This window comes from Enterobacter cloacae complex sp. FDA-CDC-AR_0132, from assembly GCF_003010695.1.
Classification (GTDB): Bacteria; Pseudomonadota; Gammaproteobacteria; order Enterobacterales; family Enterobacteriaceae; genus Enterobacter; species Enterobacter ludwigii.
In genome coordinates this window covers 3,219,115-3,334,457 of sequence record NZ_CP027618.1, presented here as the reverse complement: position 1 = coordinate 3,334,457, position 115,343 = coordinate 3,219,115, and the positions used below count along the sequence as shown (strand labels likewise).

General features: G+C 55.1%; 94 protein-coding genes and 1 pseudogene (2 of these 95 only partly in view). 36 read left to right on the top strand and 59 right to left on the bottom strand.

Annotation, left to right across the window (positions count from 1 at the left end; all coding sequences use genetic code 11):
• A protein-coding gene (gene rlmKL / locus AM379_RS16010) for a bifunctional 23S rRNA (guanine(2069)-N(7))-methyltransferase RlmK/23S rRNA (guanine(2445)-N(2))-methyltransferase RlmL (RefSeq protein ID WP_106503899.1) crosses the window boundary here: on the bottom strand, nt 1–1,479 show its 5' portion. 630 nt of this gene lie to the left of the window's left edge; the window shows 1,479 of its 2,109 coding nt (coding positions 1–1,479); its start codon is at nt 1,477–1,479; its stop codon lies beyond the left edge, outside the window.
• 98 nt (nt 1,480–1,577) lie between these two features.
• Between rlmKL and AM379_RS16005 the strand changes: the two genes are divergently transcribed.
• Nucleotides 1,578–2,687, top strand: a complete 1,110-nt coding sequence (locus tag AM379_RS16005; RefSeq protein WP_025204540.1) for a YcbX family protein — start codon at nt 1,578–1,580, stop codon at nt 2,685–2,687.
• Here AM379_RS16005 and zapC read toward each other — a convergent pair.
• On the bottom strand, nt 2,684–3,226 hold the full coding sequence (gene zapC, locus AM379_RS16000) for a cell division protein ZapC (RefSeq protein WP_014169420.1): 543 nt from the start codon (nt 3,224–3,226) through the stop codon (nt 2,684–2,686). The genes AM379_RS16005 and zapC overlap by 4 nt on opposite strands.
• Nucleotides 3,227–3,391: 165 nt before the next feature.
• Nucleotides 3,392–4,402: a quinone-dependent dihydroorotate dehydrogenase gene (gene pyrD, locus AM379_RS15995; protein ID WP_106503898.1), complete on the bottom strand. Its 1,011-nt coding sequence runs from the start codon at nt 4,400–4,402 to the stop codon at nt 3,392–3,394.
• A 249-nt stretch (nt 4,403–4,651) separates the two neighbouring features.
• Between pyrD and ssuE the strand changes: the two genes are divergently transcribed.
• Genes ssuE through ssuB form a run of 5 tightly spaced genes read left to right on the top strand, consistent with a single transcriptional unit; the run spans nt 4,652 to nt 8,892 of the window.
• Entirely contained in the window at nt 4,652–5,227 is a 576-nt protein-coding gene (gene ssuE, locus AM379_RS15990; RefSeq protein WP_106503897.1) for an NADPH-dependent FMN reductase, read from the top strand.
• Nucleotides 5,220–6,182 (top strand): sulfonate ABC transporter substrate-binding protein, encoded by a 963-nt coding sequence (locus AM379_RS15985; RefSeq protein WP_106503896.1) that lies wholly within the window; start codon nt 5,220–5,222, stop codon nt 6,180–6,182. The genes ssuE and AM379_RS15985 overlap by 8 nt, the downstream gene beginning before the upstream one ends.
• Entirely contained in the window at nt 6,179–7,324 is a 1,146-nt protein-coding gene (gene ssuD / locus AM379_RS15980; RefSeq protein WP_014169416.1) for an FMNH2-dependent alkanesulfonate monooxygenase, read from the top strand. Before AM379_RS15985 ends, ssuD begins: the two co-directional genes overlap by 4 nt.
• A gap of 9 nt (nt 7,325–7,333) precedes the next feature.
• Nucleotides 7,334–8,125 carry an aliphatic sulfonate ABC transporter permease SsuC gene (ssuC, locus tag AM379_RS15975; protein WP_044866350.1) on the top strand — a complete coding sequence of 264 codons (792 nt, stop codon included), beginning with the start codon at nt 7,334–7,336 and terminating at the stop codon, nt 8,123–8,125.
• Nucleotides 8,122–8,892 carry an aliphatic sulfonates ABC transporter ATP-binding protein gene (gene ssuB, locus AM379_RS15970; RefSeq protein ID WP_106503895.1) on the top strand — a complete coding sequence of 257 codons (771 nt, stop codon included), beginning with the start codon at nt 8,122–8,124 and terminating at the stop codon, nt 8,890–8,892. Before ssuC ends, ssuB begins: the two co-directional genes overlap by 4 nt.
• A 43-nt stretch (nt 8,893–8,935) precedes the next feature.
• Here the strand turns inward: ssuB and pepN are convergent, their stop codons facing one another.
• The gene (gene pepN / locus AM379_RS15965) at nt 8,936–11,548 is read right to left on the bottom strand and encodes an aminopeptidase N (RefSeq protein WP_106503894.1); all 2,613 of its coding nucleotides are present in this window, start codon (nt 11,546–11,548) and stop codon (nt 8,936–8,938) included.
• 255 nt (nt 11,549–11,803) lie between these two features.
• Between pepN and pncB the strand changes: the two genes are divergently transcribed.
• From pncB to aspC, 4 genes are all read left to right on the top strand, one after another.
• Nucleotides 11,804–13,006: a nicotinate phosphoribosyltransferase gene (gene pncB, locus AM379_RS15960; protein ID WP_025204545.1), complete on the top strand. Its 1,203-nt coding sequence runs from the start codon at nt 11,804–11,806 to the stop codon at nt 13,004–13,006.
• Between the two features lie 169 nt (nt 13,007–13,175).
• Nucleotides 13,176–14,576, top strand: a complete 1,401-nt coding sequence (gene asnS / locus AM379_RS15955) for an asparagine--tRNA ligase (protein WP_032677806.1) — start codon at nt 13,176–13,178, stop codon at nt 14,574–14,576.
• 605 nt (nt 14,577–15,181) lie between these two features.
• Nucleotides 15,182–16,270 (top strand): porin, encoded by a 1,089-nt coding sequence (locus AM379_RS15950; RefSeq protein ID WP_020884808.1) that lies wholly within the window; start codon nt 15,182–15,184, stop codon nt 16,268–16,270.
• Nucleotides 16,271–16,455: 185 nt separating this feature from the next.
• Entirely contained in the window at nt 16,456–17,646 is a 1,191-nt protein-coding gene (aspC, locus tag AM379_RS15940; protein ID WP_020884809.1) for an aspartate transaminase, read from the top strand.
• Between the two features lie 50 nt (nt 17,647–17,696).
• Here the strand turns inward: aspC and AM379_RS15935 are convergent, their stop codons facing one another.
• The 7 genes from AM379_RS15935 to cmoM all read right to left on the bottom strand — a co-directional run bounded on the left by AM379_RS15935 (nt 17,697) and on the right by cmoM (nt 28,335).
• Complete coding sequence (locus AM379_RS15935; protein WP_020884810.1) at nt 17,697–18,344, bottom strand: MBL fold metallo-hydrolase; 648 nt, start codon at nt 18,342–18,344, stop codon at nt 17,697–17,699.
• Nucleotides 18,345–18,364: 20 nt separating this feature from the next.
• A complete protein-coding gene (locus tag AM379_RS15930) occupies nt 18,365–18,916 on the bottom strand; it encodes a YcbK family protein (protein WP_014169403.1) in 552 nt (183 codons plus the stop codon).
• A 176-nt stretch (nt 18,917–19,092) separates the two neighbouring features.
• Nucleotides 19,093–20,916 carry a L,D-transpeptidase gene (gene ldtD, locus AM379_RS15925; RefSeq protein ID WP_032677805.1) on the bottom strand — a complete coding sequence of 608 codons (1,824 nt, stop codon included), beginning with the start codon at nt 20,914–20,916 and terminating at the stop codon, nt 19,093–19,095.
• Nucleotides 20,917–21,093: 177 nt separating this feature from the next.
• Nucleotides 21,094–25,545: a chromosome partition protein MukB gene (gene mukB / locus AM379_RS15920; protein WP_014169401.1), complete on the bottom strand. Its 4,452-nt coding sequence runs from the start codon at nt 25,543–25,545 to the stop codon at nt 21,094–21,096.
• Complete coding sequence (gene mukE, locus AM379_RS15915; RefSeq protein WP_014169400.1) at nt 25,545–26,249, bottom strand: chromosome partition protein MukE; 705 nt, start codon at nt 26,247–26,249, stop codon at nt 25,545–25,547. The genes mukB and mukE overlap by 1 nt, the downstream gene beginning before the upstream one ends.
• Nucleotides 26,230–27,552, bottom strand: coding sequence for a chromosome partition protein MukF (gene mukF / locus AM379_RS15910; RefSeq protein WP_014169399.1), 1,323 nt, complete (start codon nt 27,550–27,552; stop codon nt 26,230–26,232). Before mukF ends, mukE begins: the two co-directional genes overlap by 20 nt.
• Nucleotides 27,553–27,555: 3 nt before the next feature.
• Nucleotides 27,556–28,335 carry a tRNA uridine 5-oxyacetic acid(34) methyltransferase CmoM gene (gene cmoM / locus AM379_RS15905; protein ID WP_032677804.1) on the bottom strand — a complete coding sequence of 260 codons (780 nt, stop codon included), beginning with the start codon at nt 28,333–28,335 and terminating at the stop codon, nt 27,556–27,558.
• A 124-nt stretch (nt 28,336–28,459) separates the two neighbouring features.
• Between cmoM and elyC the strand changes: the two genes are divergently transcribed.
• Entirely contained in the window at nt 28,460–29,239 is a 780-nt protein-coding gene (gene elyC, locus AM379_RS15900; protein WP_014169396.1) for an envelope biogenesis factor ElyC, read from the top strand.
• Here elyC and AM379_RS15895 read toward each other — a convergent pair.
• The 13 genes from AM379_RS15895 to AM379_RS15835 all read right to left on the bottom strand — a co-directional run bounded on the left by AM379_RS15895 (nt 29,216) and on the right by AM379_RS15835 (nt 44,210).
• Nucleotides 29,216–30,109 (bottom strand): YcbJ family phosphotransferase, encoded by an 894-nt coding sequence (locus AM379_RS15895; protein ID WP_014169395.1) that lies wholly within the window; start codon nt 30,107–30,109, stop codon nt 29,216–29,218. The genes elyC and AM379_RS15895 overlap by 24 nt on opposite strands.
• Before the next feature lie 141 nt (nt 30,110–30,250).
• Nucleotides 30,251–30,997 carry a 3-deoxy-manno-octulosonate cytidylyltransferase gene (kdsB, locus tag AM379_RS15890; protein WP_032677803.1) on the bottom strand — a complete coding sequence of 249 codons (747 nt, stop codon included), beginning with the start codon at nt 30,995–30,997 and terminating at the stop codon, nt 30,251–30,253.
• Nucleotides 30,994–31,176: a protein YcaR gene (gene ycaR / locus AM379_RS15885; RefSeq protein ID WP_006174474.1), complete on the bottom strand. Its 183-nt coding sequence runs from the start codon at nt 31,174–31,176 to the stop codon at nt 30,994–30,996. Before ycaR ends, kdsB begins: the two co-directional genes overlap by 4 nt.
• A 45-nt stretch (nt 31,177–31,221) precedes the next feature.
• The gene (locus AM379_RS15880) at nt 31,222–32,451 is read right to left on the bottom strand and encodes a winged helix-turn-helix domain-containing protein (RefSeq protein WP_032677802.1); all 1,230 of its coding nucleotides are present in this window, start codon (nt 32,449–32,451) and stop codon (nt 31,222–31,224) included.
• 44 nt (nt 32,452–32,495) lie between these two features.
• Complete coding sequence (gene lpxK / locus AM379_RS15875; RefSeq protein ID WP_032677800.1) at nt 32,496–33,473, bottom strand: tetraacyldisaccharide 4'-kinase; 978 nt, start codon at nt 33,471–33,473, stop codon at nt 32,496–32,498.
• Nucleotides 33,470–35,218 carry a lipid A ABC transporter ATP-binding protein/permease MsbA gene (gene msbA, locus AM379_RS15870; RefSeq protein WP_032677799.1) on the bottom strand — a complete coding sequence of 583 codons (1,749 nt, stop codon included), beginning with the start codon at nt 35,216–35,218 and terminating at the stop codon, nt 33,470–33,472. Before msbA ends, lpxK begins: the two co-directional genes overlap by 4 nt.
• 36 nt (nt 35,219–35,254) lie before the next feature.
• On the bottom strand, nt 35,255–37,519 hold the full coding sequence (locus AM379_RS15865) for a ComEC family protein (protein ID WP_106503893.1): 2,265 nt from the start codon (nt 37,517–37,519) through the stop codon (nt 35,255–35,257).
• A 215-nt stretch (nt 37,520–37,734) separates the two neighbouring features.
• Nucleotides 37,735–38,022 (bottom strand): integration host factor subunit beta, encoded by a 288-nt coding sequence (gene ihfB, locus AM379_RS15860; protein WP_008499965.1) that lies wholly within the window; start codon nt 38,020–38,022, stop codon nt 37,735–37,737.
• A gap of 171 nt (nt 38,023–38,193) precedes the next feature.
• On the bottom strand, nt 38,194–39,867 hold the full coding sequence (gene rpsA, locus AM379_RS15855; protein WP_014169387.1) for a 30S ribosomal protein S1: 1,674 nt from the start codon (nt 39,865–39,867) through the stop codon (nt 38,194–38,196).
• 110 nt (nt 39,868–39,977) lie between these two features.
• Nucleotides 39,978–40,661, bottom strand: a complete 684-nt coding sequence (gene cmk, locus AM379_RS15850) for a (d)CMP kinase (protein WP_014169386.1) — start codon at nt 40,659–40,661, stop codon at nt 39,978–39,980.
• A 253-nt stretch (nt 40,662–40,914) separates the two neighbouring features.
• On the bottom strand, nt 40,915–42,198 hold the full coding sequence (aroA, locus tag AM379_RS15845) for a 3-phosphoshikimate 1-carboxyvinyltransferase (protein WP_032677797.1): 1,284 nt from the start codon (nt 42,196–42,198) through the stop codon (nt 40,915–40,917).
• A gap of 68 nt (nt 42,199–42,266) precedes the next feature.
• Nucleotides 42,267–43,355 (bottom strand): 3-phosphoserine/phosphohydroxythreonine transaminase, encoded by a 1,089-nt coding sequence (gene serC, locus AM379_RS15840; protein WP_025204554.1) that lies wholly within the window; start codon nt 43,353–43,355, stop codon nt 42,267–42,269.
• A gap of 162 nt (nt 43,356–43,517) precedes the next feature.
• Nucleotides 43,518–44,210, bottom strand: coding sequence for a DUF421 domain-containing protein (locus AM379_RS15835; protein WP_020884820.1), 693 nt, complete (start codon nt 44,208–44,210; stop codon nt 43,518–43,520).
• A gap of 127 nt (nt 44,211–44,337) precedes the next feature.
• Between AM379_RS15835 and ycaO the strand changes: the two genes are divergently transcribed.
• The 4 genes from ycaO (at nt 44,338) to pflA (ending at nt 50,641) form a co-directional block, all read left to right on the top strand.
• Nucleotides 44,338–46,098 carry a 30S ribosomal protein S12 methylthiotransferase accessory factor YcaO gene (gene ycaO, locus AM379_RS15830; RefSeq protein WP_032677795.1) on the top strand — a complete coding sequence of 587 codons (1,761 nt, stop codon included), beginning with the start codon at nt 44,338–44,340 and terminating at the stop codon, nt 46,096–46,098.
• A gap of 406 nt (nt 46,099–46,504) precedes the next feature.
• Nucleotides 46,505–47,362, top strand: a complete 858-nt coding sequence (gene focA / locus AM379_RS15825) for a formate transporter FocA (protein ID WP_025204555.1) — start codon at nt 46,505–46,507, stop codon at nt 47,360–47,362.
• A gap of 51 nt (nt 47,363–47,413) precedes the next feature.
• Complete coding sequence (gene pflB, locus AM379_RS15820; RefSeq protein ID WP_014169380.1) at nt 47,414–49,696, top strand: formate C-acetyltransferase; 2,283 nt, start codon at nt 47,414–47,416, stop codon at nt 49,694–49,696.
• A 204-nt stretch (nt 49,697–49,900) separates the two neighbouring features.
• On the top strand, nt 49,901–50,641 hold the full coding sequence (gene pflA, locus AM379_RS15815) for a pyruvate formate lyase 1-activating protein (RefSeq protein WP_020884823.1): 741 nt from the start codon (nt 49,901–49,903) through the stop codon (nt 50,639–50,641).
• A 34-nt stretch (nt 50,642–50,675) separates the two neighbouring features.
• Here the strand turns inward: pflA and AM379_RS15810 are convergent, their stop codons facing one another.
• The 10 genes from AM379_RS15810 to lrp form a co-directional block, all read right to left on the bottom strand.
• Nucleotides 50,676–51,197, bottom strand: coding sequence for an anti-virulence regulator CigR family protein (locus tag AM379_RS15810; RefSeq protein WP_020884824.1), 522 nt, complete (start codon nt 51,195–51,197; stop codon nt 50,676–50,678).
• Nucleotides 51,198–51,320: 123 nt separating this feature from the next.
• Nucleotides 51,321–52,469: an MFS transporter gene (locus AM379_RS15805; protein WP_014169376.1), complete on the bottom strand. Its 1,149-nt coding sequence runs from the start codon at nt 52,467–52,469 to the stop codon at nt 51,321–51,323.
• Between the two features lie 274 nt (nt 52,470–52,743).
• Entirely contained in the window at nt 52,744–53,607 is an 864-nt protein-coding gene (locus AM379_RS15800) for a dimethyl sulfoxide reductase anchor subunit family protein (protein ID WP_106503892.1), read from the bottom strand.
• Nucleotide 53,608: 1 nt separating this feature from the next.
• Nucleotides 53,609–54,226, bottom strand: a complete 618-nt coding sequence (locus AM379_RS15795) for a DMSO/selenate family reductase complex B subunit (RefSeq protein ID WP_014169373.1) — start codon at nt 54,224–54,226, stop codon at nt 53,609–53,611.
• A gap of 10 nt (nt 54,227–54,236) precedes the next feature.
• The gene (dmsA, locus tag AM379_RS15790) at nt 54,237–56,678 is read right to left on the bottom strand and encodes a dimethylsulfoxide reductase subunit A (RefSeq protein ID WP_020884827.1); all 2,442 of its coding nucleotides are present in this window, start codon (nt 56,676–56,678) and stop codon (nt 54,237–54,239) included.
• 211 nt (nt 56,679–56,889) lie between these two features.
• Nucleotides 56,890–58,182 carry a serine--tRNA ligase gene (gene serS / locus AM379_RS15785; RefSeq protein ID WP_008499983.1) on the bottom strand — a complete coding sequence of 431 codons (1,293 nt, stop codon included), beginning with the start codon at nt 58,180–58,182 and terminating at the stop codon, nt 56,890–56,892.
• Nucleotides 58,183–58,274: 92 nt separating this feature from the next.
• On the bottom strand, nt 58,275–59,618 hold the full coding sequence (gene rarA, locus AM379_RS15780; protein WP_032677794.1) for a replication-associated recombination protein RarA: 1,344 nt from the start codon (nt 59,616–59,618) through the stop codon (nt 58,275–58,277).
• A gap of 9 nt (nt 59,619–59,627) precedes the next feature.
• Nucleotides 59,628–60,242, bottom strand: coding sequence for an outer membrane lipoprotein chaperone LolA (lolA, locus tag AM379_RS15775; protein WP_014169368.1), 615 nt, complete (start codon nt 60,240–60,242; stop codon nt 59,628–59,630).
• Between the two features lie 127 nt (nt 60,243–60,369).
• Nucleotides 60,370–64,200, bottom strand: a complete 3,831-nt coding sequence (gene ftsK / locus AM379_RS15770) for a DNA translocase FtsK (RefSeq protein ID WP_032677793.1) — start codon at nt 64,198–64,200, stop codon at nt 60,370–60,372.
• A 135-nt stretch (nt 64,201–64,335) separates the two neighbouring features.
• Nucleotides 64,336–64,830 carry a leucine-responsive transcriptional regulator Lrp gene (gene lrp, locus AM379_RS15765; RefSeq protein WP_000228469.1) on the bottom strand — a complete coding sequence of 165 codons (495 nt, stop codon included), beginning with the start codon at nt 64,828–64,830 and terminating at the stop codon, nt 64,336–64,338.
• A gap of 543 nt (nt 64,831–65,373) precedes the next feature.
• Between lrp and trxB the strand changes: the two genes are divergently transcribed.
• The 5 genes from trxB to infA all read left to right on the top strand — a co-directional run bounded on the left by trxB (nt 65,374) and on the right by infA (nt 71,198).
• The gene (trxB, locus tag AM379_RS15755) at nt 65,374–66,342 is read left to right on the top strand and encodes a thioredoxin-disulfide reductase (protein ID WP_025204565.1); all 969 of its coding nucleotides are present in this window, start codon (nt 65,374–65,376) and stop codon (nt 66,340–66,342) included.
• 114 nt (nt 66,343–66,456) lie between these two features.
• On the top strand, nt 66,457–68,223 hold the full coding sequence (gene cydD / locus AM379_RS15750) for a heme ABC transporter permease/ATP-binding protein CydD (protein ID WP_049022116.1): 1,767 nt from the start codon (nt 66,457–66,459) through the stop codon (nt 68,221–68,223).
• Nucleotides 68,223–69,944, top strand: a complete 1,722-nt coding sequence (cydC, locus tag AM379_RS15745; RefSeq protein ID WP_106503891.1) for a heme ABC transporter ATP-binding protein/permease CydC — start codon at nt 68,223–68,225, stop codon at nt 69,942–69,944. Before cydD ends, cydC begins: the two co-directional genes overlap by 1 nt.
• A 46-nt stretch (nt 69,945–69,990) precedes the next feature.
• The gene (gene aat, locus AM379_RS15740; protein WP_020884834.1) at nt 69,991–70,695 is read left to right on the top strand and encodes a leucyl/phenylalanyl-tRNA--protein transferase; all 705 of its coding nucleotides are present in this window, start codon (nt 69,991–69,993) and stop codon (nt 70,693–70,695) included.
• A 284-nt stretch (nt 70,696–70,979) separates the two neighbouring features.
• Entirely contained in the window at nt 70,980–71,198 is a 219-nt protein-coding gene (gene infA, locus AM379_RS15735) for a translation initiation factor IF-1 (RefSeq protein WP_002211347.1), read from the top strand.
• Between the two features lie 70 nt (nt 71,199–71,268).
• Here infA and AM379_RS15730 read toward each other — a convergent pair whose 3' ends face one another.
• The 3 genes from AM379_RS15730 to clpS form a co-directional block, all read right to left on the bottom strand.
• On the bottom strand, nt 71,269–71,715 hold the full coding sequence (locus AM379_RS15730; RefSeq protein ID WP_032677789.1) for a hypothetical protein: 447 nt from the start codon (nt 71,713–71,715) through the stop codon (nt 71,269–71,271).
• A gap of 375 nt (nt 71,716–72,090) precedes the next feature.
• Nucleotides 72,091–74,370, bottom strand: a complete 2,280-nt coding sequence (gene clpA / locus AM379_RS15725) for an ATP-dependent Clp protease ATP-binding subunit ClpA (RefSeq protein WP_020884836.1) — start codon at nt 74,368–74,370, stop codon at nt 72,091–72,093.
• Between the two features lie 28 nt (nt 74,371–74,398).
• Nucleotides 74,399–74,719 carry an ATP-dependent Clp protease adapter ClpS gene (clpS, locus tag AM379_RS15720; RefSeq protein ID WP_006174393.1) on the bottom strand — a complete coding sequence of 107 codons (321 nt, stop codon included), beginning with the start codon at nt 74,717–74,719 and terminating at the stop codon, nt 74,399–74,401.
• A gap of 267 nt (nt 74,720–74,986) precedes the next feature.
• Here clpS and cspD point away from each other — a divergent pair, with 267 nt between their 5' ends.
• A complete protein-coding gene (cspD, locus tag AM379_RS15715; protein WP_008499993.1) occupies nt 74,987–75,208 on the top strand; it encodes a cold shock-like protein CspD in 222 nt (73 codons plus the stop codon).
• A gap of 70 nt (nt 75,209–75,278) precedes the next feature.
• Here cspD and macB read toward each other — a convergent pair whose 3' ends face one another.
• Together macB and macA are read right to left on the bottom strand one after the other, a co-directional pair.
• Nucleotides 75,279–77,219: a macrolide ABC transporter ATP-binding protein/permease MacB gene (macB, locus tag AM379_RS15710; RefSeq protein ID WP_032677788.1), complete on the bottom strand. Its 1,941-nt coding sequence runs from the start codon at nt 77,217–77,219 to the stop codon at nt 75,279–75,281.
• A complete protein-coding gene (gene macA, locus AM379_RS15705; RefSeq protein ID WP_032677787.1) occupies nt 77,216–78,331 on the bottom strand; it encodes a macrolide transporter subunit MacA in 1,116 nt (371 codons plus the stop codon). The genes macB and macA overlap by 4 nt, the downstream gene beginning before the upstream one ends.
• A gap of 159 nt (nt 78,332–78,490) precedes the next feature.
• On the opposite strand from macA, the gene AM379_RS15700 reads away from it, so the two are divergent.
• Entirely contained in the window at nt 78,491–79,447 is a 957-nt protein-coding gene (locus AM379_RS15700) for a VirK/YbjX family protein (protein WP_032677786.1), read from the top strand.
• On the opposite strand, the gene AM379_RS15695 is transcribed toward AM379_RS15700, so the two are convergent.
• Nucleotides 79,444–81,102: an ATP-dependent endonuclease gene (locus AM379_RS15695; RefSeq protein WP_014169354.1), complete on the bottom strand. Its 1,659-nt coding sequence runs from the start codon at nt 81,100–81,102 to the stop codon at nt 79,444–79,446. The two genes, AM379_RS15700 and AM379_RS15695, sit on opposite strands and share 4 nt — an antisense overlap.
• A gap of 289 nt (nt 81,103–81,391) precedes the next feature.
• On the opposite strand from AM379_RS15695, the gene aqpZ reads away from it, so the two are divergent.
• The 4 genes from aqpZ to hcr all read left to right on the top strand — a co-directional run bounded on the left by aqpZ (nt 81,392) and on the right by hcr (nt 85,929).
• The gene (gene aqpZ, locus AM379_RS15690) at nt 81,392–82,087 is read left to right on the top strand and encodes an aquaporin Z (RefSeq protein ID WP_025204573.1); all 696 of its coding nucleotides are present in this window, start codon (nt 81,392–81,394) and stop codon (nt 82,085–82,087) included.
• Nucleotides 82,088–82,253: 166 nt separating this feature from the next.
• Nucleotides 82,254–83,153, top strand: a complete 900-nt coding sequence (locus AM379_RS15685; protein ID WP_020884841.1) for a lysine exporter LysO family protein — start codon at nt 82,254–82,256, stop codon at nt 83,151–83,153.
• A 144-nt stretch (nt 83,154–83,297) separates the two neighbouring features.
• Nucleotides 83,298–84,950, top strand: coding sequence for a hydroxylamine reductase (gene hcp, locus AM379_RS15680; RefSeq protein ID WP_106503890.1), 1,653 nt, complete (start codon nt 83,298–83,300; stop codon nt 84,948–84,950).
• A gap of 10 nt (nt 84,951–84,960) precedes the next feature.
• Nucleotides 84,961–85,929, top strand: coding sequence for an NADH oxidoreductase (gene hcr / locus AM379_RS15675; protein WP_014169350.1), 969 nt, complete (start codon nt 84,961–84,963; stop codon nt 85,927–85,929).
• A gap of 57 nt (nt 85,930–85,986) precedes the next feature.
• On the opposite strand, the gene AM379_RS15670 is transcribed toward hcr, so the two are convergent.
• The gene (locus tag AM379_RS15670) at nt 85,987–86,421 is read right to left on the bottom strand and encodes a DoxX family protein (protein WP_032677784.1); all 435 of its coding nucleotides are present in this window, start codon (nt 86,419–86,421) and stop codon (nt 85,987–85,989) included.
• Between the two features lie 151 nt (nt 86,422–86,572).
• On the opposite strand from AM379_RS15670, the gene poxB reads away from it, so the two are divergent.
• The 4 genes from poxB (at nt 86,573) to AM379_RS15650 (ending at nt 91,884) form a co-directional block, all read left to right on the top strand.
• Nucleotides 86,573–88,291: a ubiquinone-dependent pyruvate dehydrogenase gene (poxB, locus tag AM379_RS15665; protein ID WP_014169348.1), complete on the top strand. Its 1,719-nt coding sequence runs from the start codon at nt 86,573–86,575 to the stop codon at nt 88,289–88,291.
• A gap of 38 nt (nt 88,292–88,329) precedes the next feature.
• Nucleotides 88,330–89,331 (top strand): low-specificity L-threonine aldolase, encoded by a 1,002-nt coding sequence (ltaE, locus tag AM379_RS15660; protein WP_020884843.1) that lies wholly within the window; start codon nt 88,330–88,332, stop codon nt 89,329–89,331.
• 10 nt (nt 89,332–89,341) lie between these two features.
• On the top strand, nt 89,342–90,781 hold the full coding sequence (locus AM379_RS15655; RefSeq protein ID WP_025204577.1) for an SDR family oxidoreductase: 1,440 nt from the start codon (nt 89,342–89,344) through the stop codon (nt 90,779–90,781).
• Nucleotides 90,782–90,870: 89 nt separating this feature from the next.
• On the top strand, nt 90,871–91,884 hold the full coding sequence (locus AM379_RS15650; RefSeq protein ID WP_068794453.1) for an NAD-dependent epimerase/dehydratase family protein: 1,014 nt from the start codon (nt 90,871–90,873) through the stop codon (nt 91,882–91,884).
• 62 nt (nt 91,885–91,946) lie between these two features.
• On the opposite strand, the gene AM379_RS15645 is transcribed toward AM379_RS15650, so the two are convergent.
• From AM379_RS15645 to gspC, 15 genes and pseudogenes are all read right to left on the bottom strand, one after another.
• Nucleotides 91,947–93,776, bottom strand: a complete 1,830-nt coding sequence (locus AM379_RS15645) for a chitinase (protein WP_106503889.1) — start codon at nt 93,774–93,776, stop codon at nt 91,947–91,949.
• Nucleotides 93,777–93,920: 144 nt separating this feature from the next.
• Nucleotides 93,921–94,361: a type III secretion system invasion protein IagB gene (gene iagB, locus AM379_RS15640; protein WP_014169343.1), complete on the bottom strand. Its 441-nt coding sequence runs from the start codon at nt 94,359–94,361 to the stop codon at nt 93,921–93,923.
• 137 nt (nt 94,362–94,498) lie between these two features.
• On the bottom strand, nt 94,499–97,192 hold the full coding sequence (locus AM379_RS15635) for a glycosyl hydrolase family 18 protein (protein ID WP_106503888.1): 2,694 nt from the start codon (nt 97,190–97,192) through the stop codon (nt 94,499–94,501).
• Between the two features lie 260 nt (nt 97,193–97,452).
• On the bottom strand, nt 97,453–98,250 hold the full coding sequence (locus AM379_RS15630; RefSeq protein ID WP_106503887.1) for a prepilin peptidase: 798 nt from the start codon (nt 98,248–98,250) through the stop codon (nt 97,453–97,455).
• The gene (gene gspM / locus AM379_RS15625) at nt 98,247–98,732 is read right to left on the bottom strand and encodes a type II secretion system protein GspM (RefSeq protein WP_020884851.1); all 486 of its coding nucleotides are present in this window, start codon (nt 98,730–98,732) and stop codon (nt 98,247–98,249) included. The genes AM379_RS15630 and gspM overlap by 4 nt, the downstream gene beginning before the upstream one ends.
• Nucleotides 98,729–99,862, bottom strand: a complete 1,134-nt coding sequence (gspL, locus tag AM379_RS15620; protein WP_063925468.1) for a type II secretion system protein GspL — start codon at nt 99,860–99,862, stop codon at nt 98,729–98,731. The genes gspM and gspL overlap by 4 nt, the downstream gene beginning before the upstream one ends.
• Before the next feature lie 15 nt (nt 99,863–99,877).
• The gene (gene gspK, locus AM379_RS15615; protein WP_106503886.1) at nt 99,878–100,888 is read right to left on the bottom strand and encodes a type II secretion system minor pseudopilin GspK; all 1,011 of its coding nucleotides are present in this window, start codon (nt 100,886–100,888) and stop codon (nt 99,878–99,880) included.
• Entirely contained in the window at nt 100,885–101,508 is a 624-nt protein-coding gene (gene gspJ / locus AM379_RS15610) for a type II secretion system minor pseudopilin GspJ (protein WP_020884854.1), read from the bottom strand. Before gspJ ends, gspK begins: the two co-directional genes overlap by 4 nt.
• Entirely contained in the window at nt 101,505–101,885 is a 381-nt protein-coding gene (gspI, locus tag AM379_RS15605; RefSeq protein WP_063925214.1) for a type II secretion system minor pseudopilin GspI, read from the bottom strand. Before gspI ends, gspJ begins: the two co-directional genes overlap by 4 nt.
• The gene (gspH, locus tag AM379_RS15600) at nt 101,878–102,363 is read right to left on the bottom strand and encodes a type II secretion system minor pseudopilin GspH (protein WP_014169335.1); all 486 of its coding nucleotides are present in this window, start codon (nt 102,361–102,363) and stop codon (nt 101,878–101,880) included. Before gspH ends, gspI begins: the two co-directional genes overlap by 8 nt.
• Entirely contained in the window at nt 102,363–102,812 is a 450-nt protein-coding gene (gene gspG / locus AM379_RS15595; RefSeq protein WP_014169334.1) for a type II secretion system major pseudopilin GspG, read from the bottom strand. The genes gspH and gspG overlap by 1 nt, the downstream gene beginning before the upstream one ends.
• A gap of 3 nt (nt 102,813–102,815) precedes the next feature.
• Nucleotides 102,816–104,025: pseudogene (gene gspF, locus AM379_RS15590) on the bottom strand (type II secretion system inner membrane protein GspF).
• Nucleotides 104,025–105,503, bottom strand: a complete 1,479-nt coding sequence (gene gspE, locus AM379_RS15585; protein ID WP_059306520.1) for a type II secretion system ATPase GspE — start codon at nt 105,501–105,503, stop codon at nt 104,025–104,027. The pseudogene gspF and the gene gspE overlap by 1 nt, the downstream one beginning before the upstream one ends.
• A gap of 14 nt (nt 105,504–105,517) precedes the next feature.
• Nucleotides 105,518–107,434, bottom strand: coding sequence for a type II secretion system secretin GspD (gspD, locus tag AM379_RS15580; protein ID WP_032677771.1), 1,917 nt, complete (start codon nt 107,432–107,434; stop codon nt 105,518–105,520).
• A 13-nt stretch (nt 107,435–107,447) separates the two neighbouring features.
• A complete protein-coding gene (gene gspC / locus AM379_RS15575) occupies nt 107,448–108,179 on the bottom strand; it encodes a type II secretion system protein GspC (protein ID WP_106504363.1) in 732 nt (243 codons plus the stop codon).
• Nucleotides 108,180–108,479: 300 nt separating this feature from the next.
• Between gspC and AM379_RS15570 the strand changes: the two genes are divergently transcribed.
• Nucleotides 108,480–110,042 carry an ExeA family protein gene (locus AM379_RS15570; protein WP_032677770.1) on the top strand — a complete coding sequence of 521 codons (1,563 nt, stop codon included), beginning with the start codon at nt 108,480–108,482 and terminating at the stop codon, nt 110,040–110,042.
• Nucleotides 110,042–110,638, top strand: coding sequence for a hypothetical protein (locus AM379_RS15565; protein WP_032677769.1), 597 nt, complete (start codon nt 110,042–110,044; stop codon nt 110,636–110,638). Before AM379_RS15570 ends, AM379_RS15565 begins: the two co-directional genes overlap by 1 nt.
• Here AM379_RS15565 and AM379_RS15560 read toward each other — a convergent pair whose 3' ends face one another.
• The 3 genes from AM379_RS15560 to AM379_RS15550 form a co-directional block, all read right to left on the bottom strand.
• Nucleotides 110,639–111,262 (bottom strand): helix-turn-helix domain-containing protein, encoded by a 624-nt coding sequence (locus tag AM379_RS15560; protein ID WP_032677768.1) that lies wholly within the window; start codon nt 111,260–111,262, stop codon nt 110,639–110,641.
• A gap of 268 nt (nt 111,263–111,530) precedes the next feature.
• The gene (locus AM379_RS15555) at nt 111,531–112,361 is read right to left on the bottom strand and encodes an N-acetylmuramoyl-L-alanine amidase (protein WP_032677767.1); all 831 of its coding nucleotides are present in this window, start codon (nt 112,359–112,361) and stop codon (nt 111,531–111,533) included.
• Nucleotides 112,358–112,681 (bottom strand): heavy metal-binding domain-containing protein, encoded by a 324-nt coding sequence (locus AM379_RS15550; protein ID WP_006174327.1) that lies wholly within the window; start codon nt 112,679–112,681, stop codon nt 112,358–112,360. The genes AM379_RS15555 and AM379_RS15550 overlap by 4 nt, the downstream gene beginning before the upstream one ends.
• Before the next feature lie 97 nt (nt 112,682–112,778).
• Here AM379_RS15550 and AM379_RS15545 point away from each other — a divergent pair, with 97 nt between their 5' ends.
• The 4 genes from AM379_RS15545 to artQ all read left to right on the top strand — a co-directional run.
• Nucleotides 112,779–113,297 carry a lipoprotein gene (locus AM379_RS15545; protein ID WP_032677766.1) on the top strand — a complete coding sequence of 173 codons (519 nt, stop codon included), beginning with the start codon at nt 112,779–112,781 and terminating at the stop codon, nt 113,295–113,297.
• Between the two features lie 226 nt (nt 113,298–113,523).
• Nucleotides 113,524–114,252 (top strand): arginine ABC transporter ATP-binding protein ArtP, encoded by a 729-nt coding sequence (artP, locus tag AM379_RS15540; protein WP_014169324.1) that lies wholly within the window; start codon nt 113,524–113,526, stop codon nt 114,250–114,252.
• Between the two features lie 20 nt (nt 114,253–114,272).
• Nucleotides 114,273–115,004, top strand: a complete 732-nt coding sequence (gene artI / locus AM379_RS15535; protein WP_020884864.1) for an arginine ABC transporter substrate-binding protein ArtI — start codon at nt 114,273–114,275, stop codon at nt 115,002–115,004.
• Nucleotides 115,005–115,010: 6 nt separating this feature from the next.
• Nucleotides 115,011–115,343 carry the start of an arginine ABC transporter permease ArtQ gene (gene artQ, locus AM379_RS15530; RefSeq protein WP_014169322.1) on the top strand. 384 nt of this gene lie beyond the right edge of the window, so the window shows 333 of its 717 coding nt (coding positions 1–333); the start codon lies at nt 115,011–115,013; its stop codon lies off the right edge, out of view.

Below are 115,343 nucleotides of genomic sequence, written 5' to 3'. Positions count from 1 at the left end.
TTTCTGATACTGATTTTTCCCTTTCTGACGCTCACGGGTTTTCAGCACCAGTTTGTTAGGCGCAATGCCCAGCACCGAAATTGTTGCCGCAATCACGTCCAGCATACGCTGACGCGCTTTTTGTGCATCAATCGTTTTTGGCGGCGCATATTCCTGCACCACAACCCAGTCAGCGTAACGGTCAACCGCCACGTTGTACTCCGGCAGATCGGCATCATACAGGCGATAACATTCGATACCTTCCTGTTTCGCCCATTTTTCGAATTTCTTCAGATTCTTACGCAGGCGGTTAGCGTAATCTTCCGCCACACCCGATGGTTTACTGTCCGCCGCTTTCTCGGCCAGATGGTAGTTTTTCTGCACGCAGTCCAGCGGGCCGTTTTTCGCCTTAAACTGGCGTTCGGCACGCAGTTGCAGACAGCTCAGCAGTTCTGGCGAGGCGCTAAACAGCGACAGGTTCCAGCCGCCAAAGTCATTTTTCATATTACGGCCCAGCAGGCTGTGCAGGGCAATCAGCGCCGGTTCGCTATCAAGACGCTCGCCGTAAGGCGGGTTGCTGATAACGGTACCGTATGGGCCTTTTGGCAGCGGATTGGTCAGGTTCGCCACGTCTTTCACTTCGAAGGTGACCAGCTCGCCGATACCGGCACGGCGGGCGTTGCTGCGCGCACGCTCAATGACGCGTGAGTCGCTGTCAGAGCCGTAGAAATGGGAGGTGTACTCCGCCAGACCTTTACGTGCACGGGTCTGCGCTTCGTCTTTGACCTCTTTCCACAGCGCCTCATCGTGCTGCGCCCAGCCGCCGAAGCCCCAATGGCCGCGGTGCAGGCCCGGTGCGCGGTCGGTGGCCAGCATAGCGGCCTCAATCAGCAGCGTACCGGAGCCACACATCGGGTCGAGCAGCGGTGTGCCTGGCTGCCAGCCGGAACGCATCACGATGGCGGCGGCGAGAGTCTCTTTGATGGGCGCCATACCGGTACGATCGCGATAACCACGCAGGTGCAGACCCGCGCCGCTCAGATCCAGAGAGATACTGGCGGTGTCGCCGTTGAGCCAGACGTTGATCCGCAGATCGGGATTTTCACGATCGACGTTTGGGCGTTCCTTATTTTTACGCGTGAAGCAGTCCACAATGGCGTCTTTAACGCGCAGGGCACCGTACTGGCTGTTGCGGATCTCATCGTTCACGCCATTAAAGTGCACGGCAAAGGTGGCATTCGGGGAGAAGATCTCTGTCCAGTCGATCATCTGTACGCCGGTATAGAGGTCAAGGTCGCTGTAAACCTTGCACTCTTTCATCGGCAGCATGATGCGTGATGCCAGACGGCTCCACATCAGGCTCTGGTAAATAAGCCGTGTGTCGCCCTCAAAATGGACACCACCCTGAACCACCTGGCACTCTTGCGCACCCAGGGTTTCCAGTTCAGTTTTTAACAGCTCTTCCAGCCCACGGGCCGTACTGGCAAACAGAGAATTCATATCGTCACTTTTACTCTTAGAAAATTGTCGCGCATTATAGCTAATATGGCGTGTATGTCATAAAGTTGAAGGCTTATTTTCATTCGAGGGGCTGTGCAGTGGCGACGTTATCCAGGCTTTTTATTCATCCGGTGAAATCCATGCGCGGGATCGGTGTTTCACACGCGCTGGCCGACATGAGCGGATTTGCCTTCGATCGTATCTTTATGGTCACCGAACCTGACGGTACGTTCATTACCGCACGCCAGTTCCCACAAATGGTTCGCTTTACCCCTTCCCCGCTTTATGACGGTTTGCATCTCACCGCGCCGGATGGCTCCAGCGTGGTGATCCGCTTTGCTGATTTTGCGCCTGTCGAAGCGCCAACGGAAGTGTGGGGCAATCATTTTACCGCGCGCATCGCCCCGGATGACATTAACCGCTGGCTGAGCGGCTTCTTCTCCCGGGATGTGCAGCTGCGCTGGGTCGGCCCGGCGCTGACGCGGCGCGTTAAGCGCCACGAGGCGGTCCCGCTCTCATTCGCGGACGGCTTCCCCTTCCTGTTGACTAACGACGCCTCCCTGCGCGACCTGCAGCGTCGCTGTAAAGCCAGCGTTCAGATGGAGCAGTTTCGTCCCAACCTGGTTGTTACAGGCGCTGACGCCTGGGAAGAGGATACCTGGAAAGTGATCCGTATCGGCAGCGTGGTATTTGATGTCGTGAAGCCCTGCAGCCGCTGTATCTTTACCACCGTCAGTCCCGAAAAAGGCCAGAAACACCCTTCCGGCGAGCCGTTAAAAACCCTGCAGTCATTCCGCACAGCGCAGGACAATGGCGATGTGGATTTCGGCCAGAACCTCATTCCGCGCTCAAGCGGCGTCATCCGCGTGGGTGACGAAGTCGAAATTCTCGCCCGTGGACCCGCAAGAGTGTATGGCGCAGGTCAGGAAGAAGAGTTCGTCGACGTTGAGACGCCAGCCAGCTCGCCCGTAGACATTCACTGGCAGGGCACCGTTATCCGCGGCAACAATCAGCAGGTTTTACTTGAACAGCTGGAACAAGCGGGGATCCGCGTACCTTACTCCTGCCGGGCAGGCATCTGTGGGTGCTGTCGAATCAAGCTGGTCGAAGGGGAAGTCAGCGCGCTGAAAAAATCCGCGATTGGTGATGATGGTACAATTCTGTGCTGCAGCTGTATTCCGAAAACGTCGGTACAGCTGGAAGCTTAAACGGCCTGCTCGAGGCTGAAAGCGTCTACGCGTTGCTGCGGTTTCAGCCTGTCATTCATTACCTTAATGGCATCCCCCAGTTGCATCGTCCGCCCGGCAATGGTCACACCGGGCTGGGCCAGCAGACAGAGCGCGGCATTTTCGCCAGGCTCAACCACCAGCAGGCTCACCTCTTCAGCGGTATCGCTCAGGTTTACGCTCGCCGCATCGCCGGTGGCGGGGGACCAGTTCATGCTGTGCGGTAAAAAATGCCAGCTTTTCGGCATTTGCGGTTTCAGGAATCGAATTGCCACTAACGCGTTTAATACCAGTTCGGCACGCTGCTCTTTAGAAAGCACCAGGTCGCGGCATTTTTCTTCAAAGGAGAAATAAAGCGCAGCGTCGTCAACACAAAAGCCTGACGGGGAGAAGGCGTCCGGGGTTAACATTCGGCGAGCAAAACGGGAACGAAACAACATACCATTGGCTAAATCGAGCATCATGCGGTCATGCTCGTCACAAAAATACCAGCGCCAGTTATCGTCAGGTTTAATTCGCATGTTTCTCTCCCGTCCCCAAACTTCCTGTACTAAAAATGTCCTGTTCGCCGCTTCGTTTATAACACCATTAATAAAAGACTATAATGACTAAATAAGCAACAATGACGGAATATAAAACAACCAGGGCTGGAAATAAAGCCCTGGTTGTCTGATAAAGAGAAAAGATTAGATATGAGTAACGATTTCTTTAATCAGCTGCGGTCCTTTAAAAATAAAACCGGAATAGATTTGCACCAGTGAGGCACCCGCCGCCATCTTCTCGCGAGCCGCAATCACGGAGTCGATACCACCGACGCCAATAATCGGCAGTCGTCCTTTTAATTCTGCTGACAGGGCACGAATAATTTCTGTGCTTTTTAATTGTACCGGACGTCCACTTAACCCACCCGCTTCGTCACAGTTTTTCATTCCCTGAACGAGCGAGCGATCGAGTGTGGTATTGGTCGCAATCACCCCGTCAATATTATGGCGAACTAAACTGTCGGCAACCTGGATCAATTCTTCAGCAGAAAGATCCGGTGCGATCTTAACCGCAACCGGAACATATTTATGGTGGATCGCCTGAAGCTCATTTTGTTTATTTTTAATGGCACCCAGAAGATCGTCCAGTGCTTCGCCATATTGTAAAGAGCGCAGACCTGGGGTATTTGGTGAGGAAATATTCACCGCAATATACCCCGCGTAGGCATAGACTTTTTCCATACAAATCAGATAGTCATCTTTACCCTGCTCTACCGGCGTGTCTTTATTTTTGCCAATATTGATGCCCAATACACCATCAAAATGGACTTTTTTTACGTTCTCAACAAGGTGATCAACGCCGAGGTTATTAAAGCCCATGCGGTTGATCAGCCCTTCGGCTTCGACCAGGCGGAACAGACGCGGCTTATCATTACCTGGCTGCGGACGCGGCGTGACGGTACCGATTTCGATGGAGCCAAAGCCCATCGCGCCTAGGGCATCAATGCACTCACCATTTTTATCCAGACCCGCCGCGAGACCCAGCGGATTTTTAAAGGTCAGGCCCATGCATTGCACAGGTTTTTCCGGCACGTTTTGACGCACCAGTGCGGCCAGCGGCGTTCCGGTAATACGACGTAACTGCTGGAATGTAAATTCATGAGCGCGCTCAGGATCGAGCTGGAAAAGGGCTTTACGAACGAAGGGGTAGTACATGAACTCTCCTGGATTCCCGGTGTGCAAACCGGGAGGGGATTATGTGCGATCCGGCCCGGAAAAGGAATTGACCTGTGGCAAAAAAAACACCGTTAGACGCAATCGTTTACCTCGCAGCCCCGTTCTTATGCGCTTTTTCGCATTTTAATTGCAGATAAATCATTTAGTGGAATAACCGGGCAGTGTCACACTCCTGAAAATTGTTATGAATGTTAGATAAAAGCAAACAATTAGTTATAAGGAGCATGCATGCGCGTCATAACCCTGGCCGGAAGTCCACGATTCCCCTCTCGCTCCAGCGCACTGCTGGAATATGCCCGTGAAAAGCTCAATGCTCTGGATGTGGAAGTATGCCACTGGAATCTGCATAACTTCGACCCCGAGGATCTGCTCTACGCCCGTTTTGACAGTCCGGCGCTGCAAACGCTGACTGAACAGCTTAAAGGGGCTGATGGCTTAATCGTGGCGACGCCTATCTATAAAGCTTCGTTTTCCGGGGCCCTGAAAACCCTGCTCGATCTGCTGCCTGAACGTGCGCTGGACGGCAAAGTGGTCCTGCCACTGGCAACGGGCGGCACGGTGGCCCATTTACTGGCGGTGGATTATGCCCTCAAGCCGGTACTCAATGCGCTAAAAGCGCAGGAGATCCTCCACGGCGTCTTTGCCGACGACTCGCAGGTTATCGATTATCAACACAAGCCTCACTTCACGCCGAATCTGCAAACCCGTCTCGACAGCGCCCTGGAAACCTTCTGGCATGCCCTGCACCGCAGAGATATCCACGCCCCGGCGTTTAAACAATCACAGGGAGTCGCTCATGTTTAAAAGATTAACCCGTCTCGGACTGGCTGGGCTTTTTGCGCTCACCTCGCTGGCCCACGCGGTAGAGACGGCGCCTGAGCATTTACGCATCGGCTATCAGAAAGGCAGCGTCAGTATGGTGCTGGCTAAAAGCCATCAGCTTCTGGAAAAACGCTTCCCGAAGACCACATTCTCCTGGATTGAGTTCCCTGCTGGCCCGCAAATGCTGGAAGCCCTGAATGTCGGAAGCATCGACCTCGGCAGCACCGGGGATATTCCGCCAATATTCGCGCAGGCGGCGGGGGCCGACCTGGTTTATGTCGGCGTTGAGCCGGCCAAGCCGAAGGCTGAGGTCATTCTGGTCCCTGAAAATAGCACCATTAAGACGGTCGCCGATCTCAAAGGCCACAAGGTTGCATTCCAGAAAGGCTCCAGCTCGCATAACCTGCTGCTGCGGGCCCTGCAGGAGGCGGGGCTTAAATTCACCGACATTCAACCCGTTTATTTGACGCCGGCTGATGCTCGCGCCGCTTTCCAGCAGGGCAATGTCGACGCATGGGCTATCTGGGATCCCTACTACTCCGCAGCTTTACTGCAGGGCGGCGTGCGGGTATTAAAAGATGGCACCACGCTGAAACAAACCGGCTCGTTCTACCTCGCCGCGCGCCCGTATGCGGAAAAGAATGGCGCTTTTATTCAGGATGTTCTCAACACCTTTACTCAGGCGGATGCGCTAACGCAAAGCCAACGTCAGGAGAGCATTACCCTGCTGGCGAAAACCATGGGCTTACCTGAGCCGGTGATCGCGAGCTATCTCGATCACCGTCCACAGACCACCATTACCCCGGTGGACGCACACGTCGCTGCGCTGCAGCAGCAAACCGCAGATCTCTTCTATCAAAATCGCCTTGTTCCAAAACAGGTGAATATTCGCGAACGCATCTGGCAACCCGCAGGCAAAGAAGGAACCAAATCATGAGTCTGAATCTTTTCTGGTTTTTACCCACCCACGGTGATGGACACTATCTTGGCACAGAAGAGGGTTCACGCCCGGTTGACCACGGCTATCTGCAGCAGATTGCGCAGGCAGCTGACCGAATCGGTTTTACCGGCGTACTGATCCCCACCGGACGCTCGTGCGAGGATGCGTGGCTGGTAGCCGCATCGATGATCCCCGTGACCCAACGCCTGAAGTTCCTCGTGGCACTGCGCCCGAGCGTGGTCTCCCCGACCGTCGCGGCGCGCCAGGCGGCAACGCTCGACCGGCTCTCTAACGGCCGGGCCCTGTTTAACCTGGTCACCGGAAGCGATCCGCAGGAGCTGGCGGGTGACGGCGTGTTCCTCGATCACACCGAACGCTATGAAGCGTCCGCCGAGTTCACCCGCGTCTGGCGACGTCTGCTGGAGGGGGAAACCGTCACCTTCGAAGGTAAACATATTCACGTTCGCGACGCCAGGCTCTACTTCCCGCCGGTGCAGCAGCCGCGCCCTCCTCTTTACTTCGGCGGCTCATCAGATGTGGCGCAGGATCTGGCGGCTGAACAGGTTGATCTCTACCTCACCTGGGGTGAGCCGCCCGAGCTGGTCAAAGAGAAAATTGCCCAGGTGCGCGCCAAAGCGGCAGCGCATGGTCGCAAGGTGCGCTTTGGTATTCGCCTGCATGTGATTGTGCGTGAAACCAATGAAGAAGCCTGGCAGGCGGCCGACCGGCTGATCGCGCATCTGGATGATGAGACTATCGCTAAAGCTCAGGCGGCGTTTGCGAAAACCGACTCCGTCGGCCAGCACAGAATGGCGTCATTGCACAACGGTAAGCGCGAGAATCTGGAGATCAGCCCGAACCTGTGGGCGGGCGTCGGCCTGGTGCGCGGCGGTGCGGGTACCGCGCTGGTCGGCGACGGTCCAACGGTGGCTGCGCGGATCAATGAATACGCGGACCTGGGTATCGACAGTTTTATCCTCTCCGGTTATCCGCACCTGGAAGAGGCCTACAAAGTGGGCGAGCTGTTATTCCCGCATCTGGATGTCGCCATCCCGGACGTACCGCAGCCCCGCCAGCTCCAGCTTCAGGGCGAAGCCGTGGCTAACGAGTTTATCCCGCGAAGAGCCGCACAAAGCTAAGGAGTTGCCATGTCTGCCCCCTCACAAAAATGGTTGCTACGTGCCGCCCCATGGTTTTTACCCGTTGGCATTGTGCTTGTCTGGCAACTCGCGTCTTCTGCCGGCTGGCTGTCGAGCCGTATTCTGCCCTCTCCGGAGGGCGTAATAGAGGCATTCTGGTCGCTGAGCGTCAGCGGCGAACTCTGGCAGCATTTGGCCATCAGCTCATGGCGCGCGGTAATTGGTTTTTCGATTGGCGGAAGCATCGGCCTGGTACTGGGTCTGATCAGCGGGCTTTCTCGCTGGGGCGAGCGGCTGCTCGATACCTCCATTCAGATGCTGCGTAATGTGCCGCATCTGGCGCTGATCCCGCTGGTCATTTTATGGTTTGGTATTGATGAGAGCGCCAAAATTTTTCTCGTCGCGCTGGGTACGCTGTTCCCGATTTACATTAATACCTGGCATGGGATCCGCAACATCGATCGCGGACTGGTCGAAATGGCACGCAGTTACGGCCTGTCCGGTTTTGCCCTCTTTATGCATGTGATCCTGCCGGGCGCCCTGCCCTCCATAATGGTCGGCGTGCGCTTTGCGCTCGGCCTGATGTGGCTGACGCTGATTGTGGCAGAGACCATCTCTGCAAACTCAGGGATTGGCTATCTGGCGATGAACGCCCGCGAATTCCTGCAAACGGACGTGGTGGTGGTGGCCATTATCCTCTATGCCCTGCTCGGCAAACTTGCCGACGTCAGCGCCCAGTGGCTGGAACGCAGCTGGCTGCGCTGGAATCCAGCCTATATTTCACAGGAGGCTAAAGCATGAATACTGCCCGACTGACTCAGGGTACACCGCTGCTCCTTAACGGTGTCACGAAGCGCTATGGCGAAAACGCGATTCTCAACGCGCTGGATCTGCATATTCCTGCCGGACAATTTGTCGCCATTGTGGGCCGCAGTGGCGGCGGCAAGAGTACGCTGTTACGCCTTTTAGCCGGGCTAGAATCCCCCAACGGCGGCGAAATTCTGGCAGGCGCGACACCGCTGGCCACTATTCAGGATGATACCCGCATGATGTTTCAGGACGCGCGCCTGCTGCCCTGGAAAACGGTGATTGATAATGTCGGACTGGGCCTCAACGGCAACTGGCGGGATGAAGCCCGCCAGGCGCTAGCCGCCGTAGGGCTGGAAAACCGTGCGGGTGAATGGCCTGCGGCGCTCTCCGGCGGGCAGAAGCAGCGCGTGGCGCTGGCGCGAGCGCTGATACATCGTCCGGGCTTGCTGCTGCTGGATGAGCCACTCGGCGCGCTCGACGCCCTGACGCGAATCGAAATGCAGGACCTGATTGCCGCACTCTGGCAAAAGCATGGCTTTACGGTACTTCTGGTGACGCACGATGTGAGCGAAGCCGTCGCGATGGCAGACCGCGTGCTGCTAATAGAAGAAGGGAAAATCGGTCTTGATGTCACGGTCGATATTGCGCGTCCGCGCCGCGTAGGGTCGGTAAGACTGGCAGAGCTGGAGGCGGAAGTGCTGAATCGGGTGATGAAGCGCGGGGTCAGCGAGCGAGCGTTAATGACGGCTCACGGCTGACATCCTCCCTCTCCCACCGGGAGAGGGAGGATGGGTCTTTCGATCAGGCCAGTGCCTTAGCGATCTTCTCGTACAGATCGCCAGACAGGTTTTCCAGCCCTTTCAGCTGCTCAAGCGCAGCACGCATTTTCGCCTGGCGCTGTGCATCATAGCGTTTCAGACGGATCAGCGGCTCAATCAGGCGTGACGCCACCTGTGGGTTACGGCTGTTCAGCTCGGTCAACATTTCCACCATAAACTGATAACCGCTGCCATCTTCCGCATGGAACGCCGCCGGGTTGCTGCTGGCAAACGCGCCAATCAGGGAACGCACGCGGTTTGGGTTGCTCATGGTGAAGGAGCGATGCTTCAGCAGACTGCGTACATTGCTGAGGGCATCGGCCGCCGGGCTGGTGGCCTGCAGGATGAACCACTTGTCCATCACCAGACCATCCTGATGCCACTTGTCATCGTACTCCTGCATTAGCGCATCACGGCACGGCAGTTCGGCGGCAACACTTGCAGCCAGGGCTGCCAGCGCGTCGGTCATGTTGTCAGCTTCGTGATACTGCTTGCTCACCAGCGTGTTTGCCAGCTCGCGCTCACCGAAGGCCAGATAACGCAGGCAGGTGTTACGCAGGGAACGTTTACCGATGTCAGCATGTTCCACACGATAAGCGTCAAGCTTATTAGCGTTGTAGATTGCGAGGAATTCGTCTGCAAGCTCGTTCGCCAGCGTACGGGTCAGCGCTTCACGCACCGCCACAATGGCAATCGGATCGATGATGTCGAACAGTTCGGCGATTTCGCCTGCGGATGGCAACGTCAGAATTTCAGCCGCCAGCGCCGGGTCAATCTTCTCATCCAGCAGGACTGCGCGGAATGCGTCCGCAACGTGAACCGGCAGCGACAGCGGCTGGCCCTGCTGATGACGATTAACGTTCAGCTTGATGTAGGTCGCCAGCAGGCTTTGCGCCGCATCCCAGCGTGAGAAGTCATTGCGCGCATGGCGCATCAGGAACGTCAGTTGCTGGTCGCTCCACTTATATTCCAGTTTCACGGGCGCAGAGAATTCACACAGCAGCGCGGGAACCGGCTGGAAATAGACGTTATCAAAGATAAAGGTCTGTTCCGCCTGGGTCACGTTCAGGACGTGGTGGACCGGATGACCGCCCTTCTGCAGCGGGATCACGTTACCCTCGTTGTCATACAGTTCAATACTGAAAGGAATGTGCAGCGGGTGTTTTTCTTCCTGCTCTGCCGTTGGCGGCGTGCGCTGGCTGATGGTCAGGGTGTACTGCTCGGTTTCCGGATTGTAGTCGTCTTTGACGGTGACAATCGGCGTCCCGGCCTGGCTGTACCAGCGGCGGAAATGGGAAAGATCGACATTAGACGCATCCTCCATCGCCTGCACAAAATCGTCGCAGGTGGCTGCGCTGCCGTCATGACGCTCGAAGTAGAGCTGCATCCCTTTCTGGAAGTTCTCTTCACCCAGCAGGGTATGGATCATGCGGATAATTTCCGCCCCTTTTTCGTACACCGTCAGGGTGTAGAAGTTATTCATCTCGATGACTTTATCGGGACGGATAGGGTGTGCCATTGGGCTGGCATCTTCCGCAAACTGCAGGCCACGCATGGTGCGCACGTTGTTAATGCGGTTCACCGCACGGGAACCCAGATCGGAACTGAACTCCTGGTCACGGAAGACGGTCAGGCCCTCTTTCAGGCTCAGTTGGAACCAGTCACGGCAGGTGACGCGGTTTCCGGTCCAGTTATGGAAATACTCGTGTCCGATGACGCGTTCAATATCCAGGTAATCTTTATCGGTCGCGGTATCGGTACGTGCCAGCACGTATTTGGAGTTAAAGACGTTAAGACCTTTATTCTCCATCGCGCCCATGTTGAAGAAGTCGACAGCAACGATCATATAGATGTCGAGGTCATACTCGAGGCCAAAGCGCTCTTCATCCCACTTCATGGAGTTGATAAGCGAGGTCATCGCCCATGGCGCGCGGTCCAGGTTGCCGCGGTCGACGAACAACTCCAGCGCGACGTCGCGGCCTGAACGGGTTTTGAACGTATCACGCAGCACGTCGAAATCACCCGCCACCAGCGCAAACAGGTAACACGGTTTCGGGAACGGATCCTGCCACTGTACCCAGTGGCGACCGTTTTCCAGCTCGCCTTCACCTACGCGGTTGCCGTTGGAAAGCAGGAACGGATAGAGGGTTTTATCGGCGATGATTTTCGTTGTAAAGCGTGCCAGCACGTCCGGGCGGTCAAGATACCAGGTAATGTGGCGGAAACCTTCGGCCTCACACTGGGTGCACAGGGCCACGCCAGACTGGTAAAGCCCTTCCAGCGCCGTGTTGGCAGCCGGGCTGATTTCATTCACGATGCGCAGCGTAAAGCGTTCCGGCAGGTTGTCGATAACCAGCTGGTTGCCTTCTATTTTATAGTCAGACCATGCTTGCTCATTGATCTGCACGGAGACCAGCGTCAGGTCTTCACCATCCAGACGCAGCGGCACAGCCGTCGCGCTCTGGCGCGTGAGCTGGCTTACCGCCGTGACAACGGTTTTAGTGGCATCCAGGTCAAAAGTCAGATCGATATCGCTAATCAGGTAATCCGGCGCACGGTAGTCGTGGCGGTATTTGGCTTGTGGCTGTTGTGTCATAGAAAACCTTATGCATCGTTTGTCGAATAACGAATCCAGTCTATTCCTGTTGTGTAAAACGCGCTATGCAGAATGTTCATCTTTTCAGGTACAAACACCTTTTTCGCTACATTTGTATAACACGGGGCACAAAATGCCCTCGACCATAAAGAGCGCTTATGTTGTGATCGGGGTTCAATAAATCACTAAACAAGGTATACTCCGGAGTTGTTTATTGTACTAAACGCTCCTGTGAGAGGATGCTACTGCGCACCTATGACTCAATTCGCTTCTCCTGTTCTGCATACATTGCTGGATACCGACGCGTATAAACTGCATATGCAGCAAGCCGTTTTCCACCATTACTATGACGTCCATGTCGCGGCGGAATTCCGCTGCCGTGGTGACGACTTGCTCGGTATCTACGCAGACTCCATTCGTGAACAGGTCGATGCTATGCAGCATCTGACGCTGCAGGACGACGAATATCAGTGGCTCTCTGGCCTGCCCTTCTTTAAAGCTGACTACCTGAACTGGCTGCGCGACTTCCGCTATAAGCCGGAGCAGGTGACCGTGGTCAATGATAACGGCAAGCTGGATATTCGTCTTGAAGGCCCGTGGCGTGAAGTGATCATGTGGGAAGTTCCGCTTCTCGCGGTGATCAGTGAACTGGCCCACCGCTACCGTTCCCCGGAAACCGGCGTTGAGCAGGCAGTCGCGTCGCTGGAAAATAAACTGGCCGCATTCTCAACGCTGACCGAAGGGCTCGATATGTCCCGCTTCCGCCTGATGGATTTTGGCACGCGTCGCCGTTTCTCTCGCGAAGTGCAGCAGGCTATTGTGAAGCGTCTGCAGCAGGAGCCGTGGTTCGTGGGCACCAGCAACTACGATCTGGCACGTCGTCTGGATCTGACCCCAATGGGTACCCAGGCGCATGAGTGGTTCCAGGCGCATCAGCAGATAAGCCCGGACCTGGCAAACAGCCAGCGTGCCGCACTGGCCGCGTGGCTGGAAGAATATCCCAATCAACTGGGCATCGCGCTTACCGACTGTATTACGATGGACGCGTTCCTGCGTGATTTTGGCCCTGAATTTGCCGAACGTTATCAGGGATTACGCCATGATTCCGGGGATCCGGTTGAATGGGGTGAAAAGGCCATTGCCCATTACGAAAAACTGGGCATTGACCCGATGAGCAAGGTGCTGGTCTTCTCCGATAACCTCGATCTGGCGAAAGCGGTCGATCTCTATCGTCATTTCACCTCCAGAATTAACCTGAGCTTTGGGATTGGCACCCGCCTGACCTGCGACATCCCTCAGGTAAAACCTCTGAACATCGTGATAAAACTGGTGGAATGTAACGGTAAGCCGGTAGCTAAGCTCTCCGATAGCCCCGGTAAAACCATCTGCCATGACAAAGCCTTTGTGCGCGCATTACGCAAAGCATTCGATCTGCCGCAGATCAAAAAAGCCAGTTAACTGCTTTCGGGAGCCTTTCAGGCTCCCCTCTCCTCAATTTATTTCTTAATTCTTCTCTTTTGACTGCGAAATCTGCTTGTCTGATGGCGGATGCCAGGTAACATAGATATCCCCCCCAGTAAGGGTGGACAAGTGTTTATTTTTTCCGACTATTAACAGAGAGAATATTATGAGCGTTGTGCCTGTAGCCGACGTACTCCAGGGCCGTGTCGCCGTTGACCAAGAAGTCACCGTGCGCGGATGGGTGCGTACTCGCCGAGATTCTAAAGCTGGCATCTCCTTCCTTGCCGTCTATGACGGTTCCTGCTTTGATCCTGTACAGGCCGTCATTAATAATTCTCTGCCCAATTACAATGATGACGTTCTGCGCCTGACAACGGGTTGTTCCGTTATCGTAACCGGTGTTGTTGTGGCATCACCTGGTCAGGGTCAGAGTTTCGAAATTCAGGCCTCAGCCATTGAAGTCACTGGCTGGGTTGAAGATCCCGACACCTACCCAATGGCGGCAAAACGTCACAGCATCGAATACCTGCGTGAAGTGGCGCACCTGCGTCCACGCACCAACCTGATTGGTGCGGTTGCCCGTGTGCGTCATACGCTGGCGCAGGCGCTGCATCGTTTCTTCGACGAGCAGGGTTATTTCTGGGTGTCTACCCCACTGATCACCGCGTCCGATACGGAAGGCGCGGGTGAAATGTTCCGCGTCTCTACGCTGGACATGGAAAACCTGCCGCGTACGCCAGAAGGTAAAGTGGACTATGACAAAGACTTCTTCGGTAAAGAGGCTTTCCTGACGGTTTCTGGTCAGCTCAACGGTGAAACTTATGCCTGCGCGCTGTCCAAAATCTACACCTTTGGTCCAACCTTCCGTGCAGAAAACTCCAACACCAGCCGTCACCTGGCGGAATTCTGGATGCTGGAGCCTGAAGTGGCGTTCGCAGATCTGGATGATGTCGCGGGTCTGGCAGAAGCGATGCTGAAATATGTCTTCAAAGCGGTGCTGGAAGAGCGTCCTGATGACATGAAATTCTTCGCAGAGCGCGTCGACAGCGATGCAGTCGCACGTCTGGAACGTTTTGTCTCAGCAGATTTCGCGCAGGTGGACTACACCGACGCGGTGGCCATCCTCGAGAAATGCGGTGAGAAGTTTGAGAACCCGGTTTACTGGGGCGTTGACCTGGCGTCTGAGCACGAGCGTTACCTGGCTGAGAAGCACTTCAAAGCACCGGTTGTGGTGAAAAACTACCCGAAAGACATTAAGGCCTTCTATATGCGCCTTAACGAAGACGGTAAAACCGTTGCGGCGATGGACGTCCTGGCGCCGGGCATTGGTGAAATCATCGGTGGTTCTCAGCGTGAAGAGCGTCTTGACGTACTGGACGCACGCATGGAAGAGATGGGCCTTAATCCTGCGGATTACAGCTGGTATCGCGATTTACGCCGTTACGGTACCGTCCCGCATGCCGGTTTTGGTCTGGGCTTTGAGCGTCTGATCGCCTATGTCACCGGTGTTCAGAACGTCCGTGACGTTATTCCATTCCCACGCACACCGCGTAACGCCAGTTTCTAATCGACTGAATAACAAATGGCCAGCAATTGCTGGCCATTATTTTATTCTGCATTGTCAGTTTTCGTCAGCGCAAAGTCAGCATTTTTAAACCACAACCCCGTTACAACCACTACCTGTTACGTTTTGTTTCCACGAAACATCTGCGCACAAAAAATAAACCCTATTCTTATTGCGCTTATTGCAATCTGAAGCAATAGCACAAAATTCAACCAGTTTTACAGCCATCCAGAAGTCTTTTTCGGGTCATAAGAAAAAATGAGCCGTTTGGCTTCTGTTTATACGAATTGCCTTTATCTAAATTAATTATAAGCTTTTCATATAGATATCAAAGTATCTGCCGTTTAATTCGCCAGTGGACACTGAAATTTGAGGTGGTTCACAAAGTTCCGAAAAATACACATTTAGTTACACATGATTTCTTTTTGTAACTTAATCTTGAGAATTGTAGCACTTTCAGGCTAGCGAAACGGTTCTATGAATGGAAAGATGCCTGTCAGATACATAAAGACACCTAACTCTCATCAATAGTTCCGGAAATATTTATTGACAGAATTTATTGACGGCAGTGGCGAGTGTCATAAAAAAACCAATGAGGGTAATAAATAATGATGAAGCGCAATATTCTGGCAGTGGTAATCCCTGCCCTGCTGGTAGCCGGTGCAGCTAACGCTGCAGAAATCTATAACAAAAGCGGCAACAAACTGGATCTGTACGGGAAAGTGGTTGGTGAGCACGACTTCGTTACCTCTGGTGACAACACTGACAGCAACGACGCTACCTATGCTCAGATCGGTTTCAAAGGCGAGACTCAAATTAACGACCAACTGACTGGTTTCGGTCAGTGGGAATACCGTGCTCTGGCAAGCCAGGCAGAAAGCAACCAGACTCAGCGTACCCGTCTGGCATTCGCCGGTCTGAAAGCGGGTGATGCAGGTTCCATCGACTACGGCCGTAACTACGGTATCGTATACGACGTAGAATCTTACACCGATATGGCGCCATCTTTCTCAGGTATGACCTGGGCAAACTACTCTGACAACTTCATGACTGGCCGTAACTCTGGTCTCCTGACTTACCGCAACTCTGACTTCTTCGGTCTGGTTGATGGTCTGAGCCTGGGCCTGCAGTATCAGGGCAAAAACGAGCGTACTGACGTGAGAACCGCTAACGGTGACGGTTTCGGTACCTCTGTAGGTTATGAGTTCGGTGAAGGTTTCGGCCTGATCGGCGCATACAGCAACTCTGACCGTACTGACGGGCAATCCGCAGACGGCAAAGGCGAGAAAGCGGAAGCATGGGCTGTTGGTGCTAAATACGATGCGAACAACATCTACCTGGCAACCACCTATGCTGAAACGCGTAACATGACCCGTGAAGACGACGGTTCTTTCGCAAACAAAACGCAGAACTTCGAAGTTATCGCTCAGTACCAGTTCGACTTCGGTCTGCGCCCATCCGTGTCCTACGTGCAGTCTAAAGGTAAAAACCTTGCACAACGTGGCACCTTCGCTGGCGGCGATGCTGACCTGCAGAAATTCGTTGAACTGGGTGCAACTTACTACTTCAACAAAAACTTCAACATCTATGTTGATTACCAGCTGAACCTGATCGACGACACCGACTACTCTCGTAGCGTGGGTATCGTGAACGGTAAAGACGACCAGGTTGCAATGGCTGTGACCTACCAGTTCTAATCAGTACACCACGTTGTTATATGCTTAATGAACAGGGCTTCGGCCCTGTTTTTTTTATGTCTGATAGCAAAAAATGGCGACTTTTGAAAAGCCGCACGCTTTTTGTCGCAAACGGTTGGCATTTTGTAAATCTACCGTTAACCTGATAGCGGATTTCACTTCTGTAATCACAATGGAACTTCGTCATGTTTGAGAACATTACCGCCGCTCCTGCCGACCCTATTCTGGGCCTGGCCGATCTGTTTCGTGCCGACGACCGCCCTGGTAAAATCAACCTGGGTATTGGTGTATATAAAGATGAAACCGGCAAAACCCCGGTGCTGACCAGCGTTAAAAAAGCTGAGCAGTATCTGCTGGAAAATGAAACCACCAAAAATTACCTCGGTATTGATGGTATCCCTGAATTTGGTCGTTGCACTCAGGAACTGCTGTTCGGCAAAGGCAGTGCAATTGTGAGCGACAAGCGTGCGCGTACAGCACAGACCCCTGGCGGTACCGGCGCGCTGCGCGTCGCGGCGGATTTCCTTGCGAAAAACACCTCTGTTAAGCGTGTCTGGGTGAGCAACCCAAGCTGGCCAAACCACAAGAGCGTATTCAACTCTGCAGGCCTGGAAGTCCGCGAATATGCTTACTACGACGCGGCTAACCACTCTCTGGACTTCGACGGTCTGCTGGCCAGCCTGAACGAGGCTCAGGCGGGTGATGTGGTGCTGTTCCACGGCTGCTGCCACAACCCAACCGGTATTGATCCAACGCTGGAACAGTGGGAACAGCTGGCGAAGCTCTCCGTAGAAAAAGGCTGGCTGCCGCTGTTTGACTTTGCATACCAGGGCTTCGCCCGTGGTCTGGAAGAAGATGCGGAAGGCCTGCGCGCTTTTGCTGCCGTACATCAGGAACTGATCGTGGCAAGCTCTTACTCCAAGAACTTCGGTCTGTACAATGAGCGTGTCGGTGCCTGTACGCTGGTTGCGGCGAACACTGAAACCGTTGATCGTGCATTCAGCCAGATGAAATCCGTGATCCGCGCTAACTACTCTAACCCGCCTGCACACGGTGCCTCTGTCGTTGCGACTATCCTGAGCAACGATGCACTGCGCGCTATCTGGGAACAAGAGCTGAACGATATGCGTCAGCGTATTCAGCGCATGCGTCTGCTGTTTGTGAACACCCTTGCGGAGAAAGGCGCTGACCGTGACTTCAGCTTTATTATTAAGCAGAACGGTATGTTCTCTTTCAGCGGCCTGACCAAAGAACAGGTTCTGCGTCTGCGTGAAGAGTTTGGCGTCTACGCCGTGGCGTCTGGCCGCGTCAACGTTGCAGGCATGACCCCAGACAATATGGCGCCGCTGTGCGAAGCCATCGTCGCCGTGCTGTAAATTGCACCCATAAAAAAAGCCTGCGTAATGCAGGCTTTTTTTTATTCTGGTTACCAGACAGGCATTTCGTCCTGAAGGAACGGGTTATGGAGTCGTTCATAACCCAGCGTCGACATCGGACCGTGTCCAGGGATAAACGTCACATCATCGCCCAGCGGCAACAACTTCTGTTTAATCGACTGAATCAGCTGTCCGTGGTCGCCACGTGGAAAATCGCTGCGTCCTACGCCACCTTTGAAAATCACATCGCCGGAAATCAGCAGACGGGACTGGTCATCAAAGAAGACAATATGGCCTGGCGTATGCCCAGGACAATGCAACACCTGCAAAGTCACATTCCCTACGTTAACGCGCTCTCCTTCATTTAGCCAGCGATCGGGCGTCAGGGGCAGACACTCATCAAGGCCAAACATGCGGCTCTGGGCTGGTAAACCCTGCAGCCAGAACTCATCTTCTTTTTCCGGACCGATCACAGGCACACCGAAGTGCTGTGCCAGCTCCGCCGCCGCACCAACATGATCAAGATGACCATGCGTCAGTAAAATCTGCATCAGCGTGACACCGCTATCAGCGACTTCCTGCTTGATTTTCTCAGCGTCACCGCCGGGATCGACAAGCGCGGCCAGTTTGGTTTGCTCACACCAGATTAATGAACAATTCTGGGAGAATGCAGTAACCGGAATAATACGATAGTTCATACTGCTCCTGTGTTTCGTTATTACCAGTGCCGGACCGGACCGGTATCAATATGCACAAAGTTGCTACTTGGGTAATATCCTACACCACCTGCGCGCATAGATAACGCAGCTTTGCGAATATTGGCTAACGAAACGCCTTCAATATGGAAATCCATTGCCTGTCCCTTCGTGTGATAGCTTTTTTTCGCTACCCCACGGCTATGGGCGCGCAGTTCATTATTGGTATCAACAGAGCGATAACCAGAAATAAGCTGCACTGGCTTGCTGGTACCCAGCAGGCCCTGAAGGCGGAATAACTGATCAAACAGTCCTGGGTCGATGGCTTTTATTTTATTCGCGCGGAAATCACGGAAAAAATGGTTAAGTCTTGCTAATTCATCCTGAATATAGCCTCTGCCATCGAAGAACTCCGCTTTTAACGACTCACCGGTGTGGAGATTGTTGAGCGTTAAAACTCGCGGACGAGGTGTCGAGAGGGTGGCAAATGCTGGCGTCGGCAAGATGGCCGCTGCGCCGAGCGCAACACCACCTAACGCCAGCAGTTTGCGGCGATTAGCGTCAAATTTGTCCATGATAATCAGGTCTACAGGTCAATGTTTATCGTAAATATGCTTAGCGCACGAAGGGCACCTTAACTGGCAAAGCCGACTACGTCAAGGCACCCAACCCCAGTAAATACGCGGCCTCCAGCCATATAGCCCCGTATTCACCATTACTTACGACAACCTATTTTCCCGAACTGCTTCATTTACCTGATTAATTGTTCAGCTTTTGGCAAAATTTGTGCGCCGGATCGCGCCGTGAGATCATAATTGTAAATATCTGTACGATACTGCGTCCGCCCGTCCTCACCCACAAACGCCGTCAGATAATAAAGATTGACCGGAATATTATGACGAATATTAACGTAACGCGTATCCCCCTGCTTCAGGGCGTCAGAGATGCGCGTATCGTTCCAGCCTGCATCCTGCAACAGCATATTAGCCAGCTCCGAGGCTTTATTGACACGCACACAGCCTGAACTCAGCGCGCGGGTGTCTTTCTGGAACAGATTGTGGTTCGGCGTATCGTGCAGATAGATAGCATCTGAACTCGGCATATTGAATTTGTAGCGTCCGAGCGAGTTATGCGCACCGGGTGCCTGCTGGAACCGGAATGGCAGATTAGACGCGGTAATGGTTGACCAGTCGACCATATAGGGGTCTATCGCCTCTTTGCTGTTCCAGCCGCGCATCACCGTATAGCCATGGCGTTCCAGGTAACCCGGATCGTTCCAGATCTTGGGCAGAATGTCTTTACGTGCCAGCGTCGGCGGTACGTTCCACGGCGGGTTAACCACCACGTTGTTCAGGGCACTGCTCATCATCGGCGTTTTGCGATCGGGACGTCCCACAATCACGCGTGACGCCAGCACTTCACTGCCGTTCTGGTAATAGACCAGCGAATACGCCGGAATATTCACCATGATGCCGGTAGAGAGGGTCCCTGGCAGCAAGCGTAAACGCTGGATATTGAGCGCCAGCACCCCTGCACGCTGCGCAGGTGAGACGTTCAGCCAGTCGCGCGTTGACTGGCCAATCACGCCATCAGCACCCAGCCCCTGAGCAGCCTGAAACTGCTTAACCGCTGCAACCAGCTCCCGATCGTAGGCCGCGGGCTTATCACTCAGAACGGCGGCTTTTTTCTCTTTCACCGGGGCTGACGGGCTGACAACGACGCTTTGCGCATCGTCACCCGGCAGGGCAATTTTAGGCCCGCTATCAAGAATACCGGAGCGTTTGAGGATCTCACGCAGGGCAGGCACATCGCTGCTCCACTGTCCAGGACGCAGCGTCGCGGTACCACGCATCTGCGGCCACGGACGTGAATCCCCGACCAGTTCCAGAAGCGACTGATGCATGGTCGCGTATTGCGGATGTGCCGGCGCGAGGCTCGCAATAAAGCGCGGCAGATCGCCACTATCCAGCGCCAGTTGCCACTGGTTAATTACCGACAGTGCCGGAGTCGCCAGCTTGTAAGGCTTATCGCTGTACAACCAACGGTTACCATTGACCGGAATACCGGCCACAAACTGGAGATACCCCATCATGGCATCGGAAAGCACCACGTCCCGCGCCTGCCCGGTGACAGCAGGATCGGTTAAGAGCTCAACCCATTTTGTGAACTGCGGCTGGAACCCTGCAATGGCGACTTCTGCCAGCTGTTGCTGGAAGGCGCGCACCGCATCGCGGTTTTCCCACATGGGTTTCATGTCACGCGCCGCATAGAGCAGCGTGAGCTGACTGGTATAGACAGGCGTGTAGCCTGCTGGCAGCCCAGACAGCAGCTGCTGGCGAAGCGATTCCGCGTCGATGCCTTCTGGCAACGGTTTAATACCGGCCATGATGGCCGTCGCAGGAGACTGCTCCAGCGGTTGAGACAGCGACGTTGGCTGTGTGCCAGTCGTTGCTGTGCTGTCAGTCGGCACAATTTCAGGCTCGTCGGCCTGAGCGGTTAACAGTGGAGCAAACGTCACTGCCAGGCATAAACTTAGCGCAGACAGCTGACGACCACATTTTTTCTTTAGCAACATCCCTTGCCCCCTGTTTTCACGACATGCCCATCACGTTGGGGCTTTCTTTTATTATAGGGTGACGGCAAACCTGTTGCCTTACCTTATGTAAAGAAGTTTAAAGATAACGCAGCCTTAAACACAAGTTAAGCGAAAAAAAAAGCGGCGCTGGTGCGCCGCTCACGGTTAGAAAACGCCTCAGGACGCGTCTGCCGTTGTTTCCGGTAAGGATTCTGGCGGCTGTGGGGCAAAACCGCGTAACCCGACCACGTGAACGTGTTCGGTATTCTGGAATACCTTACGCACCAGTTTATACGTGGTGCCTTTCTCAGGACTGATGTTCTCCGGCGCAGCGATAATGAGCTGCATATCAAGACGCTCACAGAGTTCAAACAGCGTGGCAATTGAGCGGGCGTCAAGACGCGCCGCTTCATCCAGGAACAGCAGTCGACATGGGGAGATATCTTTGCCACGCAGACGACGTGCTTCATCTTCCCAGCTCTGGACCACCATCACCAGAATCGACATCCCGGTACCGATAGCTTCACCGGTAGAGAGTGCACCGGACTCCGCACGGAGCCAGCCGTCTGAACCACGGTTAACCTCCACTTCCATTTCCAGGTAGTTACGGTAATCCAGGAGCTCTTCACCAATGGTTTGCGGCGTGCGTTGCCCCATGTCAATCTGCGGATTAAGGCGCTGATACAGTTTCGCCAGCGCTTCGGAGAAGGTCAGACGGTTGCTGTTGAACAGATCCTGATGCTGTTCGTGCTGTTCAGACAACACTTCCAGCAGCGTCGAGTGCGCTTCACGCACGTTCACGTTCAGACGCACGCTGTTTACCTGACCAAACGATACGCTCTGCAAGCCCTGGTTCAGCTGGCGAATTCGGTTCTGCTCGCGCTGGATGGTTTTACGGATGATATTCGCCACGCTGCGGGAACTGATAGCCAGCTTCTGCTCGCGGGAGGTCAGCTCTTCCGTCAGGCGGCCCAGTTCGATTTCCATCTGCTCAATGGCTTCGACCGGATCGTCGGTACGAATGATGTCCTGACGAATACGCTCACGCAGGTGCTGATAAACGGCCACGAAGAACTGGATCTTACGCTCAGGGCGTTTCGGATCTTCGGACATACGCAGCACATCGCGCAGGTGTTCGTTATCCGCCACCGCCAGACGCAAGGCACCCAGCGCCTTATCCGACATAGAGCGCAGTTCATCCGCAGAGAGATAGGCCAGCTCGCGACGATGCAGACGGCGTTCAACGTTATTGTCTTTCACCATCCGCATGACGGCGCACCAGCCCGCCTTCGCGGTCACGACCTGCTCACGCATTTCGTGATAATCACGCTCCAGCTTGCGCAGGCGACGAGTCAGGTTATCCATTTCCGCTTCACAGAAGGTCAGCGCTTTTTCCAGCTGATTACGACGTGCGCGGTTATTACTGAGCTGCGCATGCAGTTCATCACGACGGATACGCGCCCGCTCTTCTGCTCCGCTGTCAGCACGGACGCCAATGTCCTGTAACTCTTTCTGAAGATCGTTTAACAGCTCTTTCTTGGTGTCGAAGGAGCTTTTCAGCGAGGCCAGGACCTGATTGTACTGGTTTAGCTGTGCCGAGTGGCTACGCATCGCGTCACGGGCGCGAGTACGTTCCGCTTCAGCCTGTTCAAGGCGCTGACGCAGCTTCTCATTGAGATCGCTGTTACCGCTCAGCATCTCCGCGGAATCGGAGTAGCCGAAGTGGGCCCGGCGCTGCACCACTTCCGTCAGGGCAAACGCCTGCTGGCGCGCTTCGCGCTGCACCTGCTGCGACCAGGCATAATCTTCTTTTAACTGTTCGAACTGCTCCGGATCGCTCTGCAACACGGAGACCATTGGTTCGAGCTTCGCCAGCTGATTACCGTACTGCTGAACAAAACGTGCCGCTTCCTGAGCTTCATCCAGACGTTCCTGAATCTCATCCACGCGGTCAGCCAGCGTGTCATCTGCCAGCAGATTCAGGCGAGGCAGGATGCGGTTAAGGGCCGCAACGCCCTCTTTCGCCTGTTCGAACTGAACGCGGCTTTGCTGGTTGTCATTTTCATGGTTTGAGATCGCACGCTCAAGCTCGCCGCGACGAGTGTTGAGCTTGCGAATTTCGGCTTCCGGGTCAGCTTCAAACGCCACGCCCAGATGGCTGCCGATAAAGCGGCTGAACGCCTGATGAAGACGCTGGGTTTTCTGCACGTCAAACGACAGGGTCGCAAAACGTTCAGACAGCGTCTCACGCTCGGCGTGCAGACTTTCAATCCGGTTTTCACGCGCTGCGCGACCAAACAGCGGAAGCTCAGGGAAGCGAGAATAACGCCACTGACGATCGGCGATTTTGACGACAACCGCTTTTTCCAGCTCATCGACGCTGAATACGCTGTCATCGAACGACTGCGGGTCCCCTTCGATTAAATAGAGGTCTTCCGGGCAATCTTCCAGCCCTGCCAGTTGGTCAGCAATCAGCGACAGATCCGGGACCACAATCGCGTTACGTGATGGGCCATACAGGGCTGAGAAGTACGGCGCATCGTCCAGACCGACATCGTCATAGATTTCGGACAACAGCACGCCGCCAAAACGTTCAGCCAGGGCGTTCAGACGTGAATCTTCCGAACCACCAGGCTGGCTTAAGCGCTCAATCTCTTCATCGATCTCACGTTTACGGGCGCCGACTTCATCGCGCTCAACAATCGCCTCGCGCTCGCGCTCCAGCAGCTGTTGCAGATATTCGGTCACGTCCTGGCTGGACTCAAACTGTTCGCCGCACTGTTCACTGAGCTGGTTCAGGCTGCTTTGGGCAGCCAGCCAGACTGGTGCACGCTGCAGCAGCACCTTAGAACGGGACTGCAGCTGCTCCATCTCCTGGCGCAGCGTCATGCGCTGTTCACTGGCGTTGGATACGGAATCGGAAAGCGCAGCAATACGCGCTTCGAGCTCCTGATGCAGAGCTTCAAGATCGTCGAAATCGTAATTTTTGCCCTGGCGCTTACAGAACTCCGCCAGCATACGCTCGGCTTCCTGCTGTTCGCGAAGACGCTGTTCCAGTTCGTTCAGGCGCATACGCAGCGGCTGAACCTGCTCGGCCAGATGGCGCTGGTTCACACCGTCGCGCAGCAGTTCACGGGCAACTTCCCACGCTTCGTTACGCGCAAGCGGTCCGTTAATTGCCACAACCAGCTGGTACGCTTGCTCAAACTGACTGTGCGCCGTTTGCGCGACGCTCATCTTCTGTTCAAGCGAGAGCAGTTTCTCGGTCGCTTCCTGCTCTTTGGCCTGGAAGGTATCCAGCCACTGGTCAGCGCTTTCCGGGGTGAGGTCAGGCAGATGACACAGCTCTTTTGCACGCTGTAACGCCTGAAGTGCCTGGGTATACTGAATTGCACGCGTCTGCTGCACGTCCAGCGCCTGCTGGTAATCGGCCAACTGATTTTTCAGCTCATCCACTTCCAGCTCGGCGGCCTCGGCACGTGCTTCGTTCTCTTCCTGCATGTCGGCAGCTTCCGCCACCACTTCATTTTGCTCTTCGAGACGAATTTGCAGCTCATCGAGATCCGCTTCGTAGCGCTCGATCTTCTCCTGCTGACGCAGGGCGGTCTGCACCAGGTTCAGGTGATCGCTGGCAGCCTGGTAATCGGCTTCCAGATCGCCTTCGGCGCCGTTGTGCTCGCCCAGTTCACGCGCCATTTCGACGTGCTTATACTGCTCAGCAACCAGCTGTTTACGGGAGGTGAACAGTTCGCGGCGGTACTCTAACGCCTGATCGAGATGGACACGACGTTCATTGGCGTGACGCATATAGTCCGCCGCCACGTAGTTGGTGGCCTCGCTAATCAGGTGCTTAAACAGGTCACGGTCAGACTGCGTCACGCGAATGGCTTCGAGCGTCATGCGGTTTTCACGCAGCGCAGCTTCCATATCCTGGAAGGCCTTACGCACGCCGCTGTTTTCCGGCAACAGGTAGTCGCGCAGGGAGCGGGTAATGGCGCTGGAGATACCACCGTACAGCGATGCTTCGATCAAACGGTAGTATTTGCTACGGTCAGACGCGCTGCGCAGACGACGCGCCACAACGCCCAGATCGAACATCAGGGAGTGGTAATCCGTAATGGAGTTGAACTGCTTGAACTGCACGCCTTCGATGGTTTCGAGCTTATCTTTCAGCTCCTGCAGCGTCAGCACGCGCGCCTGGCGCTCATTCAGGGTTTCCGTCAGCAGCGCTGTGGGCTGCATGGAGGTTGGCAGACCCTGGATGGCAAACGGTTTAATGTCCACTTTACGGTCACGGCCTGCGACCTGCTGCAGACGTACCCCCACCACCACACGCTGATGTCGGGAGTTAATGACGTCCAGTACCGAATAACAGACGCCTGCTTTGAGTTTGCCGTGCAGGCCTTTATCGCGAGAGCCGCTGGTCGCCCCCGCTTCGGTGGTGTTACGGAAATGGAGCAGCGTCAGATCGGGGATCAGTGCCGTAACAAACGCCGCCATGGTGGTGGATTTACCCGCACCGTTACCACCGGAGAGCGTCGTAACCAGCTCATCCAGATCGAACGTCCGGGCAAAGAAGCCGTTCCAGTTAATCAGCGTTAGTGAGCGAAATTTACCGCGTTCAATCATTACTCTTCCTCCCCGCTATCCGGCAGATTCTCTTCATGCTCATCGTCGAGCTGCAAATGGTTTTCCACCGGCATCGCTTCACCGTCGCGGATCATGCGAAGCTGCGCTTCACGCGCATCGTCGCCCGCACGCACATCGGCGCCGAAGCGGAAGACAGATTCCGTAATGCGGAATTTGCTGCTGTCATGGCCCATAAACCAGACCATGCCCAGACGACGCAGACGGTTAAGGGAAGAGCGAACTTTTTCCTGCAATTTCTGGCGGTCAAGATCCGAGCCGGTGGAGCGGTTGTTCACCAGCTTAAGCAGCTTGCTCTCATCCGCCAGCGCCAGCAGCTCGTCGTAAAGCTCCTGCTGGGTGAAGATGCCTTCATTTGCCAGACGCTCCGGGCTGAGATAGAGGTAGCAAAGAATTTTGCCGACCATCATATCCAGCTCAGAGAGCACGGAACGCGGAATCAGGGTTGTGGAACGTGGACGCAGGTAGAAAAACCCTTCCGGTGCGCGGATAAGCTCCACGTTATAGCGGGCGTAAAACTCCTCCAGGTACTCCTGGAAGTCCATCAAAAAGGCGTGATTGTCCAGCTCGTCTAAGCCAATGTGACGACCGGCACGCAGTTGGCTGTCCAGCGCCGGAAACAACGGATTCGCCAGCGCCTGTGCCAGCTTAACTGGCATCACTTGTTCAATATTTGTCAATGACATGCGCCTGTACCTTGGCTCCGTAATCGTTAATCGGCTGCCACTTCGGCGGCAGCCCGGTGAAATCTGCTTGCGCGACGCCCAGACGCACGGCCTGGTCTACCACGATGCGGGCGATGTCGAAGTGGCGTGCGCGAGGATATTGCGCCAGATAGTCGCGCACCACGAGCCCAAGATCCAGCGGCACTTGTCTGGTTTTGTAGACAGCGAGCTGTTCTTCGATCATCGCCGCAAGTTGCTCACGAATTTCGTTGAACTCTTCATATTCCAGATCCGGTGGCAGTTCACCGGTCACTTCTTCATCGCGCAGGGCCATCTCTTCGTCGCGCATATCCAGCAGACGATCGGCACTGGCGTAAGTCAGCGCCCATGGCGCATCGAAATAGGTCTGTACCGACTGGCGCAGACGCTGAGCAAAGACGCGGTTTTTATCCATATCGATCGCGGTACGGATAAATTTATGCACGTGACGGTCATAACCGATCCACAGGTCAATCGACTGCTGACCCCAGCTGATAATACGATCGAGTTTGCTCTGCAGATCGAACACCAGACGGTCAATAAAATGCAGATCGTCATGGGCCATGGTCGCATCCTGGATGCGCAGCAGGTTCGCCTGAAGCTTATCCCCTGCGGCTTCCAGCGTATCCTGCAGTTCACGCAGCGTACCCGAGGTTTCCGACAGCAACATTTCACAGCTGGAGATGGCCGCACGCCAGTCTTTATTCAGCAACTGCGCGATATCGTCTTTTACCTGTTGCTGCTGTTCATCCATCAGACGCTGGGTCAGATCGATGCTGTCGAAAATCTCTGCCACCGAATATTTCAGCGGCGCATAGACGTTACGGTGCCAGTGGAATTCGTCACCGTTTTCATCCGCTGCATCGGCGGCGCGCTTAAGTTCACCCGCCACAATCGAGAGCTGCATGGAAAGACGCAGCGTGGAAAATTCACGCTGGCGGATGTAGTAATCGGTGATGCCGATACCCAGTGGCGTCAGACGATAGATGGCGTTTCCTTCCGCCTGCTCGCTGGTAAAGCGGTTCAGCAGACGTTGACGCACCATATCGTTGATTGCGTTGTTGGCACGCACGCTAATGGTTTCGCTGGTTTGCTCAAACGCATCACTGACATGGCGGAACGCATCCACCAGTTCACCCTCGCTCATTTCGCCATCCAGCCGTTCGCCGTTCAGCGTGGCAACCGCCAGCAGGAAAGAGAGTCTGTCTACCGGCAGCGAGATGGAGAAATCGTTTTTCCTGGCCCAGGCAACCAGTTCGGGGACTGTCTGGGAAAATTCACTCATAGGTTATCCTTGCATCTGCGGCTTGTGCGCGGTGACGTGAATATAGCGGCCAAGACTGACAAAAGGTTCCTGACGGCAATACCGCGTTTCTAATTCTGTTAAGGTGTCAAAACAGTCACGCTGTTTGTGTTTTTCACGCAGATAATCATGAAACACCCTGACGCCCGTTTTCCCGGTTATCTGCCAGCCAATCTCTTCCAGCCAGCCATACACCTGCTGCGGATCGCGCGGATAATCCGGGGAAAGCGTGCGTTTTTTCTTTTTTGGCATCCCGACCTGAACATAGTCGAAGTTACCCGCAACCATGTTGTGCATCAGGAAGCCGTTAGCATTGTAGAACATCAGTGACAGCGTACCGCCCGGGCGCAACATCGACCACAGGGTGCGTAACACGCTTTGCGGATCGGCAACCCACTCCAGCACTGCATGAAACAATATCAGATCAACCTGGGTTTCCAAATGCTGTGCGATGTCCTGAGCGGCGCATTGTATAAAATGCATGTTGTCGCTCACACCTTTCTCTTCTGCGGCACGCGTCGCACGCGCGATCATCTCAGCAGAAAGATCGCAAAGCGTTACGTGATGACCGCGCTGGGCCATTTTGATCGCCGTCTGCCCTTCACCGCCGCCAGCGTCCAGCACGCGCAACGTTTGCCCCTCAAACGAGGCCAGGATGTTGTCCAGATCCTGCCAGAGGATCGTCTGACGCAACTGCCCTTTCGTGGTGCCATAAATGTTGCGCGAAAACTTTTCCGCGATGTCATCAAAATTGCGATCCCGCATTGGGAGAGTTCCACTCGCTAACTGCAAAACCGCTATTTTGTCACACCCGCGCGGAGAATGAACCTCTCTGGTGTAATATCACGAGTAATCACCTGCTATATGGTTAAAAAAGGAACCAAAAAGGATGCTTTTTACCCTGAAGAAATACATTGGGGGGATGATGCTTCCCCTTCCACTGCTGCTTATCATTATTGCGCTAGGGCTGGCGCTGGTGTGGTTTAGTCGCTTTCAGAAAAGTGGCAAAACCCTTATTACCATCGGCTGGCTGGTTCTGCTGTTGCTGAGTCTGCAACCGGTCGCGGATAGCCTGTTACGCCCTGTCGAAAACAGGTACCCGACATGGCAGGGTCATCAGGAGGTGAAGTATATCGTGGTGCTGGGTGGAGGTTACACCTGGGATCCGAACTGGGCGCCCAGTTCAAACCTGATTAACAACAGCCTGCCTCGACTGAACGAAGGTATTCGCCTGTGGCTGGCGAATCCGGGATCGAAAATGATCTTTACCGGTGCGGCGGCAAAAACAAACCCGGTCAGCACGGCCGAAGCCGGAGCCAGAGTGGCTGAATCGCTGGGTGTACCGCGTTCCGCTATCATCACGCTGGACAGCCCAAAAGACACCGAAGAAGAAGCTGCTGCCGTGAAGCAGGCGATTGGCGATGCCCCGTTCCTGCTGGTTACGTCCGCCTCGCACCTGCCGCGGGCGATGATTTTCTTCGAAAGAGTTGGCCTGCATCCCCTCCCCGCGCCGGCTAACCAGATGGCCATCGACGCGCCGCTTAACCCGTGGGAACGGGCGATCCCGTCCCCGGTATGGCTGATGCACAGCGATCGTGTCGGTTACGAAACGCTTGGACGCCTCTGGCAATGGCTAAAAGGCGCGTCAGGCGAGCCAGGGCAGGAGTGATTTCGTGGCGAGATCGAAGTTGGCGCGATTAAAACGGCCAGTATTGACCAGTTGCGCCACTTCATCCCAGAGCAGATAGAGCCAGCGGCGCCAGAGAAACGCTTCTGCAACCGGCGCCCGCTGGAGATAATGCCAGAGTAACCCCTCTGCGGCCCCGCTGTCGCTGAGCCTGAACAACTCGTACTCGCGCGGTGCCCAGAGCATGATCCCCGGCCCTACCATTGCCAGAAGCTGGTCGCTGCGAGGGTCTTTCAGCATGCTGCGCAGGGTAAAATTGCCGTGAACCAGCACGCAGTTGTCGTTAAAGCCGTCAAACAGCGCGGGCAAACACTCCCGGGTGCGGAACAAAATACGTTTGTCCTGCATGGTCAAACCGGTGTTATTAAACTGGTTAAGGGTGCCCCACAACACTTCGACCCGCTGGCGATACCACAGTGGCCACAGGTTTTCCTGGGTGCTGTCTACCGGCCCGACGAGCCCACCGCTGTCTTGTCTGTGCCAGCCCAGCAGCGCCTCGACAATCTGATCTTTCAGCTGTTCCCAGCGTTCCGGTGAACGAGCAGGCGCTTCCACAGGCACGCCACGTAACCGCTCAATCAGCAGGACATCGGGGCCGGGGTGTTCTTCATGCGTCATCACGCCATACACCGTCGGCATGCGGACGGTCCCTTGTCGCGCAAGCATCGACATTTTCCAGGCCAGCTGCCTGGCAACGCCCGGCGAGGTAAAACTTCGGGCCATCAGCGGCATTGGGTTTCCCTGGCTGTCATATAACGACCAGAGTGCGGTATCTGCTTTTTCGTTCACACACTCAACCCTGCTTAACTTCTCACCCAGCAGATGGCTCAGTTCAGCACGCAGCTGTTCCATATGAGATTACCCCCATTAAGACTACTGCTTTTATAATGAGCGCGCGGACAGAAGATGTCACCCGACAGAGATCAATTATGGAAAAGAAAGGGAAAATAACCTGGAGAGAGCATCCCCCCGTAAGGAGGGATGCGGGCGCTATTAACGCAATTCGGCGCGGACGCGCTCAAGATCTTCCGGGGTGTCAACACCCGTACCTGGCACTTCCTGCGCAACGGCAACGTGGATTTTTTCCCCGTACCAGAGCACGCGGAGCTGCTCCAGCATTTCGATATGCTCCAGCGGGCTGGGTGCCCAGGTGACATAACGACGAATAAAGCCAGCGCGGTAGCCGTAGATCCCCAGATGACGCAGGAATGAATCACCAATGGTCTCTTTTGAAACCGCAAAACGGTCACGATCCCAGGGAATAGTGGCGCGAGAGAAGTAGAGCGCATAGCCCTCGGCATCCATCACCACTTTCACCGCGTTCGGATTAAACGCCTCTTCAGCGTGGAGCACAGGTACCGCGAGCGTAGCCATACCGACCTGGCGCTGCGCCAGGTTTTCCGCCACCTGGCGAATAATGACCGCCGGGATCATCGGCTCGTCGCCCTGCACGTTAACGATGACCGTATCATCATTAAAACCGCATTTCTCAACCACTTCTGCCAGCCGCTCTGTGCCGGACTGGTGATCGGCGCGGGTCATGCACACTTCTCCACCAGCCGCCTCAACCGCACGGGCAACGTCCGGATGATCGGTTGCCACGATAACGCGCTCAGCACCGGACTCACGCGCACGTTCAAGGACATGCACAATCATCGGTTTGCCGTTGATATCCACCAGCGGTTTACCCGGCAGACGGGTTGATGCATAACGCGCAGGAATAATGACAACAAAACTCATGGTTTGCTCTCTTCTGCCACCAGGGAGCGGGCTTCGTTTTCCAGCAATACCGGAATACCGTCGCGCAGCGGGAATGCCAGACTGTCCAGCTTGCAAATCAGCTCTTGTTTGTCCTGGCTGTAGTAAAGTTTGCCGTTGCACACCGGGCAGGCAATAATTTCAAGTAAACGGTGATCCATAGTTCCTCCGTATGGGTAATCGCTAAAGCTTAACACATTCCTTTTTCAGGGAGTGTCTGTTTCCCAGCCACGTCGACAGGTGCTAAACAACCCGTCAGGCACCCGACCCAGCGCCACGTCGTGGGCCCCCTGCCAGCGTGCGAATTCGCTAATGGCGGAGGTTAATCCTTTTTCCAGCGCCGCTGTGGTCTTGATCCCCTCTTCAAGATAGAGCGCGATAATCTCCAGCGTGCCGGTTTTGCGGTGCATTTTGGCATCCATTCGACCGACCAGTTGCCCTTTGTGCAGCAGAGGCAACACAAAGTAGCCGTACTGACGCTTTGGCGCGGGGGTGTAACACTCAAGCCGATAGCTGAAATTAAACAGCTGTTCGGCCCGTTTTCTGTCCCACACGACCGGATCGAAAGGCGATAACACCGCGCTGTGGGTTGCCTGAAGCTTACTGTCCAGAGCCTGGGGTAAGAGCGGGAGGAGATCCGAATGCAGCCACATGTCCCCGAGGGTTTCTACCGTGACGGGGATAACACGATGTTCACGCTGCCACATTTCCAGCAGCGGTTTCAGGGCCGGCTGGCGAAGGCGATAGTAATCCGCCAGCCACTGCGGCCGGAAAATGCCCAGACTGCGGGCGCTGTTTTCCAGCATGATGGCTTCCGCTGCCTCCTGGGTGAGTAAGTCACGCTCATCGTCCCAGTGGGGCATCACGCGGTGCGTCAGGTCATACACGCGCTGAAAATTACGCCGTTCAATCACCATGACTTTGCCGGACGTAAACAGTCCTTCAAGGTGGCGTTTGTGCGGCTTCCACTCCCACCAGCCGCTGGTCCCTTTTCTCGGATGTTCAAAATCGGCGGAACGTACAGGACCGTTTTGCTGAATATGCTCGATAAGCTGTGCAATTTCAGTCGCGTGCTCCTGCATCCATTCCTGGCGGTATTTCCAGCCCATCTTTTCGGGGGCCAGCATGCGATGGCGAACCAGGGCAAAATCGCTGCGCGGCAGGAAACAGGCCTCGTGCGCCCAGTACTCCATTAAGTCCCCCTTACTGAGCGCGTCATCCAGCCACTGAGGCGGATAATTCCCCAGTCGACTAAACAGCACAAGGTAAGGGCTACGGGCCACGATATTAATGGTGTCAATTTGAAGGAGCGACATGCGCTGAACGGTAGAGAGAATATCGGCGGGCTGCGCGCGGCGGCGGGGCTTTTTGAGCAGCCCCTGTGCGGCAAGGTGCAAATGACGTGCGGCTGAAAGCGAGAGTTGCGGTAAAGACATGCGTTTTCCTGTCAGTCAAAGCGCCACCAGAACCGCGTAAGCCATTACTGCACTAACGCAATCAGTTCCTTGAGCAATTGTTCCGGTTGCTCACCGCTGAGTTCAGCGTCAACCGGCAGATACCACCAGTTATCCTTCGCAAAGGCACGGCATTTCACCGCATCTTTTTCAGTCATGATTAGCGTCTGCCCCGGCGCAGTCAGGGCCGCGACCTGATCTGGCACCAGCGCCTGATGATCGGCCAGCGGAACGCGTTTTTCAAGCCGGGCACCACACTGTTCCAGCGTCGCGAAGAAACGCGGAGGATGACCGATACCCGCCATGGCCACCAGCGCGGGTAACAACGAGACAGCACGGCGCTCTCCGGTCAACAGATTCACCGCCATTCCCGGCCTGAGATGCATAGGGATCTCACCCGGTTTGGCCTCTCCACCGTTAACAATCACCGCATCAACGGACCTGAGACGCGAAGCACGTTCGCGCATTGGTCCGGCGGGTAGCCACCAGCCGTTACCGAACCGGCGAACCCCGTCAATGACCACAATCTCTTTATCACGCGCCAGCGCGTAATGCTGCAGACCATCGTCAGTAATAATAATGTCTACCGTGTGTTCGGCAAGAAGTGCCTGAACGGCATCACTGCGTACCGGGGAAACCGCAACAGGTGCACCTGTACGCTGGTATATCAATACTGGCTCATCACCCGCTTCAGCGGTCGTAGTTTCCGCCGTCAGCAACAGGGGATACTGTGCCGCTTTTCCGCCATACCCACGCGATACCACGCCTGGGCGTATACCGCGTTTTTGCAGTTGCTCCACCAGCCAGATCACCACCGGTGTTTTACCGTTGCCGCCAGCCGTCAGGTTACCCACCACGACAACCGGCACCGGCGCGCGCCATGCTCGCTTTAACCCCAGGCGGTAAAGCAGACGAATGAGGCCGCTCACCAGGCCATAAAGCCAGGAAAGCGGCAGAAGCAGCAGCCACAGCGGTGATTCACCGGACCAGATGCGTGCAATCATTCGCCGAATTGCATCTTATGCAGTTGGGCGTACACGCCGCGGTGCGCCAGCAAATCAGAGTGGCTTCCGCGTTCGACAATCACGCCATCTTCAACAACGACGATTTCGTCAGCCTGCTCGATAGTCGACAGACGGTGCGCAATCACCAGCGACGTACGGTTCTTTTGCAGCTCATCCAGCGCAGACTGAATGGCACGTTCAGATTCCGTATCCAGCGCAGAGGTTGCTTCATCCAGAATCAGAATCGGGCTATCACGCAACAGCGCACGAGCAATGGCGATACGCTGGCGCTGGCCACCGGAGAGCAGTACACCGTTCTCACCGATAATGGTATCCAGACCGTTATCCATCTTGTTGATAAAGTCCATCGCATAGGCCATACGAGCCGCCTTTTCAATCTCCGCACGGCTGTACTCTTCTGTACGCGCATAGGCAATGTTGTTTGCCACTGTATCGTTGAAGAGATGCACATTCTGGGAGACCAGCGCCACCTGGTTACGCAGGGACTGCAGGGTATACTCCCGCAGGTCATGGCCATCCAGCAGGATTTCACCCTCGTCGATATCATAGAAACGGGTGATCAGGCTGGCGATGGTGGATTTACCAGAGCCGGAGCGGCCTACCAGCGCAACGGTTTTACCCGCGGGAATGGACAGGTTGATATTACGCAAAGCCGGCGTTTCACGGCCAGGATAGGAGAAAGTCACATTGCGGAATTCAACATCGCCGTGGGCGCGTTCAATCTCGCGTTTACCTTCATCTTTCTCCTGTTCGGTATCCAGAATGCTGAACAGGGTCTGGCAGGCAGCCATCCCGCGCTGGAACTGAGCGTTGACGTTCGTCAGTGATTTCAGCGGACGCATCAGGGCAATCATCGATGAGAAGACCACGGTGATGGTACCTGCCGTCAGCGTCTCCATCACGCTCGGGAAGCTGGCCGCATACAGAACAAAGGCCAGCGCCAGAGAAGCGATCAGCTGGATGATAGGGTCAGAAATTGAAGAGGCCGAAACCATTTTCATCCCCTGCAGACGCATTTTGTTGCTGACTTTATCAAAGCGTTTGGTTTCGACTTCCTGCCCGCCGAAAATCAACACCTCTTTATGCCCTTTCAGCATCTGCTCAGCGCTGGTCGTAACCTGGCCCATCGTGTTCTGCATATTCTTACTGATGTTGCGAAAACGCTTTGAAACGACGCGAATAGCAATAGAGACAACCGGTGCCAGCACGATAAGGATCAGTGACAGCTGCCAGCTGTAATAGAACATCATGATGAACAGACCGATAATCGATGCACCTTCACGCACCACGGTAATCAGCGCGTTGGACGACGATGATGCCACCTGCTCGGAGTCGTAGGTAATACGTGACAGCAAGGTACCGGTAGACTGCTTATCAAAGAACGCTACTGGCATGCCCATCATGTGGCCAAACAGCCGACGGCGCATGGTCATAACGACTTTCCCGGAAACCCAGGAGATACAGTAGCTCGAAATGTAGCTGGTGATACCGCGTAAGATCATCAGTCCAATAACCACCAGTGGCATCCATATCAGCACTGAGCGATCTGTTTTACCAAAACCGTCATCCAGTAACGGTTTGAGAAGCGATAACATAAACGTATCGCTGGCTGCGTTGAGGACTAACGCTACACCCGCCACGATCAAGCCTGCTTTAAAAGGTGCAATCATCGGCCAGAGTCGGCGGAAGGTTTGCCACGTGGAGAGATCTTTGTCGTTATGCATTCAAAAAACCAGCATCTGTTGAAATAGCCGCATATTCTACCCGTTATCTACGGGCGCGCCAAACCACTGATGATACCAACGCGGTAAATATTCATCACGTACGCGCTGTATTTGCCATCGATGTTGCGAGAATGTCACCGATATTTGTCCAGAATGGGGGGTATCGTGCCAGATATAGCCCTCTTTTCGATAACGTCTGATAACTTTTGCCGACGGAAAATGCCATGCGTTATAGCGGGCCGCAGAATCGAGCGCGATCCTCCCCTCTACCCGCTGCACCAGTGGCAATGATGAAGACGTATTGCTGCCATGATGGGGTACCTGTATTACAGTGGACGTCAGATGACGCCAGTAATGGCTAAGCATAGTCTGTTCCGCTTGCGCTTCAATATCCCCCGTAAGCAACGCACTCTGCTCACCATCGTCGATTTTTACCACGCAGGAGCGATTGTTCCCCCTTTCGGAATAGCCCGCAGGTGGCCAGTGGACGGTGAAGGTTAACCCCTCCCACATCCATCTCTGCCCGCGAAAACAAGGCCGATGTTCCGCCCGGCCTAACGGGCTTCTTATCCATAACGTGGGCCATGTTTTTTGCAGCGTCGCCAGGCCGCCCGCATGGTCGAGATGCTCATGACTGAGAATGACGCCTTCTGGTTGCAAATGGTGCCAGCGTAGCCACGGAATGATTAACTGCCGGGCGCTATCACCACCCGGCCAGGCGAGCCCGGTATCATAAAGAAGGGCTTTACCATGGCGTTCAATGACCATTGCCAGTCCCTGCCCCACATCCAGCATATGCAGTGTCCAGCCCTCACTCCTCACCGTTCGCCAGAGCGGAAATGCCAGTAAGATACTCCCTGCCAGACAAACTGCAGGAACGGATTTCCAGGCATGAAAGCGCCAGCCGATAATGGCAAGCCAGGGCAATAACGTCAGGTATTGCCACCGTTCATCTACATTCTGCCAGCCATCCGGCAGGCGCATCAGCATCCAGAACAACCCCCCCAGGGATTTATCGGCTGCAAGCCAGAGGGCACTTTCCAGCGCCGTCAGCGGCAACAGATGAAGCAACATTCCGGCCAGGATCAGCGGTACGCAGACTAAAGTGACCAGGGGGACGGCAAAGAGATTAGCCACCAGGGAAGAGAGGCTAAACCCATGAAAAATCAGCACCTGTAATGGCATGAGCAGAAGCAACATGCCGGTTTGCAGATAGAGCAGATTCAGCAAAGGCTGTAACCAGCGAACCCGGTGCCCGCGAGGAAGAGGCAGCCACTGAAACCAGAAAATCAGCGCGGCGACGGCAAAAGCTGAAAGGGCCAGACTTTGAGAAAGCACGGCTAAGGGATCCCTTATCAGGATTGCCGCGATACAGCAACACCACACCTGCCAGGGAGACCACTGACGGGCGCCAATGCGCAATGCCGCCAGCACGGCAAGTGCGATAACCGTTCGCAATGCGGGCGGTTGCAGCCCGGTAAGCCAGGCGTAGAAAGCGGCAAAGAGCAACCCGGCCAGGAGAGGAATCTGCCAGTGGATCCAGTGGCCCGGCATCAAAAACTGAAGCCCACGCGCAAGTAACCAGACGATGGATGCGGCCAGCGCAATATGCAGACCCGAAATTGCCATCAGGTGCAACGTGCCGGTGTCGCGCATCAGATCTTTAATTTCCCGGGGCACCTCCAGACGTTCTCCCATCCCCAGCCCAAGCATAACCGCGCCCCAGTGAAAAGCAGAAAGTCGCTGTTGCAGAGACATCAGGTACTGAGCACGCAAGCTGCAGTTTTCATCGACGATTTTCGCCTGCGTGAAACGTCCGCTGAGCGTCTGGTGTCGGGCAAAGGCGCTTCGCTGGGGATCATATCCCCCGTCGTTTAGCTCGCCATGCACAGGCCGGAGCCTGAGCGTCATGGCCCAGCGCTGACCGGCACACACCTTTTGCGGCAGGTAATTGCCATACAGCGTCACGCCCGTGGATGCCCACCAGCGTTGACCATCGACACGCAGAATGTTGCCCTTATGCATTGTTGCACCATCGGTGGCCGTGATTTCTATCTCTGCCTGCACTGCTCCCGTCGTTAAATGTTGCATCGGCCAGACGCTTTCCTGCGCAGCAAGAAGACCCCAGGCACAAAATAACACCATGATCCCCATATACTTCAGGACGTTGTATCGCTGGGCGGCCAGCGCTATCCCACTGGCTATCATTACCCACACGGTATGACGTTCAGGCAGGACGGGTAACCAGAGTAACGGCATGATCGCCAGAATGGCGCAAAAACTTATCGCGGGAATGCCCATTACTACCTCCCTGTTTGAGGGTGACAGTATGGAAGCAGGCAGGGTGAGTCGTCAGCCAGAAGAAACACGGTTTACAGCGGGCGCTGAAACATTTTTATCCGTTTGCAGAAAACAAAAGGAAAATTGCGCGGCATCTTCAGAATAAAAGCGGCAGGCACAAAAAAAGCACCCGCAGGTGCTTTCTTTCGAACCCAGTTTAGCGCTGATGGCTAAACTCAGTTGCCGTAAATGTTGGCGCGATCGCGCAGTTCTTTACCCGGCTTAAAGTGTGGAACGTACTTACCTTCCAGTTCGACTTTATCGCCAGTTTTCGGGTTACGCCCGGTACGTGGAGCACGATAGTGCAGAGAAAAACTACCGAAACCGCGGATTTCAATGCGCTCGCCCTGGGCAAGAGTGGAGGCCATATGCTCCAGCATCTCTTTTACGGCATCCTCCACTGCTTTCGCAGGGATATGCGGTTGCTGACTGGCAAGTCTTTCAATCAATTCTGACTTGGTCATGATTCCTCCGGTTCCTTTCAAACCAATTAGCTGAACAGCTCATTAAACAAGGGCGGCCGTAGCCGCCCTTTGTTATTGATTACAGGACGAATCCTCTAATCTGTCAAGTTTGCTCCTCATCCTTCTCGCTGTAAATGCGTTACAGCTCAAAATGATGCGGACAACCTGATATTACTCGCCTTTAGCTGCTTTGAAAGCTTCAGCCATTGCGTTGTTAGAGAAGTTTGCATCTTCCTGTTTGTTAACAGTGGCGATTGCATCTTTCTCATCAGCTTCGTCTTTAGCACGAACAGACAGGCTGATTGCACGGTTCTTACGGTCAACACCGGTGAACTTAGCTTCAACGTCGTCACCAACGTTCAGAACCAGAGTCGCATCTTCAACGCGGTCACGTGAAGCTTCAGAAGCGCGCAGGTAACCTTCAACGCCGTCAGCCAGTTCTACGGTTGCGCCTTTAGCGTCAACTGCAGTGACTTTACCGTTTACGATTGCGCCTTTCTTGTTCAGTGCAACCCAGTTGTTGAACGGATCTTCTGCGAGCTGTTTAACGCCCAGGGAGATACGTTCACGCTCTGCGTCAACCTGCAGAACAACTGCAGCGATTTCGTCGCCTTTTTTGTATTCACGAACTGCTTCTTCGCCTGCAACGTTCCAGGAGATGTCAGACAGGTGAACCAGGCCATCGATGCCGCCGTCCAGGCCGATGAAGATACCGAAGTCAGTGATAGACTTGATTTTACCTTCAACACGGTCACCCTTGTTGTGGGTTTCCGCGAACTGCTGCCATGGGTTGTTTTTGCACTGTTTCAGGCCCAGGGAGATACGACGACGTTCTTCGTCGATATCCAGAACCATAACTTCCACTACATCACCAACGTTAACAACTTTGGATGGGTGGATGTTTTTGTTGGTCCAGTCCATTTCGGAAACGTGCACCAGGCCTTCAACGCCTTCTTCGATTTCAACGAAGCAGCCGTAGTCAGTCAGGTTGGTAACGCGACCAGTCAGTTTAGTACCTTCTGGGTAACGCTTAGCGATAGCTACCCATGGATCTTCGCCCAGCTGTTTCAGGCCGAGGGATACACGAGTACGCTCGCGGTCGAACTTCAGCACTTTAACAGTGATTTCGTCGCCCACGTTCACGATTTCGCTTGGGTGCTTAACGCGTTTCCAAGCCATGTCGGTGATGTGCAGCAGGCCATCAACGCCGCCCAGGTCAACGAATGCGCCGTAGTCAGTGAGGTTCTTAACGATACCTTTGACTTCCATGCCTTCCTGCAGGTTTTCCAGCAGCTGATCGCGTTCTGCGCTGTTTTCGGATTCGATAACGGCACGACGGGATACAACAACGTTGTTACGCTTCTGGTCCAGCTTGATTACTTTGAACTCAAGCTCTTTGCCTTCGAGGTGCAGGGTGTCACGGACTGGACGAACGTCTACCAGAGAACCTGGCAGGAACGCACGAATACCATTCAGCTCAACAGTGAAGCCACCTTTAACTTTGCCGTTGATAACACCGACCACAGTTTCAGCTTCTTCGTAAGCTTTTTCCAGCGTGATCCAAGCTTCGTGACGTTTAGCTTTTTCACGGGAAAGCAGGGTTTCGCCGAAGCCGTCTTCTACTGCATCCAGAGCAACGTCAACTTCGTCACCAACCTGGATTTCCAGCTCGCCCTGGGCGTTTTTGAACTGCTCTGCCGGAATGGCGGACTCAGATTTCAGACCGGCGTCAACCAGTACTACGTCTTTGTCGATAGCAACAACAACACCACGAACGATGGAACCCGGACGGGTTTCGATTGTTTTTAAGGATTCTTCAAATAGTTGAGCAAAAGATTCAGTCATGTTTAATCTTCAGGTTAATATAACGTCCACCTGGCTCCGTGCCGGATGGGGTTGTTTCACATACCCGCCGTCAATCCATTGCAGCGGGGGTACTGCTAAATCGGTCGCAATTACGCGAGTGCCAGTTTTTGGCGCGCATATTGTAGCGCTTTTTCAATCACTTGCTCAATAGTTAAACTGGTTGAATCCAGAACTAATGCATCTTCTGCAGGAACAAGTGGGGCGACGGCGCGGTTACGATCGCGGTCATCGCGCTCTTTTATCTCGGACAAAAGGCGATCAAAGTTAACACTAAACCCCTTTTCCTGCAACTGAAGCATGCGGCGTTGAGCCCGTTCTTCCGAGGAGGCGTCGAGGAAAATTTTCACCGGCGCATCAGGGAAGACAACGGTTCCCATGTCACGCCCGTCAGCGATCAGGCCAGGCAGTTCGCGGAAGGCGCGTTGACGGCGCAGCAGTGCTTCACGCACGCGCGGGAAAGCGGCAACCTGTGAAGCGGCATTCGCCACGTCCTGAGTACGAATTTCACCGCTGACATCTTCACCTTCGAGAATCACTTCCAGATTTCCGTTGGTTGAGATAAAGCGAACATCAAGATGGGTAGCCAGCGGAACCAGCGCGTCTTCGGAGGCCACATCAACATGGTGATGCAGCGCCGCAAGCGCTAACACGCGGTAAATAGCACCAGAGTCCAGCAGATGCCATTGCAATGCTTCCGCCATTGCCTTGCACAAGGTGCCCTTTCCTGCACCGCTTGGGCCATCAATGGTTATGACCGGGGCAATTGCCGTCATCTTTATCTCCTTAAACAGGCATACCGTTAACGTAAACGCCGCGCATTATACGCGCCAATGCCCACAATCGTTAACGTTGTGTGCAAAAACGCGAATTACAGGTATTTAGATGAAGAATTATTGCGCAATGATACTTCTACATCGTTCGCGTTGCTTGCAGGCGGCAGGCGCACATCTTCAGAAGTGTAGATCATCACGTCAATGAGTGGGAACGCTGTAAGCGCGCCAGCACAGAGGCTGGCGCGAAGGCAAATCAGGCAGGGGTACTGATACGCGCCAATTGCTCGAAGTAGTCCGGGAAGGTTTTCGCCGTACATTTCGGGTCGAGAATGGTCACCGGCGTATCGGAGAGCGCCACCAGCGAGAAGCACATTGCCATGCGGTGATCGTTATAGGTGCCGATTTCCGCAAACTGCAGTTTTGCCGGAGGCGTGACGCGGATGTAGTCTTCGCCCTCCTCCACTTCGGCGCCCACTTTACGCAGTTCGGTCGCCATTGCGAACAGACGGTCAGTCTCTTTTACGCGCCAGTTGTAAATGTTACGCAGCGTCGTGGTGCCTTTTGCGAAGAGCGCCGCCGTGGCAATGGTCATCGCCGCATCCGGGATATGGTTCATGTCCATATCGATAGCGTTCAGCTCGCCATGGGTGCAGGAGATGAAATCATCGCCCCAGGTAATCGTGGCGCCCATTTTTTCCAGCACGTCAGCAAAACGGATATCGCCCTGAACGCTGTTACGGCCAATGCCGGTCACTTTCACCGTACCGCCCTTAATCGCCCCTGCCGCCAGGAAATAGGAGGCAGACGAAGCATCACCTTCCACAAGGTAATGACCCGGAGACTGGTACTGCTGCGCACCGCGAACCACGAATTGCTGATAAGCGCGGTTTTCCACCTCAACCCCAAAGGTTTTCATCAGGTGCAGCGTAATATCAATGTACGGTTTAGAGACCAGGTCGCCTTTGATGGTGATGACCGTATCCTGTGGTGCCAGCGGCGCAGTCATCAGCAGAGCCGTCAGGAACTGGCTGGAGACGCTGCCATCCACCTCGACGTTACCGCCATTGAAACCACCGCGCAGACGCATAGGCGGGTAATTTTCCTGCTCCAGATACTCAATCTGCGCGCCGCCCTGACGAAGGGCATCTACCAGATGGCCAATGGGACGCTCTTTCATGCGTGGCTCACCGGTCAGCACAATATTGTTGCTGCCCAGGCACAGGGCCGCCGCCAGCGGTCGCATCGCCGTCCCCGCATTACCCAGAAACAGTTCACGCTCTTCAGCCGAGCGTAACGCGCCGCCGTTGCCGGTCACTTCACAGCGGGTGCGGTCGTCAGACAGCGTGTAATGAACTCCCAACGCTTTCAGCGCATTGAGCATATGGCGCACGTCATCGCTGTCCAGCAGGTTTGTGAGGACGGTGGTGCCGTTTGCCAGAGCTGCCAGCAGCAGAGCGCGGTTCGAGACACTTTTTGAACCAGGCAGATTAATAGTGCCATCTACCCGCGCGATAGGTTGTAACGTCAGGGATTCCATGAAACTTAACTCTCAACTCAACATAATAAAAACCCCGCAGCAGGGCTACGGGGGTGAAAACAGCGTAATTAACCGTGGCGACGTTCGAAGTCGATCATGAAATCGGTCAGGGTTTTAACCCCTTCCAGCGGCATCGCGTTATAGATAGAGGCACGCATACCGCCTACAACACGGTGGCCTTTCAGCGCATGCAGGCCTGCAGCGAAGGACGCTTCCAGGAAGACTTTATCCAGGTTGCTGTCCGCCAGCTGGAACGGCACATTCATACGAGAACGGTTAGCTTTCGCGACATCGTTACGGTAGAAATCGCTCTTATCGATCACGCCATACAGCAGGTCGGCTTTCTGCTGATTGATTTTGTCCATCTGCGCCACGCCGCCGTTTTGCTTGAGCCATTTAAAGACCAGTCCAGAGAGGTACCAGGCAAACGTAGGGGGGGTGTTGAACATGGAGTCGTTATCGTTGAGGACCGTATAATCCAGAATAGACGGGCAAGACTGATGGGCTTTACCCAGCAAATCTTCGCGCACGATGACGATCGTCAAACCCGCCGGGCCGATATTTTTCTGCGCACCCGCATAGATAACACCGTAGCGGCTGACGTCAATTGGCGCGGACAAAATGGTAGAGGAGAAATCGGCTGCAACCACGACGTCTTTACCGAAGTTCGGGGTCTCGTCGATGGCAATCCCGTCGATGGTTTCATTTGGGCAATAGTGCAGGTACGCAGCGTTATCAGAGAGCTGCCATTCGCTCATCGGCTTCACGGCACGCAGGCCATCAACGGTAATTTTGGCGTCGATAACATTTGGCGAGCAGTACTTTTTGGCTTCTTTAACCGCACTTGCCGCCCAGTAACCCGCATCAACGTAGTCTGCCGTGGTTTTGTCGCCGAGGATATTCAGCGGGACGCCAGCAAACTGACCGCGGCCACCGCCGTGGCAGAACAAAACTTTGTAGTTTGAGGGAATGTTCAGCAGATCGCGAAAATCCTTTTCTGCCTCTTCCGCCACCTGAATAAACTCTTTACCACGGTGGCTGATTTCCATCACCGACGTACCCAGACCGTTCCAGTCGCAAAGTTCCTGTTGAGCCTGTTTAAGCACGTCTGCCGGCAACATCGCCGGACCTGAACTGAAATTAAAGACTTGAGCCATTTCCCCTCACCACGCTAAAAGCAATAAGTTATAACTGTGGATATCGGTTTTATCATTCAGTGACACGCGCCGCAATGTCTAAAACTTATGACCGGTGAAATGTGTCCCGCGTCACACAATACAATCTGCCATCTCACTGCGGCAAAACCGACAATATGGCTGTCAGGTAAGGCGTTTGGCCCGGCTAACCTTCGTCCATTCCGGATTTGTACAGCGGGGACATAATTGATGATCGCCCGGCTGCATCGCCACAACATGGCTACATCTTATACAGGCATATTCGCCTGACTCAGGCACGGTCGTGAAACGCTCAATAAGCATATCCGGCAGAATACAGAGCCCCGGCTTCACCTCGTCGTCAGCATAGTAATAGACGCTGATTTGCCCGTTCGTTTCCATGATTGCCAGCCGCACCTGCCCGAGTTGTTCGACACTATTCAGACGCAGTTCCATAAAAAACTCGAACTCGGTCATGTTGGCACTCTGTACATTTTCCCAGGCCAGCCGCCCGTTCTCGACGATAACCACCGGCTTCCCTTCGAGAAGATCTTCCAGCTTTTCACTTTTCGACATCAGCCACATGACAAGCCGGTAAAGTAGCGCCAGTGAGACAAAAACGATAAAGACCGGCACCATCGGCACATCGTCGTAAAAGGCGACATCCCCCGCCGCTGAACCCAGCGTCAGAATAATCAGCACCTCAAAGAGGGACATCTGCCGGACGCCACGCCGCCCGGTGATTTTGAGAAACAGAAAGACCAATACAAAGGTATACAGGCTGCGCAGGGCCACTTCGCCCAAAAATTCGGGAGGAACTTTATCAAACGCCATCCGCTGGAGATCAAATGCTTTCATTTTTCTATGCCTTAACAGTAAGTTACTGTCTGTAAGCATAGTCGAGTCTTTTATTTTCGCCGAAGATAGCACCTGTCACGCAAAACCCGTATCATTGCGCGCTTTACGTACGATAAAAGTGAACGCCATGACTCAAACGTTTATCCCCGGCAAAGACGCCGCTCTGGAAGATTCCATCGCTCGCTTCCAGCAGAAACTGACCGACCTGGGCTTTAATATCGAAGAAGCCTCCTGGCTCAACCCGGTGCCTCATGTCTGGTCCGTGCATATTCGCGATAAAGAGTGTGCCCTGTGCTTTACCAATGGTAAAGGCGCGACAAAAAAAGCGGCACTGGCCTCTGCGCTGGGTGAGTATTTTGAACGTCTGTCGACCAACTATTTCTTCGCCGATTTCTGGCTGGGTGAAACCATCGCCAACGGCCCGTTTGTGCACTATCCAAACGAAAAATGGTTCCCGCTGCCTGAAGACGACGCGCTGCCGGAAGGCATTCTCGACGCGCGTCTGCGTGCGTTCTACGATCCGGAAAACGAACTGACCGCCAGCATGCTGATCGATCTGCAGTCCGGCAATGAGGATCGTGGTATCTGCGCCCTGCCGTTCACGCGTCAGTCTGATGAGCAGACCGTCTATATCCCGATGAACATCGTTGGCAACCTGTATGTGTCCAACGGTATGTCTGCCGGTAATACCCGTAATGAAGCGCGCGTACAGGGGCTGTCTGAAGTCTTCGAACGCCACATTAAAAACCGCATCATTGCCGAATCCATCAGCCTGCCTGAAATTCCGGCTGACGTGCTGGCGCGCTACCCGGGCGTGGTGGAATCCATCGCCAGGCTGGAAGCGGAAGGTTTCCCAATCTTTGCCTATGACGGCTCGCTGGGCGGTAAATACCCGGTTATCTGTGTGGTGCTGTTTAACCCTGAAAACGGAACCTGCTTCGCCTCCTTCGGCGCGCACCCTGACTTTGGCGTGGCGCTGGAGCGTACCGTCACCGAATTACTGCAGGGCCGTGGCCTGAAAGATCTGGACGTGTTTACGCCACCAACCTTTGACGACGAAGAAGTGGCCGAGCACACCAACCTTGAAACCCACTTCATCGACTCCAGCGGTTTGATCTCCTGGGATCTGTTTAAGCAGGACGCGGACTATCCGTTCGTCGACTGGAGCTTTGCAGGTACCACCGAAGAAGAGTTCGCCACGCTGATGGCTATCTTTAAGGCGGAAGATAAAGAAGTCTACATCGCTGACTACGAACACCTTGGCGTGTACGCCTGCCGCATTCTGGTGCCGGGCATGTCCGACATCTATCCGGCAGAAGATCTGTGGCTGGCGAACAACAGCATGGGCGCGCACCTGCGTGAAACCCTGCTGGCCTTGCCGGGCAGCGAATGGGAAAAAGAAGATTACCTGAACCTGATCGCGCAACTGGACGAGGAAGGCCATGATGACTTCACCCGCGTACGCGAGCTGCTGGGTCTGGCGACCGGTAAAGATAACGGCTGGTATACCCTGCGTATTGGTGAGCTGAAAGCAATGCTGGCACTGGCTGGCGGCGATCTGGATCAGGCTCTGGCCTGGACCGAGTGGACTATGGAGTTTAACCAGTCTGTCTTCTCTGCCGAGCGCACTAACTACTATCGCTGCCTGCAAACCCTGCTGCTTCTCGCGCAGGAAGAAGATCGTCAGCCGCTGCAATACCTGAATGCGTTTGTTCGCATGTACGGTGCTGACGCCGTTGAAGCCGCCAGCGCAGCACTGAGCGGTGAAGCGCCGTTCTATGGTCTTCAGGCTGTGGATAGCGACCTGAAAGCCTTCCCGGCACATCAGTCTCTGCTGAAAGCGTATGAAAAATTGCAGAAGGCGAAATCCGCTTACTGGTCAAAATAAGCGCATATAACATTATCAGCTGTAGGCGTATTCAATCGTCTGGGCTATATTACGGGGCAATTTCATTGCCCCGTTTTTTATTTTTTTCGGCAATGACTGTTGATTGTAATAATAAAGTTAAATATGGGTAAATATAATAATATTTACCTGGGCTTTACTGTTACTTTTTATGGTAATTACTCCATATTAATTAACTGTTGCAGAGGTGGCCGAAAGAAATAATTCAACTCTTTTCATAACTTTTAAAATTTATTTTTATACGGATAATCAAATACTTACTCCGCTTTTGCTGTAAATCCATACACATTGCGGGCCTATAAGCCAGGCGAGATATGATCTATATCAATTTCTCTTCTATAATGCTTTGTTAGTATCTCGTCGCCGACTTAATAAAGAGAGAGTTAGTGTGAAAGCTGACAACCCTTTTGATCTTTTACTCCCAGCTGCTATGGCCAAAGTTGCCGAAGAAGCGGGTGTCTATAAAGCAACGAAACACCCGATGAAGACGTTCTATCTGGCGATCACGGCTGGTGTGTTCATCTCTATCGCGTTTGTCTTCTACATCACTGCTACCACCGGTACTGCCGCGATGCCTTTCGGCATGGCGAAACTGATTGGCGGTATTTGCTTCTCACTGGGACTGATTCTTTGCGTCATCTGCGGCGCCGACCTCTTCACTTCTACAGTGTTGATTGTCGTGGCAAAAGCCAGCGGAAGAATTACCTGGGGTCAACTGGCGCGCAACTGGCTTAATGTCTATGTTGGCAACCTGATTGGCTGTCTGCTCTTTGTTCTGTTGATGTGGCTCTCTGGCGAGTATATGACCGCCAACGGTGGCTGGGGACTCAACGTCCTGCAGACCGCAGACCACAAAATGCACCACACATTTATCGAAGCCGTTGCTCTCGGCATCCTCGCTAACCTGATGGTCTGCCTGGCTGTCTGGATGAGCTACTCGGGTCGTAGCCTGATGGATAAAGCCATGATTATGGTTCTGCCGGTTGCGATGTTTGTTGCCAGCGGCTTCGAGCACAGTATTGCGAACATGTTTATGATCCCCATGGGAATTGTAATCCGCAACTTTGCAAGCCCGGAGTTCTGGACTGCTGTTGGTTCAACCCCGGAAAGTTTCTCTCACCTGACTATTATGAATTTCATTACTGATAACCTGATCCCTGTCACTATCGGGAACATTATCGGTGGGGGTCTGTTAGTTGGGTTGACATACTGGGTCATTTACCTGCGTGGCGACGACCATCATTGATGGTTATCTCAGGCAGTAAATAAAAAATCCACTTAAGAAGGTAGGTGTTACATGTCCGAGCTTAATGAAAAGTTAGCCACAGCCTGGGAAGGTTTTGCGAAAGGTGACTGGCAGAATGAAGTAAACGTACGTGACTTCATTCAGAAAAACTATACCCCGTATGAAGGTGACGAATCCTTCCTGGCTGGTGCAACTGACGCGACCACCAAGCTGTGGGACAGCGTAATGGAAGGCGTAAAACTGGAAAACCGCACTCACGCGCCAGTTGATTTTGACACCTCCGTTGCTTCTACCATCACTTCTCACGATGCTGGCTACATTAACAAAGCCCTTGAGAAAATCGTTGGTCTGCAAACTGAAGCACCACTGAAACGTGCGATCATCCCGTTCGGTGGTATCAAAATGGTTGAAGGTTCCTGCAAAGCGTATAACCGCGAGCTGGACCCAATGCTGAAAAAAATCTTCACCGAATACCGCAAAACCCACAACCAGGGTGTATTCGATGTTTACACCAAAGACATTCTGAACTGCCGTAAATCTGGCGTTCTGACTGGTCTGCCAGATGCCTATGGCCGTGGCCGTATCATCGGTGACTACCGTCGCGTTGCGCTGTACGGTATCGACTTCCTGATGAAAGACAAATACGCGCAGTTTGTTTCCCTGCAGTCTGATTTGGAAAACGGTGTAAACCTGGAAGCGACTATTCGTCTGCGTGAAGAAATCGCTGAACAGCATCGCGCGCTGGGTCAGATCAAAGAAATGGCGGCTAAATATGGCTGCGATATCTCTGGTCCTGCAACCAACGCTCAGGAAGCTATCCAGTGGACCTACTTCGGCTACCTGGCCGCTGTTAAGTCTCAGAACGGTGCAGCAATGTCCTTCGGTCGTGTATCCACCTTCCTGGATGCTTACATCGAACGTGATATGAAAGCGGGCAAAATCACCGAGCAAGACGCTCAGGAAATGATTGACCACCTGGTCATGAAACTGCGTATGGTTCGCTTCCTGCGTACCCCTGAATACGATGAGCTGTTCTCTGGTGACCCAATCTGGGCAACGGAATCTATCGGTGGTATGGGTGTTGATGGCCGTACTCTGGTTACCAAAAACAGCTTCCGCTTCCTGAACACCCTGTACACCATGGGTCCTTCTCCGGAGCCGAACATCACCGTTCTGTGGTCTGAAAAACTGCCTCTGAACTTCAAGAAATTCGCCGCTAAAGTGTCCATCGACACCTCTTCTCTGCAGTACGAGAACGATGACCTGATGCGTCCGGACTTCAACAACGATGACTACGCTATCGCATGCTGCGTAAGCCCAATGGTTGTTGGTAAACAAATGCAGTTCTTCGGTGCGCGTGCAAACCTGGCGAAAACCATGCTGTACGCAATCAACGGCGGCGTTGATGAAAAACTGAAAATGCAGGTTGGTCCTAAATCTGAACCAATCAAAGGCGACGTTCTGAACTTCGATGAAGTCATGGAGCGTATGGATCACTTCATGGACTGGCTGGCTAAACAGTACGTCACTGCCCTGAACGTTATCCACTACATGCACGACAAGTACAGCTACGAAGCCTCTCTGATGGCGCTGCATGACCGTGACGTTATCCGCACCATGGCGTGTGGTATCGCAGGTCTGTCCGTTGCGGCTGACTCCCTGTCTGCAATCAAATATGCGAAAGTTAAACCAATTCGTGACGAAGACGGTCTGGCTGTTGACTTCGAAATCGAAGGCGAATATCCGCAGTTTGGTAACAACGACTCTCGCGTTGATGACATGGCGGTTGACCTGGTTGAACGTTTCATGAAGAAAATTCAGAAACTGACCACTTACCGTAACGCTATCCCGACTCAGTCTGTTCTGACCATCACGTCTAACGTTGTGTATGGTAAGAAAACCGGTAACACCCCAGACGGTCGTCGCGCAGGTGCGCCATTCGGTCCTGGTGCTAACCCAATGCACGGTCGTGACCAGAAAGGTGCTGTTGCCTCTCTGACCTCCGTTGCTAAACTGCCGTTTGCTTACGCGAAAGATGGTATCTCTTACACCTTCTCTATCGTGCCAAATGCGCTGGGTAAAGACGACGAAGTACGTAAAACTAACCTCGCGGGTCTGATGGATGGTTACTTCCACCACGAAGCGTCCATTGAAGGTGGTCAGCACCTGAACGTGAACGTAATGAACCGTGAAATGCTGCTTGATGCGATGGAACACCCTGAGAAATATCCTCAGCTGACCATCCGTGTATCCGGCTACGCAGTACGTTTTAACTCCCTGACGAAAGAACAGCAGCAGGACGTTATCACCCGTACTTTCACTCAGTCCATGTAAGTGGAATTGACTGAAATCACGCGTTAAAAGGCGTACAATAAAGGCTCCACATACGTGGGGCCTTTTTAACACTCTCTCCATCACAGTCTCTTTTGTCCGCTATCTATACTCTATGGATAACAGCCAAAACAGACTTAAACACAGCCGGTTTTGAGCTGTGCATACACAGGCCCCGGACGGGCCGATGCTGGAGATATCACCGCAATGTCAATTATTGGTCGCATTCACTCCTTTGAATCCTGTGGCACTGTCGATGGCCCGGGTATCCGCTTTATCACCTTTTTCCAGGGCTGCCTGATGCGCTGCCTTTACTGCCATAACCGTGACACCTGGGATACGCACGGCGGCAAAGAAGTGACCGTCGAAGAACTGATGAAAGAGGTGGTGACCTATCGTCACTTTATGAACGCATCCGGCGGCGGCGTAACCGCTTCCGGCGGTGAAGCCATTCTGCAGGCCGAATTCGTGCGCGACTGGTTCCGCGCCTGTCGCAAAGAAGGCATTCATACCTGTCTCGATACAAACGGTTTTGTCCGCCGCTACGATCCGGTCATTGATGAACTGCTCGACGTCACCGACCTGGTGATGCTCGATCTCAAACAGATGAACGATGAGATCCACCAGAATCTGGTGGGTGTTTCCAACCACCGTACGCTGGAGTTCGCCAAATACATCTCCGGGAAAGGCATCAAAACCTGGATCCGCTATGTTGTTGTACCTGGCTGGTCAGATGATGACGATTCCGCGCATCGGCTGGGAGAATTTACCCGCGATATGGGCAACGTTGAGAAAATTGAGCTTCTGCCCTACCACGAACTGGGTAAACACAAGTGGGTCGCCATGGGCGAAGAATATAAACTCGATGGCGTTAAGCCGCCGAAGAAAGAGACGATGGAACGCGTGAAAGGTATTCTTGAACAGTACGGCCACAAGGTAATGTATTAAGAAAAGGCCCGGTGAGAACCGGGCCTTTTTTATATTATCTGAAGACGCCATTAATAATGGTGGTCACAACCGCAGTACTCAGCGCAATTAAGACCAGATCGTCACCGACGACACGCCATTCATAACCAGGATAGGAAGGAAGCTGGCCCAGCATAGAGGCCGGCACGGTTTTCTTCGCAATGCCCGGAGGGAGCGGTTTACCGCGTGCGAGGTTTTTCGCAATACCCGGAGGCAGTGACTCATAACCTGTTAAGCCGTAATTGAGTGCCAGGTGACGGGCATGATCGAAGCTCACACGGGCGTCGACATCGTCACTGACGCTTTTATTCGATTTACCTGGATTTTCCTGACCGTTATTTTGTTTATTACCGTGGGTACCGGAATTTCCGTTGCCATGACTACCGGAATTGCCGTGACTGCCGCCATTACCTTGTCCGCCACTGTTCCCGTGACCACTGCCATTCCCGTTACCCGGGTTAGCCATGACCGGAGCTGCAGCAAACGTTAAAGACAACACTACTGCCAGAGCGGTAGTGGTAAAACGACGAGTAGACATGATTGTTGCCTTTTAGTGATATAACTCACCTGAATTATCGCCTGGTGCAATAAACAAACAATACGTAAAAGTCTTATATGTGATGGGGACAAAAAAGCCAGTCATCGACTGGCTTTTTATTAATCAGGCATGCGCCACAGGCGTCGGGTGTTCTCCCACTTTGCGCAGCAGCATTAAGAGATAAATAAACGATACGCTGGCGATCATAATAAACAGCAAATTGTCGGAGTAATTCTGCATCAGCATCGCGGTAAAGGTCGGTCCCAGCAGGCTGCCGATGGTATAGCTCAGTAACAACGCCTGGTTCATTGCCACTAACTGGTGGTGTTCAACTTTCTCACAGGCCCAGGCCATCGCGACCGGATAGAGCGTAAAACCTGCGGCACCCAGAATAAACAGCGCAGGCGCCATCGCCGCATTGCTGAGCATGGCGAGACAGCCCATGATCACCACAAAAACCTGAACACGCAGCACCAGCAGGCGACCAAAGCGATCGGCCAGGCGTCCAATCGGCCACTGACCGACAATCCCCGCACTCACCATCACCGCCATCCAGAAACCGATCCCGGAATCGCTGACGCCCTGATGGTTCAGATAAAGCGGCATCAGGCCATACAGTGAACCAAGCACAATTCCGGAGATAATACAGCCGTTAACGCCAAGGCGCGCCTGACGCAGTCTCAGCATTGGCCAGACGTGGGTTGCTTCCTGGTGTTCGCTGTTCTGGTTCACAATGCGCGTAAAGAGCAGCGGCAGGATTGCTGCCAGCACCATTCCCGTCACCCACGGCAAAACGCTCATCAGGTCGGTTGGCAGTTTGCTCACCATCAGTTGACCAAGCACGGTACCGATGTAATAAACCATCATATAGGCTGCCAGCAGGCGTCCGCGGTTACGTGACGTGCCGCTGCACATCAGCGCGCTTTCAACCACCACCCAAATCATCGCGCAACCCACTCCGGCGATAAAGCGCCATACCATCCAGCTCCAGAAGCCGACCATCAGGCCCAGCCCGGCACATCCGACAGCGAAGAGCAGCGAGGCCAGATAATAGCTGCGGTTAAAACCAAAGCGTTTAATCAGGCTTCCTGTAACCAGCGTACCCAGCAGGTTGCCGGTAAAAAAGGACGAGCTGACCATACCCACCTGCCAGGTCGGTAAGTTTTCATGGGCGAGCCACAGCGGGACGAGCGTATTTAACACTGCGATCGCCAGGGTCAGCAGAAGCAGGCCACAGAGCAATAAAAGCACTGGCCGGGTATAGATGGTCATGGATTAAAAACCGTGAGGAAGTTCAGATTTCGTGCGCATCATGCCACTGGCAAAAACAAAGTCAATCCACTGATTTCACCGCCACGCACGATATGTTCCCTGTCGATTTAAAAAACTTATCCTGCTAATGCAACGCCTGCTATAGATATGAATTATGTATCTGTTTTTATTTATTAATGCCCGAAGTGAAAACAAAACGTCAGTCGAAAAATTTCATGATTAAAATAAAAAAAGCCGGGCGCTCCGTCCCGGCTTTATCTCACCCACTGCAACGTTAACTGGCGACGGCCATACCTACGGTCATATGCAAACCATAGAACACACCGCGGCCGATCAGTTCACCTGCGAGGACCAGCACAAAAGCCAGTGACAGGAGCGGCAGCGCGGGTTGATACCCCTTAAGCTGAGGCACAATCCAGCACACCAGTGCCGCCACCAGCAGGACCACGCGCCAGGCCATCAGCGAGCCGTATGCCGGCACCAGGGCAGATGCCTGCTGAACAGAGCTGTGAATGGTTGCCAGCTCCGCGCCCTGCATCAGGGTGACGACTGCGCTCACCACCAGCGCCAGCAGTGAAACGACAGGCAGCAAACGCATCGCCCAACCGTCAACACCCGCGACGCGCAGCAGCATGAAGCCAAGAAGCTGCCCACCAATAAACAGCGTCAGGAAGAAGCTCATCGGCGTCCAGATGCTGTACCAGGTCGGCACGGTGTCGATGGTGTTATAGACCCGCACCATCATCCACACAAACACCACGCCCAGCACCATCGTGACAATCAGCCACACGCTGCGCAGCCCTGCCGGCAATTTCTTCAGTGCTGCCAGCAGCCAACCCAGCCCACCCACAGCAAAGAAGATCGCCCCGCTGGCGATTTCATTACTGAGTGACGATGCTCCCACCCGGTTCAGAGAGTTGAACGCGCGCATTGGCGAGCCGAGGTGCAGCGTAGAGGCAATAAAGCCAATTCCCATCAGCACCCACAGGCCAAACATACTCAACACTAAACGTTGTTGTTGCTCAGCAGTGAGATTTCCTTTCAGCAGCGCCAGCGCGAGGACAATAAAACCGCCCGCCACACACTGCCCAAAGACCGTGAAGATCATCAGCGGCCATTCATGCCATCCACTTCCCATCTCACACCTCCTTCGGGTTTGCCAGGTAGCCGGTGGTATCCCCTGTCGGGCGGCTGTTGGCGTTAGGTTTAATCACGATGCTCGGCTTCGTGAAGTGCGCGGACGGCAGCGGTGCGACGGCCGCCAGCTGACCATGTTTTTTACGCAACTCGTCGATAGGACCGAAATCCAGCGCGCGCAGCGGGCAGGACTCCACGCAGATTGGCTTTTTGCCGTCTGCCACGCGGGTGTGGCAGCCGTCGCACTTGGTCATATGCCCTTTGGCGGCGTTGTACTGCGGGGCACCGTACGGACAGGCCATGTGGCAGTAGCGACAGCCGATGCAGACATCTTCATCCACCACCACAAACCCGTCGTCACGCTTGTGCATCGCCCCGCTCGGGCAGACCTTGGTACAGGCCGGGTCTTCGCAGTGGTTGCAGGCAATCGACAGGTAGTAGGCAAACACGTTCTGGTGCCAGACACCGTTGTCTTCCTGCCAGTCACCGCCCGCGTATTCATAAATACGGCGGAAGCTGACGTCCGGGGTTAAATCTTTGTAATCCTTGCAGGCGAGCTCGCAGGTTTTGCACCCGGTGCAGCGGCTGGAATCAATAAAAAATCCATACTGGGTTGTCATCGGTTACTCCTTACACCTTTTCAACCTGAACAAGGTTCGTGTGGGACGGGTTGCCCTTCGCCAGTGGCGACGGACGCTGCGTGGTCAGTACGTTAATACTGCCTGCCTGGTCGATGCGATTCGCATCCGGGCTATACCAGGCCCCTTCCCCCAGCGCGACAACGCCAGGCATCATGCGCGGAGTCACCTTGGCTTCAATGTGTACCTCACCGCGACCGTTAAAGATGCGCACGCGGTCGCCATTGCTGATCCCACGGGCTTTGGCATCCATCGGGTTAATCCACATCTCCTGACGGCAGGCAGCTTTCAGTACGTCGACGTTGCCATAGGTAGAGTGAACACGCGCTTTGTAGTGGAAGCCGGTCAACTGCAGCGGGAATTTCGCGGTCAGCGGATCGTTGTAGTTTTCAAAGCCCGGCGTGTAGATCGGCAGCGGATCGATAACATCCCCTTCCGGCAACTCCCAGGTAGAGGCAATTTTTGCCAGCTCTTCTGAATAAATTTCAATTTTGCCCGATGGCGTGGTTAGCGGATTGGCCTGCGGATCGTCACGGAAAGCTTTGTACGCCACGTGGTGGCCTTCCGGATCACGCTGTTTGTACATCCCCTGCTCACGGAAGGTATCGAAATCCGGGAGGTCAGGGATCGCTTTGCGGGAGAGTTCATGCAGATGGCGCATCCACCCTTCCTGCGTGCGCCCCTCGGTAAATTGCTGCTCAACGCCAAGACGTTTCGCCAGCTCAGAGGTCATCTCGTAGATGGTTTTGCACTCAAAGCGAGGTTTAATGGCCTGATCGGTAAAGATGACGTAGGACATGTTGCCGCAGGAGGCATCCAGCGCGAAATCCATCTGCTCAGAGGCCGTGCAGTCCGGGAGAATAATATCGGCATATTTTGCCGAAGAAGTCATGTGGCAGTCGATCACCACAATCATCTCGCACTTCTTGTCATCCTGCAGGATTTCATGGGTGCGGTTAATTTCAGAGTGCTGGTTGATGAGACAGTTGCCGGCGTAGTTCCAGATCATTTTGATCGGGACATCCAGTTTGTCCTTACCCCGCACGCCGTCACGCAGCGCAGTCATTTCCGGGCCGCGTTCAATGGCATCAGTCCACATAAACATGGAGATACTGGTCTGAACCGGGTTTTCCAGCGTCGGCATACGTTCAAACGGCACTTCATAGGAGCCTTCACGCGCACCGGTGTTACCGCCATGAATGCCTACGTTACCCGTCAGAATGGCGAGCATCGAAATGGCACGGGTGGCAATTTCACCGTTCGCATGACGCTGTGGACCCCAGCCCTGACTAATATAGGCCGGTTTAGCCGAGCCAATCTCGCGTGCCAGTTGAACAATACGGTCTACCGGAATTCCCGTGATGGTGGACGCCCATTCCGGCGTTTTGGCAATACCGTCGCTGCCCTGACCGAGAATATAGGCCTTATAGTGGCCATTAGCCGGCGCGCTGGCTGGCAATGTTTTCTCGTCATAACCGACGCAGTATTTATCGAGGAACGGCTGATCGACCAGATTTTCAGTGATCATCACCCACGCCAGCGCGGAGACCAGCGCAGCATCGGTGCCAGGACGAATCGGGATCCACTCATCTTCACGCCCTGCACCGGTGTCGGTATAGCGCGGGTCGATAATAATCATGCGGGCATTCGATTTGGCGCGCGCCTGTTCGAGGTAGTACGTTACCCCGCCACCGCTCATACGCGTTTCACCCGGGTTGTTGCCGAACAGCACCACCAGCTTACTGTTTTCGATATCAGACGGGCTGTTACCGTCTGCCCAGCCACCGTAGGTGTAGTTCAGACCGGCGGCAATCTGCGCCGAAGAGTAGTCGCCATAATGGTTCAGATAACCGCCGCAGCAGTTCATCAGACGGGCCACCAGCGTTTTCCCCGGTGGCCAGGAGCGGGTCAGCGTGCCGCCGAGCGTCCCGGTGCCATAGTTCAGATAGATGGATTCGTTGCCGTAGTCTTTGATCAGACGCTGCATGTTCGTCGCGATGATGTCGTAGGCTTCATCCCAGCTAATGCGCTCGAACTTCCCTTCTCCACGCTTGCCAACGCGTTTCATCGGGTACTTCAGGCGGTCCGGGTTATAAACGCGACGACGCATTGAACGGCCGCGTAAGCAGGCGCGGACCTGATGTAACCCCTCGTAGTTATCGTCCCCGGTATTATCGGTTTCGACATATTTAATCTCACCATCCACCACATGCATACGCAGTGGACAACGGCTACCGCAGTTTACGGTACAGGCACTCCACACCACTTTTTCCGGGGTGGCCGGGGACAATGCATCCGCCGCCGACACCAGACGAGAAAAAGGGAGCGTAAAGGCGCTGCTGGCAACGGCCAGACCACCAATTGCCGTGGTTTTCATCAACCCACGGCGAGTGACCTCGGCAGCCATTAACGCTTCAGGCGCTTTGATTTTCATAGAGACTCACTTTGGTTGCTCACAAAGAAAAGAGAGGCGGCATATGCCGCTATATAGTTTTATATATAACGAATAACTTCGTTATTGGTTTTTTATGCTGACTTTCATTCGGAGGAGTATTACTACTTTGGAGGGAGGGGTTATTGCGTCGTATCAATTCTAAGGTATAAAAAAAGCGCCCTGAGGCGCTTTTTTGTTTCACGTCAAATCATTAACCGATGTACTGCTGGCCTTTCATGTACGGACGCAGCACTTCAGGGATCTCAATACGACCGTCCGCCTGCTGATAGTTTTCCAGCACGGCAACCAGTGTACGACCGACAGCCAGACCAGAACCGTTCAGGGTATGCACCAGACGAGTTTTCTTGTCAGACTTGCTGCGGCAACGTGCCTGCATACGACGCGCCTGGAAATCCCAGACGTTTGAGCAGGAGGAGATTTCACGGTAGGTATTCTGCGCAGGAACCCAGACTTCCAGGTCGAAGGTTTTGCAGGCACCAAAGCCCATATCACCGGTGCACAGCGCCATACGACGGTACGGCAGACCCAGCAGCTCCAGCACTTTTTCAGCGTGGCCGGTCATTTCTTCCAGCGCGTCCATCGACTCTTCCGGGCGGACAATCTGCACCATCTCTACTTTGTCGAACTGGTGCATACGGATCAGACCACGCGTGTCGCGACCGTAAGAACCCGCTTCAGAACGGAAGCACGGAGAGTGTGCTGTCAGTTTGATTGGCAGGTCGTCTTCGTCGATGATCTCATCACGCACGAGGTTAGTCAGCGGCACTTCCGCAGTTGGGATCAGCGCGTAGTTGCTGCTGTCAGCTTCCTCGTCCAGCGGACGGGTGTGGAACAGATCGCCGGCAAATTTTGGCAGCTGGCCAGTACCGTACAGCGTATCGTGGTTAACCAGATACGGGACGTAGGTTTCGCTGTAACCGTGCTGCTCGGTGTGCAGATCCAGCATAAACTGCGCCAGAGCGCGATGCAGATGAGCAATCTGGCCTTTCATCACAACGAAGCGAGAACCGGTCAGCTTAACTGCGGCCGCAAAGTCCAGGCCGGCATGCATTTCGCCCAGGGTCACATGATCGCGAACCTCGAAGTCGAACTCGCGAGGCGTGCCCCAGCGTTTCACTTCAACGTTGTCGTTTTCATCTTTACCGACAGGTACGCTATCGTCAGGAATGTTCGGGATCGCCAGCGCGATATCACGGATCTCGGCCTGAAGCACGTCCAGCTCCGCTTTCGCCTGATCCAGCTCTTCACCCAGTTTGTTCACTTCCAGGCGTAATGGCTCAATGTCTTCCCCGCGCGCTTTCGCCTGGCCGATGGATTTCGATCGAGAATTACGCTCTGCCTGCAGATTTTCAGTTTGTACCTGCAGAACTTTACGACGCTCTTCAAGAGCGCGCAGCTTATCTACATCCAGCTTAAAGCCCCGGCGTGCCAGTTTTTCAGCGACTGCGTCTGGCTCATTACGCAGCAGATTGGGATCGAGCATGCTTATCCTGTGCTTATCGAATTAAAATAGGAAAATGTGACCACAGCCTGCGGCCACAGGGATACATTGCCAACATTACCGCAACGATCGCACTAACGGTAGCGTTTTATAGGGCTATTTTGATCCTGTCCGGCGAGCCAGGCGAGCTTTTCGCCAATCTTGCCTTCAAGACCTCTGTTTGTGGGGTGATAATAGCGGGTTTGTGCCATCTCCTGCGGGAAATATTCCTCCCCGGCGGCGTAGGCATTGGGTTCGTCGTGGGCGTAGCGGTATTCCTGCCCATACCCCATCTCTTTCATCAGTTTGGTCGGCGCATTGCGCAGATGTACCGGCACGTCATAATCCGGACGTTCGCGGGCGTCGGACATGGCCGCTTTAAAGGCGATATAGACAGCGTTACTTTTCGGTGCGCAGGCCAGATAAACAATCGCCTGAGCGATAGCACGCTCGCCTTCAGCAGGCCCGACGCGGGTAAAGCAGTCCCAGGCCGAAATAGCCACCTGCATGGCGCGTGGGTCGGCATTCCCGACATCTTCAGAGGCAATCGCCAGGCAGCGACGGGCCACATACAGCGGATCGCCACCGGCGGTGATAATGCGGGCATACCAGTAAAGCGCCGCATCGGGCGCGCTGCCGCGCACCGACTTATGCAGTGCCGAAATCAGATCGTAAAACCGATCGCCTTTATTGTCGAAACGCGCGCTGCGCTCCCCGGCGATCTCGGTGAGCAACGCCGGTTTCAGTACCCGCTTGCCGGACGCATCCACTTCGGCCATATCGGCCATCATTTCCAGCGTATTAAGTGCCCGGCGGGCGTCGCCGTTAACCAGTTCAGCGATCGCCCGGCGCGTGTCGTCAGGCAGAACGATATCCTGCCCGCCGTAGCCGCGCGCGTTATCGTTCATCGCCTGCGTGAGAACCTGTTCAATATCCTCCACGGTCAGGGATTTGAGCAGGTAAACACGTGCACGGGAAAGCAGTGCGGAATTGAGTTCAAACGACGGGTTTTCGGTGGTGGCACCGATGAAGAAAATGGTGCCGTCTTCAATGTGCGGCAGGAAAGCATCCTGCTGGCTTTTATTGAAACGGTGAACTTCGTCGACAAAGAGAATGGTACGTCGCCCGGCATTGCGGTTTTGCCGCGCACGTTCAATCGCCTCGCGGATCTCCTTCACGCCGGACGTGACCGCCGAGATGCGCTCGACATCCGCGTTAGCATAGCGGGCAATAACTTCCGCGAGCGTGGTTTTGCCTGTTCCGGGTGGGCCCCAGAGGATCATGGAGTGCAGATGCCCGGCCTCAATGGCACGCGGCAAGGGTTTCCCCGCAGCCAGCAGGTGTTGCTGGCCGATGTACTGCGCTAAATTTTCTGGCCGCATACGAGCGGCCAGAGGTTGAAACGCATTCTCAGAAAAATCGAGCGACAGATTGCTCACTCATGCCTCTTACTTGTTGCGCTGATCGTCCACCGTTACGCCCTGCGGCGGGGTAAAGGTGAATTTAGACGCGTCAACCGCGCCATTTTGCTGGGTCTTGAGCTGGTAGCTGCTACGCTGGTCGTCCTGCTCAACCGCACCAAACTGATTAATGGTTCCGTTGGTGCTCACGTTGATGGTGAACTGTTTCAGGTTGCCATTGCTGCCTTTCGGCGTCAGAACAAATTCATCACCATTCTGTTTGATATTGTACTGCTGCCAGTCGCTGGACTGGTTACGCGCAATCAGCATGAAAGGCGTATTGCTGGTCGCGTCTTTCAGCCAGGTCGCGGTAGCCTGCTCGACAAACGGGTTGTAGAACCACAGGGTCTTACCGTCAGAAACCAGGATACTCTCATCCGGCTGAGTCATATGCCAGTTAAACAGATTCGGGCGTTTTACCCACAAATCCCCCTGACCTTCCTGCACCGCATTGCCACTGCCGTCAGTCACTTTTTGCGTGAAGCTGGCGTGGAAACTGCTCACTTTATCCAGTCGGCTTTTAAGGTCGCTGGCCGCATCAGCCCAGACGCTGCTGGCGACAAAACTGGTGAGTAATGCACAGGCGATTGCGATTTTTTTCATTGTTATTCCTTAAAATACGTCATCCCGATATGGGGTTCTGCCCTCTATTGTGTACCTGCCCGAAGGCAGGCGACAGAAGAAAATGCTTAATTTTGGCTGATTTACCCTTCTTTGCAATCACTGAAGGTTAATCAAACGGCGGCGGTGCCAGCACCTCACGGTTACCGTTGTGCCCCTGCTCGCTCACAATGCCCTGCGCTTCCATCTGCTCAATGATGCGCGCTGCGCGGTTGTAGCCGATGCGGAACTGACGCTGCACACCCGAGATAGAGGCTTTACGTTTTTCGGTGACGAAGTTAACCGCCTGGTCAAATAACGGATCCAGCTCCTCGCCGCCGTCCAGGCCACCACCGCCGCCTTCGCTTTCGCTGTCGGAGGTAATGCCATCAACATATTGCGGACGACCGCGCGCTTTCCAGTCCTGCACCACGGCGTGAACTTCCTGGTCGCGAACAAAGGCGCCGTGAACACGCACCGGAGAGGTGGAGTTCGGGCCAGAGTAAAGCATGTCCCCCATACCCAGCAGCGACTCCGCGCCACCCTGGTCGAGAATAGTACGCGAGTCAATTTTGCTCGATACGGTAAACGCGATACGGGTTGGAATGTTCGCTTTGATCAGACCCGTAATGACGTCCACAGACGGACGCTGCGTCGCCAGAACCAGGTGGATGCCGGCCGCACGCGCTTTTTGCGCCAGACGTGCAATCAGCTCTTCCACTTTTTTACCGACGGTCATCATCAGGTCAGCGAATTCATCCACCAGCACGACGATGTAAGGCAGTTTTTCCAGCACCGGATGTTGGGCATCCATGCTGTCGCCCGGTTTCCAGTAAGGGTCCGGAATCGGACGGCCCATCCGTGCCGCCTCGGCGATTTTCTCGTTATAACCGGCAAGGTTACGCACGCCCAGCGCAGACATCAGCTTGTAGCGACGCTCCATCTCATTAACGCTCCAGCGCAGAGCATTGGCCGCGTCTTTCATGTCGGTAACCACTTCTGTCAGCAGATGCGGGATACCTTCATAGACCGACAGTTCCAGCATTTTCGGGTCGATCATGATGAAACGAACATCTTCCGGCTGCGCTTTATAGAGCATGCTGAGGATCATGGCGTTCACACCGACGGATTTACCGGAGCCGGTGGTACCAGCCACCAGCAGGTGAGGCATTTTTGCCAGATCGGCCACCACCGGCTCGCCCGCAATATCTTTACCCAGAACCACGCTCAGCGGTGACGGGTTATCGCGGAACTTCGCGTTATCCAGGACTTCGCGCAGGTAAACGGTCTGACGTTTCTTATTCGGCAGTTCAAGACCAACATAAGGTTTACCCGGAATAACCTCTACAACACGCACCGCCACGGTCGACAGAGACCGCGCCAGGTCACGGGAAAGGTTAGAAATACGCGCGGCTTTTACGCCTGGTGCCAGATTAAGTTCGAAGCGAGTGATCACCGGCCCTGGGGAGTAGTTGACCACATCAGCCTTGATACGGAAGTCCGCCAGACGCGCTTCCACCAGACGAGCCATCTGCTCAAGAGCAAAGGTATCGACCGGCTCGACTTCAGCCGGCGGTGGAGTTAACAGATCCAGCGACGGCAGAGGCGTGCTTGGACGCTGCAGCGGACGGCTGTCGCCGTTACGCATCAGCAGCGGGTGAATGAGACTCTCCTGCGGCTGTGCCTGAGGCTGCTGGAACTGCGGCGGCTGTGGTGGCTGCTGCGGTTGCGCGTAAGCCTGCGGCGCCAGTTGCTGCGGCTGTGCATACGCCTGCGGTGCCGGTTGTTGCGGTTGTGCAAACGCCTGCGGCGCCGGTTGCTGCGGCTGTGCATACGCTTGCGGTGCCGGTTGCTGCGGTTGTGCATACGCCTGCGGTGCCGGTTGTTGCGGCTGTGCATACGCCTGCGGCGCTGGCGCAGTCTGCGGACGCGTCGGTTCAGCGTCCGGCATCACGCTCGGCGTGAACAGCGGCTCGCTCGGGCCATCATCAACCAGATCTTTTATTGGGGAGAATTCAAAATCCGACAGCGAGAACGGATTCGCTCCAGCAGGCTGCTCACCGGCATAACGCTGCTGCTGCGTGGCCGCGAACTGGCGCGCTAATTCCGCCTCAGCCGCGTCATCTTCGTCTTGCGGATGATGCACTTCATGCTGGTATTCTTCGCCATAGCGCTGATGCTGCTGCGCGGCGAACTGGCGCGCCAGTTCATCCTGATGCATTTCATCAACGTCATCTTCATACTCATTCTCGCGCGCTTTCTCCTCAGCCATACGCTGAGAAGGGAGCTTGATACCGTAGGAGGCCAGCTCACGCCGCGTTGGCACGCGAACACGGTTTGGGCGAGGTAACTGCGGGCCAATGCCCTCTTTCACCTGTGGACGTGGCGCACCGCCTGTGGCGAGGCTAAAGACCGGGGCAGCCGCAGCGGCTGCCGCTGTAGCCTGCTTCACGCTTTCAGCAACAGGTGCAACGGCAGGCGTTGGATCAACCGGAGGAACCGAAACAGAAGGGGCTTTAGTTACAGGCTCCTGCACCGGTTCAGGCACAGGCTGATACCAGGCCGCCAGCTGTTCACGCTCGCGGGCACGACGCTCTTCGACCTCTTCAAAATAGTACAATGGCGGACGAGACGGTTTCGCCTCTTCCACCACGTCAGGCTCTGGCTGAGGCGCTACGTATGGCTGTTCAGGTTCAACCGGCTGCGGCACGTACTCCTGATGAGGCTGTGCGGCAGGCTGCGCATACTGCGGATATCCCTGAGGCTCATATGCCGGCTCCGGCTGATAAGGCTGCTGCCAGGCTTCCTGCTGGACAGGAATATAGCTCTCTGGCTCTGGCGCAATAACCGGCTCAGGCGTATGAACGCCAGGGGCGGTTTGCCACTCCACCTGAGGTTGCTGAATGGCGGATTCGGGTGGTGGAACCGGTGCTGAAGGCATCACCGCATCGGCTGGAGCGGCATACGCCTGTGAAGCCGTAGTGGCGGCGGCCGCTGCAGCGACCGGCTCGGTCACGGAGTGGCCATTTAACAGCGGGTCGTATTCATCAAACGCTCCCGGCGTGGCACGGTTGCCAGAGAAGAGCACATCGTTTGGATCGACAGCCGCACCGGCTGCACGATATTCAACCTGATCGTCTTCATCCATGCGTTTGCCGGAGAAGAGCGCCGCATCGGTTTTACGGCCTAGCGGGTTGGCAAATTTCTCGGCAACACGCTGACGACGCGCCAGCGCGCCGCGCATAATGCGGGCACGACGAGATTCGCGACGCTGTACGGGAGCATCGTCTTCCTCTTCGTACTCATCTTCATATTCATCTTCGTCAACCCACGTATCGTCGCGACGGGTACGGTTGCTGGCGAAGGTCAGGAGGGTGAGGATAAAGCTGCCGATCTTCTCAGCGATGCTCACCCACGACCAGCCGGTGAACAGCGTCAGTCCTGCCGCCCAGATGCAGAGCAACGCAAGCGTGCCACCGCTGCTGTGAAGCATGGGCTGTAGCGCAGAGCTCAACAGGCTGCCGATCACCCCGCCAGAGGCGAAATACCAGATATCATCGGCGTTGATAGCCGCCAGCCCACACGAGGTGAGGATCAGCGCCAGTGCGCCAATCAGGCGCAGCGACACCGCGAAATAGTCGATATAGTCATCGTTTTGACGATGGCGCCAGGCAAACCAGCATCCGCCAATGATAATGACGGGAAGGGTGTAGGCCATCACCCCGAAAATGAAGAAGAGCGTATCTGCAAGCCAGGCGCCGGGAACACCGCCTAAGTTATGGATAGGCTCATGCCAGGCGGTTTGTGACCAGCTGGGATCTGAGGGGTTGAAACTGAGTAGGGCTGCCATCAGCCAGACGGCAAAAAGGGCAATAACAATCAGCAAAGCCTCGAGGAGACGACGTCCGCTGCTTAGCTTCGATAATGTGACTTCTTTGTCTTCAGTGTATTCCTGGCTCAAGAAAGGCTCTCCAGGTATCAGGCATATCCTGCCTGTTTGCTAAAACGGACAACAGCGCCGGGTATCCCCGGCACTGTTGCTGTATGGATTAACAGGAGTGTAATCAAACTACACTGATTTTGCACCTGTTCCGTGTTAGCGCGTCTTAATAACCAGACGATTGCTCTGTTTGACTTCTTCCATCACCACATAGGTACGGGTGTCATTCACGCCCGGCAGACGCAGCAGGGTTTCACCTAGCAGCTTACGGTAGGCGGACATATCAGGCACACGGGTTTTCAACAGGTAGTCGAAATCACCGGATACCAGATGACACTCTTGAATTTCTTCAAGTTTTTGTACAGCGGCGTTAAATTGCTCAAACACATCCGGCGCACCACGATTCAGAGTAATCTCAACAAATACCAGAAGTGAGGCATCCAGATAATGCGGGTTCAACAGAGCCGTATAGCCCTGAATGAAACCCTGTCTTTCCAGTCGGCGCACACGCTCAAGGCACGGCGTCGGGGAAAGTCCCACACGTTTTGAAAGCTCGACGTTGGAAATACGCCCATCCTTTTGCAATTCATTAAGAATGTTACGATCGATACGGTCGAGATCTTTGCCAGGGCGCTTCTTGCTATCTACCATTATTATTGTCTCTCTGTATTCCTTCCCTACTCCTGCCTGGACCCTGTGCACATCACTGTTCAGAGCCTGTACCCGTTAGTCATCACATCGCCTGGTTATGTATTAGACGCGATGCGGATTCGGGTTCTGTTGGTAAGAAGACCGTTGCCCGAAGGCAGTCACCGATATCACGTATGGCGTCTGTCCACGCCATGCGTAGATTTCACTGACCCGGTAAAAATGGCATTTACGTGCATGCCTATGCGGCATGCGGTTAACGCGGTTTTTTTCTTCCTTGAATGTTTTCGCAAAAGCGCAGGGGATTGTCAAAGCAAAACATCGATTTTTAGTACAACATGCCGGATATTCATTACGGCAGGGTATTAATCCTCATTTTATTGCCGTACAAACGAGCGAATTTCGGCGCAAAGCGTGATGTTATAGCGCTTAATTCATCGTCGCTGGCTATTGCACATATCGATATCAAAATTGCTGCGCTCTTTTTTTACGACAACAAATTCCCTACAATCCAGCCAAATGTCTGCCAACAACAATGGGGATCTCATGGGCACGGCCAAACACAGTAAGCTGCTAATTCTTGGTTCTGGACCTGCGGGATATACCGCGGCGGTCTATGCTGCACGCGCTAACCTGCAACCGGTTCTGATTACCGGCATGGAAAAAGGCGGTCAGCTGACCACCACCACGGAAGTGGAAAACTGGCCAGGCGACCCGAACGACCTGACCGGGCCGCTGCTGATGGAGCGTATGCACGAGCATGCGACGAAATTCGAAACCGAAATTCTGTTCGATCATATCAATAAGGTTGACCTGCAGAACCGTCCGTTCCGTCTGACGGGCGACAGCGGCGAGTACACCTGTGATGCGCTGATCATCGCGACCGGCGCTTCTGCCCGTTACCTCGGTCTGCCGTCTGAAGAAGCATTCAAAGGCCGTGGCGTTTCCGCCTGCGCAACCTGCGATGGTTTCTTCTATCGCAACCAGAAAGTGGCGGTTATCGGTGGCGGCAACACTGCCGTGGAAGAAGCCCTTTATCTGGCGAACATCGCCTCTGAAGTGCACCTGATCCACCGTCGTGACACCTTCCGCGCAGAGAAGATCCTGATCAAACGTCTGATGGATAAAGTGGCGAGTGGCAATATCGTGCTGCACACCAACCGTACCCTGGAAGAAGTCACGGGCGATCAGATGGGCGTTGCCGGTCTGCGTATTCGTGATACCCAGAACACCGATAACGTCGAAACGCTGGAAGTGGCGGGTCTGTTTGTGGCGATCGGTCACAGCCCGAACACCGCGATTTTCGAGGGGCAACTGGAGCTGGAAAACGGCTACATCAAAGTGCAGTCCGGTATTCACGGCAACGCGACCCAGACCAGCATTCCTGGCGTATTCGCTGCTGGCGATGTGATGGACCATATCTACCGTCAGGCGATCACCTCTGCTGGCACCGGCTGTATGGCCGCGCTGGACGCTGAACGCTACCTCGACGGGCTGGCGGAACAAGGTAAATAATCTTTACAAGTCAGTAACAAACGTAAATAAAGGCGGCGATAAGTCGCCTTTATTGTCTCTCCGTTGTAACATTGCGCTGCCCAACTTCTAATAACGTCACCTGCTAAGTACGCAATGGAAAAAACCCGTCAACAAGAGTTAACACGCTGGCTGAAACAGCAAAGCGTTCTTTCCCGCCGCTGGCTAACAATCTCCCGTTTTCTGGGGTTTGTCAGTGGTCTGTTGATTGTTGCCCAGGCATGGCTGCTGGCCCGCATTCTTAATCACATGATCATGGAGAACATTCCGCGCGAAGCACTCCTGTTGCCCTTTATCGTCCTGATCCTGATTTTTGTTCTTCGTGCCTGGGTGGTCTGGCTGCGTGAGCGCGTGGGTTTTCACGCCGGACAGCATATCCGCTATGAGATCCGCCGTCAGGTGCTTGACCGCCTTCAGGAGGCCGGTCCGGCGTGGATCCAGGGTAAACCCGCGGGAAGTTGGGCGACGCTGATCCTTGAGCAGATTGACGATATGCATGACTACTATGCGCGCTATCTGCCACAGATGGCGCTAGCCGTCTTCGTTCCGTTGCTGATTGTCATCGCCATTTTCCCGGTCAACTGGATGGCAGCGCTGATCCTGCTGGGCACAGCCCCGCTGATCCCGCTGTTTATGGCGCTGGTGGGCATGGGCGCCGCGGACGCTAACCGACGTAACTTTCTGGCTCTGGGTCGCTTAAGCGGCCATTTCCTTGACCGTCTGCGCGGCATGGAAACGTTGCGCATTTTTGGCCGCGGTGAAGCGGAAACTGAAAATATCCGCCTCGCATCGCAGGATTTCCGTCAGCGCACCATGGAAGTGTTACGTCTGGCGTTCCTCTCCTCCGGCGTACTCGAATTCTTTACCTCGCTGTCGATTGCGCTCGTGGCAGTCTACTTTGGCTTCTCGTATCTCGGCGCGCTCGATTTTGGCCACTACGGCACGGCGGTGACCCTTTCAGCCGGTTTCCTTGCGCTGATACTGGCCCCCGAATTTTTCCAGCCGCTTCGCGATCTGGGTACCTTCTATCATGCAAAAGCGCAGGCCGTGGGCGCGGCTGACAGCCTGAAGACGTTTATGGAAACGCCACTGGCGCATCCGGAACGCGGTGACGTGATGCTGAACGCCAAAGAGCCGGTTACCCTTGAAGCGCGTGATTTCTCCATTCTGTCGCCTGAAGGCAACGTGCTGGCAGGCCCGCTTAACTTTACCCTTCCGGCCGGAAAACGTGTGGTGCTCGTAGGCATCAGCGGTTCAGGGAAAAGCTCTCTGCTCAATGCGCTATCGGGTTTTATGGCCTACACCGGATCGCTGCGGATCAACCAAACTGAACTGCGCGATCTCGATCCGCTTGCCTGGCGTAAACAGCTTAGCTGGGTGGGACAAAACCCTCAGCTTCCTGCCGCCACGTTGCGAGACAATGTGCTGCTGGCTCGCCCGGATGCACGTGACGATGAACTGCAATCCGTGCTCGACCGCGCCTGGGTCAGCGAGTTTCTGCCGCAGCTTCCGCAGGGTGTCGATACCGTTGTCGGTGACCAGTCTGCCGGCCTGTCAGTCGGTCAGGCCCAGCGTGTGGCGGTTGCCCGCGCGCTGCTTAACCCATGCCAGCTCATGCTGCTCGACGAGCCAGCAGCGAGCCTTGACGCACACAGTGAGCAACGCGTCATGGATGCCCTGAATGCGGCCTCGCGGCAGCAGACCACCCTGATGGTCACCCATCAGCTGGAAGGTATTGCTGACTGGGATCAGATCTGGGTTATGGAAAATGGTCATATTGTTGAGCAAGGCGATTACGCCTCTCTCGTTGCCGCGCAGGGCCCGTTTGCCACCCTGCTGGCAAACCGTCAGGAGGATATCTGATGCGTGCTCTGCTTCCCTATCTTGCGCTCTATAAACGCCATAAATGGATGCTGCTGCTGGGCATTGTGCTGGCGATTGTTACCCTGCTTGCCAGCATCGGTCTGCTTACGCTCTCCGGCTGGTTCTTGTCCGCTTCGGCCGTCGCGGGGTTCGCGGGTTTATACAGCTTTAACTATATGCTTCCGGCGGCAGGCGTTCGCGGCACCGCAATCACGCGTACTGCCGGACGTTATTTTGAGCGTCTGGTCAGCCACGACGCCACTTTCCGCGTGCTACAGCACCTGCGCATTTACACCTTCAGCAAACTGTTACCCCTCTCCCCTGCCGGGCTGGCGCGTTTTCGTCAGGGTGAGTTACTCAACCGTGTCGTAGCCGATGTCGACACGCTGGATCACCTTTACCTGCGCGTCATCTCACCCATCGTGGGGGCGTTTGTGGTGATTGTGGTGGTCACGCTGGGGTTGTCGGTTCTGGACGTTCCCGTTGCGCTCACGCTGGGTAGCATCATGCTGCTGACGCTGATTATCCTGCCACCGCTGTTTTATCGTGCAGGTAAATCCACCGGAGAGAACCTGACGCGACTGCGCGGCGACTACCGACAGCAGCTGACATCCTGGCTGCAGGGACAGGCGGAACTGACCATTTTTGGTGCCAGCTCGCGTTATCGCAGTCAAATGGAAAGCACTGAGCTGAACTGGCATGAAGCTCAGCGCCGCCAGTCGGAGCTGACGGCATTCTCCCAGGCGCTGATGATGTTAATCGGCGGCGTGGCGGTCATCGCCATGTTGTGGATGGCTTCAGGTGGTGTAGGTGGAAATACCCAGCCCGGCCCTCTGATTGCCCTCTTCGTTTTCTGCGCCCTGGCCGCGTTTGAAGCGCTGGCCCCGGTGACGGGCGCCTTCCAGCATCTCGGACAGGTCATCGCTTCTGCCCTGCGCATCACCCAGATTGCCGAGCAGGAGCCGGAGGTTACATTCAGCGGCGCTCAGACCGCCGTGCCGGCGCAGGTTGCGCTGACCCTGGATAACGTCACCTTTGCCTATGAAAAACAGGCGCAAAACGCGCTGGAAGGGATCACGCTGTCTGTTAAAGCAGGCCAGCGGATTGCGCTCCTCGGTCGTACCGGTTGCGGTAAATCCACCCTTCTTCAGTTGCTGACCCGCGCCTGGGATCCGCAGCACGGTCAGATTCGGTTTAACGATACGCCGCTGACCGACTTCAGCGAACAGACGCTGCGCAAGACCGTGAGCGTGGTTCCGCAGCGCGTGCACCTCTTCACCGCGACGCTGCGTGATAACCTGCTGCTCGCGGCACCTCAGGCCTCCGACGATGATCTGCGCGCCATGCTGGAGCAGGTTGGGCTGCAAAAACTGCTTGAGAACGACGGGCTGAACGGCTGGCTCGGGGAAGGCGGTCGTCAACTCTCCGGCGGCGAGTTGCGCCGTCTGGCGATTGCACGCGCGTTGCTGCACGATGCGCCGCTGATGCTGCTTGATGAACCCACCGAAGGGCTGGACGCAACAACCGAGAGCCAAATCCTTGATTTACTGGCCCATGTTATGATCGGAAAAACCGTGCTGATGGTCACCCACCGCCTGCGCGGGCTGGCGAGTTTTGATCAGATAATTGTGATGGACAACGGACATATTATTGAGCAAGGTAGTCACACAGAACTGTTGGCGAAACAGGGTCGCTACTACCAGTTTAAACAGCGTCTGTAGACTATATTTGTACCGATCCTAACTCGCGTATTGGAGTTCTGCTGTCATGCGCCTGGTCCAGCTTTCTCGTCATAACATCGCGTTCCCTTCGCCGGAGGGAGCGCTGCGTGAACCTAATGGGCTGCTGGCCCTTGGCGGCGACCTCAGTCCTGCGCGGCTTTTGATGGCTTACCAGCGCGGCATTTTCCCGTGGTTTTCACCCGGCGACCCGATTTTATGGTGGTCGCCCGATCCCCGTGCCGTGCTGTGGCCGGCGCAGTTTCACCTGAGCCGCAGCATGAAGCGTTTCCATGCGAAATCACCCTACCGCGTCACCCTGAATCATGCCTTCGGTCAGGTCATTGAAGGCTGTGCCGAAGACCGTCATGAAGGAACCTGGATCACCCGCGATATCATTACCGCCTATCACCAGCTGCATGAGCTGGGTTTCGCGCACTCCATTGAAGTCTGGCAAGACGGTGAACTCGTCGGCGGGATGTATGGCGTTGCGCAGGGGACGCTGTTTTGCGGCGAATCGATGTTCTCCCGTGCCGTGAATGCCTCGAAAACCGCGCTGCTGATCTTCTGCCAGGAGTTTGCCCAGCGCGGCGGAAAACTGATGGATTGCCAGGTCCTCAATGAGCATACTGCCTCGCTCGGCGCGGTTGACATCCCCCGCCGTCACTACATAGAACATCTGGATGTTTGCCGTCAGGAGAAGCTGCCGCGAGACTTCTGGGTACCAAGAACGCTCTTTATGCCCAATGCCTAAATGTTTTCCGCATATTTTTTGTGAGGGTGTTATAATTATGCCGCAGAGTAGGTTCTGCCTGTTGCCTCGCCGCCGTTTGGGTCCTCCGCTTCAGATAACGTCCTGACGTTTATCCTGTTGTATCCCCTTTACGAATGCGCTTTCCGTTCGGTTGTACCGTGACGCTTGGGCAATGCGCCGAAACTATTTTGCTGCGTTTTAAACGCGCAATTCTTTACTTAATTGATGAATTTCGGCATTATCTTGCCGGTTCAAAACTTGGTAGTGATACCCCAGAGGATTAGATGGCCAAAGAAGACAATATTGAAATGCAGGGTACCGTACTTGATACGTTGCCTAACACCATGTTTCGCGTAGAGCTGGAAAACGGTCACGTGGTAACTGCGCACATCTCCGGTAAAATGCGCAAAAACTATATCCGCATTTTAACGGGCGACAAAGTGACTGTTGAACTGACCCCGTACGACCTGAGCAAAGGCCGCATTGTCTTCCGTAGTCGCTAATTGTTTTCGCCTGTAATGGCAGATGAATATATAAAGGTCGGGTTAACCCCGGCCTTTTTTATTTAACGGTTTAATGCCGGGCAGGAAGATGTATTGTCATGCGGGGCTGCGCCGGCGTGATTAAATCCCCGGCCATGGAATGCGCCATATCATGCAGCAATCCCGTCAGGTGCGGCAGCATATCCCGATCAAAATGGGACACCAGCAGCACGTGGTTTACTGCCCGGCAGTAGTCACACTTTGTTTCGGTATCTTCCAGTAGCCACGCTTTTTGTCGCGGTGGTTCAGCGTCCTCCTCAAATTCCACTATCTGAAAATCACGCATTGATTCTGTGAGTCCGCTTTTGACTTCTTCCAGATACGCGCCTAAACAGCGGCACACGGGCTGCGTTTGCGGGTGGGCGTTGCAGTCCAGCAGAATTTCGGTGAGCAGCATGCAGCGCCCGGCCAGGGTCGGGAGATCGGGGTTGAGGGAGAGTTCGCTGTAGAGCTGGGAGAAACAGTTTTCTGTATTCATTGGGTAATACCTTCACACACGTTGAGTTACCACCGCAGGAAACGCCAGATTCGCTGGCGGCGGACGAAAAGGAATTGGCGTACCAGTGTGTGTGCTACTGGCGCTTCAAAAGAAGCTTCCGATTCGCCCGCCAGATGCAGAATTATACCCTTTTCCTTAGGGCGAACGAAGCCTGCAGCAATGGTGCTGCTCACACACTTTCAGGACGCCAATCCTGACACCTGATTTTGCAGGTGCGCCGCCATTCTAGGACTGTGAATTTATACAGCAATGAGTGAGATGAAAATATGGAAAGCGCCTCGCAAAGTTTCGGTGTGAGCAGGCATAAAAAAACCGGGCAGTGTATTGCCCGGTTTTTAAGACTAATGCTGGAAATTAGTGAGCCGCTTCCGGCTTGTGCTTCTGCGCACTCTGGAAATCGTACGTCAGCTCATTCTTCTCCTGGTCCAGCGCGACCGTCACCTGACCGCCGTCTACCAGCAAGCCAAACAGCAGCTCGTTCGCCAGCGGTTTCTTCAGGTTGTCCTGAATCACACGCGCCATTGGACGGGCCCCCATCGCACGGTCGTAGCCTTTCTCAGCCAGCCAGTTGCGGGCCTCCTGGCTCACTTCCAGCGACACGCCTTTCTGATCCAGCTGAACCTGCAGCTCGACGATGAACTTATCCACTACCTGATGGATAACCTCGGTAGAGAGGTGATCGAACCAGATGATGTTGTCCAGACGGTTACGGAACTCCGGCGTAAAGATCTTCTTGATCTCTTCCATCGCATCGGTGCTGTTATCCTGATGGATAAGACCGATAGATTTACGCTCCGTTTCACGTACACCGGCGTTGGTGGTCATTACCAGCACTACGTTGCGGAAGTCCGCCTTGCGCCCGTTGTTATCGGTCAGCGTCCCGTTGTCCATCACCTGCAGCAGGATGTTGAACACGTCCGGGTGCGCTTTCTCGATTTCATCGAGCAGCAGTACCGCGTGCGGATGCTTGATCACCGCGTCGGTTAACAGACCGCCCTGGTCAAAGCCCACATAGCCCGGAGGCGCACCAATCAAACGGCTGACGGTGTGACGCTCCATGTACTCGGACATATCAAAACGCAGCAGCTCAATGCCCAGCGCTTTGGAGAGCTGAACCGTGACCTCGGTTTTCCCCACACCGGTCGGACCGGCGAACAGGAAGGAACCGACAGGCTTATGTTCATGCCCCAGTCCGGCACGGGCCATCTTGATGGCTTCGGTTAACGCCTCAATGGCTTTATCCTGCCCAAAGACCAGCATTTTCAGGCGATTGCCAAGGGTGCGCAGCGTGTCACGGTCGCTCTGAGAAACGCTCTTCTCAGGGATACGCGCGATACGGGCCACCACGGTCTCGATATCCGCCACGTTAACGGTTTTCTTACGCTTGCTGGCCGGCATCAGACGCGCACGCGCCCCTGCCTCATCAATCACGTCAATGGCCTTATCCGGCAGATGACGATCGTTGATGTATTTCACCGCCAGCTCCACCGCCGCACGTACCGCTTTGGCGGTATAACGCACATCGTGGTGTGCTTCGTACTTCGGTTTCAGACCGTTGATGATCTGCACGGTTTCTTCAACAGAAGGTTCAGTCACATCGATTTTCTGGAAACGACGCGCCAGGGCACGATCTTTCTCAAAAATGTTGCTGAACTCCTGATACGTTGTAGAGCCAATCACGCGGATCTTACCGCTGGAGAGCAGCGGTTTGATCAGGTTAGCGGCATCCACCTGGCCACCCGAGGCCGCACCGGCACCGATGATGGTGTGGATCTCATCGATAAACAGAATGCTGTTGGTGTCCTGCTCAAGCTGTTTCAAAAGCGCCTTAAAGCGTTTTTCAAAATCGCCGCGGTATTTAGTGCCCGCCAGCAGCGAGCCAATGTCCAGCGAGTAAATAGTGCAATCGGCAATCACTTCCGGTACGTCGCCCTGCACAATACGCCAGGCGAGACCTTCGGCAATCGCGGTTTTACCGACGCCAGATTCACCCACCAGCAGTGGGTTGTTCTTGCGGCGACGGCACAATACCTGGATCGCGCGCTCCAGCTCTTTATCGCGACCAATCAGCGGGTCGATACCGCCAACGCGAGCAAGCTGGTTGAGATTGGTGGTGAAGTTTTCCATACGATCCTCCCCGCCTGCTTGCTCTTCATTGTTATTGACCTGATTGCTGGAATCCGATGCCTGGTTCGGCTCGTCTTTACGCGTTCCGTGAGAGATAAAGTTAACCACGTCGAGTCGGCTGACTTCGTGTTTGCGCAGCAGGTAGGCAGCCTGTGACTCCTGCTCGCTGAAGATGGCGACCAGCACATTTGCGCCCGTCACTTCGCTACGTCCGGAAGACTGGACGTGGAATACCGCACGCTGCAACACGCGCTGGAAGCTGAGCGTCGGCTGCGTGTCGCGCTCTTCTTCACTGGCTGGCAGCACCGGTGTGGTTTGTTCGATGAAGGCTTCGAGTTCCTGACGTAGCGCCACCAGATCCACGGAGCAGGCTTCCAGCGCTTCGCGGGCAGATGGGTTGCTAAGCAGTGCGAGCAGTAAATGCTCGACGGTCATAAACTCATGTCGGTGCTCACGCGCTCTGGCGAAAGCCATATTTAAACTGAGTTCCAGTTCTTGATTGAGCATAGGCACCTCCCCCAAATTTTATGCCTTATCAGGCCTTTTCCAGCGTACACAGCAACGGATGCTCGTTCTCCCTCGCATAATCGTTCACCATCGCGACTTTGGTCTCCGCCACTTCGGCGGTAAAGATGCCGCAGATAGCTTTGCCACGATAATGAACGGTAAGCATCAGTTGCGTTGCACGTTCTACATCATAAGAAAAGAACTTTTGTAGCACGTCAATAACAAATTCCATCGGCGTGTAATCATCGTTCATTAACATAACTTTATACATAGATGGCGGTTTTAGCGCGTCACGCACTTTATCTTCCGCCAGCTGGTCAAAATCCAGCCAGTCGTTGGTCTTACCCATTTTGCATAACCACTTTGAATCTACCTCAGATGTTAGATAACAATCATCTATTACTGTCATCCGCGATGTCTGTCACAAACTGTTGCAATAGCGTTAACTGCTTCAAACTTTGGTTGATTATTGTCCCATCTCAAGCGCCAAACGCTTGACGACTTCTTTCGTTTCTCTAAATTGTACAAGCGTGAGATGGCGAGGTTTTGAACAGCCCCCACTCCACCACCGGTTCATTCCATCTTAACTTATAAGATTTACGAAGGATGTCGAAGCATGGAAATGGGTACTGTTAAGTGGTTCAACAACGCCAAAGGGTTTGGCTTCATCTGCCCCGAAGGCGGCGGCGAGGATATCTTCGCTCACTATTCCACCATTCAGATGGATGGTTACAGAACGCTCAAAGCCGGGCAGTCCGTCCGGTTCGATGTACACCAGGGACCCAAAGGCAATCATGCAAGCCTGATCGTACCCATTGAAGCAGAAACGGTCGCATAGCTCTCTGTTTTATTGTGTACATCCCGCCGTCAAAATGCCAGCCCGATCGGCTGGCATTTTTATTTTCAGCCTATTCGCGAGCCAACGCATCCACAGGATCCAGACGCGCCGCATTGCGGGCAGGCAGCCAGCCAAACAAAATGCCGGTAAAAGTCGAACACAAAAATGCGGTAAGAATGGCCACCGGCGAGAAACCAATCTCCCAGCCGGGTAAAAAAAGCTGCAGAGCAAACGCGATCATCATCGACAGCGCAATGCCCATCGCGCCGCCCACCAGACACACCAGCACCGCTTCAATCAAAAATTGCTGCAGCACATCGCTGGCTCTGGCACCGACTGCCATGCGGATGCCAATCTCCCGGGTACGTTCCGTGACCGATACCAGCATGATATTCATCACCCCGATACCGCCAACCACCAGCGAGATCACCGCCACCAGCGTCAGGAACAGCTGAAGAGTACGTGTGGTCTTTTCCGCCGTTTTCAAGAGACCGTCCATGTTCCAGGTGAAGAAATCTTTCTTCCCGTGACGCAACGTCAGCAGCCGTTCCAGCTGTTGCTCGGCCTGCGCGCTGTCGTAGCCCTCCTTCACGCGAACGGTGATGGAGTTCAGCCAGGACTGCCCCATAATCCGTCCGGAGATGGTGGTATAGGGCAGCCAGACGCGCAGGATCTTGCTGCTGCCAAACATCGACTGTTTCTCTTCCGCCACGCCAATCACCGTCGCAGGCATGTTTCCGACAAGGATAACCTCGCCCACCACGTTGGTTTTATTGGGGAAGAGCTGCCGGCGCGAGTTGGCGTCAAGCACCACCACCTGCGCCCGGCCCGCTAACTGCTCGGCATTGAAGGTGGCACCTTCGCTGAAGGTCATGCCATAGACGTTAAAGTAATCGCCGCTGACACCGTTGGCGCTGGCAGCAACGTCAACATTGCCTACCCGCAGACGGAGGTTTTGCGAGACCGCCGGCGTGGCCGAATTTACCCACGGCTGCTTCTGGATAGCCGCCAGATCGTCGTACTTCAGCGACTGCTGATACTGCGGCTCGTCATCGCCAAAATCTTTGCCGGGATAGACATCAATGGTGTTGGTCCCGATGGCCCGAATATCCGCCAGCACCAGCTGTTTGGCCGCGTCGCCCACGACCACAATCGACACCACCGAGGCGATACCAATGATGATGCCCAGCATGGTCAACAGGGTGCGCATTTTGTTGGCGGCCATCGCCAGCCAGGCCATGGTCAGCGCCTCACGAAACCCGCTGGAAAATTGTCCCCAGCCGGTTGACGCCGGCAGGACTTCTTTCGGCGCCGCCGCCCGGGCGTGTCGCGCCGGCGGGTTGCTGACCAGCTCTCCGTCGCGGATCTCAATGATGCGCTCGGCCTGTGCAGCCACCTGCGGATCGTGGGTAACGATGATGACCGTATGCCCCTGATCGCGAAGCTGGTGAAGGATCGCCATCACCTCTTCACCCGAATGGCTGTCGAGCGCCCCGGTCGGTTCATCTGCGAGGATCACCTGACCGCCGTTCATCAGCGCGCGTGCGATACTGACACGCTGCTGCTGGCCGCCGGAAAGCTGCGAGGGCTGGTACTCCACCCGTTCCGCCAGCCCCAGACGCGTCAGCAGCATCTGGGCGCGCTCAAGGCGTTTTTTCCGCTCGACGCCGGCATAGACCGCCGGCACTTCGACGTTCTGCGCCGCCGTCAGGTGAGAGAGCAGATGGTAACGCTGGAAGATAAAACCGAAATGTTCCCGCCGCAGTTTTGCCAGCGCGTCACCGTCCAGCGTGGAAACATCCATTCCGGCCACCCGATAGGTGCCGCTGGTGGGTCTGTCCAGACAGCCGAGAATATTCATCAGCGTCGATTTACCGGAGCCGGACGCACCGACAATCGCCACCATCTCGCCCGCTTCGACGCGCAGGGTGATCCCCTTCAGCACCTCAACCGGGCCATCGCCCGACGGATAGCTACGACGAATGTCATTCAGCTCAAGCAACGCCGTCATTTAGCGGCTCCGGGCAGGCTTTCGCTGGTGACAACCTCCTCACCCTCTTCCAGCCCTTTGACCACCACCACGTCGGTGTCATTACGTGCACCAATGACCACTTCTCGCTCACGCGTTTCGCCGTTGCGCAGCACTTTCACTTTATAGCGGCTCTCGCCGGTGGATTCACCCAGCGCAGAGAGAGGAATGGTGAGCACATTTTTCACGCCGGTAAGCTGAATGTGCACCTGTGCGGTCATGTCCAGACGCAACACGCCCTGCGGGTTAGGTACCTCGAAGCGCGCATAGTAGAAGATGGCATCGTTCACTTTTTCCGGCGTCGGCAGAATGTCTTTTAGCGCGCCTTCATAGCGCGTCTGAGGATCGCCGAGGACGGTAAACCAGGCTTTCTGCCCCGGCTTCAGATGAATAACATCCGCCTCTGAGACCTGGGCTTTCACCAGCATGGTGCTCATGTCCGCCAGGGTCAGAATGTTGGGCGCCTGCTGCGCCGCAATCACCGTTTGCCCCTGCAGCGTGGTAATTTGAGTCACTTCCCCGGCCATGGGCGCCACAATCTGCGTATAGTCGAGGTTGGTTTTGGCCGTATCCAGCGAGGCCTGGTTGCGCTTGATCTGCGCATCGATAGTCCCGATCTGCGCCTGCTTAACCGCCAGCTCGGTGGCGGCCGTGTCTAAATCTTGTTTCGAGATGGCCTGCGTTTTGGCCAGCGCCTGCTGACGCGTTAACGTTACCTGGGCCAGGTTGCGCTCAGCCTCCGCCTGTGCACGCTGGGCACGCAGTTCCATGAGCGTGGCTTCCACCTCACGGATCTGGTTTTGCGCCTGCTCAGGATCGATAACGCCCAGCAGCTGGCCTTTTTTCACCTTGTCGCCAATCTCAACCGACAGCGTTTTCAACTGACCGCTTACCTGTGCACCCACGTCAACCTTGCGCAGGGCATCCAGTTTTCCCGTCGCCAGCACGTTTTGCTGCAGCTCGCCCGGACGGACAATCAGTGTTTGATACTGTGGTACAGGGGCATTCAGGATCTGCCATAGCCAGAACCCTCCCCCGATAACAATTACCGCCAGCAGCAGAAACCACGTTCTGCGTTTTCCCTTGAGGTTCATAAATATTCCAAATAAATGTTCTGGCAATTATAAACGTTGATTCTATCTAAACGACTCCTCAACGAAACCCCCGCGCACCGAAATCGCCTCAATTTGTTGATGAGTTATTGAAATTTCGCCTGCTGAAATAGAGCCCTTCCTTCAGAAGCAGGATCTAACATGTCTTCCATCGTCGATACACTTTTTTCTCATCAGCCCCAGCCTAAATCCGGCTGGCAGCTCTTCAATAATCTGGCCTTCGGGAAGATCACTCCGGGGCTGGCATGGCAAAACCCCGCTTATCGACGTAAATTCATGCTCCGTTCGCTGATGACACCGTTCAGCACCACGCGTCTGCTGTCAGCGCTGGCAAAGCAGCCGCGCCTGATGCAAATGTTGCAGGTGCAGCCGGGGCTGCCGTGCCGCCTGCACCGCCCGTGGTTAACGGTGGACATGGATCGCCGACAGGCGCTGGAATCGCTGACCTGGCACTACCAGACAATGACGCGCCAGCTTCCGGCAACGCTGGTCAAGGGTTACCTTTCACCGCAGGGGGCAACCCTGCTGACCCTGACCGGAAAAGACGAACAGCAGTTTACTGTGCGCCTGTGCGCCGACGCCTTCATGGATAAAGAGGGTGAAGCCACCCTCGTCTTTTGTAACCATCAGAATACCGTGCTGGCGGAAATGACCTTCACGCTGTGCCCGTTTGAAGGAAAAACAACGCTGTTCATTGGCGGCCTGCAGGGGGCAAAAGCACATGTTCCACATGAACTGATCCAGGGGGCGACCAAAGCGTGTCACGGCCTGTTCCCGAAACGCCTGCTGGTTGAAACGGCAATGACGCTTGGCGCAGCTTTCCCGGTTGAGCATATTGTCGCGGTGAGTAACGCCACGCATATCTACCGCAGCTGGCGTTACCGCAAGAAAAAAGAGGGAAAACTGCTGGCCGATTATGACAGCTTCTGGCTCTCCCTCGGTGGGCAAAAACAGGATAACGGCCACTTCATGCTGCCGCTCGCCATGCCCCGTAAGCCGATGGAAGAGATTGCGAGCAAAAAGCGCGCTGAGTACCGCCGCCGCTATGCGCTACTGGACAGCCTGACGCAACACGTCACGCAGGCGACCCGCGCTTAATCCGCTTTCCCGCGTGCCAGCCACAGCACGCGGGAGAACATCTTGCGCAGCAGTGTCGGCACGGACTCCACGCCACGTCTCCCCGCTTCCGTCGCCACCTCAATCGCTAAATCAGGTTTTGAAGAGCGGTGGATGGCTTTGGCAATCACGCGCCGCATGTTCATTGGCACATCCACCGGCACCATCGCAATCCGGTGGAACACGTCGTCGAACCCCTGACGGTACATAAAGTGCTCCATGTCCATGGCCGGCAGCATGGTTAAGTGGTCGCGCTCTTCTTCGCGCTCATTATTTAGCAGGCCACGCACGGTCGCGGCATATTTTTTCCCCGCCTCGTCACCATCCACCAGCACATGCCATTCAATGCCCATCCGCCGGGCGAATTTGATCAGCGGCTTGATCCCCGACTGGGCAAATTCGATGACCTTGATACCTTCGGCATCAAAATGGTGGCCGCACTGACGCGCCAGTTCGTTGATAACCCAGGTTTCCGTTTCTCCCTCAACCAGCAGCCAGCAGCGGGCGAACAGCGACGACGCACGATTAAAGCGGATGTGGAACGAGATACGACGTCCCTCTTCCGCGTTCATCCCGCCCGGCCCGAGGCGATAGGCGGTGACGCGGGAAGACTCACGTACCAGACGGCAGACGTGCTCAACCGGGGTCAGGGACAATAACTCGCCGGAATTGGTGGTGGTCACGCGCTGCAGCGGCAGCAGATTCAACAGGTGCCACGCCACCGAGAGCATGATCGGGTGCAGGCGCGTTTCCGGGTCTTCCACCAGCAGCAGCGGCCGGGCGTCACGGTCGAGACGAACGGTGCCCTTGGCCTGCAGAAGCGTCGAAAACAGCCCCAGCAAAATCACCCGATGGGTACGGCCACCGGGCCTGTCAATCATCCGGTTTATGATATCGAGGTAACGCCAGCTGCGTTGTTCATCGTGAGAGCGGCGGCGCATCAGACGATGGCGCGACTCCGACGTCCCCTGCTCGGAAAAATAGTGTTCCAGCAGTTGTACCATTGCCGACAACCCCTGGCGGATTTGACCATCGGTCAGATTTTGCGGACGCGCCACCAGCTCTCGCGCCAGGAAATCCAGCTCGCGGGCGGTCACTTCCACTTCCGGCATATTTGGTACAGTGCCGTTGCGGATCCGCCGCATAAAACGCGCATCACGCAGGCGCAACACCGGCATCAGGCGAATCAGGTGGCGAGCCAGGTCGTCGATGTCATCCAGCGGAATGGGGTTGGCTTTCTCATCGAGGAAATCACGCAGGGTTAATACGCCCTCGTTTTCTGCCATCTCACCTTCCAGCCGGTAGAAAATCCGGTGGAAACCGTCGTCGCACGGGACCCAGCAGGGTGATAACGGCCGGAAGCGACGCACGCGGTGACGCCCCGGCTCGGATTCGCGGAACGTCAGAATAATGTGCAGGTGTTTTTCGCGGCCATTCACATCGCCGGGAGGAAACCAGAAATCATCATGGGCAAAGTGATACAGATCGTCTTCGGGCGAAAGCAGCAGCGTCAGCGCATCCAGAAGGCTGGACTTACCCCACGCGTTCTCACCGATCAGGACGTTGTTCTGCTCAAGCTGCAGCGACAGGCGGTTAATACCGCGGAACCCAACAATTTCCACACGTTCGAGAAGCATAAATCCCCCGCGAGATGATCACTTTTTCCTTTAAGTTATCAGCAGTATAGCGGCAGGAACTTTGACACGACAGCACAACCTTCGTGCTGTAGAGAATTGGTCTATGCTCTATTTACCGTCGATTTGAACAAGGAATGACATCACGTTGCCATAAATCAAATTAACCGAATTAATTTTAGTGGCGAAGGGATGTTTTTGTTTTTAAAATAATGGCTCTTTGAGTCGTCATCCCTTTTTTGACGATATCCCGCACGCAGGAACGCGTGTGAAGTTTATTATTGAGGTGGTTATGTTTAGAAAATTAGCAGCAGAATGCTTTGGTACATTCTGGCTGGTGTTTGGTGGCTGCGGTAGCGCCGTTCTGGCAGCAGCATTTCCGGAATTAGGTATTGGTTTTGTCGGCGTTGCGCTGGCATTCGGTTTAACCGTATTAACCATGGCGTTTGCCGTGGGTCATATTTCCGGTGGTCATTTTAACCCGGCGGTGACATTAGGTTTATGGGCGGGCGGTCGTTTCCCTGCTAAAGAAGTCATTGGTTATATTGTGGCCCAGGTTGTTGGCGGGATTATTGCTGCAGCGGTTCTGTACGTTATTGCCAGCGGTAAAGCCGGCTTTGACGCCGCCGCAAGCGGCTTCGCCTCAAACGGTTTCGGCGAACACTCCCCTGGCGGTTACTCCATGCTCTCTGCCATCGTGATTGAAATTGTGCTGACCGCAGGCTTCCTGCTGGTGATCCACGGCGCAACCGACAAACACGCCCCGGCGGGCTTTGCACCTATTGCCATTGGTCTGGCGCTGACGCTTATCCACCTGATCTCTATTCCGGTCACCAACACCTCCGTAAACCCGGCGCGCAGTACTGCCGTCGCTATTTTCCAGGGCGGCTGGGCGCTTGAGCAGCTGTGGCTGTTCTGGGTAATGCCAATCATCGGCGGTATTCTGGGCGGCGTGCTGTATCGCACCCTGCTGGAAAAACGCGATTAATTGCGTGTGCAGTCGGGTAGCACTTACGCTTACCCGACCTGCATGACAACACTCAGGCCGGGTCAGGCGTTGCTGCCACCCGGCTTTTTTGTTGCTCCTTTACCTGACAACGTTTATTGGGTAGTGTCTCTGGCGCTTAACAGATACTCACAAGGACCCGTTGTTCATGTTTTCAGGACTCCTCATCATTCTGCTGCCTCTGATTGTGGGCTACCTTATCCCGCTGCATCGCGAATCCGCGTTACGGCTTATCAACCGTTTTCTGAGCTGGATTGTCTACGTCATTCTTTTCTTTATGGGGATAAGCCTGGCGTTTCTGGATAATCTGGCCACCAATCTGCTGGCGATCCTGCATTATTCTGTCGTCACCTGCGCCGTTATTTTGCTGTGCAATATTGCCGCACTTTTCTGGCTTGAGCGCACTATTCCGTGGAAAAATCACCACCATCAGGAAAAACTGCCGTCACGAATTGCAATGGCGCTGGAATCTTTAAAATTATGCGGCGTCGTGGTGCTGGGTTTTGTTCTTGGGTTAAGCGGATGGAATTTTTTACAGCACGCGACGGAAGCCAGTGAATATACCCTCATTTTCCTGCTGTTCCTTATCGGTATTCAGCTGCGAAATAATGGCATGACGTTGAAACAGATTGTCCTTAATCGCCGTGGAATGATCGTCGCGGTTATCGTCGTCATTAGCTCACTGGTGGCGGGCGTGATTAACGCTTTTATCCTCGGCCTGCCGTTAAAAACCGGTCTGGCAATGGCCTCCGGATTTGGCTGGTATTCCCTTTCCGGTATTCTGCTGACTGAATCGTTCGGTCCGGTCATCGGGAGCGCCGCCTTCTTTAACGACCTGGCGCGAGAATTAATTGCCATTATGCTGATCCCGGGCCTGGTGCGCCGCAGTCGCTCGACCGCACTGGGTCTGTGTGGCGCCACGTCGATGGACTTTACCCTGCCGGTTCTGCAGCGTTCAGGTGGGCTGGAGATGGTGCCTGCCGCCATCGTACACGGCTTTATTTTGAGCCTGCTGGTTCCCGTTCTGATGGCGTTTTTCTCCGCCTGATACTCCTCTGGCGGTAGGCTTTCTGCCGCCAAAATTGCGCTAAATCAATCTCCCTCTATTTTGTAGAAGAAAGCCCTTTTCACCGTTCAGTCACAAGCATAATCTCAAACATGTATATCAAATATAACTTTAACAGGTGTGATTATGTTTTGTGTGCAATGTGAACAAACCATCCGTACCCCGGCAGGCAATGGCTGCTCTTATGCGCAAGGTATGTGCGGCAAAACCGCAGAAACATCAGACCTGCAGGATCTGCTGATTGCCGCCCTGCAAGGCCTTTCCGCATGGGCATTCAAGGCCCGCGAATATGGCATTATTGACCACTATGTAGACAGTTTCGCCCCACGCGCCTTTTTCTCCACGCTGACTAACGTTAACTTTGATTCCCCGCGCATCGTCGGCTATGCCCGCGAAGCAATTGCATTGCGTGAAGCGCTGAAAGCGCAGTGCCTGAGCGCCGATGCCAACGCGCGGGTAGAAAACCCAATGGCAGACCTGCAGCTGGTGAGCGATGACCTGGGCGAGCTGCAGCGTCAGGCAGCAGAATTCACCCCCAACAAAGACAAAGCGGCGATTGGCGAGAACATTCTCGGCCTGCGTCTGCTCTGCCTGTACGGCCTGAAAGGGGCCGCGGCCTATATGGAACACGCGCACGTTCTGGGCCAGTACGATAACGCTATCTATGCTCAGTACCACAAAATCATGGCGTGGTTGGGTACCTGGCCTGCCGAGATGAATCCGCTGCTCGAATGTTCAATGGAAATCGGCCAGATGAACTTCAACGTGATGCGTATTCTGGATGCCGGTGAAACCCGCACCTACGGCCACCCGACGCCGACGCAGGTTAACGTTAAAGCGACCGAAGGCAAGTGCATCCTGATCTCCGGCCATGACCTGAAAGACCTCTATAACCTGCTGAAGCAGACCGAAGGCACGGGCGTTAACGTCTATACCCACGGCGAAATGCTGCCCGCACACGGCTACCCGGAACTGCGTAAATTTAAACACCTGGTCGGGAACTACGGTAGCGGCTGGCAGAACCAGCAGGTTGAGTTCGCCCGTTTCCCGGGTCCCATCGTGATGACCTCTAACTGCATCATCGACCCCACCGTTGGCGCGTATGACGACCGCATCTGGACCCGAAGCATCGTTGGCTGGCCGGGTGTGAGCCACCTGGAAGGGGATGATTTCGGCCCGGTCATCGCCCAGGCGCAGCAGATGGGTGGCTTCCCGTACAGCGAAATCGAACATCTGATCACCGTCGGCTTTGGTCGCGAAACCCTGCTCGGTGCCGCGGATTCACTGATTGACCTCGTGAGCCGTGAAAAACTGCGCCATATCTTCCTGATTGGCGGCTGTGACGGCGCGCGCGGTGAGCGTAACTACTTCACCGATTTCGCCACCAGCTTACCGGAAGATTGCCTGATCCTGACGCTGGCGTGCGGTAAATACCGTTTCAACAAGCTGGACTTCGGCAACATTGAAGGTTTGCCACGTCTGGTCGATGCGGGTCAGTGTAACGACGCCTACTCTGCCATCATTCTGGCCGTCACGCTGGCGGAAAAACTGGGCTGCGGCGTCAACGATCTGCCGCTGTCGCTGGTGCTCTCCTGGTTTGAACAGAAAGCGATTGTCATCCTGCTGACCCTGCTCTCTCTCGGTGTGACCAACATTGTGACCGGCCCCACCGCACCCGGCTTCCTGACACCGGATCTGCTGGCCGTGCTGAACGAGAAGTTTGGTCTGCGTTCCGTGACCACCGTAGAAGAAGATATGCAGCAGCTGCTGAGCGCGTAAGGAGTTATTCATGACCATGCCAACCTCACAATGTCCGTGGCGGATGCAGGTTCATCACATCCATCAGGAGACGCCGGATGTGTGGACGCTGTCCCTGCTGTGCCATGACTACTATCCGTACCGTGCAGGTCAGTATGCGCTGGTCAGTGTCCGCAACTCAGCGGACACGCTGCGCGCCTACACGATCTCCTCAACGCCGGGCGTGAGCGAGTACATCACGCTCACTATCCGCCGTATCGATGATGGCGCAGGCTCGCAGTGGCTGACCCGGGACGTGAAGCGCGGGGATTACCTCTGGCTGTCGGACGCACACGGGGATTTCACCTGTGACGATAAAGCGGAAGATAAATTCCTGCTGCTGGCCGCCGGGTGCGGCGTCACGCCGATCATGTCAATGCGTCGCTGGCTGGCGAAAAACCGTCCGCAGGCTGATGTTCAGGTGATCTTCAGCGTGCGCTCGCCGGAAGATGTGATCTTTGCCGAAGAGTGGCGTAACTATCCGGTGACGCTGGTGGCGGAACATAACGCAACCCACGGTTTTGTCGCCGGACGTCTGAGCCGTGAACTGCTGCAAAGCGTCCCGGACCTCGCGGATCGTACCGTGATGACCTGTGGGCCGGCGCCGTATATGGATATCGTTGAGCAGGACGTGAAAGCGCTGGGCGTGACCCGCTTCTTCAAAGAGCAGTTCTTCACCCCGGTGGCGGAAGCGGCAACCAGCGGAATTACGTTCACCAGACTGCAGCCTGCTCAGACTTTCTTTGGCCGGGTCGGCACCACGCTACTGGACGCGCTGGAAAGCAACAACGTGCCGGTGGTGGCAGCATGCCGTGCTGGCGTGTGTGGCTGCTGCAAGACCAAAGTGGTCTCCGGTGAGTACACCGTGACGAGCACCATGACGCTGACCGAGGCAGAAATCGCCGACGGATACGTGCTGGCGTGCTCGTGTCATCCACAGGGCGATCTTGTGCTGGCGTAATCAGCCAACGCGCGAATGACGGGGGTAAGCGCTCGCGTTTACCCCCGGTTAGTACGCCTACCGCCAGACCGGCGCTTTCCCCAACGCAAAACGCCCAGCGCCTAAACATGCTACCGCCAACGCACCGATAAAGAAGTACACCAGGCTCTCAATCGCCCAGGCACCTACCGCGTCCAGCGCAAAGGTTTCCCCCGTCCCGACCATCAGCCACGCCACAATCATGGTAAACGCCAGCACCAGTGCCGCCGGGCGCGTAAAAAGCCCAACGATAATCAGGACAGGTGCCACCACTTCGCCAATGAGCACGCCGTAGGCGATAAACCCCGGTAATCCTTTTTCCACCAGCATGCCGCTGATGAACCCCACGCCACCCAATAACTTGTGTAAACCGTGAAAAAGCATCAACCCACCGACGGCAAGTCGTAACAAGAGTTTGCCGGCATCGTCGCACGATAGCTTTTCATTAACAGCAATTAACAATGATTTAACCATTTGAAATGATTCCTGTTTTCATCTGTGTGATGACCAGATTATGCCGAATCATTGCGGGTGAAAAGCACCTTTTAATAAGGGGTAAAGCGCGGCAATACAGTGACTTTCTTCTAAGCTTGTAAGCGATATCACTTAAAGGAGATGGACACCCATGAAACAAACCGTGGCTGCATACATAGCAAAAACCCTCGAGCAGGCAGGCGTAAAGCGCATCTGGGGCGTAACCGGCGACTCCCTGAACGGGCTGAGCGATAGCCTGAATAAGATGAAGACCATTGAATGGATGCCAACCCGTCATGAAGAGGTTGCCGCCTTCGCGGCTGGGGCGGAAGCGCAGGTGACGGGTGAACTGGCCGTCTGCGCCGGATCGTGCGGACCGGGCAACCTTCACTTGATCAACGGCCTGTTTGACTGCCACCGCAATCACGTACCGGTCCTGGCAATTGCCGCCCACATCCCTTCTTCCGAAATCGGCAGCGGCTATTTTCAGGAGACGCATCCTCAGGAGCTGTTCCGTGAATGCAGCCACTATTGCGAATTAGTTTCCTCACCAGAACAAATCCCTCAGGTTCTGGCCATTGCAATGCGCAAAGCCGTGCTTAACCGCGGTGTTTCGGTGGTCGTTATTCCCGGCGACGTGGCGCTGAAGGCCGCGCCTGAAGGTGCCAGTTCGCACTGGTATCACGCCCCACAGCCTGTCATCACGCCGGCTGAAGAAGAGCTCAAAAAGCTCGCGCAGCTGCTGCGTTACTCCAGCAATATCGCCCTGATGTGCGGCAGTGGCTGTGCGGGCGCGCACAAAGAGCTGGTGGAATTTGCCGGCAAGTTAAAATCCCCGATTGTTCACGCCCTGCGCGGCAAAGAGCACGTCGAATATGACAATCCGTATGACGTGGGCATGACCGGACTGATCGGTTTTTCCAGCGGTTTCCACACCATGATGAATGCCGACACGCTGATCCTGCTCGGCACCCAGTTCCCGTACCGCGCGTTTTACCCGACGGATGCCAAAATCATTCAGATTGATATTAACCCGGGCAGTATTGGTGCCCACAGCAAAGTCGATATGGCGCTGGTAGGGGACATCAAATCCACCCTCGCCGCCCTGCTGCCGCTGGTGGAAGAAAAAACCGACCGGAAGTTCCTCGACAAAGCCCTCAGTGATTACCGCGATGCACGCAAAGGACTGGACGATCTTGCCAAACCGAGCGACAAAGCCATTCATCCCCAGTATCTGGCGCAGCAAATTAGCCATTTCGCGGACGACGACGCCATTTTTACCTGCGACGTGGGCACCCCGACCGTCTGGGCGGCACGCTATCTGAAGATGAACGGCAAACGCCGTCTGCTGGGGTCGTTCAACCACGGTTCGATGGCCAACGCCATGCCGCAGGCGCTGGGGGCCAAGGCCACCGCACCAGAGCGTCAGGTGGTGGCGATGTGCGGTGACGGCGGGTTCAGCATGCTGATGGGCGATTTCCTGTCGGTTGTGCAGATGAAGCTCCCGCTGAAAATCGTGGTCTTTAACAACAGCGTGCTGGGCTTTGTGGCGATGGAGATGAAGGCAGGTGGCTATCTGACGGACGGCACCGAGCTGCACGACACCAACTTCGCGCGCATCGCTGAAGCCTGCGGCATCACGGGTATTCGCGTAGAGAAAGCCTCAGAAGTCGATGAAGCCCTGCAGCGTGCCTTCTCCATCGACGGTCCGGTACTGGTGGACGTGGTGGTGGCGAAAGAAGAGCTGGCGATCCCACCGCAGATTAAACTCGAGCAGGCCAAAGGATTCAGCCTCTATATGCTGCGCGCCATCATCAGTGGACGCGGTGATGAGGTAATCGAACTGGCAAAAACCAACTGGCTCAGGTAAAACATTTCACATAACCTCTTAAATTAAAGGGATGTGAAATGATTGATTTACGCAGTGATACCGTTACCCGTCCGGGTCGCGCCATGCTCGAAGAGATGATGGCCGCCCCGGTCGGGGACGACGTCTACGGTGACGATCCAACGGTGAATGCGCTGCAGCGTTATGCCGCCGAGCTAAGCGGTAAAGAGGCCGCCCTGTTTCTGCCATCCGGCACCCAGGCCAACCTGGTGGCGTTGCTCAGCCACTGCGAACGCGGTGAAGAGTATATTGCCGGTCAGGGCGCGCACAATTACCTGTACGAAGCAGGCGGTGCGGCGGTACTGGGCAGCATTCAGCCTCAGCCGATTGATGCCGCCCCGGACGGCACCCTGCCGCTCGACAAGGTCGCGGCGAAAATCAAAGTCGATGATGTGCATTTCGCCCGCACCAGGCTGCTCAGTCTGGAAAACACCCACAACGGCAAAGTGCTGCCGCGCGAGTACCTGAAAGCAGCGTGGGAATTCACCCGCGAGCGCAAACTCGGGCTGCACGTGGACGGCGCGCGCATCTTTAACGCCGTGGTGGAGTATGGCTGCGAGCTGAAAGACATCGCGCAGTATTGCGATTCGTTCACTATTTGCCTGTCTAAAGGGCTGGGGACGCCCGTTGGCTCGCTGCTGGTGGGCAATGCGGACTACATCAAACGCGCGGTCCGCTGGCGTAAGATGACCGGCGGCGGGATGCGCCAGGCCGGTATTCTGGCAGCAGCCGGACTGTACGCCCTGAAAAACAACGTGGCCCGCCTGAAAGACGATCATGAAAACGCCGCGTGGATGGCCGCACAGCTACGCGAGATTGGTGCAGACGTTATGCGCCACGATACCAACATGCTGTTCATTCGCGTGGGCGAAGAGCACGCTGCTGCGCTGGGTGAGTTTATGAAAGCCCGTGGCGTGTTGATCAACGCCTCGCCGGTGGTACGCCTGGTTATGCACCTGGACGTTAATCGTCAGCAGCTGGCAGACGTGGTGAAACACTGGCAGGCGTTTTTACAGCGCTAAGGAGCAGAGCGTGCCGCAACGTATTCTGGTACTCGGTGCCAGTGGGTATATCGGTCAGCATCTCACCACTGCGTTAAGTCAGCAGGGGCACCAGGTGCTGGCCGTGGCACGCAACACGGAGCGTCTGCAAAAACTGCACCTGCCCGGGGTGACCTGTCACAACGTCGATCTCAACTGGCCCACGACGCTGCCGGCGTTACTGGAAGGGGTCGACACGCTTTACTACCTTGTTCACAGCATGGGCGAAGGGGGCGATTTTATCGCCCACGAGCGTCAGGTGGCGATGAACGTCCGCGACGCGCTGTTGCGCACACCGGTGAAGCAGGTGATTTTTTTAAGCTCGCTGCAGGCGCCTGCTAACGAGCAGTCCGATCATCTTCGCGCCCGTCAGCTCACGGCTGAAACCCTGCGCGGCGCCAATATTCCCGTCACCGAACTGCGGGCGGGGATCATCGTCGGAGCTGGCTCCGCCGCGTTCGAAGTGATGCGCGACATGGTGTACAACCTGCCGGTGCTTACCCCGCCGCGCTGGGTGCGATCGCGCACCACGCCGATTGCGCTGGAAAATTTACGCCATTATCTGGTGGCCCTGCTGGACCATCCGGCTGAGCAACACCGCGTGCTTGAGGCTGCCGGCCCGGAAGTGCTGAGCTACCAGCAACAGTTCGAACATTTTATGCGTGTCAGCGGCCGCCGACGCTGGCTGATCCCCATTCCCTTCCCTACCCGATGGATCTCGGTGTGGTTTTTAAACGTCATTACGTCCGTGCCACCAACGACCGCAAAAGCGCTGATCCAGGGGCTCAAACACGATCTGCTGGCCGACGATCGCGCGTTGCGTGCGCTGATCCCCCAGACGCTGATCCGTTTCGATGACGCGGTACGCAATACGCTCAAGGAAGAGGAACAGCTGATGAACTCCAGCGACTGGGGCTACGACGCCCAGGCGTTTGCCCGCTGGCGGCCTGAGTACGGTTACTTTCCTAAACAGGCTGGCTGCACGGTGAACACCCCGGCCAGTCTGGCGGACCTGTGGGAGGTGGTGAATCAGATTGGCGGCAAAGAACGCTATTTCTTCGGCAATATCCTCTGGCAAACCCGTGGCGCACTGGATCTGCTGGTAGGACACAGGCTGGCGAAAGGCCGTCCTGCGCACCCGTATCTTGCGGTAGGCGATACGGTTGACAGCTGGAAGGTGATCATCGTCGAGCCCGAAAAACAGCTGGCGCTGCTGTTTGGCATGAAAGCGCCCGGTCTGGGACGGTTGTGCTTTACGCTAAAAGACAAAGGCGACCATCGAGAACTGGACGTTCGTGCCTGGTGGCACCCGCACGGTATGCCGGGGCTTTTCTACTGGTTGTTAATGATCCCCGCTCACCTGTTTATCTTTCGCGGAATGGCGAAACGTATCGCGCAGCTGGCAGAACAAAAGACGAAAATAACTCAATAAAACTCTTATTCTTTCACCTTTCCCATTGCAACCCGCCGTAATTCACGAAAGAATGCGCACGAAATTCTTTTTCAACACAGTGGATTGATATGAAGGTACTGGTTACCGGGGCGACCAGCGGCTTAGGCCGAAATGCGGTCGAGTTTCTGCGCAACAAAGGCATCAGCGTCAGGGCCACCGGTCGCAACGAAGCGATGGGTAAACTGCTGCAAAAAATGGGCGCAGAGTTTGTCCATGCCGACCTGACGGAGCTGGTCTCCTCTCAGGCCAAGGTGATGCTGGCCGGTATCGATACGCTGTGGCACTGCTCCAGTTTTACCTCCCCGTGGGGCACCCAGGAAGCTTTTGACCTCGCCAACGTGCGTGCCACCCGTCGTCTGGGTGAATGGGCCGTGGCCTGGGGCGTGCGTAACTTTATTCATATCTCCTCCCCGTCTCTCTATTTCGACTATCACCATCACCGCGACGTGCAGGAAGATTTTCGCCCGGCGCGCTTTGCCTGTGAGTTTGCCCGCAGTAAAGCGGCCAGCGAAGAGGTGATCGATCTGCTGGCACAGTCGAACCCGCACACCCGTTTTACCGTATTGCGTCCTCAGAGCCTGTTCGGCCCGCATGACAAAGTGTTTATCCCGCGTCTGGCGCAGATGATGCACCACTACGGCAGCGTGCTGCTGCCCCGCGGTGGCGATGCGATGGTGGATATGACGTACTACGAAAATGCGGTCCACGCCATGTGGCTGGCAAGCCAGCCTGACTGCGATACCCTGATTTCCGGTCGCGCGTACAATATCACCAACGGTGAGCCCTGCACGCTGCGCAGCATCGTGCAAAGGTTGATTGACGAGTTGCAAATCGACTGCCGTATTCGTTCCGTGCCCTACCCGATGCTGGATATGATTGCCCGCAGTATGGAGCGTCTTGGGAGTAAATCGGCGAAAGAGCCTGCGTTGACGCACTACGGTGTCTCAAAGCTCAACTTCGATTTTACGCTGGATATCACCCGCGCAGAGAACGAACTGGGGTATAAGCCGATTGTCACCCTGGATGAAGGGATTGTGCGTACTGCCGCCTGGCTGCGTGACCACGGTAAATTGCATCGCTAGTTAAGCACGCACATCTCAGAGAACAGAGACGAAAACGGCAACCCGAAGGTTGCCGTTTTGTTTTACAGCGCCGTCCAGGCGTCTGACCACGCCAGACCCGCGCCTGGCTCGTAGTACGCCGGGGCATTGTTACACCAGCCGCTGTACGGGAACGGTTTGCACTGGAACAGTTTACCGTGGTTATTCACGATATCGCCTGCCTTGTACTTGCTGTTCGCGCTCCACGCGGCGTAAGCACCTGAGGTACCGTCGTTTTCAGACGGCGTCGTGGCTTTCGCTTTAACGTTCAGCAGATAGGAGGTGGTGCTGCTCAGCTCACCATCGCTCACGGTCAGGCTGACTTCGTACTGTTGAGCCGTCGCAGACTCGGGCGCGGTAAAGGTCACCACCGCCTTGTCTTCACCGGTGACCGTCTGGCCATCCTGTGAACGCCAGGTGTAGGTCAGCGTGTTGCCGTCCTGGTCAGTGGATCCTTCTGCGCTCAGGGATACCTGCGCGCCCGCTTCCACCGCACCGATTGGGCCCGCAATCTGCGCGACCGGGGCGTGGTTCACCACGGTCGGTTCTGCCGGCGTTTCGTCCGGAACCGGTGCCGGTGCCGGGGTTTCATCTTCCGATGGCGTCGGTGCCGGAGTGACCGGATGCTCGTCCGGCGTCACGGCGGAACCGTCATCGTTGATAATGTTGACGTTATAGAATTTCTTCACGCAGTTCGTGTAGTCACCTTCTTTAAAGGCGCTGAACGGCGTCTGATAACCGACCAGCTGGCAGGAATACGTTTTACCGTCTGGCGTATCGGCACTCCATCCCCAGTCCTGCTCCCAGTAAATCTTCAGCGCACCGGAGCCGCCTTCATCGAACTGCTTCATGTTGGCACAGCCGAGCACTTCATTTGCCGGAACAGGCACTTTCAGGTACTTCGCAAACTCTTTGTAGTACTTGATACGGTTTTCAGACTGGGCAATCTCAGTCGGGCCACCACACTCTACGCCACCGTTAATGATCTGGGTGGTCACGCCGAAGCCCGGAACCAGGCCGTTGGCTTTGTCATGATCGTTTGGCTGCCAGGTGCCGTCGATAACCTGCAGCATGCTCGGTTTCGGCGGCTGCGGGTAGGCGAAGAAGAAGATGGCGCTTGCCAGGTTCAGCCAGGTGTCAGCCACCAGCTCCGGCTTGTCGAGCAGCGTGCGGACAGTGCCGAACATCGCTTCAGAGAACGGACCGTAGTTGCAGTTATAAGACAGCTGTTTTGCCCCACGGCCAAAGTAACTCACGAAATCGCCGTCTTTGTCTTTGCCGCACGGCCAGGTTTGTCCCTGCCAGATATCAGGATTACATTCGCCGTTGTAACCGCCTTTCTGCCCTTCGGTCCAGCCCATTTCGCGAACGTGAACCAGCGCCTGACGCCATTCGGCTTCCGGACGCCAGCTTTCGTGGCCGCCGGTTTCCTGTGCGAAGTGGGCAAACATGGTGGCCAGCTCTTTACGGCAGATGGCGTCGCTGTCACGGCCGTCGTTGTAGGTCTTACACAGCGCCGGGAATTTGCCCACCGCTTTCAGGAAGTTACTGTAGGTGTAGGACTGTGCTCGCATCGGGAAAAGGTATTCCCAGTCGCTGGCCTTCACAATGCCTTCAACGCGTTTGACGTTATCCGGGTTCGCTGCACGGCCTGGCTCAATCAGCTCAACCTGGGCATTATCCAGCGTACGAATGGTGTCTTTAACCGACGCCATCAGTGGAAAGTTAGTCAGTTCCTGTTCTTTCTTCGCCAGATCGCTGGCTTTCAGGGTGAACGGCTCGCTGGTGGTTGCCTGCAGCGTCGCAGCCTGTGCCATGAAAGGCGCAATGCATGCACCCGCAACGAGCACGCTCAGTAAGGTCCTTTTGGTCATTTCAACTCATCCTATATATAGCAACAAGGGTTAATGCAATCACGGTTTATGTATTATTCCCTTAATAAATAAACCAAAGAGTGCGGTAATTTTTCATTTTCTGAAGCGCACCTCTGGGTACGCTTCAAAAAACAAAAAGCAGAATTAATAAGAGGAACGAGGTTTTATCTCCTGATATTTCGCCCAGACCTTGCGGGCATAATTCATACGCTTTGAATAATTCTCTTTTTTCACTCCCGCGTTATAAGCCCCGACGGCTTCCCAGTTATAGCCATATACGTTGATCATCGTCGACAGTATTGACGCGCCCACCATAATGGAGGTGCAGGGCTCGGTCACAAGCCGGTTCTCGTCAATGCCCTGGCGCTGCAGTTCGCTGAAATGCGTGCTGTTAATCTGCATTAATCCCACATCCCGCGAGCCATCCTGATTCCACCCCACGGCATTCGGATTCATACCGGATTCCACCTGCGCAATGGCATATAATAAATACGGATCGACATGATAATAATGCGCCGCTTTATCCCAGCAATTTGCTGTCGCACTCTGACTTAAAATAAGCAATAACAATAAAAAGCGTTTCATCTCATTACCTGTTTATTTACTGACGATCCTTCTCCTTGCGCACGCTGTCTTATTCCGGAAGGGGTTGACCACACCCGAAACGGGGTGTGGTCAACGATTGCAGGCGATATCAAACCCGCAACCTCAGGCTAAGAAGGTTATTTGCAGTCTGCTGACGCGCCTTCTTTCACCCATACATCGCTGTTACCTGGTTTATCACCACGGGTCCACCATTTCGCACGGTAGACATACCCCTGGTAGGTGGTCGTATCGCCACCGTTGTAAACCACATCTGAACGCCAGTTCATCTTCACCTGGCTGACCAGCTCCCACGCATCCGCGTCAAAGCCGGGTTTATTGCCCTGTGTCCAGTACTTCGCTTTCCACACCAGGTTGTCGGCGCTCACGGTGTCACCACTGTTGTAGATTTTGCTCGCACTCCAGGCCGGGTACTGGCTGGCACTGGCATCAACAGGTGCATCACAGCTGCCGGTGGCAGAGCCTTCATCAGAAGGTGGCGTGACCTCATCGGCTGGTGGTGTCACCTCGTCAGATGGCGGCGTGACCTCATCGGCTGCTTTTGGCGTGACAATAACCTGCACGTTCGATTGAACGCTGGTTTTACCGTCGCTGACCACCACGCTCAGGGTGTAGGTGGAATCGGAAGCGACAGCCGGTGCGGTGATATTCACGTTCGCGGTGTCAGTTCCGGTTGCGTTCATGTCCGCCGGCACGCTCCAGGCATAGGTCAGCGCGTCACCATCCGGATCGGCAGCCTGCGCATGCAGGGCATAGGTTTCACCCGCCTGCAGCGTGATGCTTTCCATCGGGTTGACCACCGGTGCCTGGTTCGCTTTAGGTGCTTTGTTCACGACCTGAACATCAATGGCATTCGTCAGGCCTTTCGCATCTTTCACCGTCAGGCGGAAGGAGAGCGTCTGGTTCTGAGTCACTGCCGCCGCGCCGAAGGAGGCTTTGGCTTTCGTGCTGTTGGTAAGGGTTACGGCTGGACCGGAAATCTGGGTCCACTTATAGGTAATGGCGTCGCCGTCCGGATCGCCAGACGCAGAGCCATCGAGGGTGACGGTAACAGGCCCGGTCACGGTCTGATCGGCAGCCGCAGCGATCGGCGCATGGTTGGTGACAACGGGATCAACCGGCGTTGAACCGCCGCCCAACAGGCTTTCGTTCATCGCATTAAGGATGTCGCCATTGTCCGAGTCGATGGACCAGGAGAACAGACCGCCCAGGTTTTTCGCCAGCACATACTTACCTTTTGCCGTGGTAGAACGCGCGTCTTCATAGGTAATCAGGTCGCCGGTGGCTTTATTGAACAGATACGGCGCTTCTGCCGCGGCATCGTATTTGTATTCCCAGCCTGGCTTGCCTTTGTACTCGTTCGCAATCTGACGGTAGTCAACCACGCCCGGTTCCCAGGTGCCTTTGACCGCGCCCGTTGCCGTACCGGTGAACGGATTGTCGCCGGTGTAGCCATGAACGCCGGTCCAGCCGCGACCGTACATGCCCGCCCCCACAACAATCTTGCCCGGCTGCACGCCCTGCTCCAGCAGCGCGTTCACGCCGTTTTCAGTGGTGTAGTTGGTGTCCGGTTTCCACTCCGCGCCGTGCAGCGCCGCCTGGTGGCCGAGATCAGTGTTGCTCCAGCCGCCGTAGAAGTCGTAGCTCATCAGGAAGATGTGGTCGAGGTACTGCTGCGCCGTGGTGTAATCCACGTCTTCAATTTTGTCTTTACCGGAACCAATGGCGGTGGTCAGTTCGTACGTACGGCCCGTTTCTGCTGACAGCTCGTTCAGCATCGCGCGCAGATCGTGCATCACCGCGGTATAGGTGGCTTTGTCCTGAGCAGGGTTGCCAAGATTTTCCGACACGCCACCTCCCCCCGGGAATTCCCAGTCAATATCGACCCCGTCGAAGAATTTCCAGGTTTTCAGGAACTCTTTCACGGAAGAGACGAAGCGCGCGCGGATCGCGGAATCATGCATCTGGAAGAACGGATCGGACATCGTCCAGCCGCCAATGGAAGGCAGCACTTTCAGATCCGGATGGGCTTTTTTCAGCGCCATCAACTGACCAAAGTTACCTTTGTAGGGGTCGTCCCAGTTGGTCACGCCAGCCTGCGGTTTTTGCAATGCCGCCCACGGATCGTGAATGGCCACGGTGTAATCCTGACGGCCCGCACAGGCGCGCTGCAGCGCGGCGAAGCTGTTGCCGTTCTCAACCGTTTTTAACCCGTCGTTGATGCCATCACCACCACAGATCGGAATGAAACCGTACAAAATGTGATTCAGGTTCGCCGCAGGGATTTTATCCACCGGGAACTCACGCCCATAGACGCCCCACTCAGGGAAATAGGCACCCACCACTTTGTCCGTATGTTGAGAGAAAGTTTTGTTATTTTCCTTCAGGGTGGTGTTCAGCGGCAGCAGATGGCTCCCGTCCGTGTCCGCCACGATGATCAGTTTGCTGGCACTTTTAGAACACCCGCTGGCGTTACAGAGTTCAACCTGCTCCTGATAGCGTCCGCCCTTTTTCACTTTGAAGGTGGCTGACCCGGAGGCGCTTGCGGCACCACTCCACACGGCCTGACCATCCAGAAGCACTTTCGCCGAGGTTGGCGCATCGCCGCTCCAGACGTTCCACTCAACTTTCACATCCGCGCCATCATGGACTTTCACAAGGCTGTTATAGTCTTGCGCTGCCTGGTCAACTTCAACAATCGCAAACTTATCATTGCCACTGCTGAGGGTTGGCGTACCTGGCGCCGCCGCGAAGGCAGAGCTGGACGCCGCTGCAACGAAAAGCGCCAGATATTTAGGCTTCATAAATTTCATTTTTATTTCCTGATAAATTTATTTGTAAACGTTAATGACCCATGTCTTCCTTTAAAACATGGAATAGTTTTTTACAGACTTTGAATTTCAACTTAAGCAATAATCGTTAACCGCTATTTCTGTGGCGCGCTGTATTCCTCCATTAAAAGATACAAGCTCGAATTCTGTGAAGCTTATGTCTTTAACGATACGCTGAATAAATATTGTATTCCTTTCATTCCCCAATCGAAAAAATCGCTAAAAAAACTTGACCGGTGTATTCAGAATGTGGGACAGGCAACCTGATAAACAAAAACCGTCATGCCGGCAAAAGCTAAATAAGGACCGAAAGAAATAACGCGGTTATTTTTATTCGCATGTGTTGTCGCGAAATATCCGACAATACCGCTTAACGCGGCAATCAATTCCAGGGTGGGCAGTGCCTGCCAGCCGCACCAGGCGCCTAACGCCGCCAGAAGTTTAAAATCGCCATAGCCTAATCCTTCTCGTCCGGTAAGCAGACGAAATACCCAGTAAAGAGACCAGAGCGAAAGGTAGCCAGCCACCGCCCCCACCAGCGCATCCTTAAGCGGTAGCGTGTGGTCAACGAGGTGTAACAACAGTCCTGCCCACAGCAACGGCTGGGTCAGACAGTCAGGGAGAAACTGATGCTGCCAGTCAATCATCGCCAGCGGCAGCAGAAACGCGGCCAGCAACCACAGTGAGAACAACGCCGGTTCGCCCGGAATCCACAAGGCGGTGAGGCCAAAAAAGAGCGCGGTGACGAGTTCGAGCATCAATAAGCGCAGCGGGATGGCCGTGCCGCACTGCCTGCAGCGCCCGCGCAATATTAGCCAGCTGACCAGCGGGATATTCTCCCAGGCCGCAAGATCATGCTGGCACACCGGGCAGTGAGAGGCCGGAAACAGCAAGTTGCCCGCGCCTTCCTCCTCCATCACCATGCCCGGCACGCGCTCGGCGACAACGCCCAGAAAACTGCCCACCATGCTGCCCAGGATCGCACTCATCACCGGGAACCCCACCGGGTGGATTTCCCGCATCAGCGCAACGGTGTTCATGCGGTTTTGCGCCAGGTGAGCTGCACTTCTGCTTTCACATCACTGAGGTGATCGACCGGCGTAAGGTTCATTTTTTGCAGCCTGACGCCGGAGGTCTGGTTGATTTCCCGCAGCCAGTTTTTTAATTCATACACATTTACGCGGTTCACCACGAACGATAAGGTTTGCCCGTCCTGACGCACCTCCGTCAGGGAAAGGTTAATTTCATGAGCGCTGTTCTCCACCACCGTGCGCGGGTTATCCGTTTTAATGATCATCACCGGAAGGTGGTGTTTATCTATTTCTCTGCGCATCCAGTTCAGCGTCTCTTTTTGTCGGGTCAGCGTTGATTTGCTATTTTGAATCATATTATCCAGTGGCATCATGCCCGCGTAATAAACAGCCGCGGCCAGGAGGGCAACGGCACCGGTTTTTAAAATATATTTCTCCCGGATGCTGTATTGTTGATAACGCGACGTTAGCTTCGTGATTCGCTCTTTCATTTATATTTCCCTGCGATCATGGCGGTATAAGGTGCAGTGGTAGAAACAGGCTGTAGGGTGAAATCAAAATGCTCCCCTGTTTTCTCCACAAACGACTGCAGCGCGGCCTGGCTTTGCGCACTGACGCTCAGGGTCAGCGCATTTTGTTGCGCATCGTACTCAAGCAGGGAGATCTCAAGTGCGGGTACGTCCTGCCTGGCTTGCTCAAGATCATCCAGCTGCAGGAATATCCCTTTGTGCTGCTTTTTCATGTTTTGACCAAAGTGGTATTTGATATTGGTCTGCTGGCGAATGCTGGGAAAATGGTGCTGATAAACCTGAACGATCTCCTGCTGAACCCGATTTTCCTGCTGTACCAGCATCCAGGCCATCGCGATCCGCGGGCCCAGCAACAGCCCGAGAGACAGCAGGCCCGCCGCCGCCATCGCGATTTTTATTCCTTTAGACGCGCTGCCTTTCCCTGCCTTCGGGCTGAATTCACCGTGCAGGAGGGTGACCCGACAGGATTGCCACTGGGGCTGGATCAACACCAGCGGATGCTGCCACGGTTGCAGAAGATCCACCCCGACACCGGCTGGCGGTTCGCCGTAACAGCACACGTCACCGTCTGGGGTTTTTTGCATCAGCAGCGGCAGCAGGCTGGCCTCCATTTCGCTGGCGACATGGGGCGACAGGCGCAGCCAGTAGCGGTCATCCAGGGCAACCAGCGTGCTTCCTCCTGCCGTCACCGGCAGCAGCCAGGCATCCGGCAGCACCTGAATCACCTTCAAACCGGCCTCCTGGCAACGGGCTAACCACCCGCGCAGAACATCGGTATCAATCGCCACCGCGTCAACGTTGTCCCCCTTTTTGTGAAGCACCGTCCAGTGAAGGTTGTCCACCTCGCCAATGAGCGTCTCTTCCGCCAGCCACGAGAACGCCGCCGTCTGAGAGGCAACTTTTTTCGGCAACGTAAAATGGCGGAAGATCATGTTGCCCGCGGGCAACAGTAAACAGACCCGGGCCGCGAGAGGATGGTCTGCCAGCGCGTCAAGGCGCTCCACAACGTCAACCTGCTGGCTGCCGGAAGCACACCACATTATTTTCCCGCCCTCACGGCTGTCGGGACGAACAAAAAGTACCTGTTTCATAGCCATCTGCTTTTCTTATTCAATCATTCGGTAACGACGTTGCCACGTCACGATCTCACCGGCTTCGTTATTGACCTGAAGCTGGCTTACCACGCGAAGCGTTAGCGCATCGGTGGTGCCGGTATAGTTAACGCGGAAGTACCGGCTTTGGGTGGAGAGTTGTCCGGCCACCTGCGGAAGGTCGTCTTTCACCTGCGGGAAGGCCTGCTCCAGCGCGTTGCTGAAGGTTTCCATATTTTCCCAGCCGGTTTCAGGTCGCGATTCAATCAGGCGAACGGCATCGTCTTGCGTTATTTTTCCGGGGAACATGGCGGCCAGTAAGGCGGCCTGTTCCGGTTTCAGGGTGTTCACATCCACCTTGCTGGCGGTATCCGGTAAGGCACACAGCAGCGTGCTCACCTTCCGGTATGCCGTTGCCGGAAATGCCGGCAGCAGCGTGATCTCAGCGATCGTGCGCATCATCTGATTTGCGGGCTGCCGGGGGGGCACCACGCCCGCCCAGGCATCGCTCTCCGCCCCCTCGCTGGCCGTGGTGGTATCGCCATCCAGATAGTCCACCAGCTGCGAGTAAACTTCGTGCGCCGTGGACTGGCTGAGGCCACTCCCGGTCAGGAGTTGCTCAACAATCTGCTCTTTCCGCGGTTTTTCCGGCACCGCGGGCGCATTTTGCCCCTGCGCGATGTCATCGGCCGCCAGCAGGTTATTCACGTTGAAGCAGTCCTGGGCGTCTTCCACCTGACTGACCACCGTGTAATCGTCACCCCGGGTCTCCAGCGGCTGGTGCCAGTCACCCTGCAGGGTAAGGGCTTTACTCTCACCGCTGGCGTCGCTCTGCAGACGATCTTTGACCACCCTCTCCTGAGCCTGCATGGCCCAGCGCAGCTGCTGCTGACTCACCTGGTAATGGGTTTTCTGCAGATTGCGGCAGAACTGCTGGCTGATTCTGGCAGCCAGCGCCGACATCATGACCAGCAGGATCAGTACCACCAGCAGCGCGACGCCTTTCTGTTTACGTAAAGCCTTCATGATGTCGCTTCCGCTGCAGGTGGCGCTGCAGGTGCGTCTGCGGGCGCTGGCGCGGCGGCCTCGGGGATATCGCCCGGCGTTGTAAACACCCAGCGCCAGGTTTCCCCGTTTTCCATTGTCAGCGTCAGCTCGACGCCATCCGGCAGATGTGCCGGGTCGTTCCAGCTTTTTTGCCAGCCCTGACGGTAAAAACGCCACTGCAGGGATTTCACCTCGCCGACAATCGGCACCGCATCGGGTCTGGCATCCGCCGGGCTGTCAATCACCGGCCAGACATCCCGGTACAGTCGCCCCTCTTCCAGCCGCCAGCGCACGCGCTCCAGCTGTACGGTTCCGCTCACGCCGTTCAGCGTGGTCAGCTCAAGGCCGTCATCTCCCTGACGAAATGTATCCGGCTCGTTGCGCGGCGCACGCGCCTGAAGCTGATAGAAATCGCGCTCCATCAGGCTCCAGGCACGCTGAAGCTGATTGAGCTTTGCCGCGCTGGCCTCCGTCGCCGAACTGGTGCGCATCGCCCCGTCGAGGATTTGCCAGGCCAGGGTGCTGATCACCGCAAAAATGGTCAGCGCAATCATGATCTCCAGCAGGGTAAATCCCCGCTGGCGTCGGATTTTCTTCACGGTTCCTCTCCCGGCGCGATGACCTGCAGTGAAATAACCGGCTGGCTTTCATCGCCTTCTGCATAGACACGGATGGCATTCGCCCAGACGTTAGCCGCGGTTTTTACGCGCTGCTTTCGCCAGGCCCAGCTGCGCCCGCCCATGACCTCTGCCCCCTGCGCTTCAGCATCAGGAAAATCACGTCTGTTGAGCTGCGCCTCCGCCAGTTGATTTTCGGCGACCCAGCTGGCCTGCAATGTATCGGCCAGCCCGTGGGTGAAACGCACGTTCAGGGAGACCGAGTTCATCAGCGCCAGTGCGGCGGTGGAGAAGATGACCAGCGCGACCATCACCTCCAGCAGAGTCATCCCCTTTTGCTTTCTCTTGCCGTTAGCCATCGTTTTCTACCGTTACAGGGGCCGCGCCTTGCGACACCACGCGGAAATGGTGCGCGTTGTCGCGGCTTTGCAGCGCCAGCGTAAAGCGGCTGATTTCACCGTCTGGCAGAAATAACACCTGCGGTTCGGATGTCACCGTGGCGGCGAGACGCTGCGGCGTGAGCGAGACGTGCATCTCCGGCGGGAAATCACCCCGGGTCGTTATCCGCCCCGCGGATAACGACACCCAGTGACGTTCACCGTTTTTATCCTCGAGCGTCACCAGCCGGTATTTATCCGCGGTCATAACCAACCCCACGATATTTCCGTCCATCACTGCCCGGTCTGAACCATAATCAACGAGGGCTTTTAATTGCTGACCAAATATATCCGCACCGCTGCGTGAGGGTATTGTTGAAACCACCATCATGGCGCAACTGGCAAATATCACCAGCGCCAGAATAATTTCCAGCAACGTAAAGCCGCGTTGACGTTTCATTATTTCTCTTTCTTATCCAGAGACCAGTTTGTAATATCATCGGCGGTATTGGCTTCGCCATCCGGACCTGCGGAGAAAACGTCTACGGCACCGTGTTCACCCGGGCTGACCAGAATATAATCCCCGCCCCACGGGTCCTGCGGCAGGCGGCGGATATAACCGTCCGCACGGTAGCCGTTGGGAATGGGCGCAATCTCTGGCTTCGTGACCAGCGCCTGCAAGCCCTGCTCGGTGGTGGGATAGCGGTGATTATCCAGCTTATACATATCCAGCGAGCCTTCGAGCGCGACGATATCGCTGGTCGCTTTTTGGGTATCCGCTTTTTCTTTATTGCCCATTAAATTGGGTACCACCATACTCGCGAGTACGCCGAGAATAACAATAACCACCATTAATTCGAGCAAGGTGAAGCCCGCCTGGCGAGCCAGGTGTTTGCGTTTTATAGCCATGATTTAACCTACCATATTATTAAGTTGCAGAAGCGGTTGTAATATTGACAGGACGATGAATAAAACAATCGTCGCCATAGATACCACCAGTGCCGGTTCAAATACCGACAGCGTTAACGTAATACGATGCTGTAATGCCGATTCCTGGTTTTCCGCCGCGCGGTCCATTAAATGGCCTAATTCCCCACTCTCTTCCCCGGAGGCAATCATATACAGCATGGTCGGCGGGAATAATTTCGCCTGCTCCAGAGCCGCATAAAGCGATGCACCCTGGCGCACGGTATCCGCCGCCTGCTCCAGCACCTGCCGGGCATACCGGTTTTCGATCCCGTCCATCGCGATATACATCCCCTCCAGCAACGGCACGCTACTGGCCTGCAGAATGCTCAGGGTACGGATATAGCGGGCGCTGTTGATGGCGCAGACCAGCTTTTTGACGGGTGAACCGTTCACCAGCCAGCCGTGCCAGCGAAAACGATTTTTAGCGTTTCGAAGCCAGGCCTTAAAACCCATCATCCCGCCTGCCAGACTGCCGACGATATAGAGGCCGTAAACCTGCAGGAAATCACTCACCGCGATCAGCGTGCGGGTGGTGATCGGCAGCTGCTGTTTCATATGGGTGAACTGCTCAATCACCTGGGGCACAACCGCCACCAGCAAAATGCCGATCACCGCGATGGCCACCACGGTCAGGGTGATCGGGTAGACCATCGCCTGCGTCAGTTTACTTTTCATCTTCTGACGCTGCTCGTTGTACTCGGCCAGCTTTTCCAGCACGTCGCCCAGATGGCCGGTCTTTTCACCGGCCATTACCAGCGTGCAGTAGAGCTTGTCGAAGCTGCGCGGAAACTGGCTGAAAGCGTCAAACAGCGTATGCCCTTCCACCACCTTCTCGCGGATGTCCACCACCATCGCCGCGAGCTTTTTGTCCTCCGTCTGTTTCGCGATAGCCTTCAGCGCGCTCTCCAGCGGCAGCGCAGCGTTGACGAGCGTCGACAGCTGACGGGTAAACATCGACAGCACCGGCTGTGGAGAGTTTTGCCCCGGCGTTCGCATTACCGGCAGCCGCAACCTCACGGGTTTCGTTGATGCTGACGGGCATCAGCTTTTGCTCGCGCAACATCTGGCGAACCTGCTTTTGCCCCTCAGCCTGCAACGTGCCACGCCGGGTTTTGCCCGCGGTATCCCTCGCCGTCCAGGCGTAGAAGGCCATTACGCATCTCCTCCGCGCTCGGCGGTGACGCGCATCACCTCTTCCAGCGAAGTGACGCCACCGATCACCTTCAGCAGCCCGTTCTCACGCAGGCTGTAGGCCTGCTTAAAGAGCTCGGTTTCGATGGCCATTTCGTCTTTATCTTCATGAATGGCGCGGCGCAGGGTGCTGTCGACCACCAGAAATTCATGAATACCGGCGCGCCCCTGATAGCCGCTCTGGCGGCAGTGTTCGCACCCCACCGCGCGATAGATCGCGTGTGGCGGCTGGTCCATAAAGCTGAACAGCGCCTTTTCATTGTCATCCAGCGGACTGGTGGTACGGCAGTGCGGACACAGCCGACGCACCAGACGCTGGGCAATGACCCCCAGTAACGATGAACCGATTAAAAACGACTCCAGCCCCATATCCCGCAGGCGGGTTATCGCCCCGGCGGCGCTGTTGGTGTGCAGCGTAGACATGACCAGGTGACCGGTGAGCGACGCCTGCACCGCAATTTGTGCCGTCTCGGCGTCACGGATTTCGCCGATCATCACCACGTCCGGGTCCTGGCGCAGAATCGCGCGCAGCCCGCGGGCAAAGGTCATGTCCACACGCGGGTTAACCTGCGTCTGCCCCACCCCTTCCAGCTCGTATTCAATAGGATCTTCTACGGTCAGGATGTTGCGCTCATGGCCGTTCAGCGCCGAGAGAATCGCGTACAGGGTGGTACTTTTACCGGAACCCGTTGGCCCGGTGACCAGGATAATGCCGTGCGGACGGTCAATCAGCCCTTGTAACTTCTCCCGTTCTTCATCAATCAGCCCAAGCTTGTTGATATCAGGCTTGAGATTGCTTTTATCGAGCAGACGCATGACCACGCGTTCACCATACTGGGACGGAATGGTCGATACGCGCACGTCGACCGCCTTACGGCCAATGCGCAGGGAAATACGGCCATCCTGCGGCAGACGTTTCTCCGCGATATCCAGCCGGGACATCACCTTGATACGCGAAACCAGCAGCGGCGCGAGCTTACGCGCGGGCTGCAACACCGGTCGCAGCACGCCGTCGACGCGAAAGCGAATGCTCAGCGTACGCTCGAAGGTTTCAATATGAATATCCGACGCGCCCTCTTTTACCGCCTCGCCGAGAATGGCGTTGATCAGGCGGATCACCGGCGAGTTTTCATCGTTATCGAGCAGATCTTCGTTGTCCGGGATCTCCTCGGTTAACGCCATCAGATCGATATCGGCGTCCATATCGTCCACCAGTTGCTGGGACACCCCGCTGCTCTGCTGCCAGATCCTGGCCAGCATTTCATCGAAGGCTTCCGGCGTCAGGGTGACCGGGACAAACGCGCGTCCCAGCACCCGACGCACTTCCAGCAGCGCGAGTGCCGGGGTGTCATCACGGATATAGACCGCATCGTGATAAAATAAAACGCCGTTATCTTTTGCGTAGCCGCTGCTACACAGGGTTTTGCTCAGTTCGTCCACGTGATACCTCCGCCTTACTCTTTAAACGGATTGCGGGACGCGCTGGTTTTCACCGTTGCAGCACTCGCAGCAGGGAACGCGGGTAACACGGCGTTATCCGCCGGTTCAATGATCCCGAGCTTTTTCTCCTCAACGCGCTGCTGCTGGCGGGCGCGGATCTGGTCATATTTCTCTTTCGACGCCGCGCTGTAGTTGTCGTCGTCACGCAGCACGGTGGTATGAATAAAGACCATCAGGTTGCGTTTGGACGCGTCCTGCGAGGTGTAGCGGAAAAGCTGCCCGACCAGCGGAATATCCCCCAGCAGCGGCACTTTGGACACCGACTGCTTAGTGACATTCTCCATCAGGCCACCGAGCACCACCGTTTGCCCGCTGTGCACCATCACTTCGTTATTGATGGTTCGGGTATTAAAGGTTGGGCCAAGGCTGGCGTCTTCCGTTGCGCTGTTGTCGACGCTTGAGACTTCCTGCTCAATCTTCAGGTGGATCATGTCGCCGTCGTTGATTTGCGGCACAATTTTCAGTTTGGTCCCCACCGTCTTGCGCTCTACGGAGTTAAAGACATTATCGCCACTGGTGGTCTGCGAACCGGAAAGCACCGGCACGTCCTGACCGACATTGAATGACGCCTCTTTGTTATCCAGCGTGACCACGCTTGGCGTGGAAAGGATGTCGTTTTTACCGTCAGTTGAGAGCGCGGTCATCAGCGCACCGAAATCACCGTTAAAGAAGCCGGTCGCCAGGCCAGTAAAGCTGGCGCCCTTGATGGTGCCATTTTTTATCTGACTAATGGGCAGGCCGGTGGAGCCGAACTGGACGCCACCGTGCTTGCCGGTCCACTGCACGCCGAGATCCAGACCGTTGCCGTCCTGCACTTCAGCAATGATGGCTTCCACCAGCACCTGCGGACGGCGGATGTCGAGCTTGTCGATCACCTTCTCAAGGGAGTTCATCACGTTAGGCTGCGCGGTGATCACCAGCGAGTTGGTTGACTCGTCGGCGGTAATATTCAGATCGGTTGCCGCGGTGGCGGTTTTCGCCTTTGCGGTGCCGGCTTTGTCTTTCAGCTGTTCGCCAATACCGGTGAGCACCGGAACCACTTTGGTGGCGCTGGCGTACTTGAGATAGAAGACGCGGGTATTCCCCTCGTTGTTCTGCTCGCGATCTAACTCATGGATCAGGCTGCGGGTACGCGTGCGCGCATCCTCCGAACCGCTGATCACCAGGCTGTTGGTTTCGTCATCTGCCACCACTTTGGTGGCCAACTGCGGCGCGTTCTGCCCTTTCTGCTCTTCGTTGTTGAGATTATTCAACATGTCGGAGAGCGCTTTGGCGGAAGCAAAGCGCAGAGGGACGATTTCGCGACGCTGAACACCGTCTTTATCCACTCGCTGGACCAGATCCACCAGCCGGTTCACCACGGACGCTTTACCGGTTAACAGCAGCACGTTGGAAGGCTCGAAGTGCACCACGTTGCCGATGCCGGTGGCATCGTTCAGTTGACGCAACAGCGGCGCGAGTTCACGCACCGGCACGTTTTCCATGCGCACGACACGGGTAATAATTTCATCGCCTTTGCCCGGGTTTGTGCTGTCTGCCAGCGGCGCACCGGCGGTGCGGGCCACGCTTGAGCGCACCACTTTAACCATGCCGTTATCCATCGGGATCACCGAGAGACCGTAGAGATCCAGCACGCTCAGGAAGAACTGGTAATACTCATCCTCCGTCAGCACGTTGTAGGTTCTGACGGATACAGAGCCCTGAACCGACGGGTCGACGAGAATGGTTTTGTTAAGGTTGCGGCCTACCGTATCGATAAACTCGCGGATATCGGTATTTTTAAAACTCGCGCTAAAGTTGGCTGCGAGCAGCGAACCCGAATATAACGACAATGCGGTCAGCGCCACGCACGCCCATGGAAATTTCTTCATGTCTGTACACTTATTAATTGTTAAGAACATTGACCCGAATATTTTCAAGGTGAGCGTGACGTCTGACGACAACCTCCGCTTCTTTCATTTTTGACCATTCAGCAATAATATTTTTTGCCTTGACTTCATCGGTCATATCGACAGCATTCACTTCGACTGCCACATCCCCTTTTTTCAGTCCTGAATGGCTATAAAAGGAAGAGGCATTCCGGGGATTAATGGCATAGCCTTCCAGTTGGCCTTTTTCGACAACCGGTTTTAATACCAGATAATCATTCAGATGCAGCATGTCTGCGCCTGCATCTTTTGTCGATTTGGTTACCGGGCCGCTATCAACGCCGCCCTTGAAATAATCCGGTTTCTTTAAGGCCAGCGTCTGCGTGATGCCTTCATAATTCACGACGACACTGTCTTTGTTAATTTCCTGAATAAAGGCATCGTTAAAACCGGTCAGCGGCTCCCCTTCGCGGTAGCTCTTCTGGCCCGCGGGCGTTTTAATAACAGCGAAGGAAAGCCAGGGGTCATCACTGCGCACAATGCCTTCTATTTCCGCCGCCAGCGGGGCTTTTAGCGCAGCCGGCCCAGTGTCCTGACGTGCTGCAGCCGTGAAAAGCGTGAATGTTTTCTCTTCGCGGCGGTTTTTCAGCGGCTGCGCATCGGCGTTAGCCAACCTATTCGTAACCTTTTTATAATCTTTAAACGTGAAATACCCTTGCTGGCCGCTAAAAATTAACAGCGCCAACATCATACAAGGGGTTATCCACCGTGACAGAAATGAGAACCTCATTTTTCATCTGGCCTTTAACAAAGCGAAAATAAGCAGCATCACGCTGCGACAAAACGTGTGAAGAGAGTAATGAGACGCGGTGAATACGACCATCGACTTCGCCACCAACTTTAATAAAGAAAATTATTGACCGTCTAAAATCGAGGTGTTAGGACATTTCTGCCGGATATTTTTACCCAGTTGAAAAATTGATCGTCCCGTCTCCTTACCGTAATTTTACGACCTGTTGCTATTCCTAATCAGAGACGGTAAGTCGTTATGTATCAGAGCCACTTTACTTTTAAAACCCCGCCCTTCAGGAAGGTCACCCGCTTATCCGGGGATTTTCTGGTGCCTTATCATCAGGACGTATTTAACCTGCTGAAAGAGAAAACCCAACAGGCGGGAATATGCGGGCTCTTTAGCGACGATACTTCGCTGTTGGGCCAGTTCAGCGATGCGCTGAAAAACAGCGACAACCGCGTTCTTGCCATCAACGCGTTTCCAAAACTGAGCGCCAGTAGCCTGCTGTACAAGCTCAGCCCGGACACGAAAGCAATCGCCAGCCGTATTCAGGCGGTCGATACCGTGCTGCAGCAGTGGCAAGCCGGGAAAACGCAGGCCACCGTGCTGGTCATTTCCCATACTGAAGCCATGAAAGAGACCTGCCGGACGGTGCTGGGGATGCTGCTCACCCGTGCGCAGGAGCTGGGGTTTCATTTATCGGTGGTGCTGACGGGCGCGGAAAATCAGGCGGCGCTGCTACAGCAATCTGATCTGCGTGAATATGTGCATACCCACCACACCTTGCGCCCCCTGACCTGCCGTGAATATCTCAGCTACGTGCAGGCGCAGTGCGAAGAGCACGGGGGCGAAAGCTCGCCGTTATCCCCGGCGCGCGTGCGTAAGATGCACGCAATGACAAAAGGGAAAATCAGTGAACTGAATGCGCTGGCGCACCTGTCGATGCTCGCGGCCTGGACCGAACGCGCAAGCCAGGTCAGTCCGCGACATTTACGCCTGGCGGCCGCAGAGGTGCTGCCCGCGAAAAAACAGGGTAAGCGTCTGGCAACGGTTTCACTGTTTGCCTCTGTGCTGTTCGCGGCTTGCGGCTGGTATTTCACCGCCTCAATGACTGCTCGCCTCCCGGTTTCTCTGCCGGTTCCGATAAGCTGGAAACACCCGGCCGCCCCCGTTCAGGCCCCCGTCGTGCCGGTTATCGACAAGGAAATAGTCAATCAGCCGGACGCGATGCATCAGCTTTATCTGATGTGGGGGTATGACGCCTCGGCGGACGATGCGCTGTGTCAAAACGCGGTGAAGGTAAACCTGATGTGTAAGCAGGGAAATGCCTCTCCGGATGCGCTGGCAGGCGAAGGTTATCCGTGGGTGAGCGAGCTCAAAACCGGCAATCATCTTAACTATGCGGTGGTCGCCCGCGTCGGAGAAACCTCGATGGACCTGCTGATGAATAACCGGACCTGGCAGGTCAGTCGCAACTGGTTTAACCGGCATGCAACCGGAAACTATACGCAACTGCACCGCCTGACGCCGGAAGGTAAAGACGCCATCAGCGCAACCAGTGACGGCAAAGAGATGACCTGGCTTGATCAGCAGCTGAGCCAGGCCCTTTCTCAACCTGAAACTCACGCTCAGCGCTGGACTGCGGAGATGATGAAACGCACCCGCGCGTTCCAGCAAAAAATGCATCTGCATGTGGACGGTATTCCCGGCGAAGAGACATTGATGCAGTTAATGCGGGAAACCAACACCACGCCGAGCGTATTGATCCAGGCTTCGCATGCAATACCGGATGCGAAAATGCAGGAGAAGCATTCCTGATGTCTACTATCAGCCTTGCGGCTCAGCGCAGTTACACCACCGGGGAAGCGGTCTGGTTTTCATATCGCCTTCCCGTACTGAGACACGTTTTTGCCCACACCGTTTTAGGACTCCTGGGTCTGTGCGCCATGCTGATGGCCGGGTTGTACGCGCATGTGTATTGGGATCTGCGCCACCCTGCCCCCGCCCCCATCAACGCGAGCAGCGCCAGACCGGAAACACAGCTTTCAGATATGCATTATGTGTATGTGAGCAAACCCTTCCCGCATCCGCACCCTAAACCTGCGCCGGTGCATGAGGATATGCCTGCCCTGCAGGATCTGCCGATTAACGGCGATGATACCGACTGGCAGCAGGCGCCTGAAGGAGCGTCTCAGCACGATACCGCGCGGGATACGTTACCCGGAACCGGGGCGCACACCGACGCTTCTGCACGGGCTGGCAGTGACAGTTCCTCATTAACAGAATTGTTTAAGCAGGCGTTAAAAGAACAAGAGCAGGATTATTCGCAAGGCAAAATTCCCGCGCCGCCGGTTGACGAAACGCAGGATATTTCCCGGTCCCCTTTACGTCATAAAGGGGACCGGCTGGAGTAATTAATATTTTTCAGGCAAGGATGTCAGGTTAAGGAGTCGTCCCTTTTCCACCACAATATACTGACCTTTTTTCAGGTCGGAGAGAATTTTAATAATGGTACTGCGTGCCAGGTTGGTGTATTCCTGAATATAGTCATATATATTGATATCACGCTGATGCTGAACAATCAGTTCATTAATCTCGTATAAAAATTCGCGCACTACCGAATAGGCGCTGCGGGCAACCAGCACATCGTCACGCTTGCTCAGCATACAAATATACCAGGAGAGCACTTTCGTCAGTTCCGGCCACAGATTGTTTTCAGTCATTAGCTGGGCGAAGGCCTCTTTTTTTATCGAGCGCACGACGGTATTTGACCGAATGAGGCCATACATGTGCGTGGCGCTGTAAAACATAGAACAAAGCCCAAATATACACGGCCCCTGAACGGTGAACATGCACAGTTCATCAGATTCGCGGCGGAACTCAACGTCGCCACTGACGATAATATGAATATACTGTGAATCACTGGTAGATATTTTCTGCCACTTTTTTAACGTCTTCTCTTCAAATCCTGACGTTGCAGAAATAATTGCGTTGACTTCGTTTTGCGGACGTAATTTTTTACCGTAGATGCTTAACATTATTATACCCAATTTAAGATGTGAAATATAAAACTCAGGATTAAGACGTAAGGCCTCAACCCAGGAATATTTTCCTGATGAAACACTCAAGGAGAAAATAAAAGTAGAAATTGTTTACGTTAATTTGCTGCTTTACTTAGCAAGCTATGTGTCCATCTTAAATCCGGATAATTTTAAGTCAATTAACTAAAAATGAATTGAGTTTGTACTTAAGATTAATCTTACTTAAATTACGCGAAAAATACTTACGAGGGGGTATCCCGCAGGATCACCCCTGTCCGTACTTTTCCAGAAGCGCTTCAGCGATGGCCAGCGTTTCCCGGTCAGCCACACCATTCCACAGCTGTGGACGGAAGTGCATTTGAAACGCGGTAATCACTCTTTTCTGCTGCTGGGCTGTGGCAGCCTCCGGCACTTCATAGCCATACCGCGCTAACAGATCGAGCAGCAGTGCGCTGTCCACTTCCTGATAGCGTGGCTGCCCATTGAGATAAAAGTTGACGCGGTCCGGATCGGGCCAGGCACCAATTCCCTGCTGCGCCAGTTCGCGCCAGGGGAACAGCGGGCCGGGATCGTCTTTACGCTGGGGGGCAATATCAGAGTGCGCGACGACGTTCTGCGGCTTAATGTCGTAGCGGGCGATAATGTCTTTGGCGAGCGGGATCAGAGCAGCAATTTGCGCCGGCTCGAACGGGGTGAAGTGTTTTACTCCCGCCGTTTTTTGCCAGCCCCGGTTTTCCAGCTCAATCCCCACGGAGGTGTCATTAATACGGTTGGTGCCGCGCCAGAAGCTGATGCCGGCATGCCATGCCAATTCACTCTCCGGTACCAGCTGCCAGATACGCGGTTTGCCCTCAGGGGCAGGCGGTTTGGCGGGGATCAGGTAGTGAGAGCTGACATTCTTGTCGGTTAACGTCGCCAGCGAGCTGTCAAAGTCATCGGCGGTGTAGTGGATCACCAGCACCTTTATACGCGGGTAAGCCGCCTGGGCCTGATGGCGGGTATCCAGCTCATAGGCACCTTTATCAATAATGCCTTTTTCCGTGGCGCACCCTGCCAGCAACAGCGCCAGCAGGAGTGTGGCAAGCGAGCGCTTCATCGACGGGTTTTCACCGCCGTACCGCTTACGCTCACCATCAGCATGCTGGCATCTTTACCGACCGTTTCGTAGTCAATATCGATGCCTACCACGGCATCTGCCCCCAGCGCCTTGGCCTGCTCGCCAAGCTCTTTAAACGCAATTTCGCGGGCTTTGCGCAGCTCTTTCTCATACGCGCCAGAACGTCCCCCCACGATATCGCGAATGCCGGCAAAGAAGTCCCGGAAAATGTTCGCGCCCAGTATGGCTTCGCCGGTGACCACGCCGCAATACTCGGTAATGGGTTGCCCTTCCAGGGTAGGCGTTGTTGAAAACTGCATACTTTCTCTCCTTCTTTAGCGTTCAATGCCTTAGGTACAGCATTATCGGTTCGTTACGCTATGATTGAAAGGATAGTTAATAAATAAGGAAATCAACATGCGCTATTCAGCTTTAACACTTTTCGTGCCCTGCGCGCTGGTGCTCAGCGCCTGCACCACCACGGTCACGCCAGCCTTTAAGGATATTGGTACCCGCAGCGGCCCATGCATTGTGGGCGGCCCGGATACCGTGGCGCAACAGTTCTACGATTACCGCATACAGCACCGCAGCAATGATATTACCGCTCTGCGTCCGTATCTGAGTGACGGCCTGGCGAAACTGCTGAGCGACGCCACCCGCGATCCGCAGCATAATGCACTGCTTAAATCCGATCCGTTCTCCAGCCGCGCCACGCTGCCTGACAGCGCCGAGGTCACCAGTGCTTCAACGATCCCAAACACCGATGCGCGAAACATTCCCCTGCGCGTCAAACTGACCCAGGGAACCCAAACCTGGCAGGATGAAGTGCTGATGGTCCGTGAAGGTCAGTGCTGGGCGGTGGACGACGTAAGGTACGTCGGTGGCAGCGTTCACGCCCCGGCAGGCACGCTCCGCCAGTCGATTGAAAACCGCTAAGCCTCCCGTTTAAAAAGCGTTAACCCCGTAAAATGTGCGGCATTTCATGCGGAATGCCGACATTTATACTCGCCGACATTGCCGCTCGCTATTTTGTGCTATGTTTAGAGGGTATTGCGGGTTATATTTAACTTTTAACGCAGAAATATTGCATAACTATTCTGTCAACGGTACTATCTGCGGCCTCAATTGCTATAGATTGCCTGGATGAGTAAAGACTGCCCCGATGAGTATTAAACTAAACGGCATTAACTGCTTCTACGGCGCACACCAGGCGCTGTTTGACATCACGCTGGACTGCCCGGAAGGCGAAACGCTGGTTTTGCTTGGCCCAAGCGGTGCAGGTAAAAGCTCCCTTCTGCGTGTCCTTAATCTGCTTGAAATGCCCCGTTCGGGTACGCTGGCTATCGCCGGTAACCATTTTGATTTCGCGAAAACACCGTCTGATAAAGCGATTCGTGAACTGCGTCAAAACGTTGGCATGGTCTTCCAGCAATACAATCTCTGGCCGCATCTGACCGTACTGCAAAACCTGATCGAAGCCCCGTGCCGCGTGCTGGGCTTAAGTAAAGATCAGGCGATCGCGCGTGCGGATAAGCTGCTGGAGCGTCTGCGCCTCAAGCCTTACAGCGACCGCTATCCGCTGCACCTGTCCGGTGGTCAGCAGCAACGTGTGGCGATTGCCCGTGCGCTGATGATGGAGCCTGCGGTACTGCTGTTTGATGAACCGACCGCGGCGCTGGATCCCGAAATTACCGCCCAGATCGTGAGCATCATTCGCGAGCTGGCGGAAACCCATATTACTCAGGTCATCGTAACCCATGAAGTGGAAGTGGCGCGCAAAACGGCCAGCCGCGTGGTCTACATGGAAAACGGGTATATCGTTGAGCAAGGTGATGCGAGCTGCTTCTCAAACCCGCAAACCGATGCGTTCAAAAACTATTTATCTCATTGATTGTGTCAGGGGAAATGATAATGAAAAAAGTATTACTTGCCGCGCTGCTCGCCAGCGTCACCCTTTCCGCTACCGCAGCCCAGACGATTCGTTTCGCGACTGAAGCGTCTTATCCTCCGTTTGAATCCATTGATGCGAACAATAAAATTGTCGGCTTTGACGTGGATCTGGCAAACGCCCTGTGTAAAGAGATCGACGCAACCTGTACCTTCAGCAACCAGGCGTTCGACAGCCTGATCCCAAGCCTGAAGTTCCGCCGTATCGACGCCGTTATGGCCGGAATGGATATCACCCCTGAGCGTGAAAAACAGGTTCTGTTCACTACCCCTTACTACGACAACTCTGCCCTGTTTATTGGTCAGAAAGGCAAATTCACGTCGGTTGATCAGCTGAAAGGCAAGAAAGTGGGCGTGCAGAACGGCACCACGCACCAGAAATTCATCATGGATAAACACCCGGAAATCACCACCGTTCCGTATGACAGCTACCAGAATGCGAAGCTGGATCTGCAGAACGGCCGTATTGATGGCGTGTTCGGCGACACCGCCGTGGTGACCGAGTGGCTGAAAGCCAACGATAAACTGGCGCCAGTGGGCGATAAAGTGACCGACAAGGATTACTTCGGCACGGGTCTGGGTATTGCCGTTCGTCAGGGCAACACTGAGCTGCAGCAGAAATTCAACGCTGCGCTGGAAAAAGTGAAGAAAGACGGCACCTACGAAACCATCTACAAAAAATGGTTCCAGAAGTAATTCCTGATGAATGAAATTTTTCCTTTAGCAAGCGCCGCCGGGATGACCGTCGGCCTTGCCGTTTGCGCATTGATTATCGGCCTTGTGCTGGCGATGATCTTTGCGGTATGGGAATCAGCAAAATGGTTCCCTGTCGCATGGGCCGGCTCAGCGCTGGTCACCGTGCTGCGCGGGCTGCCTGAAATTCTGGTGGTCCTGTTTATCTATTTTGGCTCCTCGCAGCTGCTGTTAACGCTGTCGGACGGCTTCACCCTCAATCTGGGTGTGGTGCAGATCCCGGTGCAGATGCAGATTGAGAACTTTGACGTCAGCCCGTTCCTGTGCGGCGTGATTGCCCTC

Coding starts and splice junctions, on each gene's coding strand:
- zapC (WP_014169420.1), bottom strand. CDS start 3,226: ATGCGAATTAAACCTGACGATAACTGGCGCTGGTATTTTTGTGACGAG.
- pyrD (WP_106503898.1), bottom strand. CDS start 4,402: ATGTACTACCCCTTCGTTCGTAAAGCCCTTTTCCAGCTCGATCCTGAG.
- ssuE (WP_106503897.1), top strand. CDS start 4,652: ATGCGCGTCATAACCCTGGCCGGAAGTCCACGATTCCCCTCTCGCTCC.
- AM379_RS15985 (WP_106503896.1), top strand. CDS start 5,220: ATGTTTAAAAGATTAACCCGTCTCGGACTGGCTGGGCTTTTTGCGCTC.
- ssuD (WP_014169416.1), top strand. CDS start 6,179: ATGAGTCTGAATCTTTTCTGGTTTTTACCCACCCACGGTGATGGACAC.
- ssuC (WP_044866350.1), top strand. CDS start 7,334: ATGTCTGCCCCCTCACAAAAATGGTTGCTACGTGCCGCCCCATGGTTT.
- ssuB (WP_106503895.1), top strand. CDS start 8,122: ATGAATACTGCCCGACTGACTCAGGGTACACCGCTGCTCCTTAACGGT.
- pepN (WP_106503894.1), bottom strand. CDS start 11,548: ATGACACAACAGCCACAAGCCAAATACCGCCACGACTACCGTGCGCCG.
- pncB (WP_025204545.1), top strand. CDS start 11,804: ATGACTCAATTCGCTTCTCCTGTTCTGCATACATTGCTGGATACCGAC.
- asnS (WP_032677806.1), top strand. CDS start 13,176: ATGAGCGTTGTGCCTGTAGCCGACGTACTCCAGGGCCGTGTCGCCGTT.
- AM379_RS15950 (WP_020884808.1), top strand. CDS start 15,182: ATGATGAAGCGCAATATTCTGGCAGTGGTAATCCCTGCCCTGCTGGTA.
- aspC (WP_020884809.1), top strand. CDS start 16,456: ATGTTTGAGAACATTACCGCCGCTCCTGCCGACCCTATTCTGGGCCTG.
- AM379_RS15935 (WP_020884810.1), bottom strand. CDS start 18,344: ATGAACTATCGTATTATTCCGGTTACTGCATTCTCCCAGAATTGTTCA.
- AM379_RS15930 (WP_014169403.1), bottom strand. CDS start 18,916: ATGGACAAATTTGACGCTAATCGCCGCAAACTGCTGGCGTTAGGTGGT.
- ldtD (WP_032677805.1), bottom strand. CDS start 20,916: ATGTTGCTAAAGAAAAAATGTGGTCGTCAGCTGTCTGCGCTAAGTTTA.
- mukB (WP_014169401.1), bottom strand. CDS start 25,545: ATGATTGAACGCGGTAAATTTCGCTCACTAACGCTGATTAACTGGAAC.
- mukE (WP_014169400.1), bottom strand. CDS start 26,249: ATGTCATTGACAAATATTGAACAAGTGATGCCAGTTAAGCTGGCACAG.
- mukF (WP_014169399.1), bottom strand. CDS start 27,552: ATGAGTGAATTTTCCCAGACAGTCCCCGAACTGGTTGCCTGGGCCAGG.
- cmoM (WP_032677804.1), bottom strand. CDS start 28,335: ATGCGGGATCGCAATTTTGATGACATCGCGGAAAAGTTTTCGCGCAAC.
- elyC (WP_014169396.1), top strand. CDS start 28,460: ATGCTTTTTACCCTGAAGAAATACATTGGGGGGATGATGCTTCCCCTT.
- AM379_RS15895 (WP_014169395.1), bottom strand. CDS start 30,109: ATGGAACAGCTGCGTGCTGAACTGAGCCATCTGCTGGGTGAGAAGTTA.
- kdsB (WP_032677803.1), bottom strand. CDS start 30,997: ATGAGTTTTGTTGTCATTATTCCTGCGCGTTATGCATCAACCCGTCTG.
- ycaR (WP_006174474.1), bottom strand. CDS start 31,176: ATGGATCACCGTTTACTTGAAATTATTGCCTGCCCGGTGTGCAACGGC.
- AM379_RS15880 (WP_032677802.1), bottom strand. CDS start 32,451: ATGTCTTTACCGCAACTCTCGCTTTCAGCCGCACGTCATTTGCACCTT.
- lpxK (WP_032677800.1), bottom strand. CDS start 33,473: ATGATTGCACGCATCTGGTCCGGTGAATCACCGCTGTGGCTGCTGCTT.
- msbA (WP_032677799.1), bottom strand. CDS start 35,218: ATGCATAACGACAAAGATCTCTCCACGTGGCAAACCTTCCGCCGACTC.
- AM379_RS15865 (WP_106503893.1), bottom strand. CDS start 37,519: ATGGGCATTCCCGCGATAAGTTTTTGCGCCATTCTGGCGATCATGCCG.
- ihfB (WP_008499965.1), bottom strand. CDS start 38,022: ATGACCAAGTCAGAATTGATTGAAAGACTTGCCAGTCAGCAACCGCAT.
- rpsA (WP_014169387.1), bottom strand. CDS start 39,867: ATGACTGAATCTTTTGCTCAACTATTTGAAGAATCCTTAAAAACAATC.
- cmk (WP_014169386.1), bottom strand. CDS start 40,661: ATGACGGCAATTGCCCCGGTCATAACCATTGATGGCCCAAGCGGTGCA.
- aroA (WP_032677797.1), bottom strand. CDS start 42,198: ATGGAATCCCTGACGTTACAACCTATCGCGCGGGTAGATGGCACTATT.
- serC (WP_025204554.1), bottom strand. CDS start 43,355: ATGGCTCAAGTCTTTAATTTCAGTTCAGGTCCGGCGATGTTGCCGGCA.
- AM379_RS15835 (WP_020884820.1), bottom strand. CDS start 44,210: ATGAAAGCATTTGATCTCCAGCGGATGGCGTTTGATAAAGTTCCTCCC.
- ycaO (WP_032677795.1), top strand. CDS start 44,338: ATGACTCAAACGTTTATCCCCGGCAAAGACGCCGCTCTGGAAGATTCC.
- pflB (WP_014169380.1), top strand. CDS start 47,414: ATGTCCGAGCTTAATGAAAAGTTAGCCACAGCCTGGGAAGGTTTTGCG.
- pflA (WP_020884823.1), top strand. CDS start 49,901: ATGTCAATTATTGGTCGCATTCACTCCTTTGAATCCTGTGGCACTGTC.
- AM379_RS15810 (WP_020884824.1), bottom strand. CDS start 51,197: ATGTCTACTCGTCGTTTTACCACTACCGCTCTGGCAGTAGTGTTGTCT.
- AM379_RS15805 (WP_014169376.1), bottom strand. CDS start 52,469: ATGACCATCTATACCCGGCCAGTGCTTTTATTGCTCTGTGGCCTGCTT.
- AM379_RS15800 (WP_106503892.1), bottom strand. CDS start 53,607: ATGGGAAGTGGATGGCATGAATGGCCGCTGATGATCTTCACGGTCTTT.
- AM379_RS15795 (WP_014169373.1), bottom strand. CDS start 54,226: ATGACAACCCAGTATGGATTTTTTATTGATTCCAGCCGCTGCACCGGG.
- dmsA (WP_020884827.1), bottom strand. CDS start 56,678: ATGAAAATCAAAGCGCCTGAAGCGTTAATGGCTGCCGAGGTCACTCGC.
- serS (WP_008499983.1), bottom strand. CDS start 58,182: ATGCTCGATCCCAATCTGCTGCGTAATGAGCCAGACGCAGTCGCTGAA.
- lolA (WP_014169368.1), bottom strand. CDS start 60,242: ATGAAAAAAATCGCAATCGCCTGTGCATTACTCACCAGTTTTGTCGCC.
- lrp (WP_000228469.1), bottom strand. CDS start 64,830: ATGGTAGATAGCAAGAAGCGCCCTGGCAAAGATCTCGACCGTATCGAT.
- trxB (WP_025204565.1), top strand. CDS start 65,374: ATGGGCACGGCCAAACACAGTAAGCTGCTAATTCTTGGTTCTGGACCT.
- cydD (WP_049022116.1), top strand. CDS start 66,457: ATGGAAAAAACCCGTCAACAAGAGTTAACACGCTGGCTGAAACAGCAA.
- cydC (WP_106503891.1), top strand. CDS start 68,223: ATGCGTGCTCTGCTTCCCTATCTTGCGCTCTATAAACGCCATAAATGG.
- aat (WP_020884834.1), top strand. CDS start 69,991: ATGCGCCTGGTCCAGCTTTCTCGTCATAACATCGCGTTCCCTTCGCCG.
- infA (WP_002211347.1), top strand. CDS start 70,980: ATGGCCAAAGAAGACAATATTGAAATGCAGGGTACCGTACTTGATACG.
- AM379_RS15730 (WP_032677789.1), bottom strand. CDS start 71,715: ATGAATACAGAAAACTGTTTCTCCCAGCTCTACAGCGAACTCTCCCTC.
- clpA (WP_020884836.1), bottom strand. CDS start 74,370: ATGCTCAATCAAGAACTGGAACTCAGTTTAAATATGGCTTTCGCCAGA.
- clpS (WP_006174393.1), bottom strand. CDS start 74,719: ATGGGTAAGACCAACGACTGGCTGGATTTTGACCAGCTGGCGGAAGAT.
- cspD (WP_008499993.1), top strand. CDS start 74,987: ATGGAAATGGGTACTGTTAAGTGGTTCAACAACGCCAAAGGGTTTGGC.
- macB (WP_032677788.1), bottom strand. CDS start 77,219: ATGACGGCGTTGCTTGAGCTGAATGACATTCGTCGTAGCTATCCGTCG.
- macA (WP_032677787.1), bottom strand. CDS start 78,331: ATGAACCTCAAGGGAAAACGCAGAACGTGGTTTCTGCTGCTGGCGGTA.
- AM379_RS15700 (WP_032677786.1), top strand. CDS start 78,491: ATGTCTTCCATCGTCGATACACTTTTTTCTCATCAGCCCCAGCCTAAA.
- AM379_RS15695 (WP_014169354.1), bottom strand. CDS start 81,102: ATGCTTCTCGAACGTGTGGAAATTGTTGGGTTCCGCGGTATTAACCGC.
- aqpZ (WP_025204573.1), top strand. CDS start 81,392: ATGTTTAGAAAATTAGCAGCAGAATGCTTTGGTACATTCTGGCTGGTG.
- AM379_RS15685 (WP_020884841.1), top strand. CDS start 82,254: ATGTTTTCAGGACTCCTCATCATTCTGCTGCCTCTGATTGTGGGCTAC.
- hcp (WP_106503890.1), top strand. CDS start 83,298: ATGTTTTGTGTGCAATGTGAACAAACCATCCGTACCCCGGCAGGCAAT.
- hcr (WP_014169350.1), top strand. CDS start 84,961: ATGACCATGCCAACCTCACAATGTCCGTGGCGGATGCAGGTTCATCAC.
- AM379_RS15670 (WP_032677784.1), bottom strand. CDS start 86,421: ATGGTTAAATCATTGTTAATTGCTGTTAATGAAAAGCTATCGTGCGAC.
- poxB (WP_014169348.1), top strand. CDS start 86,573: ATGAAACAAACCGTGGCTGCATACATAGCAAAAACCCTCGAGCAGGCA.
- ltaE (WP_020884843.1), top strand. CDS start 88,330: ATGATTGATTTACGCAGTGATACCGTTACCCGTCCGGGTCGCGCCATG.
- AM379_RS15650 (WP_068794453.1), top strand. CDS start 90,871: ATGAAGGTACTGGTTACCGGGGCGACCAGCGGCTTAGGCCGAAATGCG.
- AM379_RS15645 (WP_106503889.1), bottom strand. CDS start 93,776: ATGACCAAAAGGACCTTACTGAGCGTGCTCGTTGCGGGTGCATGCATT.
- iagB (WP_014169343.1), bottom strand. CDS start 94,361: ATGAAACGCTTTTTATTGTTATTGCTTATTTTAAGTCAGAGTGCGACA.
- AM379_RS15635 (WP_106503888.1), bottom strand. CDS start 97,192: ATGAAATTTATGAAGCCTAAATATCTGGCGCTTTTCGTTGCAGCGGCG.
- AM379_RS15630 (WP_106503887.1), bottom strand. CDS start 98,250: ATGAACACCGTTGCGCTGATGCGGGAAATCCACCCGGTGGGGTTCCCG.
- gspM (WP_020884851.1), bottom strand. CDS start 98,732: ATGAAAGAGCGAATCACGAAGCTAACGTCGCGTTATCAACAATACAGC.
- gspL (WP_063925468.1), bottom strand. CDS start 99,862: ATGAAACAGGTACTTTTTGTTCGTCCCGACAGCCGTGAGGGCGGGAAA.
- gspK (WP_106503886.1), bottom strand. CDS start 100,888: ATGAAGGCTTTACGTAAACAGAAAGGCGTCGCGCTGCTGGTGGTACTG.
- gspI (WP_063925214.1), bottom strand. CDS start 101,885: ATGGCTAACGGCAAGAGAAAGCAAAAGGGGATGACTCTGCTGGAGGTG.
- gspH (WP_014169335.1), bottom strand. CDS start 102,363: ATGAAACGTCAACGCGGCTTTACGTTGCTGGAAATTATTCTGGCGCTG.
- gspG (WP_014169334.1), bottom strand. CDS start 102,812: ATGGCTATAAAACGCAAACACCTGGCTCGCCAGGCGGGCTTCACCTTG.
- gspD (WP_032677771.1), bottom strand. CDS start 107,434: ATGAAGAAATTTCCATGGGCGTGCGTGGCGCTGACCGCATTGTCGTTA.
- gspC (WP_106504363.1), bottom strand. CDS start 108,179: ATGTTGGCGCTGTTAATTTTTAGCGGCCAGCAAGGGTATTTCACGTTT.
- AM379_RS15570 (WP_032677770.1), top strand. CDS start 108,480: ATGTATCAGAGCCACTTTACTTTTAAAACCCCGCCCTTCAGGAAGGTC.
- AM379_RS15565 (WP_032677769.1), top strand. CDS start 110,042: ATGTCTACTATCAGCCTTGCGGCTCAGCGCAGTTACACCACCGGGGAA.
- AM379_RS15560 (WP_032677768.1), bottom strand. CDS start 111,262: ATGTTAAGCATCTACGGTAAAAAATTACGTCCGCAAAACGAAGTCAAC.
- AM379_RS15555 (WP_032677767.1), bottom strand. CDS start 112,361: ATGAAGCGCTCGCTTGCCACACTCCTGCTGGCGCTGTTGCTGGCAGGG.
- AM379_RS15550 (WP_006174327.1), bottom strand. CDS start 112,681: ATGCAGTTTTCAACAACGCCTACCCTGGAAGGGCAACCCATTACCGAG.
- AM379_RS15545 (WP_032677766.1), top strand. CDS start 112,779: ATGCGCTATTCAGCTTTAACACTTTTCGTGCCCTGCGCGCTGGTGCTC.
- artP (WP_014169324.1), top strand. CDS start 113,524: ATGAGTATTAAACTAAACGGCATTAACTGCTTCTACGGCGCACACCAG.
- artI (WP_020884864.1), top strand. CDS start 114,273: ATGAAAAAAGTATTACTTGCCGCGCTGCTCGCCAGCGTCACCCTTTCC.